Origin of the sequence: Amycolatopsis jejuensis, from assembly GCF_000717335.1 — a bacterium.
GTDB classification, from domain to species: domain Bacteria; phylum Actinomycetota; class Actinomycetes; order Mycobacteriales; family Pseudonocardiaceae; genus Amycolatopsis; species Amycolatopsis jejuensis.
Genome location: NZ_JNYZ01000034.1, coordinates 1 through 93,622, shown reverse-complemented (window position 1 = coordinate 93,622; position 93,622 = coordinate 1). Strand labels below are relative to the sequence as shown.

Annotated in this window: 84 protein-coding genes, 2 pseudogenes and 1 riboswitch; of the genes and pseudogenes, 36 read left to right on the top strand and 50 right to left on the bottom strand. The window is 69.9% G+C overall.

Annotated elements, in window-relative coordinates; genetic code table 11:
* Positions 1–80 precede the first annotated feature (80 nt).
* The 4 genes from OO71_RS36830 to benA are packed head-to-tail and all read right to left on the bottom strand — an operon-like array spanning position 81 to position 6,986.
* Positions 81–2,636 (bottom strand): helix-turn-helix transcriptional regulator, encoded by a 2,556-nt coding sequence (locus tag OO71_RS36830; protein ID WP_084145532.1) that lies wholly within the window; start codon positions 2,634–2,636, stop codon positions 81–83.
* Positions 2,637–2,663: 27 nt separating this feature from the next.
* A complete protein-coding gene (gene benC / locus OO71_RS53025; protein ID WP_033294631.1) occupies positions 2,664–5,102 on the bottom strand; it encodes a benzoate 1,2-dioxygenase electron transfer component BenC in 2,439 nt (812 codons plus the stop codon).
* A gap of 7 nt (positions 5,103–5,109) precedes the next feature.
* Positions 5,110–5,619 carry a benzoate 1,2-dioxygenase small subunit gene (benB, locus tag OO71_RS36820; protein ID WP_033294630.1) on the bottom strand — a complete coding sequence of 170 codons (510 nt, stop codon included), beginning with the start codon at positions 5,617–5,619 and terminating at the stop codon, positions 5,110–5,112.
* Positions 5,616–6,986 (bottom strand): benzoate 1,2-dioxygenase large subunit, encoded by a 1,371-nt coding sequence (benA, locus tag OO71_RS36815; RefSeq protein WP_033294629.1) that lies wholly within the window; start codon positions 6,984–6,986, stop codon positions 5,616–5,618. Before benA ends, benB begins: the two co-directional genes overlap by 4 nt.
* A gap of 201 nt (positions 6,987–7,187) precedes the next feature.
* On the opposite strand from benA, the gene OO71_RS36810 reads away from it, so the two are divergent.
* From OO71_RS36810 to catC, 4 genes and pseudogenes are all read left to right on the top strand, one after another.
* Positions 7,188–8,096 carry a LysR substrate-binding domain-containing protein gene (locus OO71_RS36810; protein ID WP_033294628.1) on the top strand — a complete coding sequence of 303 codons (909 nt, stop codon included), beginning with the start codon at positions 7,188–7,190 and terminating at the stop codon, positions 8,094–8,096.
* A pseudogene (locus OO71_RS46750) lies at positions 8,093–9,192 on the top strand (mandelate racemase/muconate lactonizing enzyme family protein). The gene OO71_RS36810 and the pseudogene OO71_RS46750 overlap by 4 nt, the downstream one beginning before the upstream one ends.
* A gap of 31 nt (positions 9,193–9,223) precedes the next feature.
* Entirely contained in the window at positions 9,224–10,066 is an 843-nt protein-coding gene (gene catA, locus OO71_RS36800; RefSeq protein ID WP_033294627.1) for a catechol 1,2-dioxygenase, read from the top strand.
* 10 nt (positions 10,067–10,076) lie between these two features.
* Entirely contained in the window at positions 10,077–10,355 is a 279-nt protein-coding gene (catC, locus tag OO71_RS36795) for a muconolactone Delta-isomerase (protein ID WP_033294626.1), read from the top strand.
* On the opposite strand, the gene OO71_RS36790 is transcribed toward catC, so the two are convergent.
* The 5 genes from OO71_RS36790 to OO71_RS36770 all read right to left on the bottom strand — a co-directional run bounded on the left by OO71_RS36790 (position 10,352) and on the right by OO71_RS36770 (position 14,512).
* The gene (locus tag OO71_RS36790; protein ID WP_033294625.1) at positions 10,352–10,783 is read right to left on the bottom strand and encodes a MarR family winged helix-turn-helix transcriptional regulator; all 432 of its coding nucleotides are present in this window, start codon (positions 10,781–10,783) and stop codon (positions 10,352–10,354) included. The genes catC and OO71_RS36790 overlap by 4 nt on opposite strands.
* Positions 10,784–10,816: 33 nt before the next feature.
* Positions 10,817–12,007 (bottom strand): CaiB/BaiF CoA transferase family protein, encoded by a 1,191-nt coding sequence (locus OO71_RS36785; RefSeq protein WP_033294624.1) that lies wholly within the window; start codon positions 12,005–12,007, stop codon positions 10,817–10,819.
* An 88-nt stretch (positions 12,008–12,095) separates the two neighbouring features.
* Positions 12,096–12,335 (bottom strand): hypothetical protein, encoded by a 240-nt coding sequence (locus tag OO71_RS36780; RefSeq protein ID WP_033294623.1) that lies wholly within the window; start codon positions 12,333–12,335, stop codon positions 12,096–12,098.
* A gap of 116 nt (positions 12,336–12,451) precedes the next feature.
* The gene (locus OO71_RS36775) at positions 12,452–13,213 is read right to left on the bottom strand and encodes an NPP1 family protein (protein ID WP_033294622.1); all 762 of its coding nucleotides are present in this window, start codon (positions 13,211–13,213) and stop codon (positions 12,452–12,454) included.
* A gap of 114 nt (positions 13,214–13,327) precedes the next feature.
* Positions 13,328–14,512: an FAD-dependent monooxygenase gene (locus OO71_RS36770; protein WP_033294621.1), complete on the bottom strand. Its 1,185-nt coding sequence runs from the start codon at positions 14,510–14,512 to the stop codon at positions 13,328–13,330.
* A 104-nt stretch (positions 14,513–14,616) separates the two neighbouring features.
* On the opposite strand from OO71_RS36770, the gene OO71_RS36765 reads away from it, so the two are divergent.
* The 3 genes from OO71_RS36765 (at position 14,617) to OO71_RS36755 (ending at position 17,261) form a co-directional block, all read left to right on the top strand.
* On the top strand, positions 14,617–15,084 hold the full coding sequence (locus OO71_RS36765; RefSeq protein ID WP_033294620.1) for a MarR family winged helix-turn-helix transcriptional regulator: 468 nt from the start codon (positions 14,617–14,619) through the stop codon (positions 15,082–15,084).
* A 52-nt stretch (positions 15,085–15,136) separates the two neighbouring features.
* Positions 15,137–16,207, top strand: a complete 1,071-nt coding sequence (locus OO71_RS36760; RefSeq protein ID WP_033294619.1) for a zinc-binding metallopeptidase family protein — start codon at positions 15,137–15,139, stop codon at positions 16,205–16,207.
* Between the two features lie 79 nt (positions 16,208–16,286).
* Positions 16,287–17,261 carry a pirin family protein gene (locus OO71_RS36755; protein WP_033294618.1) on the top strand — a complete coding sequence of 325 codons (975 nt, stop codon included), beginning with the start codon at positions 16,287–16,289 and terminating at the stop codon, positions 17,259–17,261.
* On the opposite strand, the gene OO71_RS36750 is transcribed toward OO71_RS36755, so the two are convergent.
* The 3 genes from OO71_RS36750 to OO71_RS36740 form a co-directional block, all read right to left on the bottom strand.
* Complete coding sequence (locus OO71_RS36750; RefSeq protein ID WP_051792672.1) at positions 17,236–18,168, bottom strand: alpha/beta fold hydrolase; 933 nt, start codon at positions 18,166–18,168, stop codon at positions 17,236–17,238. The genes OO71_RS36755 and OO71_RS36750 overlap by 26 nt on opposite strands.
* 69 nt (positions 18,169–18,237) lie before the next feature.
* Positions 18,238–19,107 (bottom strand): LysR family transcriptional regulator, encoded by an 870-nt coding sequence (locus OO71_RS36745; RefSeq protein ID WP_033294617.1) that lies wholly within the window; start codon positions 19,105–19,107, stop codon positions 18,238–18,240.
* A 9-nt stretch (positions 19,108–19,116) separates the two neighbouring features.
* Positions 19,117–20,025, bottom strand: a complete 909-nt coding sequence (locus tag OO71_RS36740; protein WP_033294616.1) for a phosphatase PAP2 family protein — start codon at positions 20,023–20,025, stop codon at positions 19,117–19,119.
* Positions 20,026–20,136: 111 nt separating this feature from the next.
* On the opposite strand from OO71_RS36740, the gene OO71_RS36735 reads away from it, so the two are divergent.
* The 3 genes from OO71_RS36735 to OO71_RS36725 all read left to right on the top strand — a co-directional run bounded on the left by OO71_RS36735 (position 20,137) and on the right by OO71_RS36725 (position 23,209).
* Entirely contained in the window at positions 20,137–20,817 is a 681-nt protein-coding gene (locus OO71_RS36735; RefSeq protein WP_033294615.1) for a response regulator transcription factor, read from the top strand.
* A 59-nt stretch (positions 20,818–20,876) separates the two neighbouring features.
* Positions 20,877–22,241, top strand: a complete 1,365-nt coding sequence (locus OO71_RS36730) for a sensor histidine kinase (protein ID WP_084145534.1) — start codon at positions 20,877–20,879, stop codon at positions 22,239–22,241.
* 467 nt (positions 22,242–22,708) lie between these two features.
* Positions 22,709–23,209 carry a hypothetical protein gene (locus OO71_RS36725; RefSeq protein WP_245633898.1) on the top strand — a complete coding sequence of 167 codons (501 nt, stop codon included), beginning with the start codon at positions 22,709–22,711 and terminating at the stop codon, positions 23,207–23,209.
* Between the two features lie 30 nt (positions 23,210–23,239).
* Here the strand turns inward: OO71_RS36725 and OO71_RS36720 are convergent, their stop codons facing one another.
* Positions 23,240–23,800: an NADPH-dependent FMN reductase gene (locus OO71_RS36720; protein ID WP_033294613.1), complete on the bottom strand. Its 561-nt coding sequence runs from the start codon at positions 23,798–23,800 to the stop codon at positions 23,240–23,242.
* Positions 23,801–23,885: 85 nt separating this feature from the next.
* Here OO71_RS36720 and soxR point away from each other — a divergent pair, with 85 nt between their 5' ends.
* The gene (gene soxR, locus OO71_RS36715; protein ID WP_033294612.1) at positions 23,886–24,353 is read left to right on the top strand and encodes a redox-sensitive transcriptional activator SoxR; all 468 of its coding nucleotides are present in this window, start codon (positions 23,886–23,888) and stop codon (positions 24,351–24,353) included.
* 551 nt (positions 24,354–24,904) lie between these two features.
* Here soxR and OO71_RS36710 read toward each other — a convergent pair.
* Positions 24,905–25,411 carry a mycothiol transferase gene (locus OO71_RS36710; protein WP_033294611.1) on the bottom strand — a complete coding sequence of 169 codons (507 nt, stop codon included), beginning with the start codon at positions 25,409–25,411 and terminating at the stop codon, positions 24,905–24,907.
* Between the two features lie 225 nt (positions 25,412–25,636).
* Between OO71_RS36710 and OO71_RS50580 the strand changes: the two genes are divergently transcribed.
* Entirely contained in the window at positions 25,637–25,786 is a 150-nt protein-coding gene (locus OO71_RS50580; RefSeq protein ID WP_156096752.1) for a hypothetical protein, read from the top strand.
* A gap of 148 nt (positions 25,787–25,934) precedes the next feature.
* Here the strand turns inward: OO71_RS50580 and OO71_RS36705 are convergent, their stop codons facing one another.
* Positions 25,935–26,402 (bottom strand): DUF6314 family protein, encoded by a 468-nt coding sequence (locus tag OO71_RS36705; protein ID WP_033294654.1) that lies wholly within the window; start codon positions 26,400–26,402, stop codon positions 25,935–25,937.
* Between the two features lie 175 nt (positions 26,403–26,577).
* Between OO71_RS36705 and recQ the strand changes: the two genes are divergently transcribed.
* A complete protein-coding gene (gene recQ / locus OO71_RS36700) occupies positions 26,578–28,419 on the top strand; it encodes a DNA helicase RecQ (protein WP_033294610.1) in 1,842 nt (613 codons plus the stop codon).
* A 705-nt stretch (positions 28,420–29,124) separates the two neighbouring features.
* Here recQ and OO71_RS36695 read toward each other — a convergent pair.
* Positions 29,125–29,331, bottom strand: coding sequence for an antitoxin (locus OO71_RS36695; RefSeq protein WP_033294653.1), 207 nt, complete (start codon positions 29,329–29,331; stop codon positions 29,125–29,127).
* Positions 29,332–29,462: 131 nt separating this feature from the next.
* Here OO71_RS36695 and add point away from each other — a divergent pair.
* Positions 29,463–30,446: pseudogene (gene add / locus OO71_RS46745) on the top strand (adenosine deaminase).
* Positions 30,447–30,838: 392 nt separating this feature from the next.
* On the opposite strand, the gene OO71_RS36685 reads toward add, so the two are convergent.
* Both OO71_RS36685 and OO71_RS36680 read right to left on the bottom strand, forming a co-directional pair.
* The gene (locus tag OO71_RS36685; protein WP_033294609.1) at positions 30,839–32,206 is read right to left on the bottom strand and encodes a vWA domain-containing protein; all 1,368 of its coding nucleotides are present in this window, start codon (positions 32,204–32,206) and stop codon (positions 30,839–30,841) included.
* Positions 32,203–33,078 carry an AAA family ATPase gene (locus OO71_RS36680; protein WP_033294608.1) on the bottom strand — a complete coding sequence of 292 codons (876 nt, stop codon included), beginning with the start codon at positions 33,076–33,078 and terminating at the stop codon, positions 32,203–32,205. The genes OO71_RS36685 and OO71_RS36680 overlap by 4 nt, the downstream gene beginning before the upstream one ends.
* Before the next feature lie 125 nt (positions 33,079–33,203).
* Here OO71_RS36680 and mgrA point away from each other — a divergent pair, with 125 nt between their 5' ends.
* Complete coding sequence (gene mgrA, locus OO71_RS36675) at positions 33,204–34,232, top strand: L-glyceraldehyde 3-phosphate reductase (RefSeq protein WP_033294607.1); 1,029 nt, start codon at positions 33,204–33,206, stop codon at positions 34,230–34,232.
* Positions 34,233–34,301: 69 nt separating this feature from the next.
* Here mgrA and OO71_RS36670 read toward each other — a convergent pair whose 3' ends face one another.
* Complete coding sequence (locus OO71_RS36670; RefSeq protein ID WP_033294606.1) at positions 34,302–34,826, bottom strand: PadR family transcriptional regulator; 525 nt, start codon at positions 34,824–34,826, stop codon at positions 34,302–34,304.
* A gap of 91 nt (positions 34,827–34,917) precedes the next feature.
* On the opposite strand from OO71_RS36670, the gene OO71_RS36665 reads away from it, so the two are divergent.
* The 6 genes from OO71_RS36665 (at position 34,918) to OO71_RS36640 (ending at position 41,697) form a co-directional block, all read left to right on the top strand.
* The gene (locus OO71_RS36665; protein ID WP_033294605.1) at positions 34,918–35,478 is read left to right on the top strand and encodes a hypothetical protein; all 561 of its coding nucleotides are present in this window, start codon (positions 34,918–34,920) and stop codon (positions 35,476–35,478) included.
* A 6-nt stretch (positions 35,479–35,484) separates the two neighbouring features.
* The gene (locus tag OO71_RS36660; RefSeq protein ID WP_033294604.1) at positions 35,485–36,783 is read left to right on the top strand and encodes a carotenoid oxygenase family protein; all 1,299 of its coding nucleotides are present in this window, start codon (positions 35,485–35,487) and stop codon (positions 36,781–36,783) included.
* 176 nt (positions 36,784–36,959) lie between these two features.
* Entirely contained in the window at positions 36,960–38,117 is a 1,158-nt protein-coding gene (locus tag OO71_RS36655) for an ROK family transcriptional regulator (protein ID WP_211260788.1), read from the top strand.
* A 91-nt stretch (positions 38,118–38,208) separates the two neighbouring features.
* Positions 38,209–38,580 carry an ArsR/SmtB family transcription factor gene (locus tag OO71_RS36650; protein WP_033294652.1) on the top strand — a complete coding sequence of 124 codons (372 nt, stop codon included), beginning with the start codon at positions 38,209–38,211 and terminating at the stop codon, positions 38,578–38,580.
* Positions 38,581–38,590: 10 nt separating this feature from the next.
* On the top strand, positions 38,591–39,322 hold the full coding sequence (locus tag OO71_RS36645) for an HAD family hydrolase (protein ID WP_033294602.1): 732 nt from the start codon (positions 38,591–38,593) through the stop codon (positions 39,320–39,322).
* Positions 39,319–41,697 (top strand): glycoside hydrolase family 65 protein, encoded by a 2,379-nt coding sequence (locus tag OO71_RS36640; protein ID WP_033294601.1) that lies wholly within the window; start codon positions 39,319–39,321, stop codon positions 41,695–41,697. The genes OO71_RS36645 and OO71_RS36640 overlap by 4 nt, the downstream gene beginning before the upstream one ends.
* Before the next feature lies 1 nt (position 41,698).
* Here OO71_RS36640 and OO71_RS36635 read toward each other — a convergent pair whose 3' ends face one another.
* The 10 genes from OO71_RS36635 to OO71_RS36595 form a co-directional block, all read right to left on the bottom strand.
* Positions 41,699–42,718 carry a zinc-binding dehydrogenase gene (locus OO71_RS36635; protein WP_033294600.1) on the bottom strand — a complete coding sequence of 340 codons (1,020 nt, stop codon included), beginning with the start codon at positions 42,716–42,718 and terminating at the stop codon, positions 41,699–41,701.
* 4 nt (positions 42,719–42,722) lie between these two features.
* Positions 42,723–44,162, bottom strand: coding sequence for an amidase (locus OO71_RS36630; RefSeq protein WP_033294599.1), 1,440 nt, complete (start codon positions 44,160–44,162; stop codon positions 42,723–42,725).
* A complete protein-coding gene (locus OO71_RS36625) occupies positions 44,159–45,271 on the bottom strand; it encodes a CapA family protein (RefSeq protein ID WP_051792671.1) in 1,113 nt (370 codons plus the stop codon). The genes OO71_RS36630 and OO71_RS36625 overlap by 4 nt, the downstream gene beginning before the upstream one ends.
* Positions 45,272–45,276: 5 nt before the next feature.
* Complete coding sequence (locus OO71_RS36620; protein WP_084145531.1) at positions 45,277–46,317, bottom strand: BMP family lipoprotein; 1,041 nt, start codon at positions 46,315–46,317, stop codon at positions 45,277–45,279.
* A gap of 12 nt (positions 46,318–46,329) precedes the next feature.
* A complete protein-coding gene (locus OO71_RS36615) occupies positions 46,330–47,301 on the bottom strand; it encodes an ABC transporter permease (protein ID WP_156096750.1) in 972 nt (323 codons plus the stop codon).
* Positions 47,301–48,377 (bottom strand): ABC transporter permease, encoded by a 1,077-nt coding sequence (locus OO71_RS36610; RefSeq protein ID WP_084145530.1) that lies wholly within the window; start codon positions 48,375–48,377, stop codon positions 47,301–47,303. The genes OO71_RS36615 and OO71_RS36610 overlap by 1 nt, the downstream gene beginning before the upstream one ends.
* Positions 48,374–49,885: an ABC transporter ATP-binding protein gene (locus tag OO71_RS36605; protein ID WP_033294596.1), complete on the bottom strand. Its 1,512-nt coding sequence runs from the start codon at positions 49,883–49,885 to the stop codon at positions 48,374–48,376. Before OO71_RS36605 ends, OO71_RS36610 begins: the two co-directional genes overlap by 4 nt.
* Positions 49,886–49,983: 98 nt before the next feature.
* Complete coding sequence (locus OO71_RS36600; RefSeq protein WP_051792669.1) at positions 49,984–51,342, bottom strand: amidase; 1,359 nt, start codon at positions 51,340–51,342, stop codon at positions 49,984–49,986.
* Positions 51,339–51,494 carry a hypothetical protein gene (locus tag OO71_RS50575; protein WP_156096749.1) on the bottom strand — a complete coding sequence of 52 codons (156 nt, stop codon included), beginning with the start codon at positions 51,492–51,494 and terminating at the stop codon, positions 51,339–51,341. The genes OO71_RS36600 and OO71_RS50575 overlap by 4 nt, the downstream gene beginning before the upstream one ends.
* Positions 51,491–52,960 carry an NCS1 family nucleobase:cation symporter-1 gene (locus OO71_RS36595; protein ID WP_084145528.1) on the bottom strand — a complete coding sequence of 490 codons (1,470 nt, stop codon included), beginning with the start codon at positions 52,958–52,960 and terminating at the stop codon, positions 51,491–51,493. Before OO71_RS36595 ends, OO71_RS50575 begins: the two co-directional genes overlap by 4 nt.
* A gap of 262 nt (positions 52,961–53,222) precedes the next feature.
* Here OO71_RS36595 and OO71_RS36590 point away from each other — a divergent pair, with 262 nt between their 5' ends.
* The 10 genes from OO71_RS36590 to OO71_RS36545 all read left to right on the top strand — a co-directional run bounded on the left by OO71_RS36590 (position 53,223) and on the right by OO71_RS36545 (position 64,320).
* Positions 53,223–54,110: an ABC transporter permease gene (locus OO71_RS36590; RefSeq protein ID WP_051792668.1), complete on the top strand. Its 888-nt coding sequence runs from the start codon at positions 53,223–53,225 to the stop codon at positions 54,108–54,110.
* Positions 54,107–55,123, top strand: coding sequence for an ABC transporter ATP-binding protein (locus tag OO71_RS36585; protein WP_051792667.1), 1,017 nt, complete (start codon positions 54,107–54,109; stop codon positions 55,121–55,123). The genes OO71_RS36590 and OO71_RS36585 overlap by 4 nt, the downstream gene beginning before the upstream one ends.
* Positions 55,104–56,090: an oligopeptide/dipeptide ABC transporter ATP-binding protein gene (locus tag OO71_RS36580; protein ID WP_051792666.1), complete on the top strand. Its 987-nt coding sequence runs from the start codon at positions 55,104–55,106 to the stop codon at positions 56,088–56,090. Before OO71_RS36585 ends, OO71_RS36580 begins: the two co-directional genes overlap by 20 nt.
* On the top strand, positions 56,087–57,097 hold the full coding sequence (locus OO71_RS36575; protein ID WP_033294595.1) for an ABC transporter permease: 1,011 nt from the start codon (positions 56,087–56,089) through the stop codon (positions 57,095–57,097). The genes OO71_RS36580 and OO71_RS36575 overlap by 4 nt, the downstream gene beginning before the upstream one ends.
* Positions 57,098–57,183: 86 nt before the next feature.
* Positions 57,184–58,806, top strand: a complete 1,623-nt coding sequence (locus tag OO71_RS36570; protein ID WP_033294594.1) for an ABC transporter substrate-binding protein — start codon at positions 57,184–57,186, stop codon at positions 58,804–58,806.
* Between the two features lie 5 nt (positions 58,807–58,811).
* A complete protein-coding gene (locus tag OO71_RS36565; protein WP_162186160.1) occupies positions 58,812–59,435 on the top strand; it encodes a cysteine hydrolase family protein in 624 nt (207 codons plus the stop codon).
* A gap of 2 nt (positions 59,436–59,437) precedes the next feature.
* Positions 59,438–60,367, top strand: coding sequence for a branched-chain amino acid transaminase (locus OO71_RS36560; RefSeq protein ID WP_051792664.1), 930 nt, complete (start codon positions 59,438–59,440; stop codon positions 60,365–60,367).
* A complete protein-coding gene (locus tag OO71_RS36555) occupies positions 60,343–61,269 on the top strand; it encodes an acetamidase/formamidase family protein (protein WP_051792663.1) in 927 nt (308 codons plus the stop codon). The genes OO71_RS36560 and OO71_RS36555 overlap by 25 nt, the downstream gene beginning before the upstream one ends.
* A 16-nt stretch (positions 61,270–61,285) precedes the next feature.
* Positions 61,286–62,707 carry a dihydroorotase gene (locus tag OO71_RS36550; RefSeq protein ID WP_033294593.1) on the top strand — a complete coding sequence of 474 codons (1,422 nt, stop codon included), beginning with the start codon at positions 61,286–61,288 and terminating at the stop codon, positions 62,705–62,707.
* Complete coding sequence (locus tag OO71_RS36545; RefSeq protein ID WP_033294592.1) at positions 62,701–64,320, top strand: thiamine pyrophosphate-binding protein; 1,620 nt, start codon at positions 62,701–62,703, stop codon at positions 64,318–64,320. The genes OO71_RS36550 and OO71_RS36545 overlap by 7 nt, the downstream gene beginning before the upstream one ends.
* Before the next feature lie 6 nt (positions 64,321–64,326).
* On the opposite strand, the gene OO71_RS36540 is transcribed toward OO71_RS36545, so the two are convergent.
* The 4 genes from OO71_RS36540 to OO71_RS36525 are packed head-to-tail and all read right to left on the bottom strand — an operon-like array spanning position 64,327 to position 68,787.
* Positions 64,327–65,712, bottom strand: coding sequence for an amidohydrolase family protein (locus OO71_RS36540; RefSeq protein ID WP_051792662.1), 1,386 nt, complete (start codon positions 65,710–65,712; stop codon positions 64,327–64,329).
* On the bottom strand, positions 65,705–66,895 hold the full coding sequence (locus tag OO71_RS36535; protein WP_051792661.1) for an iron-containing alcohol dehydrogenase: 1,191 nt from the start codon (positions 66,893–66,895) through the stop codon (positions 65,705–65,707). The genes OO71_RS36540 and OO71_RS36535 overlap by 8 nt, the downstream gene beginning before the upstream one ends.
* A complete protein-coding gene (locus OO71_RS36530) occupies positions 66,892–68,082 on the bottom strand; it encodes a CapA family protein (RefSeq protein ID WP_033294591.1) in 1,191 nt (396 codons plus the stop codon). The genes OO71_RS36535 and OO71_RS36530 overlap by 4 nt, the downstream gene beginning before the upstream one ends.
* Before the next feature lie 12 nt (positions 68,083–68,094).
* Complete coding sequence (locus OO71_RS36525) at positions 68,095–68,787, bottom strand: aldolase/citrate lyase family protein (protein ID WP_211260786.1); 693 nt, start codon at positions 68,785–68,787, stop codon at positions 68,095–68,097.
* A 64-nt stretch (positions 68,788–68,851) separates the two neighbouring features.
* Here OO71_RS36525 and OO71_RS53155 point away from each other — a divergent pair, with 64 nt between their 5' ends.
* Both OO71_RS53155 and OO71_RS36515 read left to right on the top strand, forming a co-directional pair.
* A complete protein-coding gene (locus OO71_RS53155; RefSeq protein WP_033294589.1) occupies positions 68,852–69,466 on the top strand; it encodes a cupin domain-containing protein in 615 nt (204 codons plus the stop codon).
* The gene (locus OO71_RS36515) at positions 69,459–70,820 is read left to right on the top strand and encodes an MmgE/PrpD family protein (RefSeq protein ID WP_051792660.1); all 1,362 of its coding nucleotides are present in this window, start codon (positions 69,459–69,461) and stop codon (positions 70,818–70,820) included. The genes OO71_RS53155 and OO71_RS36515 overlap by 8 nt, the downstream gene beginning before the upstream one ends.
* Positions 70,821–70,824: 4 nt before the next feature.
* Here the strand turns inward: OO71_RS36515 and OO71_RS36510 are convergent, their stop codons facing one another.
* The 4 genes from OO71_RS36510 to OO71_RS36495 form a co-directional block, all read right to left on the bottom strand.
* A complete protein-coding gene (locus OO71_RS36510; protein ID WP_033294638.1) occupies positions 70,825–71,028 on the bottom strand; it encodes a hypothetical protein in 204 nt (67 codons plus the stop codon).
* A 41-nt stretch (positions 71,029–71,069) separates the two neighbouring features.
* Positions 71,070–72,029, bottom strand: a complete 960-nt coding sequence (locus OO71_RS36505) for a Ppx/GppA phosphatase family protein (protein ID WP_033294588.1) — start codon at positions 72,027–72,029, stop codon at positions 71,070–71,072.
* 160 nt (positions 72,030–72,189) lie between these two features.
* Positions 72,190–73,230, bottom strand: coding sequence for an LLM class F420-dependent oxidoreductase (locus OO71_RS36500; RefSeq protein WP_033294587.1), 1,041 nt, complete (start codon positions 73,228–73,230; stop codon positions 72,190–72,192).
* A 154-nt stretch (positions 73,231–73,384) separates the two neighbouring features.
* Positions 73,385–76,693, bottom strand: a complete 3,309-nt coding sequence (locus OO71_RS36495) for a DUF885 domain-containing protein (protein WP_033294586.1) — start codon at positions 76,691–76,693, stop codon at positions 73,385–73,387.
* Between the two features lie 258 nt (positions 76,694–76,951).
* Here OO71_RS36495 and OO71_RS36490 point away from each other — a divergent pair, with 258 nt between their 5' ends.
* On the top strand, positions 76,952–78,079 hold the full coding sequence (locus OO71_RS36490) for an AsnC family protein (protein ID WP_033294585.1): 1,128 nt from the start codon (positions 76,952–76,954) through the stop codon (positions 78,077–78,079).
* 12 nt (positions 78,080–78,091) lie between these two features.
* Here OO71_RS36490 and OO71_RS36485 read toward each other — a convergent pair whose 3' ends face one another.
* The 6 genes from OO71_RS36485 to OO71_RS36460 are packed head-to-tail and all read right to left on the bottom strand — an operon-like array spanning position 78,092 to position 83,547.
* A complete protein-coding gene (locus OO71_RS36485; protein WP_033294584.1) occupies positions 78,092–78,388 on the bottom strand; it encodes a YciI family protein in 297 nt (98 codons plus the stop codon).
* Positions 78,388–79,365 carry an amidohydrolase family protein gene (locus OO71_RS36480; protein ID WP_033294583.1) on the bottom strand — a complete coding sequence of 326 codons (978 nt, stop codon included), beginning with the start codon at positions 79,363–79,365 and terminating at the stop codon, positions 78,388–78,390. The genes OO71_RS36485 and OO71_RS36480 overlap by 1 nt, the downstream gene beginning before the upstream one ends.
* A complete protein-coding gene (locus OO71_RS36475) occupies positions 79,362–80,858 on the bottom strand; it encodes an FAD-dependent monooxygenase (protein ID WP_033294582.1) in 1,497 nt (498 codons plus the stop codon). The genes OO71_RS36480 and OO71_RS36475 overlap by 4 nt, the downstream gene beginning before the upstream one ends.
* Before the next feature lie 16 nt (positions 80,859–80,874).
* Positions 80,875–81,768 carry a VOC family protein gene (locus OO71_RS36470; RefSeq protein ID WP_051792659.1) on the bottom strand — a complete coding sequence of 298 codons (894 nt, stop codon included), beginning with the start codon at positions 81,766–81,768 and terminating at the stop codon, positions 80,875–80,877.
* Positions 81,769–81,805: 37 nt separating this feature from the next.
* A complete protein-coding gene (locus tag OO71_RS36465; protein WP_051792658.1) occupies positions 81,806–82,999 on the bottom strand; it encodes an acyl-CoA dehydrogenase family protein in 1,194 nt (397 codons plus the stop codon).
* A 29-nt stretch (positions 83,000–83,028) separates the two neighbouring features.
* Positions 83,029–83,547, bottom strand: coding sequence for a flavin reductase family protein (locus OO71_RS36460; RefSeq protein WP_033294581.1), 519 nt, complete (start codon positions 83,545–83,547; stop codon positions 83,029–83,031).
* Between the two features lie 116 nt (positions 83,548–83,663).
* Between OO71_RS36460 and OO71_RS36455 the strand changes: the two genes are divergently transcribed.
* Complete coding sequence (locus tag OO71_RS36455) at positions 83,664–84,419, top strand: FadR/GntR family transcriptional regulator (RefSeq protein WP_245633897.1); 756 nt, start codon at positions 83,664–83,666, stop codon at positions 84,417–84,419.
* On the opposite strand, the gene OO71_RS36450 is transcribed toward OO71_RS36455, so the two are convergent.
* The 6 genes from OO71_RS36450 to OO71_RS36425 form a co-directional block, all read right to left on the bottom strand.
* A complete protein-coding gene (locus OO71_RS36450; RefSeq protein WP_156096748.1) occupies positions 84,416–85,342 on the bottom strand; it encodes an RluA family pseudouridine synthase in 927 nt (308 codons plus the stop codon). The genes OO71_RS36455 and OO71_RS36450 overlap by 4 nt on opposite strands.
* Positions 85,339–85,989: a signal peptidase II gene (gene lspA / locus OO71_RS36445; RefSeq protein ID WP_033294580.1), complete on the bottom strand. Its 651-nt coding sequence runs from the start codon at positions 85,987–85,989 to the stop codon at positions 85,339–85,341. Before lspA ends, OO71_RS36450 begins: the two co-directional genes overlap by 4 nt.
* 56 nt (positions 85,990–86,045) lie before the next feature.
* The gene (locus OO71_RS36440) at positions 86,046–87,389 is read right to left on the bottom strand and encodes an aminotransferase class V-fold PLP-dependent enzyme (RefSeq protein ID WP_033294579.1); all 1,344 of its coding nucleotides are present in this window, start codon (positions 87,387–87,389) and stop codon (positions 86,046–86,048) included.
* 40 nt (positions 87,390–87,429) lie between these two features.
* A riboswitch (SAM riboswitch) is annotated at positions 87,430–87,544 on the bottom strand.
* Positions 87,545–87,730: 186 nt separating this feature from the next.
* Entirely contained in the window at positions 87,731–89,209 is a 1,479-nt protein-coding gene (locus tag OO71_RS36435; RefSeq protein WP_033294578.1) for a potassium/proton antiporter, read from the bottom strand.
* A 257-nt stretch (positions 89,210–89,466) separates the two neighbouring features.
* Entirely contained in the window at positions 89,467–90,162 is a 696-nt protein-coding gene (locus tag OO71_RS36430) for an ArsR/SmtB family transcription factor (RefSeq protein WP_033294577.1), read from the bottom strand.
* Between the two features lie 70 nt (positions 90,163–90,232).
* Positions 90,233–91,828, bottom strand: a complete 1,596-nt coding sequence (locus OO71_RS36425; protein WP_033294633.1) for a penicillin-binding transpeptidase domain-containing protein — start codon at positions 91,826–91,828, stop codon at positions 90,233–90,235.
* Positions 91,829–92,249: 421 nt separating this feature from the next.
* Between OO71_RS36425 and OO71_RS36420 the strand changes: the two genes are divergently transcribed.
* On the top strand, positions 92,250–92,783 hold the full coding sequence (locus OO71_RS36420) for a CehA/McbA family metallohydrolase domain-containing protein (RefSeq protein WP_051792657.1): 534 nt from the start codon (positions 92,250–92,252) through the stop codon (positions 92,781–92,783).
* Between the two features lie 238 nt (positions 92,784–93,021).
* On the opposite strand, the gene OO71_RS49550 is transcribed toward OO71_RS36420, so the two are convergent.
* On the bottom strand, positions 93,022–93,622 hold a 601-nt coding region (locus OO71_RS49550; protein WP_156096746.1), incomplete at its 5' end, for an HNH endonuclease signature motif containing protein.

The following is a 93,622-nucleotide window of genomic DNA, read 5'->3' as shown; positions in this document are numbered from 1 at the left end:
ACTTCCCACGGCCTGCGCTGGGCCACACCAACCTCCCGCCACATGATCAACAACAGGAGACATCAAACCACAAACCAAGATCATTCTGTTAGGACCTCTAAGTGGTATTGGACGGTTTTCACGGAGAGGAACAGTTCTGCTGCTACTTCTCGGTTGGATTGTCCCCTTGCGACCAATCTTGCTACCGCTTCTTCTTGCGGGGTGAGGGTTTTGTCGGCTCCGGACCTTGGGACGTGTACTCCGCCGGCGCGGAGTTCTCGGTCGCAGCGGGCGGCGTAGGTCGTTGCGCCCATTGAGGCGAAGCCGTCTCGTGCGGCTGCCAGTTGGGTGTCTGCCCGTGCGCGGCGGCCCAACCTCCGCAACGTCTGTCCGTATGCGAACGCCATCCGAGCTTGGTCGTATCGCAGTGGCAGTGTTCCGATCAGCTCCATTGCCTCGTCGAAGGCTGCGGTCGCGCCGGGGTGATCATTGCGCGCGCCGAGTAGCCGTCCCCGTGCTGCGGCTAGCCTTGCCCGAGTTGACACGTGATCGCGTTTGGCGGCAAGGCGTTCGTGCGGAACGAGAAATGCGTCGGCCTCGTCGGATCGTCCGCTCAGGACCAAAGCGTGCGCGTACAGATCTTGCCACGGCCAATGGCCTGGCTCGTCGATTGCGCGTGGCAGTGACGAGCGGGTCAATGGGTGTAGCGCCCGCAACACACCGGATGAATCGGCCGCCGCCTCGGCGACTTGTGCTCTTGCCAGCAGGCCGGGGACTCGCATGATTTCGTAATCCTGCGGGCCCGCCGCGCAAGCCAGCAGTGCCTCGTCTGCTCGTTCCCGGTCGCCGCGCAGGGTGTGGATTGCGGCCGCCGTCCAGTACAGCAGTGGGCCGGTGACCATGATTCCGCTGCGGTCGATCAAGCCGCGGGCTTCGCGGACCACGCGCAATGCGTCGTCCCATTCGCCGGTCAGGAACAGCGTTCTCGCCAGCCAGGCTTGTGCCCACAGGGAAATCCGTGCCGAGCCGCCCAGGTAGCTCGTGGGTACGGCGCTTTCCAAATCCACCCGGGCGTCGTCGATGCGGTCGGTGAGCAGGTTCAGCCAGCCACGTGCCATGACCACCCGCTGGGCCTGCGCGCCGTGCCGGATCCGCTCGGCCAGGTGCGTGTAGTCCCGCCGCGCTTGCCGGGCACGCCCCGATGCGGCGAGGCCGAGGCCACGGATGGCGGCGGCTTCGATCGCGGGCGGTGTCTCGGGTACTGCGAGCTCGATCGCGCGGTCCGCCCAGCGCACCAGGTCGTCGGCGTTGTACCGGCACAGGGCGTCCAGGACGTAGCGCTGGCAGATCACCGCCGCCGTTTCCGGATCGCGCGATGCGTTCACGATGTCCCACGCACGGCTCAACCGGCTGCCTGCCTCGGTGGCTCGGCCACGGACTACCGCCAGGTAACCGAGGACTGCATCCCGCAACGGCGTCTCGCGGACGCTTTCCACCTCCGGAGCCAAAGCGGCGGCGCGGAAGACGTCACCGGCGCCGATCAGGGCGTCTACTGCGCGGGTGATTCGTTCCTGCCGCAGCAAGGGTTCCTCGGTGAGGCGACCAGCGTCGTTGAGCAGTACTGCAGCGGTGCCCCACGCGCCTTCGGCAGCCCGCTCGACGGCCATGGCGTCGAGGCGGTCCGCGACGCTCGCGTCCGGCACCGGGCTCGCCGCCACCAGGAGCCGCAGGCTTCGCGCCGAGTCTTCGACCAGGTCAGCCGCCCGCCGCTGCAACTGCGAGCGCCGCTCCGGGCCCAGTTCGGCGAGCACCGCCGCGCGGACCATCGGATCCGGCGGACCCACCTCGGAGAGCCCGCGTGGGGCGAGTTCGACCAAGCGGGTCGCGCAGGCCTCGTCGAGCACCGGCAGCGGGTCGTCGACGTCGGCCAAGGCCGCCACCGAGCGCACCGCCGCCCCCGCGCCGAGTACCGCGGTGGCGGCCACAAATCGTTCCGCCGCAGGGGAAATCGCCGCCAGGCGCTCGCGGACCGACGCCGCAATCGCGGCCGGGGCGGGCAGGTTCGGATCGAAGCGGGCCCAGGTCGTCCGTGGGACCTCGGTGAGCAGCTGAACCACAAATCGCGGCCGCCCGAGAGTGTGGCGGCAAAGCCGTTCGGCCATGGTCGGGTGCAGGGCGATGCCGTGTGCCGACGCCAGTTCGGACACCTCTGCGGCATCAAGCGGCGGGACGCGGACCTCGTCGTCGGCCATGCGGGTGAGCAATTCGAGCACGTCCGCGCGGGCCCGCGGGTCGCCTGTCGCGGCGGTGAGCAGCACCGTGACCTGTGGATGGTGCCGCAGCAGCGACGACAACGTGCGGATCGAGTCCACATCGGCGAGGTGGGCATCGTCGACCACGAGCAGGGTGCCGGGCGCCAACCGGGCGGCCAGCGCATCGGCCACCATCAACGGCGAGCCATCCACCGGCAGGTCCGGCACCAGCTGCCGCACCACCGCGTACGCGCCCTCCCACTCGGCGGCGGCCGCTCGGAGCACCGGGCCCGGGCGGGCATCGGCCAGCCGCTGTGCCAGTGTGGTCCGGCCGGAGCCGCCCGGGCCGCGCACCAGTACGGCACGCCCGGGTGGCAGGCGTACCGAATCCGCCGGTCCGGTCACGGTCCTCCCAGCTCACGAGTTCGGTCGTCAGCCGAGGTCACCCCCGGCTACGGGCAGGACGGTACCGGTCACGTACGAGGCCTCGTCCGAGGCCAGGAACGCGATCGCCGCGGCCTGCTCGTCCAGGGTGCCGTACCGCTTGAGCAACGACGACTCGACGGTCTGGTCGATGTGCGCCTGGAACCACGCCTGCTCCTGGCCGGTGGCCGGGTCCGGGCCGCCGCGCGGGATCCGCCGCGGCGGGGCTTCAGTGCCGCCCGGAGCGGTCGCGACCACGCGGATCCCGGCGCCGGCGTACTCGAACGCCAGCGACGCGGTGAGTGCGTTGATCCCGCCCTTCGCCGCGGAGTACGGGATGCGGTGGATGCCGCGGGTGGCCGCCGACGACACGTTCACGATCACCCCGCCGCCCCGTTGCGCCATCGACGCAACGGCGGCGCGGCAGGAGAACAACGTGGTCATCAGCGAGCGGCGGACCTCGGCCTCGATCTCGTCCGGGCTGAACTCGGTGAACGGCTTGAACCGCAGCGCGCCGCCGACGTTGTTCACCAGCACGTCGATCCGGCCGAACCTGGTCAGCGCCGCCTCGGTGACGGCCTGCGCACCCGCCCAGGTCTCCAGGTCGGCGATCACCGGCAGTGCCTCGGGCAGTTCCCCGGCCAGGCCGCTGACCAGGCCGGACCGGTCGGCGAGCACCAGCGAGCCGCCCTCTGCGGCGATCCGGCGCGCGGTTGCCTCGCCGATCCCCTGCGCCGCGCCGGTGACCACCACGACCTTGCCCGCGAACCGGCCCGGCGACAGGAACTTCGGCCCGCTGACCTCGCCCATCGCCCGCCGGGTGGTCACCTTGGACCGGTCCGCGTGCTCGACGATCAGCCGTCGCGCGGTCGCCCGGTCCCCCGCTTCGAAGGCGGCGACCAGGTCGAGGTGGTCCTGCGTGCAGCGCGGATGGCACCAGGTCGCGTTGCGCAGCGTTTCGGCCATGTGCCCCTTCACGCCGAGCGCCTGATACGCCTGCAGGAGGTGCTCGTTGCCGGTGAGCGTGAACAGGTAGTCGTGGAAAGCCGCGTTGGTTTCGGTGTACGCGGCCGCGTCCAGGAAGCGGTCACCGTCCACATAGGGCACAGTCGATTCGGCCAGCAGGCGGTACCCGGCGAGCTGACCCGACGACAACCGGCCGATGGTCAATTCCAGCGCACCCAATTCGAGCGCCTGCCGAGCCTCGAAAACGGCGTCCGATTCGTGGACCGACGGATGTTCCTCGCCGATTTCGTACTCCCCCGGCGGCTCCGCCGCAGGCAGCATTTCCTGCCCGGCGATCCGCCGGGCAACCAGTGCTTCGTCCACTGCGGACAGTGCCGTCCCGGCCCGCAGCGGGACCACTTCGGCCTCCGGGAACAGTTCCTGCCCGGCCAGCGACCGGCCACCGGTCGGAACAAGCTCGATCTCCTCGACGGGAATCTCGCGTACCGGAGCCGCCGCCAGCGCGAACTTCTCGTAGTAGAACCCGGTCGGCTCGAATCCGGTCGAAGCGAAATGCCCGCGTACCGCTTCCACCATCGGCGGCGGACCGCACAAATACACCGCGACGTCGCCACCATGCAGGTGCTCGTCCCGGATCAGCGTGGTCACATACCCTTTGTTCGGCGCCGCACTCGCCGGATCGGAAACGCAATAGTCCCAGGTGAAGCCAGGCAGATCCGTGGCCAGCTTTTCCAATGTGGCAGTCTCGACCAGATCCTCATCGGTGCTGACCCCGTACACCAAATGCACCGGACGGTCGTCGCTCATGGTGCGCACCATCGACAGCATCGGCGCCAGCCCGGTCCCACCCGCCAGCAACAGCACCGGCCGGTCCGTCTCACGCAGGAAGAAGCTCCCGTGCGGACCGGTGAACGTCAGCTCATCGCCGGATTTCGCCCGTCCGGTCAGGTAATCCGACATCACGCCGCCAGGCGTGAGCTTCACCAGAAACGTCAACTGCCCATCACCGGGTGCATTGCTGAACGAATACGACCGCGTGACTTCCGTACCCGGCACCGTGACATTCACGTACTGCCCCGGCAGAAACGGAATCTGATCCCGAATTTCCACCGTGAGCGCCATGGTCGTGCGCGAAAGCCGCTCCAGACCAGTGAGCGTGCCACGGAATTCGGCCGCCTGGGTTTTCGCCACCGCCGACGTACTAGCAATCTGCAGGACAAGATCGGACTTGGGTTTCATACTGCACGGCAACACATATCCGCGCGCCGCCTCGTCCGGGCTCAACGCGTCGTCGAGGTAATCACCGCCCTCGTACTCCCCCGATTCACAGAACGCCTTGCAGGTACCGCAAGCGCCGTCGCGGCAGTCGAGCGGGATGTTGATCCGCTGCCGGTACGACGCATCCGCGACGGTCTGCTCCGGCGCGCACGTGACGAAGCGCGTGACTCCGTCCTCAAAGGACAGTGCGATCCGGTGAGTCATGACGGCCTCAGAAATGGTAGACGTCGACGACGTGATGAATATAGTCATTCTTGAGCACCACGGTCTTACGCCGGATCAACGGCGCCGGACCAGAGAAATCGATCGTGTAGAACGACGTCCCGTAATACGGATCGACCGTGTGGTACCGGAAATACATCGTGTGCCAGTTGAACCGCACGTCCACCACGTCACCGTGCCGCTCGATCAGTTCCACGTTGGCGATGTTGTGGCTCGTCCGCGGTTCCGGGATCGACGTCGCACTGGAGCGTTCGGTGCGGATGCGGAACACGCGATCTTCGAGCCCGCCCTTGTTCGGGTAGTAGATCAGCGAAATGTCGCGCTGCGGGTCCTCGGTCAGCAGATCGTCGTCGCCCCACGAGGGCATCCAATACACGACGTCGTCGGCGTAGCAGCCGAGCCACTTCTCGAATTCGCGGTCGTCGAGATAGCGTGCCTCGCGGTAGAGGAACTGCTCGATGTCCTGCTGGGTGATCGTCTTTTCGGCGACGGCGGTCATCGGGTGCCTCCCCGGACGGACTGTTCCCGCGCAATCGCGGCCCGCATCGTTTCCTGCCAATAGCCGTGCTGCACCGGATAAAGGCCCTCGTCCTCGTTCTTCTGCCCCGCCGAAACCACGCCGGTCAGGCCCAGCGACAACGCGACCTCGTCCGGTCCGGTGAGCCAATGCTGCGCGCCCCGGCTCATGTCGTTCCACGGCGCGGCCGACGCGCGAAAGGTGAGCTGGCAGGACCGGAACTCCTCCAGATCGTCCGGCGTCGCCATTCCGGAAGCGTTGAAGAAGTCCTCGTACTGCCGGATCCGCCACGCCCGCGCGTCGGCGCTCTCGCCTTTCGGCGCAATACAGTAAATGGTGACCTCGGTCTTGTCCGGCGCAATCGGCCGGAAATGCCGGATCTGCGTGGAGAACTGATCCATCAGATACACGTTCGGATACACGCACAAATTCCGCGAGCCCCGTACCATGAATTCCCCGCGGGCCTCGCCGAACTGTTCCTTGAGCTCCCCCATCCGCGGCCACAGCGGCCGGTCCTGCGGGTTGCCCGCCCAGGTCCACAGGCACAGGTGCCCGTGCGGGAACGACCAGTACCCGCCGCCGGACTTGCCCCACGCACCCGCGTCCAGGGTCTTCGTGTCGTTCGCCGATTCGCCGGTGTTGCGCCGCGCGGTGGTGGCCGCGTAGTTCCAGTGCGTGGCGGTGACGTGGTAGCCGTCGGCGCCGTTCTCCGCCTGCACCTTCCAGTTGCCGTCGAAGGTGTAGGTGGACGCGCCGCGCAGCACCTCCAGCCCGTCCGGCGACTGGTCCACCAGCATGTCGATCACCTTCGTGGCGTCGCCGAGGTGCTCGGGCAGCGGCAGCACGTCCGGGTTGAGGCTGCCGAACAGGAACCCGCGGTACGACTCGAACCGCGCGACCTTCGTCAGGTCGTGCGAGCCGCCGGTGTCGAACGACTCCGGGTAGCCCGCGCCGTCCGGGTCCTTGACCTTGAGCAGCTTGCCGTCGTTGCGGAAGGTCCAGCCGTGGAACGGGCAGGTGAGCGTGGGCCGGTTGTCGCGTTTGCGGCGGCAGATCATCGCGCCGCGGTGTGCGCAGGCGTTGATCAGGCAGTGCAGCTCGCCGTCCTTGTCGCGGGTGAGCACCACCGGCTGGCGGCCGATCGTGGTGGTGAAGTAGTCGCCCGGCTCCGGCAGCTGGCTTTCGTGCGCGAGGTAGATCCAGTTGCCCTCGAAGATGTGCTTCATCTCGAGCTCGAAGATCTCCTCGTCGGTGAAGATCCGGCGGTTCGCGCGATAGACGCCCGCCTCCGGGTCCTCCACCACCGCGTCGGCGACGACGGCGGCAGCGTGGTCCAGCGTCTCGGTCATGGCTCCTCCAACGGGCAGCTGATCTGCACTGATCGGCACGTTCCGGGAACTGTGACAGGCCACGGCGACCGGTACACCAGGGCAAGCCCCAGTCCTGACCTAGGGTGCGATTGTTCGATGCTGTTTATCAATCAGCCGGAAATTGCTCCTTGTCTTGGCTGAATACCCGACCATACGGTGGAGCGAAGGAGAGGAAGCCCGATGGAACTGCGTCACCTGCGGTACTTCGCGGCCGTCGCCGAAACCTGTCACTTCGGGCGGGCCGCGGAACGGCTGCACCTCGCCCAGCCCGCGTTGTCGCACGCGATCCGGCAGCTGGAGGACGAGCTCGGCGTCGCCCTGCTCAGCCGGACGACGCGGCAGGTGCAGGTGACCCCGGCGGGCCGGTTCTTCCTCGCCGAGGCGCAGCGGATTCTCGACGCGGTCGAGGCGGGTGCCCGGGGCGCCCGGCGCATTGCCGACGGACGGCTCGGCCTCGCGCGGATCGGCTTCACCGGAACCGCGGCGCTGTCCCATCTCCCGCAGGTCGCCCGCGCCTTGCAGCACCGGCTGCCGGACGTGGAGCTGGAAGTGCACGCCGACCTGCTCACCGCCGAGCAGTGCGAGCGCCTGCGGGACGGCACGCTCGACGTCGGGGTGCTGCGGCCGCCGGTCACCGGCGGCGACCTCGAGCTGCAGGTGATCGAGACCGAACCGCTGGTGCTCGCCGTCCCGGCCGACCACCGGCTCGCCGTGGAGCCGGTGGTGTCGATGACCGACCTGCGGGCGGAAACCTTCGTCACGTACCCGGGCAGCCATTCCGTGGTCAACGAGGCGGCGCTGCGCAGCTGCCGCGACGCCGGGTTCACCCCGCGCCGCGAGCACGAAGCGGCCGGGACCGCAGTGCTGCTGGCACTGGTGGCCGGTGGCCTCGGTGTCGGCGTGGTACCCGCTTCCGCCCGCGCTTTGCCACTGGCCGGGGTCGTGTTCCGCGACCTCGCCGGAGCCGCCACCGTGCAGCTCGCGCTCGCCTGGCATCGCGACCGGCCGTCCGCGCTGGTCCCGGCGGTGCTCGACGCGCTCGGCGAGCTCTTTCCCGCCGAACTACCCGTTTCAGGGGGCAGACCGTGAAAATCACCGAGGTGGAGGCGATCCCGTTCGCCATCCCCTACCGCAAACCGCTCCGCTTCGCGTCCGGCGAGGTACACACGGCCGAGCACGTGCTGGTCCGCGTGCACACCGACGACGGGATCATCGGCGTCGCCGAAGCACCGCCGCGGCCGTTCACTACGGCGAGACGCAGGCCGGGATCGTCGCCGTGCTGAACACCGTGTTCGCCCCGCAGGTCGTCGGATTGAGCTTGCTGGAACGGGAAACCGTGCACCGCAGGCTCGCCCGCACAGTCGGCAATCCGGCCGCGAAGTCCGCTTTGGACATGGCGATCTGGGACGCGCTCGGGCAAAGCCTCGACGTGTCGGTCACCGAACTGCTCGGCGGGTACACCGATCGCATGCGGGTATCGCACATGCTCGGCTTCGACGAACCGGCCGCGATGGTCGCCGAGGCGGAACGAATCCGGGACACGTACGGGATCACCACGTTCAAAGTGAAGGTCGGACGCCGTCCGGTCACCCTGGACACCGCCGTGGTCCGGGCGCTGCGTGAAAGGTTCGGCACCGCCGTCGACCTTTACGTGGACGGAAACCGGGGCTGGACCGCCGCGGAATCTGCGCGGGCGATGAAGGAAATGGCCGACCTGGACCTGCTGTTCGCCGAGGAACTGTGCCCCGCCGACGATGTACTCGGCCGCCGCTGGCTCGTGTCCCAAGTGGACGTTCCGTTCATCGCCGACGAATCCGCCGTCAGCCCGGCCGACGTCACCCGCGAGATCCTCGGCGGATCGGCCACCGCGATCAGCATCAAGACCGCGCGCACCGGCTTCACCCGCTCGCAGCGTACGCACCACCTCGCCGAGGGGCTGGGGCTGGAAGTCGTGATGGGCAACCAGATCGACGGCCAGCTCGGTTCACTGTGCACTGTCGCATTCGGAGCGTCGTACGAGCTCACCGCGCGCCGCCCCGGCGAGCTGTCCAACTTCCTCGACATGAGCGACGACCTGCTCGCCGAGCCGCTGTCCATTGCCGACGGCGAGCTCGCCATCCGCCCCGGCGCCGGTCTCGGCGCCGCGATCGACCCGGGCAAACTCCGCCACTACCGGCTGGACTGAGCCGGAAAACCTGATGGATCAAGGAGGATTCATGACTGCCGTCCACTCCCCCACCGCCGCCGCGTCCGGGGCCAGCGCCACCGAACGGTTCAAGAGCGACAAGCTCACGGGTGCCGCGGGCACGCCGAAGGAGCGCGTCGACCTGCTGGCCCGCGAGGTGCTCGAGGCCGTGCACAGCACTATCCGCAAGCACAAAGTGACCTATGCCGAGTACAACGCGCTCAAGTCGTGGCTGATCAGCGTCGGCGAGGACGGCGAATGGCCGCTGTTCCTGGACGTCTGGGTCGAGCACGTCGTCGAGGAGGTCGCCACCGAACACCGCGAGGGCAACAAGGGCACCATCGAAGGCCCGTACTACGTGCCGGACGCTCCCGAGCAGGGCGCGCGCGGCTCGGTGCCGTCGCGGGAGGACGAGCCGGGTACACCATTGGTCTGGACCGGCCAGGTCACGTCGACCACCGGAACCCCGTTGGCTGGCGCGAAAGTCGAGCTGTGGCACGCGGATGCGGCAGGGCTGTACTCGCAGTTCGCGCCCGGCATCCCGGAGTGGAACCTGCGCGGCACCTTCACGACGGACGCCGAGGGCCGCTTCGAGATCCACACCGTGCGACCGGCGCCGTACCAGATTCCCACCGACGGCGCGTGCGGCAAGCTGATCGCCGCCGCGGGCTGGCACGCGTGGCGGCCGGCGCACCTGCACGTAAAGGTTTCCGCGCCAGGGCACGAATTGCTCACCGCGCAGCTGTACTTCCCGGGCGACGAGCACAACGACGACGACATCGCGTCCGCGGTGAAGCCCGAACTGCTGCTCGACCCGCGCCCGTCCGGCGACGGGGAGATCATCGAGTACAGTTTCGTCCTCGACCCGGCTTGATCGGAGAAGCATGCTCTACCACGTACGCATGGACGTCCGCCTGCCGCCGGACCTCGACCCGGCGGCCCGCGCAGACCTCCTTGCGCGGGAGAAGGCGTACAGCCAGCAGCTGCAGCGAACCGGGAAATGGCCACACCTCTGGCGGATTGCCGGGGAGTACGCGAATTTCTCGGTGCTCGATGTGGACAGTCACGACGAGCTGCACGAACTGCTGTCGAACCTGCCGCTGTTCCCGTATATGGACATCCACGTGACACCACTGGCGAAGCACCCGTCCAAAGTGGACTAATCCGCCACGAACCTGGTCAGCAGCCTGCCGAACTCGGTCACGTCGTGGCGAGGCCAGTCTTGCAGGCGTTCGGCCAGCCGTTCCCGTTGCGCCGCCCGGGTGGTCGCCACTGCGCACCGCCCGGCGGCGGTGAGCTCGAGCCGCTGCTTCCGGGAATGGTGCGGATCCGGGCCGCGGACGAGTAACCCGGCGTCCTCGAGTTCGGCCAGCTGTCTGCTCACTGTGGACGGATCGAGCCCGTACTCCTGGGCGAGATCCGCCGCGTGCGCACAGTCGGCAAGGTCCACAGAGGACAGCAGGGTGTACGGCACGAAGCCGAGGCCTTCGTAGAGTTCGTTCGACCGCACCCGGGAACCGCGGGAGAACAGGATCATCGCCCGGTGGATGGCGTCAAGGGCATCGCTCGCGTCGAGGCCTGGTCCCGGCATGTGCCCCGATGCTAGAGATGCACCATACAACTGTCAACGCGCGATCCCGCGCTGCAGCAGGTCGTCCGCGTCCACCCCGGCTTCCTGCAAGAGCGCCCGGGTGTGCGCGCCGAGCGCGGGGACGTCGCCCATCCGCGCCTCGACGTCCGCGAAAGTCACCGGCGGCAGCAACGCGTCCACGGTGGCGTTCTCGGTTTCGACGGTGCGCCAACGGTTCCGGGCACGCAGCTGCGGATCTGCGACGACGTCGGCGACCTGTTTCACCTGGGCCGCAGGGATTCCCGCGGCGGCAAGGCGCTCGTCGAGCTCGACGGTGGACCACCGGGACGTCTCGGCCGCGACCGCCTCGTCACAGGCCGCGCGATGGCGCACGCGCTCGACGTTGGTGACGAAACGCGGGTCGTCGGCCAGCTGCGGCGCATCGAGCACGGAGGTGACCAGCGTGCGCCACCCGGCGTCGTTCTGCACGCCGATGAGCATCTGACCGTCTTTCGTGGGGTACGCGTCATACGGCGCGATCGAGCTGTGGCTCAGGCCCATCCGCTCGGGCTGGCGCCCGGAGTACATCTGGCTGTAGACCGCGTAGCCCATCCACTCCACGGTCGCCTCGAACATCGACACCTCGACGGTCGCGCCCTCGCCGGTCCGCCACCGGCGCAGGAGTGCGGCGAGCACGGCCTGCGCGCAGTACATCCCCGACGCGATGTCGGACGTCGGAATGCCGGTCTTCACCGGCGTGTCCGGGGTGCCGGTGATGCCGATCAGCCCGGCCTCGGCCTGCACGAGCATGTCGTAGGCCTTCCGCTGCTCGCGCGGTCCGCCCCGGCCGTAGCCGGACAGGTCGACGACGATCAGCTCCGGATGGTCCGCCCGCAGCTCGTCCGCGCCGAACCCGAGCCGCGCGGCCGCACCCGGCGCGAGGTTCTGCACGAACACGTCAGCCTGCGCGACGAGCCGCCGCACCACGTCCTGCCCCTCGGCGGTCTTGAGGTCGACCGCGAGCGACTCCTTGCCGCGGTTGAGCCACACGAAATGCGCCCCGGTCCCGTGCACGACGTGGTCGTACTCGCGGGCGAAGTCACCGCCGTCGACGCGTTCGACCTTGATCACCCGCGCCCCGAGGTCGGCGAGCGTGCGAGTGGCCAGCGGCGCGGCGACGGCCTGCTCGACGGAGACGACGGTGACGCCGTCGAGCGGAAGGGCAGCGGGACGGTCTGCGTGCATACGGGACACTATTCCCGGCCCGATTGAGACCCGTCCAATACCAGCCGCCCGCCTCACTCATGCGGAAACGGCATCAATCCTGGCAGGCTCACATGTCGACCCAGAGAATCCACTTGCTCCCGGAGGGGCGGCACACCGAGCGTTCCGGGGTCTTCCTGCCCAGATTCCGGAGCGCCTGATCGGCAAGGCAGGACTTCTCGTAGTCGTACATCTTCACCGGAACGTACTTCGCGGTCGTAGCCGGAGCCGCCGATGCCACTCCCGGAACGACGACTCCCGCACTCGCCCCGAGAACAATCCCGGCCGAGACAATCAGCTTCCGAACCACCCAGCACTCCGATCATCGGGGGACGCTGCTTCCGGTTCATACCGTAGGGCCCGATTACCGTCCGCTGGGCGGGATCTGCCCGTCCGTCCGGATTCCCCGGGAGCGGAAGCGCACCGCTACCCGCGTGGGTCGAACGGGATGCCCGCCGGCTTGGCTTTCCCCAGCAGCTCCTGGTAGCGGCCTTCGTTGATCTTGATCGTGGCAGCGCCGAAGTCGGCGGTCATCAGGCGGTCGCGCAGGGCGGTGGACGGCCAGCCGTCCCAGCCGACCAGCGGCGGGTAGCGCCACGTGTGGTAGTGGTTCTCCGGCGGTTCGTCGTGGGCGTCGGCCAGGCGGAAGAAGTGCGTGCTCAGGCCGTCCTTGTGGTAGACGACCTTCGGATGCGCGCCGTCGAAGGCGACCTGCGTGCGCGGGTAGGTGACCTGCGACGAGTGCTGCGTGGTGGTCACGTACTCGACCCGGTCGGACGCCTGGTCGATCCACGAGATCACGTGCTCCCAGTCGTGCCGGTGCCCGCCGAGCCCGCTGCCGTCCACCGCCTGGTCCTTCTCGAAATAGCTGGCGTACACGACCGCGCACCAGCCGTGGTTGCAGGTGGAACGGGAGTAGGTCTGGGAGTTGTCTAGGTCGGAGCGGTCGTGGCAGTTCCCGTTGACCGCGCCGGACGTCTTGAGCCCCGGCGCGAGCGTGCCGTCCGGGCCGATCGCGGGCGTGGCGTAGCAGCCGTCGCCGTCGTAGTCGTAGGCGGGCGAGAAGGACAGCTCGTACCCACCGGCGTTCTGCGGCAGGTTGTGCGGCGGATCGGCGTAGGCCACCGAAACCGGGAACAGCAACGCGGCGCCCGCGAGCACCGTCACGACCCGCTGGAGTTTCCTCATGCCGGGATGGTGGCACCGCCGCGCGGGAAGCTGAAGGGACACCAGGGAAACATCGCGCGGCGAGCCGGAATGGTCCCGCTCACCGGCACGATGCATCCCTTGTACACCAGCGGTTTATCCGGTGACGACGCGCTCCGGCGGCAGGGTCAGGTTCGAGTGGACCTCGCGGCTCGTCTCGGCGGGCAGCCCGTCCGGGTCGCGCAGCGCAGCGTTGCGCGCCGCCAGTTCCTCCTCGGTGCGCGGCGAAAGCATCAGCGCCCCCGCCGGAGCAAGATCTTGGTTGCGCGTCATGAATTCCCGTGCCCGCCGGTCGTACGCCGCGAAGGCAGCCGGGTGCTCCGCGTCGGCCAGCTCGTACGCCAGCAGGTACGCGCCGATGAGCGCAAGACTGGAACCCTGGCCGGACAGGAACGACGTCGCGTGCGCGGCATCCCCGGCCAGGACCACCCGGCCCTTCGACCACACCGGCATCCGGATCTGGCTGACGACGTCGAAGAACAGGTCGTCGGCGGAACGCATGGTTTCGACGAGCCGCGGCACCTCCCAGCCGTCGCCGGTGAAGTAACTCGCGACGAGGTCGCGCTGCGCGGCCGGATCGGCGAAGGCGTGCAGCGGAGCATCTTCGCGGCTGAAGGACAGGAATCCGTGCATGCGTTCGCTGTCGTCGGTGGCGTACAGCGTCGCGGTACGGCCTGCGACGGTCCAGGTGACCGCTTCGTGCGACAGCCCGAGGTAATTCGGCGCAGTGAATCCGGCAAAGCAGTAGCCGAGGTAGTGGTGGAACTGCTTCTCCGGGCCGAAGACGAGCGTGCGAGTGTTGGAGTGCAGCCCGTCGGCACCGATCACCAGGTCGAATGTGCGGCGCAGGCCGCTGCGGAACGTCACGTCCACGCCGTCGCCGTGGTCGTCGAGCGTCGTGATCGAATCGCCGAACCGGAACTCGGCCTCGTCGCGGACCGCACCGTACAGCAGGTCGGTGAGGTCGCCGCGGCGCAGCTCGATGTCCTGTCCGGCCACACCGCCGGTCAGCTCCTCCGGCTCGATCTGCGCCAGCTGCGCGCCACCGGCGTCGAGGAACGTGATCCGGCGAGTCGCGACATGCCGTTCCCGCGCCGCCTCCAGCAACCCCATCCGCCGCAGCACCTCGACTGCCGGCCCGCGCGCGTCGATCGGGTACCCGCCGCCCCGCACCGCGGACGCCTTCTCCACCACGGTGACCGTGAAGCCGTACCGGCTCAGCCAATACGCCAGCGCCGGGCCCGCAATGCTCGCCCCCGAGATCAGCACGCTCCTGCTCATGGTTCTCCCCTTTCCCCGGCAGGCGATAGATGCCTACCTTAGGTATCCTTTTCCGAACGACCCAACTGTATACCTAACTTAGGTATCTATTCAAGGAGCCCGCGATGCCGTCCGATCCCTCGCTGCTGCGGGAGCTGCTCCCCCGGCTCACCGAGCTGAGCAGCTCCCTGAACCGCGGACGGCTGGTCGAGCGCGCGCTCGAGGCGAGCGGGCTGGCGCTCGAACGGCCCGCGATCACGATCCTCGGCGTGCTGCACCTCGCGGGCGAACCGCTGCGGGTCGGGGAGATCGCGCACCGGATGAAGGTGGTCGGGCCGCATGTGACGCGGCAGGTGCACGGCCTGGAAAGCCGCGGCCTCGTGCAGCGCATCGCGGACCCGGCCGACCAGCGGGCCAGGCTGATCCAGCTCACCGCCGACGGAACGGCCGCGATCGAGCGGTACTTCGGCGTCGTCGAAGGCTGGTTCACCGACGCGTTGAGCGGCTGGTCCGCCGAGGACCGCCGGGCACTGGGCGCGCTGCTGACCCGGTTCACCGAGGACCTGACCGCACGCCTGTCCACTCTGGACTGACTACCCGCCGGCGGGACGGATCGAATCGCGGCAGGCTGGGTACCTGAGCGGCATGGAGGCGGACGAGGACCGGCACGACCGGGCCGACCACGAGATCGGGCTGCTCGCCGAGCAGCTCTGGGCGCACGCTCAGGCACCGGACCTCGGACCGGCGCTGACCGAAGCCGGGTTCGACGTCTCCCTCGAAAACGGCTTCACCGCGCGGTACGGCACCGGACGGCCGTGCGTCGCGCTGCTGCCACCCACCGACGGGCGGCCGGAATCGGGGCACAACCTGGTCGTTGCCGCTGTGCTGGGCGCCGCGCTCGCGACGGCGCGCGTCATGGACGCCGGGTCGCTGCTGGTCACCGACCATCCGGCCGACGGGGTCGACGCGGTCCTCACCTTCCAGCCCGGCGTACACACCTGGGCGGCAGCACCACTCACCGCGCGCACTGAACTGCGCGTCACCGTGCACGGCCGATCCGGTCCGGCACCCGAGGACCGCACCGACGCGCTCGCCGGGCTCGTGCAGGTCTTCACCGCCGTCGCCGCCCTGCGGTCCCGGCTTCCGGCAGGCGCGGTCGTACAGGGCATCGTGACCCGCGGCGGCGAGTCCACCGACGTGGTCCCCGACCTGGCCGAAGCCCAGTTCGGCCTGCGCGCACCCACCGCGGCCGTGGTGACCAGGCTGGTGTCCGAGGTGACCGCAGCCGCCGACGGCGCAGCGCTGGCCACCGGCACGAAGGCGGACGTCGAGCGGGTCGGCCCGGAGCGCACGCATTTCCGCGACAATCCGGTGCTGTCCGGGCATTTCACCCGCCACCTCGCCGCGTGCGGAATCCTCACCACCCCGCCGGGGCCGGGCTCGGTACCCGGCCGCGCCGAGGTGGGCGACCTGAGCGTGCGGGTACCGACGATCCATCCGTCGGTCGCGCTCCTGGACCCGGCGCATGCGGCCGGAACGCCGGAATTCGCCGAGGCGACCAGGTCTCCGCGCGCGCGGACGGTACTGCTGGCAACTGGCGCGGCACTCGCGCGCACTGCCTTGGACCTCCTCGCGCACCCGGCGCTGGTGCGGCAGGTGTGGGACAGCTTCGAGGACCGGGCCCGCCAGGAACGCTCGACCCAGCCGATCCTGTAACTCCTCGCGGTCTCCAAGATCGGCCCGCACCGGCCGCGGCCGACGTATCGTCGGCAGGGCAACGAGATCAGGAGGCGCGATGAGCAACGTCGAGACCGAACCGGCCGAGCTGGCGTGCGGCGGGGACCCCGCGGCGCCGGGCCGGGTCGAGGTTCTCGGTGCGCGGTCGGTGCCGCTCGGCGGGCCGCGGGCGATGCCGGTGCACCGGACCCTGCCGCAGCGGCCCCGCTCCCTCATCGGGGCCTGGTGTTTCGCCGACCACTACGGCCCGGTCGACCCGGCCGAGAGCGGCGGGATGTCGGTCGGCCCGCATCCGCACACCGGGCTGCAGACGGTGAGCTGGCTGTTCGCCGGAGAGATCGAGCACCGTGACAGCCTCGGCTCGCACGCCATGGTCCGGCCCGGCGAGCTGAACCTCATGACCGGCGGCCACGGAATCTGCCACGAGGAAGTCTCGACCCCGGAAACGACGCTGCTGCACGGAGTTCAGCTGTGGGTCGCACTCCCGGACGAGCACCGGCACGCCGACCGCGACTTCCAGCACTACGTCCCGCCGGTCACCGCCCTCGACGGCGCCACCGCGCGGGTGTTCCTGGGCACGCTCGCGGGTGAGACGTCGCCGGTACGCACGTTCACGCCGTTGCTGGGCGCGGAAATCGTCCTCGAACCGGGCTCGCAGACCCGTCTCGAGGTCGACCCGGAGTTCGAGCACGGCGTCCTCCTCGACACCGGCACGATCACCTTCGAGGGCACCCCGCTGGAGACGGCCCAGCTCGGCTACCGCGGCACCGGCGCCCGGACGATCGACCTGCGCAACCCCGGATCCGCCCCGGCCCGTGTGATCCTGCTCGGCGGGCCGCCGTTCGGCGAGGAAATCCTGATGTGGTGGAACTTCGTCGCGCGCAGCCACGACGAGATCGTGGAGTTCCGCGAGGCGTGGGAAGCGGAATCCGCACAGTTCGGCGCCATCGAGCCGTACCCGGGCGGCCCGGCGCGGCTGCCCGCTCCCCCGCTGCCCGCGGTGCGGATCAAGCCCCGGCGGAACCCGTCGTGAAAGCTGCCCGCGGTGCGGAACCTGTCGTGAAGAAGGTGCGCAGTTCCGCGGTGACCTCGGCCGGGGCTTCCTCCGGCAGGTAGTGGTCGGCGGCGAGCGCGCGGCCGGAAACCTGCGCGGCGTACTCCCGCCACACGTCGAGCACGGCGTAATTCCGGCCGACGAAACTGCGCTCGCCCCACAACGCCAGCAGCGGTACCTCGATCCGGCGGCCTGCGTCGGCGTCGTCGTGTTCCAGGTCGATGCCCGCCGCCGCGCGATAGTCCGAACAGGACGCCGCGATGGCTGCCGGGTCGGAGAAACAGCGCACGTACTCGGCTTCGGCGGCCGGGTCGAACGGCGTGCCCCCGGCGTGCCGGGCGCCCATCCGCGCGCGGATCCAGAACTCCGGGTCGCCGCCGATCAGCCGTTCCGGGATGCCGTGGCCCGCGGCCAGGAAAAACCAGTGGTAGTACCCGAGCCCGAAGGCTGCGTCGGCGTTCGCGAAGGTGTGCCGGGTCGGGACGATGTCGAGCACCGCGAGCCGGGTGACCACGTCCGGGTGGTCCAGCGCCATCCGGTGCCCGACGCGTCCGCCGCGGTCGTGCCCGGCCACCGCGAACCGGTCGAAACCCAGGTCCCGCATGAGGTGTACCTGGTCGGCGGCCATCACGCGCTTCGAGTACTCCGCGTCGTCCGGGCCGGGCGCGGGCTTGCCGCTGTCGCCGTAGCCACGCAGGTCCGCGGCGACCACGGTGAAGTCCGCAGCCAGCGCGGGAGCGACGTGGTGCCAGATCACGTGCGTCTGCGGGTATCCGTGCAGGAGCAGCAGCGGCGGCCCGGAACCGGCCACTTTCGCGTGAATCCCGACCCCGCCGGCGTCCACTGTGTGCGACCGGAACGGACTGGGCAGCGGCACGCTCGTCATGTCCCCCATGTCATCAGTGCCGGAGGCGCGTGTCCACGAGCGGATCCGAGCCCGGCTGATCGGTTCCGCCTATGGTTCCTGCGCCGCGGCGAGAAACGCGCGGGCAGGCGGGGTCAGCACGCCGGACCGGTGCACGAGGGCGAGATGCAGGTACGCGGGCGGATCGAGGGCGAGGACGCGAGCCCCGGCGCGTTCGGCCAGCGGTACCCACGAATCGGCGAGCACCGCGACCCCGACCCCGGCCAGCACGAGCGGCAAAATCGCTTCCCGGTGCTCGGTTTCGACCACGTCGACCAGCTCGACGCCGTCCGCCCGGATCCCGTCCACGAACCGGCGCATCCCGGTGCCGGGCTGGCCCACGATCATCCGCCGTCCGGCCAGGTCCGTGTGCCGCACCGGGCCCGCGAGATCGGTGTCCCCCGGCGCGACCAGCACGAACCGCTGCCGCTCCAGTGGTACCACCTCGACGCCGGGCCCGGCGATCGGCTCGGTCCCGGCGGCCAGCCCCAGCTCGGTGGTCCCGCTGCGGACCTGCGCCAGCACCTCCCCGGACCGGAACGCGGCCCGCACGGCGACCGACATCCCCGGGTGGCGGCCGGTGAAGCGGCGGATCATCCCGCACAACGGCTCCACGGCCTGCGACGGCATCGCCGCGATCTCGACCCGGCCCACCTGCAGCCCGGCCACCGAGTCCACGCTGGACCGCGCCGCGGCGAGGCCGCGGACCACCTGCCGCGCGGGTTCGACCAGCGCCTGCCCGGCCTGCGTGAGCACGAGCCGGCGGCCGATCCGGGAGAAGAGGTCGGTACCCAGATCGCGTTCCAGCCCGCGGATCGCCTGCGACAGCGACGGCTGGGCCACGTACAGCGCCTGCGCGGCCTTGGTCATGCTCCCCTGGTCCACCACCGCGAGGAAGTACTCCAGCTGCCGCGCGTCCACGCGGCGACCCTAGCGGGGGTCGCCGCCGCGCACCCGGTTCCGCGCGCCGGACGGGTCGAAGTTCACCCGGCGCAGCGGTCCGGCGGCGAGCAGCACCACCGCCACCGAGCTCACCGCGGCCAGCACCAGCGCGGCGACGAACCGGGCCGGTACCGAGGTCGCCGACGCCAGCACCGCGTACCCGGCGGCCACGACCGCAACCGGGCCGAACAGCGCGACCGCGGTCGCCACCGGCGGAATCCGGCCGCCGTCCGGACGCCGGGCCGAGACGACCGCCGCGCCCGCACACACCACCGCGGCCACCAGCAGGCTGCCGCCCACGGTGTCCGACAGGCGGTGCCAGCTGAGCGCGACGGTCGCCGCAGCCACCCAGGCCACGCCGGGCGCACCCACGGCGAGTACCCAGGTCCGGAACCGGGCGGGCAGCACCACGGCCAGTGCCAGCAGCACCGCGGTGGCCGCGGTGACGTGCCCGCTCGGGAAGCTGTTGTGGCTCGGGCCGCCCCCCGCGGAGCCGATGTCCGGCCGGTCGAGCAGGTAGATCTTGAGCAGCTGGGCGGCGGCCAGCGGCAGCAGGAAGAGCACCAGCGCGGTCACCCCGAGCGCGAAGCGACGGCGGACCACCGCGAGCAGCACGATCACCACGCCCGCCCCGCCGAGTACCGCCACCAGGTCGAGCCCGGTGAGCGGCTCCGCCCATTCCACAGTGGCCCCACGGAGGGTCTGCGCCGTCCGGACGACGCCGTTCTCGGCCAGCTGCCCGCCCGCGGTGCGCACGAAGAGCAGGTAGGCCACGGCGAAGGCGACGGTGAACCCGCCCGCGGCGGCGATGAGCACGGCCGTGCGGGACGGGCGCTGCGGCACCAGTGCATGGCGGGGCATTGCGGACGTCGGCTTTTCGGGGGTCATCACTGCCATGTCCCCGAGCCTGGCCGCGGGATTTCGGGATCCCGTCAGGACCATGTCATGGTTTCGCTACAAGATCCGCCCGGGTCGCGCGCGCCCGCGGGTTTTCCCAATAATGACCGCGTGGCAGTGGTGTTGGTGGTCGAGGACGACGCGTCCGTCCGGGAGGGCTTGGAGCTGGCGCTGCGCAGGCAGGGATACACGGTGCACACCGCGGCGAGCGGCGAGGACGGGGTGGTGCTGCTGCGCGTGCGGGCACCGGACCTCGTGGTGCTCGACCTCATGCTGCCCGGGATCGACGGGTTCGAGACCTGCCGCCGGATGCGTGCGGCCGGTCAGGTGCCGATCATCATGCTGACCGCCCGCAGCGACGATTTCGACATCGTCGCCGGTCTCGAAGCGGGTGCGGACGACTACGTGGTGAAGCCGGTCGAACCGCGGGTGCTCGACGCGCGGATCCGGGCGGTGCTGCGCCGCACGGCCGCCGACCACGACGGCGCCGCGCCCGAACAGCACGGTGACCTGGTGATCGACCGGGCGGGCCTGCAGATCCGCAAACACGGCGAACCGGTCGCGCTCACGCCCACCGAGCTGAGGCTGCTGCTGGAGATCTCGCGGACGCCCGGCCGGGTGCACAGCCGCCGCCAGCTGCTGGCGACCGTGTGGGGGCACGACTACCTCGGCGACTCCCGCCTGGTCGACGCGTGCGTGCAACGGCTGCGCGCGAAGATCGAGGACGTCCCGGCGCGGCCGGACCACGTGCAGACGGTGCGCGGGTTCGGCTACAAGTTCGGCCGCTCGTGAAGCGGCTGCGGTCGTGGGTGTCCGGCCTCCGTTCCCGGCTGGTGCTGGCATTCGCCGCGATGACCCTGGTCGGCGCGGGCGCGGCGGCGGGCGCGAGCTACGTGTCGGCGCGCACCACGATCCTGGCCGGCGTACAGGACCCGGCGATGCTGCAGCTGCGGGACGAGGTCACCGCGTACCTGCCGCAGATGACCCTTCCACCCGACCAGCAGCAGCTCGAAAACCTGGCGCACACGCTGAAGGGCACCACCGTGGTCGTATTCGGTGCCCTGCGTTCCAGCACCGGGTTCGACCCGGCGAGCCTGCCCGCCGAGCTGCGCCGGGAGGTCGCGCAGAGCTTGTCGATCCAGTTCCAGCGGGTCGTGGTGGACGGTCGCCCGGAGCTGCTGATCGGGATGCCGGTACTGCGGTACCGCAGCAGCGGGCGGGAGCACACCGGGGTCGAGGTGTACAAGAAGGTGTCGCTGGACGCCCAGGAGATGGCGATCGACCAGCTGGCCACGCGGGCGTGGCAGATGACGGCGCTGGCGCTGCCGGTCGCGGTCGCCTTGGCGCTGCTGGCCGCAAGCCACGTACTGCGCCCGGTGCGCGCGCTGAACTCGGCGGCCCGCAAACTCGGCGACGGCCAGCTAGACGTACGGCTGCCCGCGAAGGGGTCGGACGAGCTGTCCCAGCTGGTCACGACGTTCAACCACACGGCAGCGGAACTGGAGCGCACGGTCGGCTCCCTGCGCGCCATGGAGGCCGACGCCCGCCGGTTCGTCGCCGACGTGTCACACGAGCTGCGCACGCCACTGGCCGCGATGAACGCCGTCACCGACGTACTCGACGAGGACGCTTCGCAACTCCCCGCGGACACCGCCGTCGCGGCGCGCCTGGTATCCGCCGAAACGCGCCGTCTCACACGGCTGGTGCAGGACCTGGTGGAGATCTCCCGCTTCGACGCCGGCCGCGCCGAGCTGCGAGCCGAGGAGGTGGACGTGGCCGAGGTGGTGTCAGGCAGCATCGCCGCCCGCGGGTGGACCGCGGAGGACGGAATCCACGCTGAGCTGCCCCCCGGAGTCACGGCCTTCGCCGACCCCCGGCGACTGGACCTGGTGGTGGCGAACCTGGTCGGAAACGCCCTGCGACACGGCGCGCCACCAGTGACCGTCCGCCTGACCGCCGACGCCGCAACGGTCACGCTCGAAGTCGCCGACCACGGCCCGGGCATCCCGGCGGAAATGCTGCCGCAGGTGTTCGACCGGTTCACGAAGGCGGACACGTCGAGGGCAAGATCGGAGGGAAGCGGCTTGGGGTTGTCGATCGCACGGGAAAACGCCCGGTTGCACGGCGGGGATGTCGAGGCGGCGAATACCGTCAATGGGGCGGTGTTCACGCTGCGGTTGCCACGGTTGCCGAGGGTTTCTCCGGAGGACCGATGAGGTCGGGCAGGGTTTCGCGGTGGTGGGCTGGGTTGTGGGCTGGGTTGCGGACTCAGTGGCTGGTTCGGCGTTTGGCTGGAGCGGCAGCTCGGTCGTCGGCTCGGTTGTGGGCTCGGTGGCTGGTTCGGCGTTTGGCTGGAGCGGCAGCTCGTTGTCTCGCGCGGGGTTCGACTCGCCCGTCGGCCGGACCACCAACTCCAGCCTTGGCCCTACCGTCCCCACGCCAACCCGGCCCCGGCTCAACCCGCCGACCAACCGAGCCACCAACCCCAGCCCTGGCCACACCATCCCCACACCACCCCGGCCACCGTTCAACCCGCCGACCGGCCGGATCAGCAACTCCGGCCTTGGCTCTACCGTCCCCACGCCAACCCGGCCCTGGCTCAACCCGCCGACCAGCCGAGCCACCAACCCCGGCCCTGGCCACACCATCCCCACACCACCCCGACCACGGTTCGAGTCGCCGGTTGCCCGGGTCAGGGGCGCGGTGGCGCGCTCTGTGCTCAGTCCTGCTGGCCACCGTCCTGACTGCAGGCTGCGGCGTCCAAGCGACCGGCGTGGTCGCGGCAGGCGATGCCCCCACCGGATTCGGCATCGGCCGGACCGCGACGCAGATCACGCTGTACTTCGTCTACGCCGGGCAGATGACCACGGTCCAGCGCCCCTGGAGCGGCTCCCCCTCGCCCGACCGGGTGCTGGCCGAACTGTTCCGCGGCCCGTACTCCAGCGAGCTGAAGCAGGGCCTCCACACCGCGCTCCCGCCGACCAGCCCCTCGATCAGGGTGGACACCGCATCCCAGCCGGTCGTCGTGACGCTGTCGGAGTCGATGAAGCTGCTGTACCCCACCGGCCTCCAGCAAGTGGTCTGTACCACGGTGGCCGCGCTGGCGTCGTCAGGGCAGGGGGTGGGCAAGGGCATCACCGTCGTCACCTCGGACACCAGGCTCGAAAACCTGTACTGCAACTAGGCTGTGCTGGCTGGCGTCCACTATGGACGATTATGCCGGATACGCGCGCACCCCGCGGGCGTCGCGCAACGCGCGGGCCCACCATTCGAGCTGGTCGAGAAGCGCTTTCGCGGCCAGTTCCGCTGCGGTGTCGGTGGTTTCGCCGTCGCTGTCGAAGCGGCCGTGCGCGCCGTGGAAGCTGACCGTCTCGCGGATGGTGACCGCATGCAGTTCCGCGAAAACCGCGCGGAGGTGCTCGACTGCGCGCAAACCGCCGGAAATTCCGCCGTAGGAAACGAAAGCGACCGGCTTTGCCTGCCATTCGGCGTGGAACCAGTCGACGACGTTCTTGAGCGCAGCCGGGTAGCTGTGGTTGTACTCCGGCGTGACCACGGCGAACGCGTCCGCCACGGCGAGCCGGGCAGCGAGCGGCCCGGCCCCGGCACCCGTCATGGCGAGCGGGAGGGTCGTCTCGGCGACGTCGACGACGTCGATCTCGAACCCGCCGTGGCGGTCGGCCTGGCGGGCGAACCAGCGCGCGACTGTCGGGGCGAACCGTCCTTCCCGGACGCTGCCGACGAGCACAGCGAGCCGGACGGGAGCTTCGGACACGTGAGTCTCCTTTCGCGGCGGGGTTTCCCGCCTCGGAGCGAGTCTTGAACTTCAAGCTCTCTTTAAGTCAAGCTAGGCTGGCCGCATGGCGAAGACGGAGCTGCCCGAACTGACCGTCGGCGAACTGTCCCACCGCAGCGGCGTACCCGCGTCGGCCCTGCGATTCTACGAGGACGAACGCCTGATCCACAGCCGCCGCACGGCAGGCAACCAGCGCCGCTACCGCCGCGACGCCCTCCGGCGGGTGACGTTCATCCGCATGTCCCAGCGAGTGGGCATGCCGCTGGCCCAGATCCGCGAGGTACTGGCCCTCCTGCCGGACGACAGAACTCCCACCCGAGCCGACTGGTCCCGCATCTCGTCCTGCTGGCGCTCCGACCTGGACGAGCGCATCCGCCAGCTGGAACAACTCCGCGACCAGCTGACCGACTGCATCGGCTGCGGCTGCATGTCGCTGACCAAATGCCGCCTGGCCAACCCGGGCGACGAACTGGGCCACCAAGGCCCCGGCCCGCAACGCCTGCCGGACCACCGAGGTACGAGCTACGAGTGAATCTGCGCAGCGCGGGTGTCCTGCGGAGCTGCTCCGTGGCGGGCAGGACTTTCCGCGTCTGCCCGGTTCCGCCCGATTCCGCCCGGTTCCGCCATAGGAGCAAAGCCCCTGTGGCCATGGACTCACTGCGGCACCGCGGCCCACCTTGCGGACAACTTGGTTCCTCCGGGCAAGCCCACAGTCGACGTCCCGCCGCAGGGCAGGACCTTCCGGTAGCCCCTGCCACTGGGCAAACCCCGCCCGTCGGCTGCCGATCAACCTCCCGCCGCCGCTGAGCCTCAGCCGTCGCCCCTCGACCTCGGCCGTCACCCGCGAGCTTCAGCTGCAGCCCCTCGACCTCCGCCATCACCCGTCGACCTCGGGCCATCACCCGGCAGTCTCCGCCATCACCCGTCAACCTCAGTCATCACCCGCCAGCCACCACCCACCAGACCCAGCCACCACCCGTCAACCTCAGCAATCACCAACCAGACTCAGCCACCCGTCGACCTCAGCCATCACCCGCCCGCAGAAATCTCGGCCGAAGAAGCCGCAGCCAGCCGACCCCTCACTCAGTCCAGTAGCAACCCCCTCACGTAGGCGGCTTGGCCGGCGTGCTGGAGGTCGTCGGAGAGCACGCTCACCAGGCGGACTCCGAGGGTCACCGGCGGAGTCCATCGCTTGTCGACCACGCGGTCCAGCGCCGCTTCGTCGAGTTTTGCTAGCCACGTGAGCGTGTGCTCGTGCACGGCGTCGTAGTAGCCGGTGAGCAGCTCCGGGGATTCCGGGCGTACCTGGGCGACGTCCTCGCTGCGGTGACCGTATCCGATGTCCTCAGCCGGGAAGGGCAGGCCGAACCGGGTGTGCCAGTCCTGTGCGGTCCAGAGCTGCTCGGTGTCCGCTACGTCGGCGACGTGGTCGTCTTGCACCCTCGCCAGATGCCAGGCCAGCCAGCCGATCGAGTTGGCGTCCGGACCGGGGCGTGCCGCCAGCTGCTCCGCGGTCAGCCCGCCGACCGCCTGGTGGACCACCTCCCGGACCCGGCCGAACCCGTCCACGAGCAGATCGGCCACGTTCATTTCGCGCTCCTCCTCACCTCTGCGTTGCGCTCACCCCGATCATGCCCGCGCAGACGGCACCTGCCCAGCATTCGGAGCGAAGGGACCCCTCGCTCCGCGGCACGGCGTCCGGTGCGCCCGCTACCCGCCGTGACCGGCACTGTCCACTTCGGACCTACGACCGCCTCACGGCATCCGGTAAAATGCGGCCGAGACGGCCCGACCCGCACCGAACGGAGGGACCCTGTGGCGACCGGCACGCCCCGTGTCCTGCCCGGCTTCGACAACATTGCCGGTTTCCCGATTCCCGGCTGGGCCGGAACGCTGATCGCCGCCGCCTGTGCCGTGTCGGTGGTGGTGGTTCTGCTCTTGATCCTGCGCAACCGCCGTAAATAGGCCGCGTGACCGGCTCGGCTTGCGTGATCCTGAGCCACTGCCGCACCCAGCCCGACTCGCTCTGGCAGTCCTGCGCAACCCCCGCGCAACCACACGCGACCCGGCTCGGCTCCGGTGATCCTGCACGACCACCCGCAACCAACCCGCGCTACCGAGACCCGGCTCCGGCCCGGGCAGGCCCCCGGCTGAACCGCGTCCTGATCACATGGTCCTTCGCCGGGCCGGTCACCACCCACTCCTGCTCCCACAGCCGGTCGCCGAGCAGGCGGTAGGACCCGTGGTACCAGTCGGCCTGGCAGGGGTGCTCGGTGGTCCACTCGCCGGTTGCCAGGTCGAGGTCGTGGAAGAAACCGCCGTGGTCGAAGTGCACTGCGGCGCGCGGGCCGCCTGCCGGGTGGTAGTGCAGGGTGCGGATGAACGGTCCGCGGTGCTCACCCAGGTGCAGCTCGCCCGTTTCCCGGTAGACGAGCAGGTCGTCGGTGCAGGTGAACGTGGCGTGGCCGGTCGCGCGGCCCATCGGGTTCCCGCCCACGTCGGCGATTTCGCGCGCGAGTTCCCACTCTCCGGAGAAGTACCCGATCAGGTCGGTGATCGGAAATGCGGCGAACTCTGTCACCAGGTGAACGGTACCGTCCGTCACGAAACTGGCGCGAAAGGTCCCTTCGCGCCATATGCTGCGAGTCACCGAAATTCGTCACCCTCTGCGACAAAACCCGGCGCGAGGGGGACTCTCGCGCCGAACCCGGCGGGGCACGAGCGCCCGGACGGCCCGCCGCCCTAGAATCGGCCGGGTGGCGCACCCCGACCCGGCCGCGCAGGCCACCCGTTCCCCCGCTCTCGAAACCCTGCACCGCGTCTTCGGATACGACGCGTTCCGCGGCGACCAGGCGGAGATCGTCGAGCACGTGATCTCCGGCGGCGACGCGCTCGTGCTGATGCCCACCGGCGGCGGGAAATCGCTGTGCTACCAGATCCCGGCACTCGTGCGGCCAGGTGTCGGCGTGGTGATCTCGCCGCTCATCGCGCTGATGCAGGACCAGGTCGACGCGCTGCGCAACGTCGGCGTGCGCGCCGGATTCCTCAACTCCACCCAGGATTTCGCGCAACGGCAGGCGGTGGAGGAGGCCTTCGTCGCGGGTGAGCTCGACCTGCTCTACCTCGCCCCGGAACGGCTGTCGGTCGAGTCCACCGTGCGGCTGCTCGACCGCGGCGAGATCGCGCTGTTCGCGATCGACGAGGCACACTGCGTGTCCCAGTGGGGCCACGATTTCCGGCCCGACTACCTCATGCTGTCGTCGCTGCACGAGCGCTGGCCCGACGTCCCGCGCATCGCGCTCACGGCCACCGCCACCGAGGCCACGCACAAGGAAATCTCCGAACGCCTCGGTCTCGACGGCGCCAAGCACTTCGTCGCGAGCTTCGACCGGCCCAACATCCAGTACCGGATCGTGCCGAAGAACTCGCCGCAGAAACAGCTGCTCGACCTGCTGCGCACCGAGCACCAGGGCGACGCGGGGATCGTGTACTGCCTGTCCCGCGCGTCGGTCGAGAAGACGGCGGAATTCCTGGTACAGAACGGAATTCCGGCGCTGCCGTACCATGCCGGTCTCGACAAGTCGACCCGCGCGGCCAACCAGTCGCGGTTCCTGCGCGAGGACGGGCTCGTCGTGGTCGCGACGATCGCGTTCGGCATGGGCATCGACAAACCGGACGTCCGGTTCGTCGCGCACCTCGACCTGCCGAAGTCCGTCGAGGGCTACTACCAGGAGACCGGCCGCGCGGGCCGCGACGGGCTGCCCTCCACCGCGTGGCTCGCGTACGGGCTGCAAGACGTGGTGCAGCAGCGCAAGATGATCGACAGCTCGGAGGGCGACGAGGCGCACCGGCGGCTGCAGGCCCAGCACCTGAACGCGATGCTGGCGCTGTGCGAGACCGTCGATTGCCGGCGCACGCAGATCCTGGCGTACTTCGGGCAATCCGGCGAGCAGTGCGGGAACTGCGACACGTGCCAGACCCCGCCGGAACGCTGGGACGGCACCATTCCCGCACAGAAACTGCTGTCCACAGTGGTCCGTCTGCGCAACGAGCGGCGGCAGAAGTTCGGTGCCGGGCAGATCGTCGACATCCTGCTGGGCAAGACCACCCCGAAGGTCACCCAGTTCCGGCACGACACGCTGAAGGTGTTCGGCATCGGCACCGAACTGCGCGAACCGGAGTGGCGCGCGGTGGTGCGGCAACTGCTGGCGCGCAACCTGCTTGCGGTCGAAGGGGATTACGGCTCGCTGGTGCTGACCGACGGTTCCACGAGCGTGCTGAACGGCTCGCAGCAGGTGATGCTGCGCCGCGAGCCGGAGCGGGCAGCGCGTGCCCCGCGAACGTCCCGCCGAGCCGCGGCGACCGTCGAGATGCCCGCCGAGGCGGCCCCGATGTTCGAGCGCCTCCGTGCCTGGCGCGCGGCGACGGCGAAGGAACAGGGCGTCCCGGCTTACGTGATCTTCCACGACGCCACGCTGCGCCAAATCGCGACTCAGCTGCCGTCGACGCTCGATGAGCTGGGCACGGTGAGCGGCGTGGGTGAGAGCAAGCTGGCGAAGTACGGGGAAGGGGTGCTGGCCACGTTGGCGGAGGAGTGAACGGTCGGCGCACCTGAGGCGGCCACTCACGGACGCGCACGCGGTTGGGCGGGGTGGATCCGGCGCCGCCAGACCGGCTTGCGGCTGACCTCTCACTCAGCCGGGCGAGGCCGGGTCGCATCCGGCGTTGTCCGGCCCGCTTGCGGTCTTCTCACACGGCCTCGCCGGGCCGGTCACATCCGACACCGTCAGCCGACGACACACGTCGCCAGCCTCCGCACGCTCACATTGCCGACCGGGGCCGACCCACCTCCGGCACCATCAGACGACAACACACGTCGCCAGCCGCCGCACGCTCACACTGCCCACCGGGGCCGGGTCACATCCGACGCCATCTTCCCGCTCGCTGCCGACCTCTCGCGCTCACCCCACCAGATGTGGCCGGGTCACACCCGACTCTGTCAGACCGACACTCTCCCAATCGGCTTTCACTTCACCGGATGGCAGGGTCGCAGCCGAAGGCATCGGTCCCACGCGCTCGCAGCCAGCCTGCGCGCACTCATGCCCCAGCCGAGGTGGGTCACATCCGGCACCGTCAGCCCCGCGCTCGCAGCTCGGCTTCGCGTACTCACGCCCCCAGCCGGGGCCGACCCACATCCGACGCAGTCAACCCCGCGCTCGCAGCTCTCCTCCGCACGCTTACACCACTGACTGGGACCGGGTCGGATCCGTCAAGGCCATCACTCGTCGCCAGCCTCCGCGGGGTCACTCGGTCGGGCGGGGCCGGGTCACGTCGGATACCTTCCGGACTGCTCCCGAGATCTGGTTGTGGTACCGCCCCTTCGTCTTCTCGTCCACGAAGCGTGCGGCCTTGCCCACCGCGTTGTTCACCTTTTCCGGGTTCTTCCGCACGTACGACGACACCGCGCCCGCGGCGCCGGCCAGTACGGTCAGTCGTTTCATCAGAGCCATCGCGAAAGTCCTTCCGGGCAGCGAACCGTCCTTCACCCCTCCCAACGTCGGCTCCCGGCGCCGGGTTCCCGGCACCACCGGTACGAAATCCGCATGACAGCTCCGCGCCGGACGGGGCATCATCGGGAATCGTGCGCGATCTCTCGGCCCTGCCGCAAGTCCACCTCCACGTTCACCTCGAAAGCACCATCCGCCCGGCCACGCTGCGAGAACTCGCGGCCACCCACGGTGTCGTGCTCCCGGAAAAGCCCTCGGCATTCGGCGGGTTCCGGGCGTTCGCCGAGAGCAACAGAATCACCCGTTCGTGCCTGAAGGAGCCCGCTGACTTCGTGCGCATTGCGCGCGAGTTCTGCGCCGACGAAGCCGCCAAGGGCACGCGGTACGCCGAAGTCACGTTCACCGCAGCCTCGCACGGTGAACGTCTCGGCGACCTGGCCATGCCGCTCGAATCCGTCCTCAAAGGACTGTCCGAAGGCGGCGCCGAGCACGGGCTGGAATAGCGGCTCATCCTCGACCATTCCCGGCGCAAACCACTCGAGCGGGCCCGTGCGACGCTGGAAATGGCGAAGGAACACAAGGAAATCGTCGCGATCGGGATGGCCGGTGAGGAAAGGTACCCGCTCGCGCCGTTCGCGGAGATCTTCGAGCAGGCAAGGGAAGCCGGGCTGCACCTCGTCCACCACGCGGGCGAGGACGCCGGGCCGGGAAGCATCCGCGAGGCGCTCGAAATCGGCAAGACAGAGCGGATCGGCCACGGAATCCGCATTCTTGAGGACCCTGCGCTGACCGCTGACGTGGCCGCCAGCCGGATCGCACTCGAGGTGTGCCCGTCGTCGAATGTGGCGCTCGGGCTGGTTCCCACACTGGCCGAGCACCCGCTGCCCCGGCTCGTCGACGCCGGTCTCACGGTCACGCTCAACACCGACGTCCCGGACGTCACCGGCACCACCCTGACGGGCGAATTCTCCCAAGCCCGCGAGATTTTCGGTTACCCTGACAGGGAACTCGCCACCTTCGCCACCAATGCCGTCACCGCCTCCTTCGCGCCCGAAGACACGAAAACCGCCCTGTGCAAGGAAATCGACACCTGGCTTGCGTCCGAAGCGAACGCGTGACTCGTCTCCCGAGGCATCAGCGCTCGGCTCACCGCCGCGGCAACCTGGTGAGCGGTGTTTCGGTTTGTCGACGTCCGGCTCACGTCGGAAACAGGCGCGTATCCGGTGTTCCGAGCGGTGGAGCCGTCTGGCTCGCGGCCACAGCAGGTGCGTGACCAGCGTTCCGAGCCATCGACGTCCGGCTGACTCCGCAGCAGATGCGTGAGCGGTGTTTCGAGTGATCGGCTTCCGGCTCACGTCGGAAGCAGGCGCGTGACCAATGTTCCGGGCTGCCAAGCCATCCGCAACACGTCAGCACCAAACGCATGAGCGGTATCCCGAGAGGCGGAGCCATCCGGATCACGTCCGCCGCAAACGCGTAACCAACGTCCCCAGCAGCGAAGCCGCTCAGCTCACGTCGGCAGTAAACGCGTCACCAGCATCCCCAGCTGGTGTGCCGTCCGGCACTCATGCATCTCCACCAGGTCCGCGTACTCCAATGCCGCCGAATCGCCGGTGCCCCACAGGGATTGGCGCTCAGGATTCAGCCAGTGCACGTGCCGGGCGCGGGAGCGGATCGCGCGGATGGCGTCGAGGTTCGGGTCGCCGCCATTCGTCCGGGCGTCGCCGAGGATGAGGACTGAGGTGCGGGGGCCTACGGCGTCCAGCCAGCGGGACGTGAACTGGGCCAGCGCGCCGCCGTAGTCGCTGTGGCCGTCCCATCTGACCACTGCTGCCTCGCTCAGCATTCGGGTGCCCAGCTGTTCCGGGTCGGCTGCGCCGGTGTCGACCAGGTGCGTCACCTCGTCCGTGCTGTCCACGAAACCGAATACGCGGACCTTGCTGAACTGGTCCCGCAACGCCTGCACCAGCAGCATCGTGAAGTTCGCAAAACCCGCCACCGAACCGGAAAGATCGCACAGCAGCACGATTTCCGGCCGCCCTGGTCGCCGGTGCCGGTAGGCCGGGCGTAGCGGTACGCCGCCGGTGGACAGCGACCGGCGCAGGGTTCGGCGCAGGTCAATCTGGCCTCTTGAGGCGCGCTTGCGGCGAGATGCCAGCCGCGTCGCCAGTTTGCGGGACAGTGGCTGGATGGTGCGTCGCAGCTCGGCCAGCTGGGTGCGGCTGGCGATCAGGAAGTCGACGCGGTCGGCGGCCGGGGCGATTGCGTGCTTGGCGATGCGTTCGCGGCCACGGACTTCCGCGGCCCGCCGCCGGGCCTCGGTGCGTACCCGGCCGCGGAATCCCTCCACCCGGCGGCGGATTTCGTCGCGGGTCAGCCGGTCGGTGAACTCATCGGACGAGCCGCGCATCGCCGCGAGTACCCGCGCAATCAGGGTCTGCGGCTGCAGCCGGTCCAGCGTCTGGTGCGCGGAAAACCCGCCGCCGGGGCCAGAACCCGCGCCGTATTGGCCCAGGAGATCCACGGCTAGCCCGGCGAGCTGGTCGAGTGCCTGGTCGTCGCCCTCGGCCAGTGCCGCGGCGAGTGCTTCCCGCAGTTCTTCCCGGTCGCGCGGCCGGTTTTCCCGTGCCAGCTCGGGGACCCCGATGCCCGCCGGGAAGTACAGGTCGAACGTGGCGTCGAACACCGAACGCTGCCCGCCCCGGCGGACCAACGCAGCCGCGAGACCTTCCCGGACCAGCTCGCGGTCGTCCAGGCCCAGCACCTCCAATGCGGCCGCCGCGTCGGCGGTTTCCCCTGGCCCGGCCGGGATTCCCTGCGCCCGCAACGCGCGGACGAACTCCGCGAGCCGACCGGTGAGGCCCGGCGGCGTGGTCACGACGCGTCCAGCACCTGGTCGAGACTCAGCCCGGCACCGGCCTTCGCGATGTCGTCCTGGTGCTTCAGCACGACGCCGAGGCTTTCGCGCACCACACGCTCGTCGAGCGTCCCCGCGCCCAGCTCCAGCAGCGTGCGCGCCCAGTCGACGGTCTCCGCCACCGACGGTAGTTTCCGCAGGTCCATGGCCCGCAGCGCGGCGACGACCCGCACCACCGAGTCCGCCAGTGCGGCCTCGATCCCGGGTACCTTGAGCCGCACGATCTCGCGTTCGAGGTCCTCATCGGGGAAGTCGATGTGCAGGAACAGGCACCTCCGCCGCAGGGCCTCGGACAGCTCGCGTGTCGCGTTCGACGTCAAGACCACGAACGGCCGCTGCGTCGCGGTGATCGTGCCGAGCTCGGGCACGGTCACCTGGAAATCGCCGAGCACCTCCAGCAGCAGGCCCTCGATCTCGACGTCGGCTTTGTCGGTCTCGTCGATGAGCAGCACGGTCGGGTCGCTGCCGGAGATCGCGGTGAGCAGCGGGCGGCGGAGCAGGAACTCCTCGCCGAAGATGTCGGTGCGCGCCTCGTCCCACGTCTCGTCGCGGCCCGCGGTGATCCGCAGCAGCTGCTTCGCGTGGTTCCACTCGTACAGCGCGCGGGCCTCGTCGATGCCCTCGTAGCACTGCAGCCGGACCAGCCGCGAGCGCGTGACCTCGGCTACCGCCGTCGCCAGCGCAGTCTTCCCGACCCCGGCCGGGCCCTCGACCAGCAGCGGCTTGCCCAGCCGGTCGGCGAGGAACACTGTGGTCGCGACCGCGGGCGACGCGAGGTACCCGGCCTCGGCCAGCTTCGCCGACACGTCGTCGACGGACGAGAAAAAAGCCACCGGAGCCTCCACCTTCCTCCCCTCCGCCGCCCTCAACGGAGTGGCTGCGCCACGCCAACCCATAATAAGCAATCGCTCACCTGCACTGTACTGGGCCGGAGCGCGGCGCGGATAGCATCAGCACCGTGACCTACGTTGCCGCGGACCACCGATACGCCTCCATGCCCTACCGCCGCTGCGGGCGCAGCGGCCTGAAACTGCCCGCACTCTCCCTCGGCCTGTGGCACAACTTCGGCGACGACCGCCCGCTCACGGTGCAGCGCGACATCGTCCGGCGCGCCTTCGACCTGGGTATCACCCATTTCGACCTGGCCAACAACTACGGCCCGCCCTACGGCAGCGCCGAGGAGAACTTCGGCCGCCTGCTGGCGACGGACCTGCGGCCGTACCGCGACGAGCTCGTGATCTCCACCAAGGCCGGCTACGACATGTGGCCCGGCCCGTACGGCGAATGGGGCTCCCGCAAGTACCTGCTCGCGAGCCTCGACCAGTCGCTGCACCGGATGGGCCTCGACTACGTCGACATCTTCTACTCCCACCGGTTCGACCCGGAGACCCCGCTGGAGGAGACCGTCGGCGCACTCGACCGGGCCGTCCGGTCCGGCAAGGCGCTGTACGCCGGCATCTCGTCCTACAACTCCGAGCGCACGGCCGAGGCTGCGCGGCTGTTGCGCGAGCTGGGTACGCCGTTGCTGATCCACCAGCCGTCGTATTCGATGTTCAACCGCTGGACCGAATCCGACGCCCTCCTCGACACGCTGCAGCAAGCCGGGGCCGGGTGCATTGCGTTCTCGCCGCTCGCGCAAGGGGTGCTGACCGATCGGTATCTCACCGGTGTCCCGGCCGATTCCCGTGCGGCACAAGGGAAATCGCTCGACCCGTCGACGCTCACCGAGGAGAAACTCGGCAAGATCCGGGCGCTGAACGACATCGCCGTACGCCGCGGTCAGACACTGGCACAGCTCGCGCTCGCGTGGGCCCTGCGCGACCCGCGCATGACGTCGCTCGTGATCGGCGCGAGCAGCGTGCGCCAGCTGGAGGACAACGTCGCCGCGCTGGACAACCTCGCGTTCACCGCGGAGGAACTCGCCGAGATCGACCGGTACGCCACCGAAGAGGGCATCAACCTCTGGAAACGCTCCAGTGACACCTGAAGTCCGTGAAGGGAACCATCACGGAATCAGATTCCCTCATGGTTCCCTTCACGGACTTGACCCGGCACCTCAGCCGCGGGTGGTGCGGATTCGTTCCGTTGCCCAGGTTGCCCATTCCTGTTCCATTGCCGCGTAGCGTTTGCCCCATTCCAGCACCAGGCGGCCGTACCGGGAGGAATCGGCGTCGTCCCAGTCGATCGACGCTTCCAGGGACTCCAGGTGTTCAGCCAGCCTGGCGGCGCTCTCGCCGTGGCGGGCCACGTAGTCGCGTGCTTGTGCCGGACTCACCTCACCCAGGAAGTACACGCGCAGCAGCGTCTCGCTTCGCGGCACCGGTGACGGGCCCGGGTCCAGCAGCCACGTCTGCAGTTCCGTGCGGCCGGTGTCGGTGATGGAGTACTCCTTGCGTCCGCGCGGGCCTTCTGCGGAGACCTTGATCAGCTCGGCTTTCTCCAGCTTGCCGAGCTCCCCGTACAGCTGGCTCTGCGTGGCCGACCAGACGTTCGCCATCGCGGTCTGGAAGCGTTTCAGCAGGTCATAGCCGCTTCCCGGGGAGTCGGCGAGTAGTCCGAGCACTGCGTGCCGCAAGGTCATGTCCCCATCCTACCTTCCACTGTTGACATGTCCAGCCAGGACGTTCTAGTCTCGACATGTCAGCAGTGGAACGTCGGCGAGGGGTCCGCCCATGAACTACCTGAAGAGCTTCCTCCCGTGGATCGCCTTCGCGATCGTGTCCACGCAGGCCGGCTGGCGCTGGTCCGGCCTGATCGGGCTGGTGCTCGCGGGCGGGCTGCTCGTCCTCGAACGCCGCCGCGGGAAAGGGTGGAGCACGCTGTTCATCGAGGTCTCCGCGCTGGCGTTCTTCGCGATTCTCACGATCTGGGCGTTCAGTGACCCGGGTTCGCCGCTGCGGGATTACGTCGGCGCGCTCACCGATCTCTGGCTGGCGCTCACCGCGTGGGGCTCGATTGCGGCCCGCCACCCGTTCACGCTCGGCATTGCACGAACCATGGTGCCGCCCGAAATTGCCGCCACTGCGGTGTTCAAGAGGGTCAACCTGATCATCACCAGCGTCTGGGCGGCGAGCTTCACCGTCGCCGGTATTGCCGAAACCCTGCTGCTGCACTACGCGCCGCACGCCACCGTCGCGCTCGTCGTGCTCAAGGTGCTCGGGTTCGCCGTCCCGGTCGCATTCACCGTCCGCTACCCCCGCATCGTACGGGCCCGAGCCAAGAAAGCTGCGTGAAACCCCGTGTCCACCACCGATTTCCACCTCTCCGGTCACTACGCGCCGGTGCATGACGAGCTCACCGCGTCCGACCTTCCGGTCACCGGCGCGCTGCCGCCGGAACTCACCGGCTGGTACCTGCGCAACGGCCCGAACCCGCGGCACGACAATGCGCACTGGTTCACCGGCGACGGCATGGTGCACGGCGTCCGGCTCGAAAACGGCCGCGCCGCGTGGTACCGCAACCGCTGGGTGCGCACCGAGAGGTTCGACCGGCCGGACTCCGTGCTGTACAACGCGGACGGCACGCGCAATTTGCGGTCGAGCGTCGCCAACACGCACGTCGTCAACCACGCCGGACGTACGCTGGCACTCGTCGAATCGGCGCTGCCGTACGAAATCACCACTGATCTCGACACCGTCGGCGTTTACGATTTCGGCGGCAGACTCGTCGATTCGATGACCGCGCATCCGAAAATCTGCCCGGAAACCGGGGAACTGCATTTCTTCGGCTACGGCAGCATCACCGCGCCGCACGTGAGCTATTACCGCGCCGACGCGAGCGGCGAACTCGTGGTGCAGCAACCGATCGACGTACCCGGGCTCACGATGATGCACGATTTCGCCCTCACCCGGCAGCACGTCGTGTTCTTCGACCTGCCGGTGGTGTTCGACCACACCAGCGACGGCGGCCTGCCTTACCGCTGGAGCGATACGTACGGCGCTCGGCTCGGCGTGCTGCGCCGGGACGATCCGGCGGCCGGCGTGCGCTGGCTGCCGATCGACCCGTGCTACGTCTTCCACACGCTCAACGCACACGACACCGCCGATGGCCGGATCGTCGTGCACGTCGTCCGCTACGAGCACATGTTCCGTACCGGCAGCCCCGCTCTTGGCGGCACGCTCTGGCGCTGGACCATCGGCGCGGACAGCGTCGCCGAGGACCTGCTCGACGACCGGCCCGGCGAGTTCCCGCGGATCGACGACCGGCTCGCCGGGCTCGATGCCCGCTTCGGTCACGTCACCGGTTCCCACGATCCGGACGGGCCGATGACACTCCGCCGCTACGACCTGCCTGCCGCCACCGCGCGTGAGCACACGTTCGCGCCGGGCCAGATCCCGGGCGAGGCCGTGTTCGTCCCCGCGGACGACCGGCCGGACGGCGCGGGCTGGCTGCTCACCTACGTGTACGACTCCGCGGAAGACCGCAGTGCACTGGTGGTCCTGGACGCGGAGGACGTCGAAGCGAAACCGGTCGCCACCGTGCACCTGCCCGGCCGCGTCCCGGCCGGGTTCCACGGGAACTGGCTTCCCGAGGGCTGACCGCTCCGCGTGCCGTCACCGGATCGGCCGCGCGAACCCGTATCGTCACCGGGACGGCCAAAAGAAGGTTTCCTGCCGAAGCAGGGCGAACCCGGTTACCGTGGCAGGACGGACGTCGGAACGGGAAGGAAACACAGCAGGTGGCGGGAACCCCACCGGTCGGCACCCCGGCCGGGATGCGCAGGATCAACCAGCGGGCGGTGCTCGACCTGCTGCGCCGCGGCGGGCCCGCGACCCGGCCGCAGGTGGCGAAGGACACCGGGCTGTCGAAGCCCACGGTCAGCCAGGCGCTGCTCGCGCTGGAGACGGCCGGGCTCGCGCGCGCCACCGGGCACACGTCCACCGGCACCGGACGCTCGGCCGTGCTCTACGAGGCCGATCCCACCGCCGGTTACGTGCTGGGCCTCGACATCGGCCGCGAGCAGATCCGGGTCGCGGTCGCCGACCTGGGCCGCACCATGGTCGCGCGCCGCGACGTGCGCAACACCGCCCGTTCCGGCAACGCGCTCGTCGCCGCGCTCGGCGAGCTGGCCCGCGACATCGTCGCCGAGGCCGGGCTCACCGACGACGACATCGTCGTGCGCGTGCTCGGCTCCCCCGGCGTCGCGGACCCGGTCAAACGCTGTTTCCGGCACGCGCCGAACCTGCCCGGCTGGGGCCGTCCCGGCCTGCTCGACGACCTGGAACAGGCGGTCGGGCCGGACCTGGTGGTGGAGAACGACGCCAACCTCACCGCCGTCGGCGAGTGGGAAAGCGGGGCTGCGCGCGGGGCGTCGGTGGTCGGCTGCATCACGATCGGGACCGGCGTGGGCATGGGGCTGATGGTCGACGGGCGGGTGTTCCGCGGGGCGACCGGCGCGGCCGGGGAGATCGGGTATCTGCCGTATGGGCGGATGCGGTCGGATGAAGCCGGTGAACCGCCTGCCCGGGGGCATCTGGAGGAGGCGACGGCGGCGCAGTCGGTGGTCCGGGGGGCTCGGGAGCTGGGGCTCGGGACGGCTCGGTCGGCTCGGGAGGTGTTCCGGCTGGCTCGGGAGGGGGATGAGCTGGCGCGGCGGGCGGTGGCGGCGGAGGCGGATCGGCTGGCTTACACGGTCGCGTCGGTGGCTGCGGTGGTGGATCCGGAGTTGATCGTGCTGGGGGGTGGGGTGGGGACGGCTGCGGATTTGCTGCTGGAGCCGATTGATCGGGCGTTGCGGGCGTTCACGCCGCTCACGACCACCGTCGTACAGGGCGAACTGGGCGACGACGGGGTGCTCACCGGTGCGATCAGCGTCGGCTTGCGGGCTGCCGAGGGTTTGGTGTTCGAGCGGCGGGTGGGGGGAAGTCCGTGAAGGGAACCATGAGGGAATCAGATTCCGTGAAGGTTCCCTTCACGGACGGCGCCCTGGAAGCGGGGCGGTGCGGGAGTGGGATCATCGGGTGGTGAGTACTGAGCCGCAGCGTCTTATCGATCCGGATCGCGTTGCCGCGGCTGTTGCCGGGCTGGGTGATCGTGCGGTCATTGACGAGTGGGCCGAGCGGTTTGCGGTGGTGGGTGATCCCTCGCGGCTTGCGTTGCTCGTGTCCATTCACTACGCGCGGGAAATCAGCGTCACCGACCTTGCTGCCGTCACTGGGATGACTGACACTGCCGTGTCGCAGGCGTTGCGGTTGTTGCGGGCGCACGGGCTGGTCACTGCGCACCGCGATGGGCGGGTGGTGCGGTACCGGCTTGCCGACGCCACCGTGCACGAGCTCATCCATCGGGTGCGGCCGCATCCACCGGGGGCCGCGGGGGACGCCGTCGAGCGGTAGGTTGCAAGGCATGATCGGACTGCCCGACACCATCACCGCCTGTCTCTTCGACCTCGACGGCGTGCTCACCGGGACGGCCGTGCTCCACCGCGAGGCGTGGAAACGGACGTTCGACGAGTATTTGCGCAGCCGCGACGGCGACGGTTTCCAGGAGTTCACCGACCACGACTATGCGGCCTTCGTCGACGGCCGCCCGCGGGCTGACGGCGTTCGCGAGTTTCTGCGCTCCCGCGGGATCGAGCTGCCCGAGGGCACCCCGGACGACACCGTTGACGCGCCGACCGTCAACGGGATCGGCAACCGCAAGAACGAGCTCGTGCTGAAGATCATCGACGAGCGGGGTGTGAATCCGTACCCGGGTTCCGTGCGTTATCTGGAAGAAGCGCAGCGGGCCGGGCTGCGGATCGCTGTCGTCACGTCGTCCGCGAATGGGGCGAAGGTGCTCGACGCGGCGGACCTGTCACGGTTCGTGGAGGCTCGCGTCGACGGGCTGGTGATCCGGCGGGACCACCTGCGGGGCAAGCCTGCGCCGGATTCGTTCCTGGCCGGGGCGGCGGCGCTCGGTGTCGAGCCGAAACAGGCTGCGGTGTTCGAGGACGCGCAGTCCGGGGTGCAGGCGGGCAGGTCCGGCGGGTTCGGTTACGTGGTGGGGGTCAACCGCGAGAACCAGGCTGCCGAACTGCGTGCGCACGGCGCCGACGTGGTGGTGGACGACCTCGCCGACCTGCTGGAGGGCAAGTGACGGAGCACGGTTACGAATGCTCGCCGTGGGAGCTGCGCTGGCGCGGCCTCGACGTGGATGCCTTGCAGCGCACCGAATCCGCGTTCGCGGTGTCCAACGGCCACATCGGGCTGCGCGGCACCCTCGAAGAGGGCGAACCGCGCGGGCTGCCCGGTACCTACCTCAACGGGTTCTACGAGCAGCACGAACTGCCTTATGCCGAAGGCGGATACGGCTACCCGGAGGAAGGCCAGACGGTCGTCAACGTCACCGACGGCAAGATCATCCGGCTGCTCGTCGAGGACGAACCGCTCGACATGCGGTACGGCATCGCGACCGCGCACGACCGCGTGCTCGACTTCCGCAAAGGCACCCTGCGCCGCGTCACCGAATGGTCCTCCCCCACCGGGCGGCGCGTGCGGGTGACCACCGAACGGCTGGTTTCGTTCACCCAGCGTGCCGTCGCCGCGATCCGGTACGAGGTCGAGCCGCTCGACGAGGACCTGCAGCTAGTCGTGCAGTCCGACCTGCTGGCCAACGAACCGATCGAATCGGACACGCGCGACCCTCGGGTGGCCGCCGCGCTCGACGCTCCGCTGGTGGGCCAGTTCTGCCACGCCACCGGGTACCAAGGGGTGCTGGTGCACCAGACCCGGATGTCCGGATTGCGCATTGCCGCGGCGATGGACCACAAGATCGAGGTCGACAACGGGCTGCGCACCCGCATCCACGCCGAGGAGGACCTCGCGCGCCTCACCGCGGCCGTCGACGTGCCCAAGGGCGGACGGCTGCGGCTCACGAAGTTCCTCGCCTACGGCTGGTCCGCGCAACGGTCCGTCCCGGCGCTGCGCGCGCAGGTGGAGGCCGCGCTCGCGGGCGCCCGGCAGACCGGCTGGAAGGGGCTGGCGGCCGAGCAACAGCAGTTCCTGGACGATTTCTGGGCCACGTCGGACATTGAGCTCGAGGGGGACCCGGAGCTCCAGCAGGCCGTCCGGTTCGCGCTCTTCCACCTGCTGCAGGCCGGGGCCCGCGGTGAGACCCGCGCGATCGCGGGCAAGGGCCTCACCGGCCCGGGTTACGACGGGCATGCGTTCTGGGACACCGAAACCTTCGTGCTGCCGGTGCTCACGTACACGATGCCGGACGCGGCCCGCGACGCGCTGGTGTGGCGACACTCCACAATGGACAAAGCCAGGGACCGCGCGACCCAGCTCGGCTTGCGTGGCGCAGCCTTCCCATGGCGGTCCATCAATGGCGCGGAATGTTCGGCGTATTGGCCTGCCGGTACTGCGGCATTCCACGTGAGCGCGGACATCGCCGACGCCGTGGTGCGCTATGTGAATGCCACCGAGGACACGCTTTTCGAGCGTACCTGCGGCGCCGAACTGCTGCTGGAAACCGCGCGGCTATGGGCGTCGCTCGGGCATTTCGACCACCACGGGCATTTCCGGATCGACGGCGTCACCGGGCCGGACGAGTATTCCGCGGTGGCGGACAACAACATCTACACGAACCTGATGGCGCGGCGGAATCTGCTGGCCGCCGCGGACGTCTGCGAGCGCCATCCCGACGTCGCCGCACAGTTCGAAGTGGACACTGCGGAAATCGATTCGTGGCGTGCGGCGGCCGACGCGATGGCGTTGCCGTACGACCAGGAACTGGGCGTACATCCGCAGTCGGAAGGGTTCCTGCAGCACGACGAATGGGATTTCGCCGGTACCGACGACGATTTCTACCCGCTGCTGCTCAACTATCCGTACTTCGACCTGTATCGCAAGCAGGTCGTGAAGCAGGCGGACCTCGTGCTGGCCCTGCATTTGTGCGGGGATTCGTTCAGCCCGGAGGAAAAGGCCCGCGATTTCGCCTACTACGAAGCGCGGACGGTACGGGATTCCTCGCTTTCCGCGGGAACGCAGGCAGTGATCGCCGCGGAGGTCGGGCACCTGCAGCTCGCGTACGACTACCTCGCCGAGGCCGCGCTCACCGACCTCCACGACGTGCACAACAACGTGCGCAACGGCCTGCACATGGCGTCGCTCGCGGGCGCGTGGCAGGGCGCGGTCGCGGGTTTCGGCGGGCTGCGTGACCACGGTGGCCAGCTGTCGTTCGCCCCGCGGCTCCCCGACGAACTGGGCAGCATCACGTTCCGGCTCACCTTCCGCGGCACGCGGTTCCAGGTGTCGATCCAGCACGACACAGCGACGTACCGGGTGCTCGACGGACCATCGCTGGACCTCGTGCACCACGGCGAGCGCTACACCGTCACCACGGAACCGCTGGAACTGCCCATCCCCGAACTCGACCCGGGCCCCGCCCCGACCCAGCCGATCGGGCGGGCACCCACGCGACGGGATGCGTCGAAGCTGCGCCGGTTCGTCTCGGCCGGAAACCCCTGACTCAGCGCATCACCAGGGCAATCCGGCCGAAGTTCTCGCGCCGTTCCATCGCCGTGACCGCCGCGGCGGCCTCGGCCAGCGGGTACGTCGCGTGGATCACCGGCCGCACCGCGCCGCGGGCGGCCAGGTCCAGGCATCGTGCCGCTTCGTTCTTGCTGTACCCGAAGGAGGCGATCACCGACCGCTGGCCGCGGAAGAGTTCGATCAGGTCGACCGGGACCACCTCGCCCGAGTGGGCGCCGCAGATCGTCATGCGCCCGTTGGTCGCCATGCTCTCCAGTCCCCACCGGAAGCTGTCTCCGCCGACGTGCTCGAAGACCAGGTCGGCGCCGAGTCCGCCGGTCAGCTTCCGGACCTGCTCCACCACGGATTCCGTGCGGTAGTTGATGCCGTGGTGCATGCCGAGGTCCGCGGCCTTGGCGAGCTTCTCGTCGCTGCTCGCGGTGCCGATCACGCGCGCTCCGGCGCCGGCGGCGAGCTGGACCGCCGCCGACCCGATCCCGCTGCCGACGGAATTGATCAGCACCGTTTCGCCGAACCGCAGGTTGCCGCGGGTGAACAGCATGTGCCAGGCGGTACCGAAGGTGGTCGGCACCGCCACCACCTGCTCGTCGGGCAGGTCCATCGAGATCCGGGTCAGGTGCGCGGCCTCGCACACCATCCGCTCGGCGAAAGTCTTGCCCTGGTACCGCAGGTCGACGCACAACGCATCGTCGCCGCCGCGGCAGAACCGGCACACCCCGCAGGTGACGATGATCGACGGCAGCACCCGGTCGCCGATCGCCCATCCGGTGACCCCGGGACCGAGCGCACTGATCCGGCCGACGGCCTCCAGCCCCATCACGTGCGGGAGCGCGAACGGCAGCCGCGACACGCCGCGCATGATGTCGACGTCCAGGTGCCCGAGCACGGCCGCGCCCACGTCGATGACCACCTGGCCGGGCCCGGGTTCGGGGTCCGGGACCTCGTCGAGCACGAGGTTCTCCGGGCCGCCGAAACGGTGGATACGAATGGCTTTCATCGGTTCAGCACCCTTCGGTCGCGGGGTCGGCCGCCGGCGGCCGGAGGTGCCGCCACGGCGAAAGCTGTTCCCAGAGCTGGGCAAACCGCAGGACGAGCGCGTCGCCGAACTGCCGTCCGACGATCTGCACGCCGACCGGGACGCCGTCCGCGGTCCAGCCCGCGGGCACGGAGATCGCGGGCTGTCCGGTCAGGTTCATCGGGAAGGTGAACGGCGCCCAGCGGGCGATGTCCTCGCAGAGCCGCCCGTCGAGCACCGGCCCCGGATCGGCCGCCGGGAACGGCAGCACGGCCATGGTCGGCGTGATGAGCAGGTCGAATCCGTCGAGGTACCCGGCCATCTCGCGGACCAGCCGATACGTCCCCTGGCGGGCCTCGGTGAGCTCTTCGGCGGTCCACTCCCGGCTCAGCATCGCCGCGATGCTCGCGCTGGGCTGCACGCCGGTCCGCGCGATGAGGTCACGCATCCCCTGCAGGTCGGCGTCGGCGGCGATCAGCGGCGGCATCAGCGGGGCCGGGTCGACCCACTTCGGGTCGCGATGGGCGATCGGCGTGGCCAGTTCGGCCGAGAGCCGCTCCACCACCTCGTCCACCTGCGCCAGCACGGCCGGGTCGGTGACGGCGTAACCCCAGTCGCGGCTGTAGCAGACTTTTGCTTGCCGCAGCTCGGTTTCCGGCACCGTCAGCCAGCCCGGCCCCGGCGCGGGCAGCGACGAGGCGACCCGCGGGTCCGGTCCCGTCATCACGTCGAGTGCCAGCGCGGTGTCGGCGACTGTCCGCGCCATCGGGCCGATGTGGCCGAGCGTGCCCCAGCTGGACAACCCCGGGTACCGGCTGTCGACGAGCACCGGAATCCGCCCGCGTGACGGCTTCAGCCCGACGATGCCGCAGAAACTCGCCGGGCAGCGGATCGAGCCGCCGCCGTCAGTGCCGACGGCGATCGGGCCCATCCCGGCCGCGACCGCCACCGCGGCTCCCGAACTGGACCCGCCGGACGTCAGGTCGGTACGCCACGGGTTGCGGACCGCGGGCCACTGCGGGCTGTCGCTGGGGCCGTACGCCAGCTCGTACACCGCGGTCTTGCCGATCACCACCGCGCCCGCGCGACGCAGCCTCGCCACCGACAGATCGTCAGACCCCGCGAGGAAATCCCGGTACGGCACATGCCCGGCCGCGGTCGGCATGTCCTTGGTGAACAACACGTCCTTCACCGTCACCGGCACGCCAGCCAGCGGACCGGGGTCGCGCCCAGCCGCGAGCGCGAGGTCCACCGCATGTGCCTGTTCGTACGCTTCGTCGACGCCCAGGTACGCCATCGCGTGCAGGTCGGCGTCCGTGGTCTTCGTGTGCGCCAGGACATCCGCAACCACCTCGGTCGCGCTCACCTCGCGATTGCGTACCGCCTGACTGATCGTCACGGCATCCGCCGCCCACCACGGGGTCATGGCTGCACCCAGACGACGGGCAGGCCATCGACATCCTCGACGACGCAACGCACCGGCGGTAGACCGGCCTGCGCAATCAGGCTCCGTACGTACTCCACGATCTCCTCCCCCGTGCCGCGCGGATCAGGCTGCCCGGCCGGGTTGATCCGGCACGGGACGAATCCCGCCCGGACCAGCCCGGCCGGCGTCAGCTCGCAGACCGCGACCATCGTCATCCGCGCATCGGGATGCATGGGCAGCAAGGGATATCCCTCCCGCGGCCCCAGCGCGTACTCGCCGTTGCGGCCGGCGAAGAAGTCCACAGTGGACGATGAGACCTCCTCGCCGAACCGCGGCACGTCGAACACCAGATGCGCGAGGCCGTAGAACACGATCCCGCCGCCGTAGTGCTCGATGCCGCGAAGCAGGTGATGATGGTGCCCGGCCACGATCGCCGCGCCGGCGTCGATCGCGCAATGCGCGAACTGCCGCTCGTACTCGTACAGGCTCGCCGGACGGGTCCCATCGCCGCCATGAATGCTGATCACCACGTGGTCCGCCGACTCCCGCGCGGCCCGCACCTGCGCGGCGAGCCGGTCGAGGCTGCGGGGGTCGGCGATGGCCCGCAAAGTGGGCAAGGCACCGGACTGCGCGACCTCGATGTCGCTCTCCGGGAACACGACCACGTTCAGATCCGCGACCCCCGGAACCCCTTCCCGCGCCTGGTGTCCCGGCGGGAACACGCAGGTGTAGGCGAGGAAGGCCACCGTCTCGTCGCCGTGCCGAGCGAGGGCCGGGCTCGTGGCCGCGGCCAGGTCCGGTCCGGCACCGCAGGTGGCCAGGCCGAGGTCGCCGAGCGTACGCAGGGTTTCCACCAGCCCTTCGTGACCCGCGTCGAGCGTATGGTTGTTGGCCAGGGACAGGACGTCGAAACCGTTGTCGCGCAACGATTTTGCATTTCCCGGCGGCACCGCTACCCGGATTCCCGCGCCCGGCGCCCGGACCTCGGACGTGGTGTAGACGCACTCGTTGTTGCCGAACAGCACGTCGGCCCGCCGGAGGACCGGGGCGACCAGCTCGAACGCGCTCCCTGGATCGTCCCGGTCGACCAGCAGGTCACCGGTCAGCATCAGCCTCACGCGCGCCCTGCCCGCAGCTCCGCGAGCGCCGACCCGTCCTTGAGCTTGATCTTCCCGGCCTTGAGGTCGGCGAGCGCCTGGTCGAGCGCGGCCTTGGCGGAAGCCGGGACGGCCTTGCCCACGGCACCGATCGACCAGCTGTCGTTGGCAATCGGCACCGTCACCGCGCCGCCCTTGAAATCACCCTTCTTCACGCTTTCCATCGCCTTGAGCACCACGCTGTCGAACCGGGGGCTGATCGACGCGGCAATCGACGCCGGTTCGGTCGGCGACGGCGCGTTCGCGGTGATGATCAACCTGCTGTCCGGCTTCTCCGCAGCCGCCTCGCGGATGCCGACCTCGGCCCCGGCGGCCAGCGACGCGATCACGTCGACCCCGGAACCGTACAGCTGGTTGGCGATCTGCTTGCCCTGCGCGGCATTGTCGTAGCTGTCGGTGTACGTGTCGGTGACCGTCGCGTTGGCGTTGACCGCCCGCACGCCCTGCAGCATCCCGGCCAGCACGTTGTCGGAACTGCCGTACCGCGGGCCGGATTCGAAGCCGATCTTCCCGCTCTTGGTCACGGAACCCGCCAGGACACCCCAGAGGTACCCCGCGCTGACGTCGTCGGTCGAGTAGGACGCCATGTTCGACGGCGCACCCTTGAACGCCGGGTCGCCCTGGACGTTGACGAACGAGACGTTCGGGAATTCGGCGGCGACCGTCGAGGTGGCACCCTGCGGCGGGGAGAACGTGGAGATGACGAGGTTGTACCCCTGCCCGGCGAACTGCCGCAGCGCCTGCTCGCTCTGCGCGGGATCGGCGACGTAGACGTCCTTCACCGATTCGTACCCGTAGTCTTTCGCTCCCTTGTTCAATGCCGCGATCATCGAGTCGATCGGGCCTTTGTCACCGGGCTTCTGCACCTCGATCAGCACGGCCTTGAGGCCCTTGGACTCCGCGGACGGGGCCGCCGGTCCGCCACCTCCGCAGGCGGACAGCATCAGCGCGGCTGCGGCGGCCAGCGACAGCACGGTAAATCTCTTCGATCCGGGCATGGCAAACTCCTGTCAGGCGTGGTTGGTTTCGGTCGCTGTCCCCCACTGCTCGATTTCCCCCCGCCTTCGGGTGGCCCGTTTTCCGTTCCGGCTGCGCACGATGCCGAGCACGGTCAGCGCCAGGATCGCCACCGCGTACGGCACCATCTGCACGAACTGCGGGGGCAGCGCCGCCGTGACCAGGACGACCCCGATCTCCTGGAACGTCGCGAACCCGAGCGTCGCCAGTACCACCAGCCCCGGAATGCCCCGCCCGGCGACCGCCGCGGTAAGCGCGATGAAGCCGAGCCCGGCGGTCATGCCCTCTTGGAACAGCCGCAGGAAACCGATGGCGACGTGCGCGCCGCCGAGCCCGGCCAGCGCGCCGCAGGCGGCGAAAGCCAGGTACCGCATCCGGTCCACCCGCACGCCGACCGCCGCGGCTGCCACGGGTGCGTCGCCGACCGAGCGCAGGCTGATCCCCAGGTGGGTGCGCCGCAGGAAGTAGGCAATCGCCACGGCCAGCACCGGTGCCACGTAGACCAGCACGCTGTGGCCGTCCAGCGCCGGGCCGATCAGCGGCACCGAGGCGAGCCCGGGGACATGGACCGCGGGCAGCGCGATGATGTCCGGCGATACCAGCGTTTTCTGCTGTCCGAACACGACCAGGAGCAGGTAACTGGCGAGCCCGACGCAGATCCCGTTGAGACCGAGGCCGACGATGACCTCGTGCCCGCGCAACTGGATGACCGCGAAGGCCATCAGCAGTCCGGCGGCAGCGCCGACCACCGCGGCGGCGCCCGCCCCGGCCCACGGGTTGCCGGTGCGCATGCTGACCGCCACCGAAGTGAACGCGCCCAGCGCCATCATGCCCTCGACGCCGACGTTGAACACCCCGGCCCGCTGGGTCAAGGTGGCACCCAAAGCCGCCAGCAGCAGCGGGGTGCCGAAGTTGAACAGGGCGTGCACGAACTGGCCGAGATCGGGCCACACGGTCGCGGACATCAGGCTGTCACCCGCTGTCTTGCCCGCCACCAGGTCACCAGGCGACGCCGGCCGGGGAAGGCCGCGGCCACGGACAGCAGCATGATCAGGCCGGTGACGATGTCCGCGACGCTGCGCGGCACCGAGGTGAAGAACTGCAACTGCAGCGCCCCGTTCTGCAACGCGCCCATGAACGCACAGGCGGGAATGAGTCCCCACGGCCGGTTGCCGCCGATGAAACTCGCCACAACCCCGGCGAAGGCGACGTCGTACGCGAGATGGCTGAAGTACCGATGGTCGGCGCCGAGTACCTGCTGTGCCCCGCCGAGGCCGATGATCGCGCCGCTCAGCAGCATCGAGACGAGCGCGACCCGGCCCTCCCGGATTCCGCCGTACCGCGCGAACCGCGGGCTCGATCCCACCATCTCCATCTCGTAGCCGATCGCGGTGCGCTTGAGCAGCAACGCATATCCGGCCACGAGTGCGACGGCGAGGATCACCGCCACGGAGAACTTGTTGGGCGGCATCAGCAACGGGAGGAAAGCCGACTCCGCGATGACCGGCGTCGCGGTGATCTCGCCCGAGCTCGCCGGGAACCGGAAGATCACCAGGTATTCGAGCAGGTACACGATCACGAACGAACTCATCAGGCTGGTGATGATCTCGCTGACCTTGAGGCGCACCATCAGGAACGCGGGCAGCAGCGCGGCCAGTGCCCCACCGGCGGCACCGGCCAGCGAGGCCAGCACGATCACCAGCCAGCCGGGGACATCGGTGAAGCCGAACCCGATCCACGCGGCCAGGAACGACCCGGCGGCGTACTGGCCTTGACCGCCGATGTTGAACACGCCCGCCCGGAACGCCACGGTGAACCCGAGGCTGGTGAAGAGCAGCCCGGTGGCCAGCCGCAAGGTCTCGGCCAGTCCCGACAGCGAGCCGAGCGCACCGGTCCACATCACCCCGTACGCCTCGCCGATCTGCTGTCCGGACAGCACGATCAGCCCACCGCTCAGCAGCAGCGCGATCGAGACCGCCACGAGCGACCGGGCAACGCCGGACATCGCGGTGGTCAACGCTCGCCGCCTGGCCGGTCTCATGCCGCTGCCCCGACCATCAGGCGCCCCAGGGTTTCCGGGTCGGCCACGGCGGCGTCGAAGGTCCCGGCGACGCGGCCGCGGTAGAGCACGATGATCCGGTCCGACAGGTCGATGAGCTCCGCCAGGTCGGACGACGCCAGCAGCACGCCCGCGCCGTCGTCCCGCAGGTCGCGGATGCGGTCGTGCAGGAACCGCGTGGCCCGGACGTCGAGTCCCCACGTCGGTTCCTCGGCGAGCAGCAGCCGGGGTGCACCCGCGAGCTCGGCTGCCGCGACCACGCGCTGGAGGTTGCCGCCCGACAGCCGCCCGGCCCGCGCGGTGACATCCTTCTCGCTCAAGGAATACGCGCTCACCACCGCTTCGACCTTCCGGCGGATGTCGCGGCCCCGCAGCAAAATCCGTCCCCGGTAGCGGCGATCACGATACAGCCGCATCAGCACGTTCTCCTCCACCGACCGGTCGACGGCCGAGCCCTCGGAAACCCGGTCCACCGGCAGATACGCGACCCCGGCTGCCCGCCGGTCGGCCACCGTCATCCCGGCAATGTCCTTGCCGGACAAGTGAATCGCACCGGATTCGGTCGGCACCAACCCGGCGACCGCGCGGATCAGCTCGGTCTGGCCGTTCCCCGCGACGGCCGCCACCCCGAGGATCTCCCCGGCGCCGACGGACACCTCGACGTCGGACAGCCCGCTCCCGAGTTCGCTCTGCCGCACCGACAACCGGTCGATCTCGAGCACCGTGCCGCCATCGCGAACCGGCGGACGATGCCGTACCGCAGCCGGAGCCGTCTCGCCGACCATCTCCCGGATCAGCCGGTCCGCATCGGTCTCCGCGGCCGTCGACCGGAACACCACCCGGCCTTTGCGCAGCACGGTCATCTCGTCGGCAATGGCCATCACCTCGGGCAGCTTGTGACTCACGAACAGCACCGCTTTGCCGCTGTCCCGGAACCCACGGATGGTGTCCAGCAGGTCCGCGACCTCGTGCGGCGCAAGGATTGCGGTCGGCTCGTCGAAGACCAGCACGTCGGCGTCGTGCAGGATCGCGCGGATGATCTCGACCCGCTGCTGCACCGCGACCGGGAGATCACCGCACCGGGCGCGCGAGTCCACCTTCAGCCCGTAGCGCTCCGCGATTTCGGCCAGCCGGTCCTCGATTTCCTTGCGCGGCAAGCGGGACGGCGACCACGGCCGGTCCCCCAGCGCCATGTTCTCCGCGACCGTCATCGTCGGGACGAGCGAGAAATGCTGGTGCACCATGCCCATCCCGAGCCGGCGGGCCAGCCGCGGGGTGTGCCGGTGCATCACTTTCCCGTTGATCAGCACGGTTCCGCGGTCGGCGGGTACCAGTCCGACGGCGATCTTCATCAGGGTCGACTTCCCCGCGCCGTTCTCGCCGAGCAGGGCATGCACGGACCCGGCCCGCACGGTCAGGCTGACGTCGTCGTTGGCGACCAGCTGATCGAACCTGCGCGTGATGCCACGCAGTTCCAGCGGCAGGACCATCGGCACCTCATTCGGCGGACCGGGTAAGGGAAGACAGGCAGAAGTCTTAAAATGAACATCCATCATTACACTGAAGACGAGAGGGGTCAAGCGTCGGCTCAGTGCCAAGCGGGCGGCCGCAACTCCAGGCCGAGCAGCCGTTCGGCGAGCGCCGCCAGCCCGAGCAGTTCCGCGTCGGCGCCGTGGCGGCCGCACAGGTGCAAGCCCACCGGCTGGTCCGCGACGAGCCCGCCGGGAAGGGACACTGCGGGCAGCCCGCACAGGCTGGCCGGGGTGAGCAGCCGGAGGGCGCCGGAAAGGCCGTCACCGGTTTCCGCGTCGGTGAGGCCCGAGTGGTACCGGCTCAGCAGCGGTGCGATCACCGGCAGCGTCGGCGACGCGATCGCGGCGAGTTCGTGGCGGTCGAAGGTTTCCCGGACTTGCTGCCGGACCAGACCGCCCACCTGACGGGCCAGGTCGAGTTCGTCGTCCCGCGCCAGCAAGCCGACTTCGAGCATCACCCTGGTTGCGGGCAGGTAGTCCGCCGCACGCTCGGTAAGCCACGCGCGATGGACCGAGGCGGCTTCGGCGAGCGCGACCGTGATGGTGGCCGCCGTGATGACCTCGGCCCCCGGCAGCCGTACCTCGACCACCTGCGCACCGGCGGATTCGAGCCGCCCCAAGGCATCCTCGACGCACGTGCGGACCTCCGGGTCCACCCCGGCGTCCTGCCACATCGCCGGATCCACGCCGATTCGGGGCGGTAGCACGGGTTCCGTCACCTCGCCGACCCCCGCGACGCCCATCGCGCCGAGCAGGACCCCGAGGTCGCGCACCGAACGCGCGATCGGCCCGATCTGGTCGAACGACCAGCTCGCCCGCACCACCCCGGTGAGGTCGACCGTTCCGGCGGACGGCCGCATCCCGGTCAACCCGTTGACCGCAGCCGGATTCCGGACCGAGCCGCCCGTGTCGGTACCCAGGCAACCCAATGCACTACCGACTGCAACCGCGGCCCCCGAACCGACACTCGAACCACCCGCGTAGCGCTCGGCTCCCCACGGGTTCAGCGTGGCGGGATGCCCTTGGCCGAGCGCGAACTCGTGGGTGACGGTCTTGCCGAGGATGATCGCACCGGCGTTGCGCAACGCGGTCACCACCGCGGCGTCCTCGGTCGGCCGGCGGCCCGCCAGCACGCTGGACCCGGCCTCGCCCGCCACGCCCTCGACGTCGATCACGTCCTTGATCCCCACCGGAATCCCGGCCAGCGGCAGCCGCGCGCGCCCGGACGGCGGCAACCGGTCGATCCGGTCTGCCTGCGCCATCACGTCGTCGGCAACGGCGGCCCAGGCGTGCACATCCGGTTCGGTGGCGGCGAGCCGGTCCAGCACACTCGCGGCGAGCTCCGCCGCGGACAGCGCACCCGACCGGACGCAGTCCCGCGCCGCGGTGATCCCGAGCTGCCAAGGCTGGCTCATCGGTCGTCCTCGAGGTCTCGCACGAACTCGGCCTGCACCGAGATCCCGCGCCGGTAGTCGGCATACGCCGCCTCGAGTGCGGCCAGATCGGCGGCGAGCACTTCCGCACCCACCACCGACCGGACCTCCTCGATCCCGGACGGGTCGGTCATCGGGTCTCGACGGCACGCCGGGAAAGCACGAGGTAGACCGCCGCGGAGATCGCCGCCCCGAGGAACCACGAGAACGGCGCCACCCGGTGGAACAGCGGAACCAGAGCCACCACCAGCGCGACCACCGCGCCGAGGCCGAACGCGATGCACGCGACCGGGTTCACGCCTCGCCGGTAGTAGTACCGGGACGCGCTGTCCGGCGTGAACAGATCCGCCATCACCACCTGCTGGCGGCGGACCAGGAAGTAGTCGGTGGCCATCACGCCGAAGAGCGGTCCGAGCAACGCTCCCAGCCCGCCCATGAAGTAGGTGATCACCACCGGGCTGGAGAAGAGCTTCCACGGCAGCGACACGACCGCGAGGATCGCGGTGATCAGGCCGCCCTTGCGGAAGTCGATCCGCTTGGGCCACACGTTGGCGAGGTCGTAGGCGGGCGACACGAAGTTCGCGACGATGTTGACCCCGACCGCGGCCAGCACCACCACGATCGCACTGATCACCAGCAGGAACCCGTTGTCCATGTCGGAGAGCAGTTCCAGCGGGTTGATCATCGGGTGGCCGTAGACGGTGACCGAGGCCGCCGAGATCACCACCGAGGTCACGGCGAACAGCGTCCAGTTCACCGGCAGGCCCCAGAAGTTCCCGCGTACCACCGATTTCCGGCTGGGCGCGAACCGGGCGAAGTCGGAGAAGTTCAGCATCAGGCTCGCCAGCGCGCCGACGCTCAGCCCGGCGACCGCCAACGTCTGGTACGCCTGCTCCCCCGCCGGGAGGTTCGTGACACTCTTCGTGAACGACACGTCACCGCCGGCCCGGATCACCAGCCACACTGCGATCGCGATCATCACCAGCCACAGCGCGGGGCCGGACCAGCCCTGCAGGTGCCGGACGACCTCCATCCCGCGGCTGAGCACGACCAGCTGGATCGCCCACAGCAGCATGAACGAGATCCACGACAGCCCGTCCAGCCCGAGCAGGTGGAACTCGCTCAGCCGCGCCGCGCCCGGCAGGAACCGGCGGAGCACCTCCAGAATGGCCACCGAGGCAAGGTAGGTCTGGATGCCGTACCACGCGATCGCCACCACGGCCCGGATCAGCGCCGGTACGTTCGCGCCGAACACGCCCCAGCTCAGCCTGCTCACCACCGGGAACGGCAGGCCGGTGTCCTTGCCCATGAACCCCGACAGGTTGCAGCCGAGGAAGACGACGACGATGCCGAGGAGGATCCCGACGGTCACCTGCCACGCCGGCAGTCCCATCGCGAACATGGCCGCGGCGAAGGTGTAGACGCCGACGTTGTGCGCGTCGTTCATCCACAGGGCGAACAGGCTGTACGTGCTCCAGCGCCGGTCGTCGGCGGGCGTGGGAGCCAGGTCTTCGTTGTAAAGCCGGCCGCTCGGGTCGAGCGCGGCCAGGTCCGGACGGCTCACGGCCGCCTCCGGCGCGGGGATGTCTGACTTCGGCATGGACGACCCTCCAGGGGCTGACCGACGGGGCGAACCTCGCTCGGCCCGGCGCCGTGACCAGCGCCGAACCGAAGTCTGGTGAAGATAAGAGCTTATAGTGAAGCTGTCAACGGTCCGGCCTGTCGCATCGATCCAGTTCGCGGCCGAGCGGCACCGGGTCTTGACAGAACGCCCCGGGTCATAGTGAATGTCGTCATTCTATTGAAGCCGGTGGAGAGCATCGGCGGACCACGGGAGACCCACCGATGTCCGGAAGCATGCAATGACGCAGCTGCATCCGCCGAAGCGGGCCGCCACGGGCACCGCACCACCCGGCACCGCGAAGGTGGCCACGCACCGGCCGCGGCGGATTCGCCGGTTGTCCGGCACCATCGCCGGGTCGGCGATCCTCGCCGGCCTGATCCTGGCCGGGTTCCTGGCACCGCTGCCGCACAACCCGACCACTCCCGATCCGGGCGCGATCCTCCGGCCGCCGGACGAGACGCATCCGATGGGCACCGACGGGTCCGGGTTCGACATCCTCGCGCGGGTCATCGACGCCGCACAGCGCGACATCCCGCTGGCCTTGGGCGGCGTCCTCGTGTCCATCGCCATCGGGGTCCCGATCGGCCTGCTCGCGGGCGGCCGCGGCCGCTGGACCGGGTGGGTGATGCGCGCGGTCGAGGTGTTCCAGGCGTTCCCGCTGATCGTGCTGGCCATCATCATCGTGAAGGTCAGCGGCAACCGGCCGGAGAACGTCGTGCTGGCGCTGGCGATCGTGAACGTCCCGCGGTTCATCCGGCTGGTCCGCGGCGAGGTGCTGACGATCCGGGAGAGCCGGTTCGTCGAAGCGGCGGTCGCCACCGGCTGCTCCCCCGCGCGGGTCACCTTCCGGCACATCCTGCCGAACGTCCCCGGCATCATCCTCGTGCAGAGCTCGCTCGCCGCGGCCAACGGCATCATCGTGGTGGCCACGCTGAACTTCATCGGCCTCGGCGCGAACCCGCCCCAGCCCGCCTGGGGCGCGATGATCCAGGACGGCAGCCAGTACATCCCGCAAGGGGCCTGGTGGGCGGCGCTGTTCCCGGGTCTGGCCGTGTTCGTCACCGTCGTCGCGTTCAACCTGATCGCCGACAACCTCGAACACCTGCTGGGGGTGGGGCGGCGATGATGCCGGAAAACACGATGCCGGAAACCACCACAGCGGAACTCACTGTCCGCGACCTCCGGGTGACTTTCGGGTCCGCCCAGGGTGAAGTACACGCCGTCAACGGTGTTTCGTTCTCGGTCCGGCCCGGGGAAATGCTCGGCATCGTCGGCGAATCCGGCTGCGGGAAATCCGCGACCCTGCGCGCGATCGCCGGGCTCACCCCCGCCCCCGGCAAAGTGGCGGGCGGCCGCGTCGAATTCGCCGGGGAAGACCTCACCACGGTGTCCCGGCGGCGGTTGCGCGCGATTCTGGGCAGCGGGATCGGCTTCATCAGCCAGAGCCCGTTCGGTGCGCTCAACCCGATCCTGAGCATCGAGAAGCAATTCCGGAACTGCATTCGCGCGCATTCCCCGGCCTCGTCCGGAAAATGCCGTGAAATCGCGCTGGCCGCCCTCAATTCGGTCGGGATCGCGGGCCCGGAACGCGTGCTCGACGGCTACGCACACCAGCTTTCCGGCGGTATGGCGCAACGCGTGGTGATCGCGATGGCGACTGTGCACCGGCCCCGGATCATCCTCGCGGACGAACCCACCACGGCACTGGATGTCACGGTGCAGCGCGAAATCCTGGACCTGTTCGCGTCGATGCTCGCCTCGTCACAGCGTTCGCTGGTGCTGGTGACGCACGACCTGAGCGTCGTCGCCCAGTACTGCTCGCGGGTGCTCGTCATGTACGCGGGCAAGGTCGTGGAGGAAGGCCCGGTACGGCAGGTTTTCGACCGCCCGGCCCATCCCTACACCCGGGCGCTGCTCGACGCCGTCCCCCGCGTCGGTGCGCCGATCCGGGGCCTGCGCGGTGGCCTGCCGGACCTGATCGACTACCCGGCCGGCTGCCCGTATGTCGACCGGTGTGCGTCCGCCGGACCCGAGTGCGGCGAACTCGAACCACCCCCGCGGGACTTCACCGCCGACCGGCGGATCGCCTGCCATCACCCTGTCGAGGAGGTCGTTTCCGGTGCCGCTGCTCGAAGTTGAGAACATCGTCAAGACCTTCCGGCGGGGCCGCGGCCCGGTCGTGCGTGCCGTCAACGACGTCAGTTTCGCCGTCGACGAGGGCCACACCACGGCGCTGATCGGCGAAAGCGGGTCCGGCAAATCGACGGTCGCGCGGGTCGTGCTCGGCCTGACCCGGCCCGATTCGGGGCACGTCCGCATCGACGGTACCGATCTCACGCAGATCCCGGAAAAACAGTTGCGCGCCATGCGTTCTTCGGTGACCGCGGTGTTCCAGGAGCCGTACGAATCGCTCAACCCCCGGATGACCGTCGAGGCCATCGTCGGCGAGCCACTGCGGATCTTCGACCGGTCGGCAAGCAAGGCCACCCGGCGGGACCGGGTGGTGCAGTCGATGGAGGAGGTCGGCCTGTCGGCCGCACACCTGCGGCGGCATCCCGGTGACCTCAGCGGCGGCCAGCAGCAGCGGATCGGCATCGCGCGGGCGCTGATCGTCCGGCCGCGCCTGATCGTGCTCGACGAGCCGACGTCGTCGCTGGATCTCACCGTGCGGGCAACGATTCTCATGCTCCTCGACGAACTCCAGCGCCGGCACAATCTGGCGTACCTGTTCATTTCGCACGACATCGCGACCGTGCGGTACTTCAGCACCACCACCGCCGTGATGTACCTCGGGCATTTCATGGAAACCGGGCCGACGGCCGACGTGATCGACCATCCCGCGCATCCCTACACCGTCGCGATGCTGTCCTCGACGCTGTCGGTGGACGAGGTCACCACCGCGGCGCCGAAACGGCTGCAAGGCGAATCGCCGAGCCCGGCCACCCGGTTCACCGGCTGCCCGCTGGCGTCCCGCTGCCCGCACCGGATCGACCGGTGCGACCAGGCCCCGGTGCCGCTGTCCCCGATCACGTCCACCCGCTCCAGCGCCTGCGTGCGCACCACGGAACTCGTGCCCGGCCTGTCGAGTCAGGAGGTCAGCCCGTGAGCCGCCTTGCGGTGTACGCCGCCAAGAGGATCGCCCTGATCCCGTTGATGCTCCTGCTGATCGCGACGCTCTCGTTCGTCCTGCTCCGGCTGCTGCCCGGCGACCCGGCGGTGCTGGTGGTCGGCGAGTTCGCCGGTCCGGAGGAGCTCGCGAAGGTGCACGCGGCCCTGCATCTCGACGATCCGCTGTGGCAGCAGTACGTCACCTACCTCTGGGACACCCTCCGCGGCGATCTCGGCACGTCGTACCTGACCGGGATCCCGGTGCTGGAGGACGTCCTGCGCCGCCTGCCCAACAGCCTGTTCATCATCATCCCGTCGCTGCTCGTGGCGGTACTGCTCGGCACGCTCGTCGGGACCGCAGGCGGGTACCTCCGGCGCAAGTTCAGCGGGCGGTTCTTCTCCGCCGGGATCTCGGCGCTGCAGGGAGTTCCGCCGTTCCTGGTCGGCATCGTGCTGATCTACCTCTTCGTGTTCACGCTGCGGATCTTCCCGACCCCGACCGGCATGCTCTACGCGTCGACCACGCCGCCGCCGGAACGGTCCGGGATCATGCTGGTGGACGCCGTCCTGGCGGGGCAATGGAATGTGCTGGGCGCGATGGCCGCGCACGCCATCCTCCCGGTGATCAGCACCGCCCTGTTCCTGGCGTCCTACTTCGCCAAAACGGTGCGCACCGGGGTCACGGATGCGCTGGCGGGCAACCAGATCGAGTTCGCCCGCGGCTGCGGGCTCCCGGAGCACCGGGTCATCCGCTACGCGCTGCTCACCTCTCGCACCTCCGTGCTGACCTACGCCGCAATCCTCTTCGGCGTGATGCTCAGCGCCACCGCGGTCATCGAGATCGTGTTCTCGTGGCCGGGCATCGGCGCCTGGGCACTGGACGGCGTCCTGAAGGGAGATCTGCCGGTCATCCAAGGCTTCATCGTGGTCACCGGCGGCCTGGTGATCCTCGCGTACGTCGTGCTGGACATCCTCGTCGCCGCACTGGATCCGCGGATCCGCTGACCTGCCCACGGCGCGGTCGGAGAGGTTCCGCATCGCGTCCGACTTCACTATAATGAAAACGTTCTTCTTATTGAAGGGAGACCCCGATGCGCATCGGTTCCGCGCGCCGGCGAGCCGGGGCAGGCGTCCTGGCCATGGCCCTGGCCGCCACGATCACCGGCTGCAGCCTCCAGGAGGACACGGCGAGCTCGTCGTCCGGCACGTCCGCGGCGAACGGCGGGCGCACGTTCGTCTATGCCGCGCCCGGCGTTCCGGCCCACCTCGACCAGTTCCCGTGGGGCGGGCAGCCCAGCAAGCTGGTGTACGGGGTGATCGACTCGACCCTGGTCCGCTACCACGGGGAGTGCGACGTCCTCGGCCAGTCCGACGACCTCGAGCCGTCCCTCGCCAGCTCGTGGAAACGCGGCGACGACGGCAAGAGCGTGGTCTTCACCCTCGCCGACGCGACCAGCTCCGCGGGCAACCCGCTCACCGCCGAGGACGTGAAGTGGAGCGTCGAACGGCAGCTGACGCGTGAGCCGTTCATCAAGTCCGCGCTGGGCTTCATCGGGCAGTTCGACACCGGCAAGCTCGTCGAGATCGTCGACCCGAAGACGGTGAAGATCAACGCGAAGGGCGCGTCTTCCTTCGACGTCATGCAGTTCGCCAGCACGCTGCTCACCATCCACGACAGCAAGGCCGCGAAGGCGCACGCGACGGCCGACGACCCGTGGGCCACCAAGTGGCTCGCGAAGAACACCGCCAACTTCGGGCCGTGGCAGCTCGACCGGTTCGACCCGGGCAACGAGGTCTCGTTCACGAAGAACCCGCACTACCAAGGAAAACGCGGCAACATCGACAAGGTCGTGGTGCGGTCGGTGCCCGAATCGGCGACCCGGATGCAGCTCGTCCGGTCCGGTGACGCAGCCTGGGCGGACTCGCTGACCTTCGCCGAGTACGCGCAGCTGCGCGAAGCCAAGGACGTCAAGGTCGAGAACTGCGTGGCGGCCGATCGCGACGACCTGATGCTGCAGCAGAAGAACACCGTCTTCGCCGACCCGCGGGTGCGCCAGGCCGTGGCGATGGCCGTCAACCGGGACCGCATCGTGCAGGCGATCTACCGCGGGTTCGGCAAGCCCGCCGTTTCCGGGGTACCGCAGTACTACAAGTTCCCCGCGCCGTCGGCCACCTACACCTACGACCCGGCTCGCGCCAAGCAGCTGCTGGCCGAAGCCGGGCACCCGAACGGAATCTCGTTCACCGCGCTGTACAGCGAGTCGCGTCCCGGACCGCAGGTCAAGGACGTCGCGGTGCAGCTCCAGGCAGATCTGAAGGCCGCCGGGATCGAGATGAAGCTGCAGCACGTGGCGGGTGCCGCCGAGTTCTTCCAGCTCGTCCGGGAACACCGCTTCGAAGCCGTTTTCTACAGCGACTCGACCTTCGTCGGCGACGCTGCGTACGGTGCTGCCGCCTTCACTCTGTCCACTTCGAACATCAACACCTTCGGCTACGCCAACCCCCAGTACGACAAGCTGGTCGACGAGGCCCGCGGTGCCGAAGGGGCGCAGCGCGACGGGTACATCAAGCAGATCGCCGAGCTGGGCGTCACCGACACGCCGATCGTGTATCTGGTCGACAGCAGCAACGTCCAGGCGCACCGCAGCAACATCAACGGCTTCTCCAACAGCCCGATGCGCACGGTCAATCCCGCCGAGCTGACGGTCGGATGATCGCCATGCGCCTTGATGAACTCGACTCCCGCTCCACCGCCGTGATCGTCGTCGACATGCAGAACGGGTTCTGTCATCCCGACGGCACGGTCGCGAAAGCAGGTCCGATCGATCCGCTCCGCGCGGTCATCCCGAATGTGACAGCGCTTGTCCAGGCGGCGCACGGGGCCAGGATGCCGGTGTTCTGGTCGATCCAGGAGCACCTGCCCCAGGACGTGTCGATCGACCGCAGCAGGCTGACCAACCCGCAGGCGGAACTCGCCGACCCGCCGTGTCTCCAAGGGACTTGGGACGCGGAGCTGATCGACGAGTTCCTCGACTTGGCTCGCAACGACACCCGCATCGTCAAGCACCGGGCCAGTGCCTTCTACGGCACCGGGCTGGAACTGCAGCTGCGCATGCGGGGCATCGGCACGGTGATCGTCTGCGGGGTCAGCAGCAGCTACTGCGTCGACGCCACGGTCCGCGACGCCTACGCCCGCGACCTGCAGGTGATCGTCGCGCGGGACGGCTGCGCCTCCACCTGGCCCGACCTGCACGAAGCAAGCATGAAGAACCACGCGATCTTTCACGGCACGGTGACCGATTCGGACACCATCGTGAAGCTGATCGACGAAGCGAGAGGATGACCATGTCCGCGGCCACCGCCGAGCCGAAGCACCCGCGATTTCTCCTGCACGACGGCAAACTCGTCGACTACGCCGACGCCCGGCTGCACGTGCTCTCCAGCACTCTCAAGTACGGCGTCGGGGTCTTCGAAGGGTTCCGCGCCTACTGGTCGGCCGATGCCGGGCAGCTGTACGGATTCCGGCTCGACGCCCACTTCCGCCGGTTGGTCGACTCCATGCGGGTGGTGGAGATCGACGGTCCCACCGACATCGGCGACCTGCAGGAACAGATGACCGGGCTGATCCGGGCCAACGACCTGCGCACCGATCTGCACATGCGGGCACAGGTGTTCGTCGACTCCGCCGACGGGAAACCCCACGACCGCGGACCGGCGACGGTGTTCATGGCGGCCATCCCGATGGGCAACTACTTCGGCGCCACCGGGCTGGACGCGCAGATCAGCAGCTGGGCCCGGCTGTCGGACCGGTCGATGCCACCCCGGATCAAGTCGATCGCGAACTACCAGAACGGCAGGCTGGCGCAGCTGGAAGCCACCCGGCACGGGTACAACGCGGCGCTGCTGATGACCACCGACGGGCACGTGTCCGAAGGGCCCGGCTACAACCTCTTCATCGTGCGCCACGGCCGGCTCGCCACGCCGCCGGTCACCGACAGCATCCTGGAAGGGGTCACCCGCGACAGCGTGCTGCAGCTCGCGCGGGACGCCGGGCTCGAGGTGGACGTCCGTTCGATCGACCGTACGGAGCTGTACTCGGCCGAGGAAGCGTTCGTGTGCGGCAGCGCGGCCGAGGTGAACCATCTCCGTTCGGTGGACCGGATGCAGATCGGTGACGGCGAAGCCGGTCCGGTCACCCGGGAGCTGCAGGTCCGGTTCCGGCAGGCGGTGCTGGGCCAGACCACGCATCCGTGGACGACCCCGGTGTACCCGTGAACACCTGCCTCGGCATCGACCACACCCACGCCCGCTTCGACTCCACGGTGCCCCCGGCACTGCGGGTCGAGCCGGGCGAGGTGTTCACCCTGCGCGCGGCCAGCCTGCTCGACAACGAACTGTTCGGGGTCAGCGACGAGTACGAGCGCATGGCCATCCCGATCACCGGACCGGTCCACGTGCAGGGCGCGGCGGCCGGAACCGTGCTGCGAGTGGACGTCCGCCGCATCCGGCTGGCCGACGCGGGCGCCATGGTCACCATCCCCGGCCGTGGCGCCTTCAGCCACCACATGGCGCGGACCCACCGTGTCGTGCGGATCCGTGACGGGCAGGTCTGGTTCGACGACGACACCCCGATCCCGCTCGACCCGATGGTCGGCAAGATCGGGGTCTCCCCCGCCGGTCCGGCGCCCAGCTCCAGCACGGTCGGCGGGTTCGGCGGCAACATGGACTGCCGGGAGGTCCGCGCCGGTTGCAGTGTCCTGCTGCCGGTCCAGGTCGACGGCGCGCTGCTGTACGCGGGTGATCTCCATGCGGCACAAGGGGATGGCGAGTCGTCGATGACCGCGGTGGAAACCGCGGGCGAGATCGAGCTGAGCTGCGCGGTGCTCACCGATCTCCCGTTGGCGCGGCCGATCGTGCTCACCCCGGACACCGTTTTCACCATCGGCGACGGGGAAAGCCTCGACGAGGCCGCGCGAGCGGCCCTCGACGACATGCTCGCCCTCCTCGTCGCCGACCGCGGCTGGACCCCCGAAGAAGCCGCGATGTTCGTGAGCGCCGCGGGCAACGTCGGCGTCTGCCAGCTGGTCAACCCCCGGCTGTCCGCGCGCGTCGGCGTTCCCTTCAGCGCGTTCCGCTCCCCCCGGCACCGCGACCTCCTCCGGTGCCCGGCACTCTGATCCGAAAGGCCCGATCATGCTCGATCTCTTGCTCCGCAACGGACTCGTCGTCACCCCGGCAGGCGCGGCACGCCTGGACATCGGCATCAAGGACGGCGTGATCGTCAGCCTCCGCGCCACCGACGAGACGGTCGACGACGCCGCCCGGGTCGTCGACTGTGCCGGAATGCTCGTCGTCCCCGGCGGTGTCGACCCGCACGTCCACACCAACTCGGTACTGCCGACGGCCGCCGAGAGCGGGATCAAATGCTTCGGCCCCGACCGGGTCAGCGAAGGCGCGGTATTCGGCGGTACCACCACCTTGGTCGACTTCGCGCACTGGAAGCCGGGAGACGAGCTGGAGCAGAGCTTCGCCCGCAAGGCGGCGGAGTGGTCCGGCTTCTCGCACACCGACTTCGCCCTGCACGGCACGTTCAACCAGCCGGAAATCCCGTTCGAGGTACTGGAGCAGGTGCCGGACGCGGTCGCCAACGGGCACGGCAGCTACAAGGTCTGGATGACCGACACCACGCCCACCCGGCCCAAGCAGAAGACCGACATCGGGCACATCTGGGGCCTGATGGAGAAGACCGCCGAGGCCGGCGCGATGCTGTGCGTGCACGGCGAGGACGACGACATCGTCATGTACGCCTACAAACGCCTGCAGCGCCAGGGTAAAGTCGGGCTGGAGTACATGTCGCACGCGCACAACAGCCTGTCCGAGAAGCTGTCGTTCCAGCGCGTGATCACCTTGGCCGAGCACGTCGGCGCGCCGATCTACCTGATGCACGTCAGCGCGAAGGAAGGGCTCGACGCGATCGCCGAAGCGCGCGGCCGCGGCCAGGCCGTGTACGGCGAAATCCTGCCCCACTACGCGCATTTCACCGACGAGGACTACGGCCGGGAGCACGGCGCGATCTACCACACGTACCCGTCGCTGAAGTCCGAAGTGGACCGGGACGCGATGTGGGCGGGGCTGCTCGCCGGTACCGTCAGCACGCTGGCCACCGACGGCGTGTGCACGGACCTGGAAGTGAAGACGCGCGGGAACACCATCCTGGACGCCACCGGTGGCCACGCCGGGGTCGAAATGCGGATGGCGGTCGCGTACACCGAGGGCGTGGTGCGGCGCGGGGTCGACCTGACCAGGTTCGTGGACATGACGTCGGCGAACGCGGCCAAGATCATGGGCATGTACCCGCGCAAGGGCGCCATCGCCATCGGCAGCGACGCCGACCTCGCGGTACTCGACACGTCGCAGACCTACGCGGTGACCGCGACCGATCTGCACGAGGCGGATTACTCGCCGTGGGAAGGATTCCAGGCGTCGGCGCGGAACATGATGACGGTGCTGCGCGGTACGGTCATCATGGAGAAGGGCGAGCTGACCTGCGGCCCGACCGGCCGGCTGCAGCACCAGAAACTCGCCGCCGACGTGGCCAGGCGCCCAGCATGCTGATTCCCGGATACCGGCTGCTCGCCCGCACCCTGATCGAGCACGGCGTGGACACCGTGTTCGCTGTGATGGGCGACGGCAACCTGCGGCTGCTGGCCGAACTCACGGCCGGCAAGGGAATCCGCGTCGTGCACGCCCGGCACGAGCAGGGCGCGGTCGCGATGGCCGACGGGTACAGCAGGCTCACCGGCAAGCTGGGCGTGGCGACGGTGACGCACGGGCCAGGGCTCACCAACACCGCCACCTCGCTGGCCACCGCCGCCGCGCACAGCTCCCGGCTGCTGGTGATCGCCGGTGGCCTGGCCGCCGACGATCAGCACAATCTCCAGCGGCTCGACCAGCCTGCGTTCGCCGCGGTACTCGGAGCGGATTGCGTCAGCATCACTTCGCCCGGCCAGATGGCGTCCGCCTTGAGCGAGGCGCTGCGGCGATGCGGTGATGGCCGGACCGTCCTGCTGCACGCGCCGACCGACGTGCAGCTGGCCGGGTGCCCCGATGTTCCGGTGACCGTCCCGGCGGTCACCACGGCAGTTCCGGACTCGCCGACTGTCGCCGCCATCGCGGCGCTGGTCGGCGAGTCCGCCCGGCCGGTCCTGCTGGCCGGGCGGGGAGCGAGCACGGACGACGCGATCAGCGGCATCTCCGCGCTGTCCGACCGGCTGGGCGCACCGATCGTCACCACCTTGCTGGCCAAGGGAAACTTCGCCGGCCGTCCCGCGTATCTCGGGGTGGCCGGTGGCCTCGGCGACCCGGCAGCGAGCGCCGCCCTCGCCGAGGCAGATTGTGTCCTGGCGTTCGGCGCCTCCCTCAACAACTGGACGACAACTGGCGGCGCCTTCACCCCCGGCGCCCGCATCATCCAGGTGGACACCGACCCGCAGGCGTTCGGCCGCTTCACCGACCCGACGCTGGCCGTGCTGGGTGACAGCGCGCGGACCGCCGCGCACCTGCTGGCCATCTGCCGCCCGGGCGCGCGGCCGTTCCGGCGCCAGGTACCACCGGCGGTTCCCGATGTGGTGTCGTTTTCCTCGGCGCTGCACCCGCAAACGGCCTGCGCGGCAGTGGCTGAGGCACTCCCCGAGGACGTCGCTGTGGTGGTGGACGGCGGCCACGTCTGCATCTGGGCGACCCAGCTGCTCGGCCCGTCCCGGCCACGCTCGTTCACGCACGGCTTCTCGTTCGGCTCCATCGCGCAGAGCCTTCCGCTGGCCCTGGGCGCCGCCCTCGGCCTCGGCGGCCGCCGGGTACTGGCCGTACTGGGCGACGGCGCCGCCGCGATGTGCCTGCACGAGTTCGAAACGGCCGTGCGGACCCAGGCACCGCTGACGGTCCTCGTACTGAACGACGGCGGCTTCGGAATCGAACGGCACACCTTGGTCGCCGACGGCCTGGCCACCGAATCAGCCGACTACCCGGCCCCGCGCTTCGCCGACATCGCCACCGCCATGGGCGCCAGGGCAATCCGCATCACCGACCCCGCCGGACTGGCCCGATTGCCCGGCTACCTCACCGGACCCGGACCGGCCTTGATCGACCTGGTCGTCGACCCGGCCGCCGTCAGCGACACCTTCCGCAAGATCAAGGGACTCCCAGCCCCGCAAGCAATCGGAACCTGAGCCGGGTCACCACCCCTTGGCCGCCGCCCGATCCCGCAACCGGCGCGCCGCCAGGTGTCCGGTCCGCCCGATCGCCCCCTGATCCGCCACCAACCGCCCACCTCGCACCACCGGCCGCCCCGCGACGTACACCGACTCCGCGCGGCGGCCGATTCCGCACAGCAGCAACGCATCCAACGGCTCCGACGCGCCCGCGAACTCCGGTCCGGACAGGTCGAAACACGCCACATCCGCAGGTCCGCCGACGGTCAGCTCCCCCAGCCCCGGCCACCCGAGCGCCTGTGCCCCACCGGCCGTCGCCCAGTCCCACACCACGTCCGGCGTCAGCTCGGTGAGCCCCGGCGCCCCGGACATCCGCTGCAGCTGCCAGGTCAACCGGCATTCGGCCAGGAAGTCCCCGCCGTCGTTGGAAGCCGCCCCGTCCACCCCGACCGCGACGATCCCGCCCGCGCGGTGCAGCGGCCACGCCGGGGGGATCGCCGTGGCCAGCCGGGCATTGGACGACGGGCACGTCGCGAGCGCAACTCCGTGGTGCGCCATGGCTTCCTGCTCCGCCGCGGACAAGCGCGTCCCGTGCGCCACCCACACGTGCGGCCCCCACCAGCCCCATTCGGCGAGCCGCTCGGACACCGCCATCCCCGCCTGCGTGTGGTCCGACGGGCGCGGGTGCAGGTGGGTGTGCAGGCGAAGGTCACGCTCCCGCGCGAAGTCCGCGAGCCGGGTCATCAACGCCGGTTCCGTCCACAGCGGTTCCGTCAGCCCGACCGCGACCTTGACCATCGCATCGGGACCCGGGTCGTGATACGCCGTGTGGACCCGATCGAGTTCGGCGAGCAGGGTTTCCGCCGATTCGACAGTCTCGTCCACGGCCGACCCGACCCGGCGCCGCACCGCCTCGCCGACGTCGCGCAGGCCGCCGCGCACCGCGACGAGACGGCACCCGATCTCCCCGGCAGCCCGCACTTGGGCGTCGAAGATATCGGCGTGCCCGCGCGGGAAGTAGTACGTCAGATCGGCGACCGTGGTGACCCCGGTCAGCACCATTTCGGCCAGCCCGCACCGCGCACCGGCCCACGCGGTCTCGGCGTCGATCAGCGACCAGCGCGGGTAGCTCGCCGCGAGCCAGTCCTCCACCGGATGCCCGACCGCGAGCGTCCGGGTGAGCTGCTGGCTCAAATGATGATGCGCGTTCACGAGACCGGGCAGCACGATCCAGCCCGAAGCGTCGACGACCTCGATTCCCGGCGGACGCGGCAGATCCGGCCCGATCGCCGCGATCCGGCCGCCGTCGATCAGCACGTCCGCGTTGCGCAGCAGACGCCGGTCCTCGCGCGCTCCGGCCCACACCGCGTCCGCCCCGGCGAGCAGGACCGGCGCGGCGGGGTCAGCCATGGAGCGCGCGGGACAGCAGCAGCACGACGTCCTCGACGGCCACCGTCCGCGGATTGTTCACGATGGCGACCTCGGTCATCACATCACGGCTGATCGCGTCGATGTCGACCGGCGCGGCGGTGGCTTCCGCGATGGTGCCGGGCAGTCCGAGCCCGTCCCGAAGTGCCCGCAGCGCGGCGATGAAGGCCGCCGCAGTGTGGTCGGCCGCTCCAACGATCCGGGCAAGATCCGCGAGCCGGTCCCCCGCCGCGGACGCGTTGAAGTCGAGCACATGCGGCAACATCACGCAGCTCGTGTGTCCGTGCGCCATCCCCGTGTGGCTACCCAACTGATGCCCGATGGCGTGGGACAGGCCACCGAGGACGTTCCCGGACCCGAACACGCTCATCCACGCGGCCAGCTGACAGTCGAGCCGCGCCCCCGGATCGTCGGGATCGGCCAGTACCGCAGGCAAACCGCGCCACAGCATCGGCAGCGCGTGCCGCACGAGCGCGTCCGTGAACGGGGTGTGGGCGCGCGACAGGTACCACTCGACACAGTGGTCGATCGCGCGGAACCCGGTGGCCGCCCACAGCCACGCCGGAGTGTGACAAACGAGCGTGGAGTCGAGCACGATGTCGGCAGGAGTGATGCGCGGGCTGTGGTACATGACTTTGCCGCCCGCAGGCATGGTCACGGTGAAGGTGGCGGTGTACTCCGCAGCCGACAACGTGGTGGGTACCGCGATCTGGGGCAGGATCTCGCCGTCCGCCGACGCGCCGCCGTGCACCTCGTACTCGGCCAGCACTGCGTCCACCGGCCGCGGGTCCGCAGCGGTCAGGGCGACGGCCTTGGCGCAGTCGATCGCGCTGCCACCGCCCAGCGCGAGCACAAGGTCTGCATTGCAGGCCTTCGCGGCAGCCCTGGCCTCGGCCACGACAGCCAGCGGGACATGGGCGGCCGCACCGGCGAACACACCCGCCAGCCGCCCGCCCAGGATGTCGCCGATCCGGTCCACGGCGCCGGTGTGCCGGACCGTGGCGGGGTTGGTCACCACCAGCACCCGCCGCGCCCCGGCCCGGTCCACCAGTTCCGCGAGATGCTGCAACGCCGTGGGTCCGTACCGCAGGCTCGCCAGCTGGGGCAGCTCGAACAACCGGTCGGTGCCCGGAAGCACGGCCCCGGCCGGCTCCACCGTGGTCATGCCCCCGGAGTCCCGTCGAGCAGGTCCACCACGGGCACTCCGGCCAGGGTGCGCTCGCCGATCCGCCACCCGCCGGACAGCTCGGCACGCTTCGTGATGTCGGTGAGGTAATCCACCACTGCGCTGCCGTCGGCCGACGCCGGGTCGAGCGGAACCGGCTGTCCCGCCGGGTTGATCCGCGCGACGACCACGCCTGCCGACACCGCTCCCCCGGCGTCGATGTCCAGCACCGCCAGCATGGTCATCCGGGCTTCCGGGTGCATCGGCAGCAGCGGGTACCCGTCGTCGCGGTAGCCGTACCCGTATTCCCCGGCGTGCTCCGCCATCCGCGCCAGGATGGCCGGTGGAACCTGGCTGGTGAAATCGGGAACATCGAAGACGAAATGCCCCAGCCCGTAGAAAATCGGCTTCCCGCGGTGGTATTCGGCCCCGCGCAGCATGTGGTGGTGGTGCCCGAGATACGCGTCGGCACCGGCGTCGATCACCGCCCGCGCGAGGTCCAGCTCGTGGTCGAGGACCACCGCCGGGCGGCTGCCGTCGCCGATGTGGATGCTGACCACGACGACGTCGGCCTGCTCCCGCGCCGCCGCGATGTGGCCACGGACCTCGCGCAGGTCCCGGGGATCGACCACGGTGACGCATTCGGGGGCACCGCCGGACTGGAAAGCGTCCATCTCCGAACGGGTGTAGATGTCGTGGGTGCGGATCACCGCAAGCCCCGGCCGGTCCATACCGGCGGCATAACCGGCCGGGTACACGCACGTGTAGGCGAGGAACGCGACAGTGCGTCCGCCGTACTCCACCACCGCGGGAGCGACGGCCTCGGCGCGGTTTTCGCCGCCACCGCACGGCACGATTCCCTGCTCCCGCAACAACCGCAGGGTTTGCCGAAGACCTTCGTGACCGCCGTCGACAGTGTGGTTGTTGGCCAACGACATGACGTCGAAGCCCGCTTCGGCAAGGTGCGCACCGTGTTCCGGACGGCCGAGCACAGGAATGCTCGCGCTCGGTGCCGGGTGTACACCATCGGCATACACGGCTTCGCAGTTGCCGAACATGACGTCGACTTGGTCGAGCAGCGCCGCGCTGGGCGCGAAGGCGGTCAGCGGGTCGGGGCGGTCGACGAGAACGTCGCCCACCGCGCCGATGCGCAGGGCAGCCCGGATACCCGGGTCGGGTGTGGTCATCGAGACTCCCGGTCAGGCGATGCGTTGCGAGGCGAGCTGACCCAGCACGACGGCCAGGTATCGCTCCCAGTAGACGGCACAGCGGTCGGCGCCCTTGGCGAACCCGGCCCGGATTCCGTCGAGGTCACCGGCAGGCAACCCGAGCGAATGCCCGGCCTTGTTCACGGCGGTGGCCACGGCGTCGACCGCCCGCCCCAGTTCCGCGCTCCCCCGGCCGTGCCGGTCGAGATCGTCGGCCAGATCCGTGGGACCCACCCAGCCGCCTTCGAAAAACGGGCTGCGGACAAAGGAATCGACGGCGTCGACCGCCTCGACGGTCTCGAAGAGCACCGTCAGCCGGGGTACCGCACTGTACTGCCGCCCGTAGCCCGACGCGAGGGACACCTGCCGGGGCCGGTGGCCATCGGGCGGATACCGGGTGGCGGCGACGGCATCCGCCAGCTCGTCCGGGGACTTCAGCCGGGGCAGGACCAGCTCGTGGACCCCGGTGTTGGCGAACTCGAGGAGCGTCCGCGCGGCGCAGTCGGGCACCCGCACGGCCACTTCGACGGGCGCGTGGCGGAGCCGCCGGACGACTTCGGCACAATTCCCTGCGGTGATCCCGGTCTGCTCGGCGTCGATCACCAGAAAAGCCACACCGGCGCCGGCGACCAGGTCGCACAGCACCGGTGACAGGTCGGCCGTGAGGATCCCGACTTGTCTCATCTTCACAAGAAGCAACGTAGCACGTATATATTGAAGACACCATCGTGAGCTTAGGGAGCACCGAATGAGTCGACGGGAAGCGCTTCCCGAGGCCGAAGCGCGGGTCGCGCACCTCGGCCGGGTCCTGCACAGCAGCCGTGGCGACAAGATGACCGTCGAGGAGCTGGCGGAGGCGGCCGGGGTCAGCGCGGGGCTGATCAGCCAGCTGGAACGCGGGATCGGCAACCCCTCCTTCAATACGTTGATGCGGCTCTCCCGTGCGCTCTCGACGCCGATCGCGGCGTTCTTCAGCACCGACGAGTACGACCCGGAGCGCATCATCGTCCGCCGCGGCGAACGCCGGAACCTGGTGATGTCCGCCGACGACAGCGACGGGCCCTCGCTGTCGCAGGAGCTGCTGACGCCGGAGACCAACCGCAGGCTCGGCATGATCTGGACGACGGTGCCGCCATATTTCTCCACAGAGGACACTCCGATGTCGCACATCGGCGAGGAGGTGTTCCTGGTCATGGAGGGCACGATCGTCGTGTACCTCAACGGGTACGCGCACGAACTGCACACCGGCGACTCGATCTCGTTCGATTCGGCGGTACCGCACGCGTACGCCAACCTGACCGATGCCCCGGTCGTGTTCGTGGGGAGCTCCACGCCGCCGACCGTTTCCGGCTGTTATGCCTGAAACCGCGGTTTCCGTTGCCTGCGCGGTGAATCAGCTCGCGGACCTGGTCACCACGGTGCGCCACGAGGACCTGCCACCCGGCACCCGGCGGCGGGCCGGGCAGGTCATCGCGGACACCGTCGGGGTCGGCCTAGCCGGGGCGCGTACCGAGCCGGTCCGCACCCTGCTGGCCGGTGCGTCGCCCAGTGCCGAAGCGCAGCTGCTGACCACCGGGTTCCGTCCGACCACCCGCGAAGAGGCGATGACCCTCAACGCACTCGCGGTGTGCGCCACCGAACTCGACGAGGGCACGCGGCCCACCGGGCACCCCGCCATGCACCTGCTTCCCGCGGCGCTGGCCGTGGCCCAGCACCGGCACCTGCCGGGCCGCGACCTGGTCACCGCGCTGGTCCTCGGTTACGAGGTGCAATCCCGGCTGCAGTGGGCATTCCGGCTGCGAGATGGGGTGCACTGTCACGGAAACTTCGGCACCGTCGGCGTGGCCGCGGCTCTCGCGCGCCTAACGGGGTTGTCGTCGGCACAGACCCGGCACGCCCTGAACGGTGCCGCGGGCATGATCGCCGCGACGTCATACGCCTCGCCTTATGCCGGTGCCTCCATGCACACCGCCAGCCCAGCCCTGTCCGTCCAGTCCGGCGCATTGGCCGTGCGGCTGGCGACCGCCGGGTACACCGGCTACGAGCACGCCGTGTCGGAAGGTTTCGGCTGCTTGCTCGGCACCGCCGTCGATCCCGATGCCCTCACCGCCGACCTCGGCTCGCGATGGGCGGTCGACAGCTCGTACGTCAAGTTCCATTCCACGTGCGGCCACGTCCATCCGGTCCTCGACGCACTGATCGACGCGTTGGGGCAAGGACCGTCCCGATGGCTCGCCGCTCCGGTGGACCCGCAGACAGTCCGGTCGCTCACCGTGCGAGTGAGCGTCCGTGCCGCGGAGCTGAACGCGATCCCCGAGCAGCCATCGCCGTTGGCCGCTCGGTTCTCGATTCCCTTGTCCGCCGCGGCTTTCCTGCTGCACGGGCATGCCGGACCCGACGCCTTCGCGCCATCGGCCCTCGCCCGGCCGGACCTCATCCGGCTGGCCCGCACGGTTTCGGTTGTCCCGGACGGCGAATACGACCGGCAGTTCCCCGACCGGCACCTCGCCGAGGTCACCCTGACCCTCACGGACGGCCGGGAACTGCACGGCAGGTGCGAGAATCCCTATGGGAACAACCGGAATCCCGCCTCCACCGCGGACGTGCGCAGCAAATTCCTCGCCCTCACGGCGGATTCGGCAACCGGGCCCGCCTTGTGGGACCGGCTCACCGACCTGGACTCGGTGCCGGACGTATCCGAACTCCTGGCGGCCTGAACGTTCACCCCGCGTCGGTGCCCGGCGGCGGGTCCACGTCCTCGGTGTGCGCCGGGCTCAAATCCGGGCCCGGCACGGTCGCCACCTCGCCGGTCAGCTCGTCCGGCTCGGGCAGCGGGTCCTTCTTCCGGCGGGGAAACGGGGTGTCCTCGTCGCCTGAGTCGTCATCTGAGTCGTCGGAGCGGCCGGGGAACAAGCTCTGGGTCATGCTTCCGGCATACCCGCTTTCCCCGGCCCGCACCAGCGGCTTCACGCGGCCGGACGCGAATGCTTCCCGGTGGCGCCGGTGAGCTGGTCCAGCAGCGTGAGCAGCAGCCCGTCCCGGGTGGACCACGGGCAGATGGTCATCCGGTCGCCCGCGACGGTCAGCAACGCCTCCGCCACCACCGCGCCGCCGAGGGCCTGCTGGGCCCGCCGGCGCGAGATCCCCGGCAGCTGCGCCCGGCGTGCCGAGGGCATCGCGGCCAGCCGCGGAATCCAGGCGCGGATGTCGTCCAGCTGCAGTTCCCGGGTCTTGCCCGGCCGGTCCCCGGCGAGCCGCGCCAGCTGACGCAGCACCTTCGAGCAGCCGACGACCCGGTGTTCGGCCAGTTCCGCCTTCACGTCGCCCAGCGCGCCGGCCACTTCCTCCAGCACGTGATCTCGCAGCGCGCGCACCTGCTTACTGCGCACCGGCGGCTCGGCGGGCAGCCAGTCGCGCGTGACCGAGCGGGCACCCAGCGGCAGCGACCGCGCGAAAGTGGCCTGTCCCCCGGCCCCGGCGGACAGCTCGACGGTGCCGCCGCCGATGTCGAGCACCAGCAGCGGACCCTCGGCCGCGCCGTACCAGCGGCGCGCGCCCACATAGGTCAGCTCCGCCTCGCGGCGGCCGGACAGGAACCGCAGCTCGACCCCGGTGTCGCGGCTGACGACGCGGACCGCCTCCCGTGCGTTGACCGCATCCCGGATCGACGACGTGGCCAGCGGAAACACGTCCTTGACGCCGTGTTCGCGGGCCATTTCGACGCCGCTGGACACCGCGGTGGAAATGGCCGCGATGCCGCCCGGGCTGAGCCGTCCGTCGTCGTCGAGCTCACGGTCGAGCCGCAGCCGGGTCTGGTGCGTCAGCACGGGCTCCAGCGGCGAGCCACCGGGTTCGAGCACGACGAGCCGGGCACTGAACGAACCGACGTCCAATACCGCGGCCACGGGTCCTTCGATCCTGCGCACAGCCTGGCCAACCTCACTTTCGCCACGCCACCGGATTCCCCGGGAACCCGTTTCTACACCCGGGCGCGTATCTCACGCGGGACCTTGACGGCGTAACTACACGGTGGCTTCGACCCTGAGTGCGGTTTTTTCACACTGGGTAACCAGCATCATAGCCGACTTACCCGATGAGCTCCCTGAGCTTGGCGACGGACGCCACTCGCGCGTCGCGTCCGGGCAGCAGCGGATGGACCGACAACGTGGTCACCCCGGCCTCGGCGAACGCCGCCACGCGCTCCTTCACGTAGCCCGCCGGGCCGACCAGCGAGATCGCCCGCAGCAGCTCCAGCGGCACCGCCGCGGCGGCCTCGTCCTTCTTCCCGTCGAGGTAGAGGTCCTGGATCAGCTTCGCCTCGGCACCGTAGCCGTAGCGGGTGGCCAGCGTGTTGTAGAAGTTCTTGCCGCGCGCGCCCATCCCGCCGACGTACAGCGCGACCATCGGCCGCACGTGGTCGAGCAGGTGGTCGACGTCGTCGCCGATGGCCAGCGCCGGACCGGCGAACACGTCCAGCTCGCCCAGCTCCGGGGCCCGCTTGGCCTTGCCCTCGGCGAGCGCGTCGCCCCAGACCCCGGCCGCCCGCTCGGGGTGGAAGAAGATCGGCTCCCAGCCCTCGGCCAGCTCCGCGGTGAGCGCGACGTTCTTCGGCCCGAGCGCGGCGAGCACGATCGGGATGCGCTCGCGCACCGGATGGTTGATCAGCTTGAGCGGTTTGCCGAGGCCGGTGCCCTGGTCCGCGGGCAGCGGGATGGTGTAGTGCTTGCCCTCGTGGACCACGCGCTCGCGGCGCCACACCTGGCGGCAGATCTCGATGATCTCGCGTGTCCTGGCCAGCGGCGCGTCGTACTTCACACCGTGGAAACCCTCGATGACCTGCGGCCCGGACGCGCCGAGGCCGAGCGTGAACCGGCCGTCGGACACGAAGTCGAGCCCGGCCGCGGTCATCGCGGTGAGGCTCGGGGTGCGCGTGTAGATCTGGAAGATGCCCGAGGCCAGCTGCACCCGTTCGGTCTTCGCCGCGAGGTAGCCGAGCTGGCTCACCGCGTCGAAGCTGTACGCCTCGGGCACGAACACGATGTCGAGCCCGGCTTTCTCCAGCTCCACGACGTCCGCGACGCTCTCGGCGAACCCGCCCGAGTAGTTGATGCCGGTGCCGATCCTCATCGAATCCCCTCGTCTCCTGCCGGAAGCCGTGCCGGGTGCCCGCGCCCGACTAAGCGTACGCTCATTATGGAGCACTCACCCGGACGGCGCTACGGCGGAGGTCACACCGGGCACGTCCGGGCACCCGGCGCGGACCCTTCGGCACTCGGCCGGATCAGGCCGCCGCGATCCAGGCGGCCACCACGGTGTCCAATGCGGAAAGCGGGAGATTCCCGTTGCCGAGCACGACGTCGTGGAACGCGCGGATGTCGAACCGGTCCCCGAGTGCCCCCTCCGCTTCGGCGCGGACGCGCTCGATCTCCAGCCTCCCCACCATGTACCCGAGCGCCTGGCCCGGGTTCGCGACGTACCGGTCGATCTCGGCCTCGATCTCGATCTTCGCCATCGGCGTGTGCTCGACCAGGTAGTCCACTGCCTGCTGCCGCGTCCAGCCGAGTGCGTGCAAGCCGGTGTCGACGACGAGCCGTCCGGCGCGCATCGAGTCCTGGGTGAGCATGCCGAGGCGGGTGACGTCGTCGGAGTACAGGCCCATCTCGTCGGCCAGCCGCTCCGCATAAAGGCCCCAGCCCTCGACGTACGCGTTGAACGGCGCGATCCGGCGCAGCAGCGGCAGATCCGTGAGGTCTTGCGCGAACGACAGCTGGAAATGGTGCCCTGGAACAGCTTCGTGGAACGCAATGGCCTCGCTGGTGAACCGCGGACGCGAACTCGCCTCGTAGGTGTTGGCGAAGTACGTGCCGGGACGGGAACCGTCGAACGCGGCGGGCAGATAGTAGGCGATGGTGCCGCTCGCCGCGTCCGCCTCCGGCGCCGGAGCGACCACGCACTTCGCCTCCGGAATGCGGGAGAACCATTGCGGGGCAACAGCTTCCGCACGCGCCACCGCGGCTCGGGCGCCGTCCAGCAGTTCGTCGCCGTCCCGCCAGCGCAGCTCCGGGTCGGTGCGCAGGCGCTCGAAGATCTCCGCGAGGTCGCCGGTGCCGAACAGCCGCGTACCCAGTTCGCGGTACTCCGCCGCCAGTTCCCCGGCGATGCGCAACCCGGTGTCGTGCAGGTCCTGGGCGGTGCGGTCGGTGGTGGTCTGCGCGCGGATGAGGCCCTGGTACTTCTCCTGCCCGCCCGGCAGATGCCCGATGCCGGGCTCGGTTTCCGGCTTCGCGATGGGTAGCACCTCGTCGGCGAGGAAGTCGCGGTAACGCCGGTACGCGGGCCGCACGACCTCGGCCAGCAACCGGTCGCGCTCTGCGGCGAAGCCGTCGACCTCGACCGTCGGGGTGACGCGGAACGGGTCGCCCTCCTCATTCGCGAGATACCGCTCGACGTACCCGATTCCGATGCGTACCAAGAAGTCCGGCGGCACGAACCCGTCGGCGATGGTGGCCCGCTGGGCCTCGATGACGCTGTCGAGGTAACCGCCGAGCGCGGCCAGGCGGCTGAGGTAGCCGCGGGCTTTTTCCTTGTCGTCCGGGGTGAGCGCGGACATGATCGTGATCAGGTACAGCGCGGGTGAACTGAAGCCGTCGCTCACCGCGAAGCCGGACAGCCGGGAGTCGATCGTGTCGATGGCCCCGCGGGCGTGCGCGAGCACGACCTCACGCGTGATGACCTCGGACGCATCGAGCCCGGCGGGGTCGATCGCCTCGGCCCGCGCGGCAATTTCGGCGTACGCGGCACGGTCGCGCTCCGCTGCCGCGAGACTGGGGTCGGCGAGCTTGCTGTGGTCACCGGGCAGGCCGTAAACCGTGCGCTCCAACGGTTCCCGCTCGAAGTCCAGCTCCGTGAGCTCGTCGGCCAGCCCGGTGACGGTATCGCCGTGGCTCGCCACCCACTCGCCGACCACCGCGTCGAGCACCGACAGCGGCAGCGAACCGCCGGACAGCACCGTGTCGTGGAATGCGCGGACGTCGAACCGGCTGCCGAGGCGCTGTTCCGCGGACTGCCGGAGCCGCTGGATTTCCAGGCGCCCCACCAGATACGCGAGCGCCTGGCCCGGGTAGCCGAGGTACCGGTCGACCTCCGCCTCGATCTCGACCCGCGCCATCGGCGTGTGCTCGACGAGGTAGTCGATCGCCTGCTGGCGGCTCCAGCCGAGCGCGTGCAGGCCGGTGTCGACGACCAGCCGCCCGGCGCGCATCGACTCCAGCGTGAGCATGCCGAGCAGCGACACGTCGTCGGAGTAGAGGCCCATCTCGTCGGCGAGGCGTTCGGTGTAGAGGCCCCAGCCTTCGGCGTACGCGGTGAAGCCGCCGATGCGGCGCAGCAGCGGGAGATCGGTGAGGTCGAGCGCGGTGCTGAGCTGGAAGTGGTGCCCGGGGATGGCTTCGTGGAACGCGGTGGCCTCGGCGGTGTGCCGGAACCGCTCGGTCGCCTGGTAGGTGTTGGCGAAGTAGGTGCCGGGCCGCGAACCATCGGTGGCGGGCAGGATGTAGTACGCCGGGGGCGCGCCGGGCGCGGAATCCTCCGGCACCGCCTCGACCGTCCACGGATGCTGCGGGATGTGCCCGAACCACTTCGGCGCCTCGGCCGCCGCCCGGGTGATCGCCGCGCGGGCGGTGTCGAGGAGCTCGCCGGCGCTGGTCCAGCGGAGCTTGGGGTCGGTGCGGAGGCGGTCGAAGATCTCGGGGAGCTCACGGGTGCCGAACACGCGCTCGCCCAGCTCCCGGTACTGCTCGACCTGGCCGGCAATCACGGCGAGACCCGTGTCGTGCAGGTCCTGCGGCGTGCGCGCGCTGGTGGTGTGGGTACGCGCGAGACGGGCGTAGATCTCGTCGCCGCCGGGAAGCCAGGAGACCCCGGCCTTGTCGTCGGGACGGCCATGGGGGAGGACTTCGGTCTCGAGGAAGTCGCGGTACTCGCGAAAGCCCGGGTGGACGACGTCCCGCAGCAACTGCTCCCGCCGCGCGGCGAAGTCGTCATCCGGCGCAGGCTGCCGCCGGAGCGGGTCATTGGCGGGGTCGGCGAGGTAGCGATCGAGGTGCGCAATGGCCCCCTTCACGAGCCGCTCGATGGGCAGCAACCCGGCGGCAATGCCGTCACGGTGACGCTGCGCATAGGCGCGCAGGTAGCCCGGAATCGCCGCCAGCCGCCCGAGATGCGCCTCGGCGGACGCGGCAGTGACCCCGACCATCGGCAACGTCGACAGCAGCCCGGCCGCAGGCCCGACGAACAGATCGGTGACAGTGAAGTCGGCAATCCGGCTGTCGATGCGGTCCAGCTGCCCCTCGATGGAGCTGATCAAGACATCCCGAGTGACCCGATCGGTGTCATCGAGCCCAGCCGGGTCCACCTGGCGAGCCCGGTCGAGCAACCCGGCGATCCGGGCGCGAAACGCCTCCTCGGCGCCGGTTCCGGGGTCGCCGAGCCCCGGCGCCTCCGGCCGGATCCCGAGCACCGCCGCATCCAGCGGCTCGTACTCGAAAGACACGTCGATGAACTCATCAGCCAGACCGGACACGACGGACATCGGGCAAACCCCCAGGAGAGCGGACGGTGCGCTCCCGACCCTAATCCAGATGGCCGGTCGGCTGCCCGGGGTATCAGTGGCCGGTTCGGCCGGGTGGGCTGAGCCGGACGGGCCTTGATGACGCACCCGAGCCACCCGGGCGAGGCGGACCGACCGGGTGGGCCCCAGCGACACACCCGGGCCACCCGGACCGACCGGGGCACGCCGCGCTTCGGTGGCGTACCCGGGCCGGGCGGGCGAGACGGTAGCGTTGCCGGAGTGGCCGTGACCGATCCCGCCGATATCCGCCTGCTCGCCGCACTGGCCGAGCTGGGCAAGGTGGCCGTGCACGAACTGGCGGCAAAGGTCGGGATGGACCCCAGGGAAGTGGCCTACCGGCTGGTAGCCCTGTCCGGCAGCGGGCTCCCCCTGCTGGTAGGCGTGGAAAGCGACCCGAACGGCCTGCGCGCAGCGATCTCGGCTGCACCCCCGTCGTGGCAACACCCCGCCGCACCGCCCACCCACGGTGGCCCGGCCGTGCCACCCATACCCGGACGGTCCGCAGCCCCCGGTTTCCCCGGACCGGCACCGGCCGGGTTCCCCAGACGCCCAGGACCGCCGCCCGGTGCAGCCGGGCCAACCGGGTCACCAACAGGGGTTCCCGCGCCGAGTGGACCACCTCCCAGCATCGCCGGACCGAGCGGACCACCAGCAGGAATACCCGGCCAATCCGGCCCCGCCGGACCACCCGGCCCCCCGACTGGACTCACCGGACCATCCGGCCCGGTACCCACCCCACCCCCGCCCACCGCCGGTCCGCAATACCCGGCCCACTCCGGACCCCACGCCCTCTCCCCCACCACCGTCCACAATGGACCTACCCCGCCCCCACCAGGACCGCAGCCCGATCCCGTGGTCAGCACCTGGGGCGTACCCCAAACCGCCTCCTGGGCCCGAGGCGACGAAACCCACCCGCAAACACCCCCAGCACAAGGCCGCGTAGGTGAATCCCTGCAGGCACAGGGGATCGAGGGCGAGCAGCTCACCGTCCAGCTGCTCGAAGTCCAGGACCCGGCCGACTTCCTCTTCGGCGCCGCCGGTTACCGGCTCCAGGACGGCGAGCGGGCGGTCGTCGTGCACACCGAGATCACCAACCGCGGGCCCATTGCCTTCGCCTCACTGCCCGACAACTACCTCGAGCTCGTCACCGACCTCGGCAACACCGTGGCCAAGGCACCCGTTTCGCTCACTTCCCGGCCGCCGCACCGGATCGGGGTGCAGCCCGGCGAGACGCTCGGCGGGCATACCGTCTACCTGCTTCCCGAAGACACGCGCGTCGTGGCGGTGCGGTGGAGTCCCCGGCCCGAGCCCGACGGGCGCACTCTCACCTGGGCCGTCGACGGCTGAACCCGAAAACCCTCAAGAACGCCGCCGCGCCGCTTGCACCCCGAACACCTGCTGTACATCCCACTCGATCAGGTCGAATTCACGGTATCCCGCCGCCACGAAGGGCTCCGTGCGGCACAGCCGATCGGCTTCCGACGCGTTCTCCGCGCGGAACACGATGATGCCCAGCTGCAGGTCCGCCGACGGGCCGCCCAGGAGTACCGTCCCGGCGCGCAGCTGGTCGTCCAGCCACGCGAGGTGGTCGTCGAGCAGTTCGCCGATCGCCCGCTGCGGGTCGGTGGTCCACCGCTGGATCGTCAGGTACCACATCAGGACCGCACCCCCGCCCGCAGCCGGTCCCAGTTCCCCGCCGCGATCGCCGTCCGGGCGGCCGGATCCGGGGCCGCCTCGTCCAGGAACGCCCGCGCGCCCGTCGGCTGTGGGAGGAACGGGTAGTCCGTGGCGAACATGAGCCGGTCCACCCCGATCGTCTCGGCCGCCCACCGCAGGTACTTCGCGCTCAGTATCCCGCTCGGCGTGACGAACACGTTGCTCCGCAAGTACTCCGACACCGGCCGTTCCAGGTTCGGGTCGATGCGGTCGAGGAAGAACATCATGACCTCACCCCAGTGCCCCGTGATGATCTGCAGATCCGGATACCGGTCGAACACCCCCGCGAGGACGAGCCGCAGCAGCTCGACCCCGCAGTCGTAATGCCAGCCGATGCCGTGCGTGGCCAGCGCCGCGCCGACCCGCTCGTCGAACCCGCCGTAGTACGCCTCCCGCACCGCGAGCGGCGGCGTCTGCGGATGCAGGTACAACGGCGCCCGCAACGCATTCGCGACCTCCAGCACCGGCCGGAACGCCGGGTCGTCGAGGTGCCGGTCCCGGGTGCGGCCGAAGACCATCGCACCGGCCAGGCCGAGCCGGGTCACCGCGCGTTCCAGCTCCGCGGCCGCGGCTTCCGGGTCCGAGGTGGCCAGCGTCGCGAAGGCGTCGAACCGGTCCGGCCGGGCCCGGACGGTCTCCGCGAGCAGGTCGTTCACCTCGCCCTGCACCGCGACCGCGTCGGCCGGTTCGAGGTTCTGCAACCCGGGCGCGGTGAGCGACAGCACCTGCACGTCGATCTCCCCGGCATCCATCGCCGCGACCCGCTCGTCCCCGATTTCGGCCAGCCGCCGCGCGTTCTCGCCGCGAGTCGACGGGATCAGCGCCAGGTCCTGCCACCGGGGGTCCAGTTTTTCCCACAGCGCCACGACTTCGGGCGTGACGATGTGCTCTTCCAGCGCGACAACGCGGTAGCTCACTGCTCCTCCTCCAGTATCAGCCAACGGCCGAGTGCCGCGCGCGCCGCCGCGCGATCGTCGGCTCCGGTACCGGCCCACGCGACGTACCCGTCCGGGCGTACCAGCAGCGCAGTCACCCCCGCCATCCGCTCCGGCGGCCGGATCGGCACCCCCGACACCACCTCCAGCGGCCCGGTCACCGCGCGGAACCGGTCGGCACCGGTCAGATCGAGCAGCAGGAACCGCCCGGCCCGCAGCAGCGCCCCGATGGTGCCGATCCCGTCGGCGCCCTGGATCTCCAGGTCCGGCACCGGAAACCCGACCACCGGCGCGGCGTCCGGCTCCCGCGGATAAGGCTCGGCAAGGCCGTTGAGTTCGAGCGCGAGCCGGCGGTTGACGTCCGGCATCGGCAGCAGCGTCGATTCGAACCACCGTTTGAACGTCATCGCCTCCGGCGAAAACGCGAACTGCACCGCAACCTGCGCCGCCACACTCCGCAGCAGTCCCTCCGCAACCGGACGGCGCTCCGCGTCGAACGTCGCGAGCAGCTCCGGCCGCGAGTGTCCATTCAGGACAGCCGCGAGTTTCCACCCGAGATTGAACGCGTCCTGGATGCAGAAATTCATCCCGACCCCGCTGGCCGGATAGTGAATCCGCGCGCTCTCCCCCACCAGGAACACCCGTCCGCGCGAGAATTCCGCCGCAATGCGTGTGGTATCGGTGAATCGCGAAGCCCACTTGAGCTCGTCGAAGATCAATTCCGTGCCGAGAATGTCCGACAGGCACCGGCGCACTTCCTCGACGGTCACCGGTTCGGCCGCATCCGCGTGCATGCGTTCGGCATGCACCAGATTGAAGCGCGTCACCCCGGCCCCGAACGGGAATGACGCGAGCCAGCCGTGCTCATTGTCGGTGATGTGCCGTCCACCCGGCCAGGGATTGTCCAGCCGGACGTCGGCGACGATTCCGGTGAATGTCGGCCCGTGCCCGCTCGAGGTGATTCCCACCTGTTCCCGCACCGCACTGCGGCCGCCGTCACAGCCAACCAGATAAGCGCACCGCCGAGTACTGCGTTGCCCGGCACTGGAAACCACGCCGATCTCGACCCCGGATTCATCCTGGGCGACCGTCTCGACCGTCAAGCCACGCTCGATGACCACTCCCGCATCGAGTGCGTGTTTCGTCAGCAATTCCTCGGTGATGTTCTGCGGCAGCACCAGCCGGTACCCGAACCGCGAATCCAGATGACTCCACTGCACCGGTTTCATCCCGGCCCACATATGTGTCCGGAACAGCGGATTCGGAATGATGTCCCGCGCCCGGTCCATGAACTGCTGCGCAAGGCCGCGCGTGTCGAGCAATTCCAGTACCCGCGGCAGAATCGTCCCGGCCCGCGACTGCACCCCCGCCGTCCGCCGCTCGACAATCGTCACCGGCACCCCGGCCAGCGCCAGCTCACTGGCCACCACCAGCCCGGACGGGCCCGCGCCTGCCACGATGACACTCTCGGTCATGGTCTCCCCCTGCCCGTCAGTGGTCGAGCTGGGCCGGCTCGACCGGTCCCCAGCTGTTGATCGTGGCCAGGTCGGCCTCCCACGTCTTCGGCACCTGCGGGAAATCCTCGTGCCACGGACGCGGTTCGAAGTACCCGTTGTCCTCAGTGGACATCACGTCGAGCTGGGTGAACAGCTCGACGGTATTCCCGTCCGGATCGAGGTGGTAGGTGAAAATATTGTGCCCCGGCCCATGCCGTCCCGGCCCCCAGTTCAGCCGGACCCCGTGCGCAGCCAGGTGATCCAGCTGGGTCTGCAAATGGTTCAGGTCACGGGCTTCGAAAGCGACGTGATGCATCCCGGCCCGTTTCGTCGACGCCAGGAAATTCGCGGCATGGTGATCGGCGTTGCACCGCAGGAAAACGAAGAAATCACCCACCGTGTCCGACCACCGGAAGCCGAGCAGATCCTGGTAGAAACCCTGCAACCGGACGAGATCCGGGGTGAATGCCGCAACGTGCCCGAGTTTCGTGGGCCGCAATGGCGTATACCCGGCGACCCCGCTGCCGGATTGGCCGTCGTACAAATGAATCGGGACCTCACTGCCGGGCTCGCGCACCACCACGACGTCCGGAGTGGACGGCGCAAGATCGTGCCTGCGGTCGACCGCATATCCGGCACCACGTAACTGTTCCCCGGCGTAATCCAGGTCCTCCCGCAATTCGTAACCGACGTAACTCCGCGCCCGCGCCGCCGCGGCCCGCTCGATCACCACGGCATGATGCTCGAAATTCGTGGTGAGAAACGCCTGGTCCGCATTCCGCTCCACCAGCACGAAATCGAGCACCTTCGTGTAATGCTCGACCATCCGGTCCACATCGGGGGTTTCGAAACCGACGTAGCCGATCTTCGACACGTTCAGCAAAGCCATTGATCGCTCTTCTCGTACACCGATCCGGGGACTGTTTTCAGACGAGCGGGCTGACCGGTTCCGGGACACCGAGCAACGCCTTGCCGTAGATCTCCTGGCTGACCCGCGGCGACACGATCGCGTGCCGGGCCGCCGTCGCCGAGTCCCGCCAGATCCGCTGCAACGGGTTGACCTCGGCAAACGCTCCGGCTCCATGCGCGCTGACCAGGATGTCGATGGCCCGCGTGATGGAGTCGGCGATGTGCCCGACGTCGGCACGGGTCCGCGCGCGCTCCAGGAAACCGGGGTAGTCGCCACGCCGGGCGAAATCGTCGATCGCGTCGGCGGCACGGAAAGCATGCAGGTACGCCGTGTCGATCAGCTGGGCGGCCTCGGCGACCTGAAGCTGGAACCCGACGGAATCCTGCTGCGTCTCGTAGAAGGTGTACGAAATCGGCCTCTTCCCGGCCTTGGAGAGCACGAAATCCAGCGCCGCCCGGCCCATCCCCAGCTGCGGCGCGGCCAGCACCAGCGACAGCAACGGCATCAGCGCGGCGCGGTAGAGGACCTCGTCGTGGTGCTCGGTCGGGTAGTCGCCTTCGAGCGCGGCCGGCATCCGCAGCATCCGGTGCTCCGGTACGAAAACGTCGTCGGCGATCAGGCAGTTGCTGCCCGAGGACCGCATGCCCGCGACGAACCAGGTGTCCTCCAGCTCCATCTCGTGGCGGGGAATCAGCACCGACCCCTGATCGACGACCGTGCCCGTTTCATCGGTGACCGGCACGCCGAGCACCGCCCACGTCGCATGCCACGAACCCGAGTTGTAGTACCACTTCCCGGTCACCCGCCAGCCACCGTCCACTTTGACCGTCTGCGCGGTCGGCGAAATCACGCCGGACACCAGTGCGTCCGGATCGGCGCCGAAGACCTCGTCCTGCGCGCGTTCCGGGAACAGGCTCACCAGCCAAGCCGAACCGTTGATCAGCGTGAGCACCCACGAGGTCCCGCCGTCGGCTTCGGCGACCGCGGCGGACACCTCCACCAGCGTGCGCGCCGACGTTTCGTAGCCGCCGTACCGCTTCGGGGTGGCGAGCTTGAACAGCCCCGCACCGGCCAGCGCGCGGATGACCTCCTCGGCGACCCGGCGGTCGCGCTCGCCGGCCGCGGCGTGTTCCTTGATGAGCGGGGCGAGTCCGGTGGCGCGGGCGACGAGGTCCGCGGTGCTCGGACTGTCCACCCGGGACGGGGTCATGGTCACGGTTCCTCTTTCTCCGATGGGGATCAGCGGGCGCACGCGGCGATCGCGTCGGCAATCCGCGGGCGGGTCCGCGGCCGGAATCCCGAGTGGGTGCCGTAAGTGCGGCGGCTGTAGATGAGCGGCGACGCGGCGGTGGACACCGCGTCGGTGACCTCGCCGAGCAGCAGCAGGTGGTCTCCCCCGTCGACGGTGGACCACAGGCGGCACGCGGCCCAGCCCGCCACGCCGGACAACCGGGGCAGCCCGCGATGCGGCGACCAGCCGGCAGCCGCGAACCGGTCGCCGCGCCGGGCGAACCGCTGCGCGACGTCGTCCTGGTCGGCGGCCAGGACGTTGACGCCGAACGCGCCCGTGGCCACTACCCGCGGCAGCAGGCCCGACCGCCGGTCGAGCGCGATCGAGACGAGCTGGGGCTGCAGGGACAACGAGGCGAGCGAGCTGACCGTGGCACCGTGCGGACCGTCGGCATCGAGCGTGGTCACCACGCTGACCGGCGCGCACACGCCTGCCATCAGGTCACGAAACTGCTGGTCGGAAGTCATCCTCGACACCTCGCGCTAATTCAGCATGCTGAATTCGACCACCCCAGTGTTGCCGTGCCGGAGACCCGGTGTCAAGCGCGCTGGCGGAATTCAGCATGGTGAATTACCCTCGCGCTGTGGCACGCGAGAACGACGAGGCCGACCCCGGTCCCCCCGCCTACCGGAGGGCAGACTGGGAACCCCTGCGCCGGCCGGCGGCCGTCGCCGAGCAGCTGCGCTGCCTTGCCGCCGAGGCCGGTCCGGGCGAACGCCTCGGGACCAAGGACGACCTGCGCGCGCTGTGGGGTGTCTCGGTCGGCACCTTCAACGAGGCGTTGCGGATGGCGCAGTCCCGCGGGGTCGTCACGGTGCGCCGCGGCCCCGGCGGCGGGCTGTTCGCGCAGACGCCGTCAGCGGTGATCCGGCTGGGCAACGCGGTGCTGTCCCTCGACCAGAACGCCGAGGCGGTGGCCGAAGCCGTCCGCCTGCGCAATGTGCTGGATCCCTTGCTGGTACAGGACATGCTCGCGTACGCCACGGACGCGGACGTCGAAGCCCTACAGGAAGCCGCCGACCGGATGCACGACGCGGCCGACCGCGCCGACGTCGACGGATTCCTGCGCGCGAACTGGCAGCTGCACGCGCGGATCGCCGAGACCAACCCCGGCGAGATCCTGCGTTCGCTCTACCTCGGGCTGCTCGAGATCATCGAAACGCACACCCGCGCGGCCGTGGCGGCAAAGGGTGTCGCGCCGCGCGAGGATCTCCTTGCGCGGCACCAGATCCACGCGGACCTGGTGTCCGCCATCGCGGCCCGCGACCCGCGCGCGCTCGAACTGATCGACGAGCACAACACCGGCGACCCGGTGGTCGAGCCGAACGAGCTGGCCTAGTCGCCGTCGCGCAGGATTTCCAGTGCCTTCGCGAGGTCGTCCGGGTATTCGGCCTCGAATTCGACCCACCGGCCGTCGGCGGGATGCGCGAAGCCCAGCGTGCGCGCGTGCAGCCACTGCCGCGTGAGACCGAGCTTCCGGGCCAGCACCGGGTCGGCCCCGTACGTCAGATCACCCGCGCACGGGTGCCGCATCGCGGAGAAATGCACGCGGATCTGGTGTGTCCGCCCGGTTTCGAGCTTCACGTGCGCCAGCGAAGCCGCGCGGAACGCCTCCACCACCTCGTAGTGCGTGACGCTCGGCCGTCCACCGGCGACGACCGCGAACTTGTAGTCGTGCCGCGGATGCCGGTCGATCGGGGCGTCGATGGTGCCGCGCGTCGGGTCCGGATGTCCTTGCACCACCGCGTGGTAACCCTTGTCGACGGTGCGTTCCTTGAACGCCCGCTTGAGCACGGTATACGCGTGTTCGCTCTTCGCCACCACCATCACGCCGGTGGTACCCGCGTCGAGCCGGTGCACGACCCCCTGACGCTCGGCCGCGCCGGACGTCGCGATCCGCAGCCCCGCCGCGGCCAGCCCGCCGACGACGGTGGGCCCGGTCCAGCCAGGGCTCGGATGCACGGCGACGCCGACCGGCTTCGAAAGCACCACGATGTCGTCGTCGTCATGGAGGATTTTCATCCCCTCGACGGGTTCGGCCACGATTTCCACCGGACGTTCCGGTTCCGGCAGCGTCACCTCGAGCAGCCCACCCGCGGCGAGCCGGTCCGATTTGCCCGCCGGACGGCCGTCGAGCAGCACGTCACCCGCGGCGGCCAGCTCGGCGACCACGGTGCGGGACAGGCCGAGCAGCTTCGCGAGGCCGGCGTCGACGCGCATCCCGTCGAGCCCGTCCGGGACCGGGAGCATGCGCGCGGTCACTTGCTCGCCTTCTTCTTCGCCGTACGCGTGCCGTCGTAGTCGTGGCCCAGCAGGGACAGCAGGACGATCAGGGCGCCGCCGACGCAGATGGCGGAGTCGGCGATGTTGAAGATCGCGAAGCCCTGGCCGTTGGGCGCGAAGGCGGAGATGAAGTCGATGACGTGCCCGCGCAGCGGACCGGGCTCGCGGAAGATGCGGTCGGTGAGGTTGCCGAGCGCCCCGGCGAGCACGAGGCCCAGCCCGATCGCCCAGCCGACCGACCGCAGCCGCCGCGAAATCCACACGATCGCGACCACCACGGCCGCCGCGACCAGCGCGAGTACCCAGGTCATCCCGGTCGCCATCGAGAACGCGGCACCCGGATTGCGGATGACCTGCAGGTAGATCAGGCCGCCGAGGATCCGGACCGGGTCCTTGCCCTCGAGGTTCGCCGCCGCGAGGTTCTTCGTGATGAGGTCGATCGCCCACAGCACCGCGGCGACCGCGAACACGACCCAGATCCGCCGCTTCGGCAGCGGCGGCGCAGCTTCGGCCGTTTCCGCTGTCTCCGGGCTCTCGGGGTTCTCCGGGCCCTCCGGGACAGCATCCGCAGGTGGTCCCGCAGACGGCGCGACGTCGGGTTCGGACGGCGATGGGTCGGTGCTCACTCCCCCATTGTCCACGGACGGGGTTCGGCAGGTCGAAGCGGCACTCCGGGCGCGGATCAGGCGCAGAACGGCGGCAGCTCGCGCGGGTCGCCGACCGGGGTCCAGCGGCCGTCGGTCTTCGTGTACTCCCAGCGCGCGCCCCGGGCGATGATCTGCCGCAGCGCGAGCAGCAGCCGGTCGACGTGCTCCTCGGTGCTGCCGAGGCCCAGGCTCACGCGGACCGCCTGCTGCGCCTCGACACCCGCCTCCCGGATGAGCCGCCGCGTGGCCACGTGCGCACAGAAGGCGCCGTCGCGGACGCCGATGCCGTACTCCGCGGACAGCACCGCCGCGAGCCAGCCCGGGTCGAAGCCGTCGACGACGAAGCTCACCGTGCCGACGCGGTCCACCGGCGCGTCGAACAGCCGCAACTCCGCGCACCCGGGCAGGCTCGTCAGGCCCTTGAGCAGCCGCTCCAGCAGCGCTGCCTCGTGCTCGCCGGTCACGTCCCAACTCGCTGACAGCTGCTCGCACGCGACGCCCAGCGCGTACACGCCGACGGTATTCGGCGAGCCGGCCTCGTGCCGCTCCTCGCCCGTGTTCCAGACGACGGCGTCCTCGGTGACCAGCTTCGTCGCGCCGCCACCGGCCAGGTACGGCTCCGCCGCGCGCAGCCAGTCGCTGCGGCCGATGAGCGCGCCAGCCCCGAAGGGCGCGTACAGCTTGTGCCCGGACAGCGCGACGTAGTCGACATCCAGCTCCCGCACCGAAATCCGGCGATGCGGCGCGAGCTGCGCGGCATCGAGCGCGACGCGGGCGCCGTGTTTCCTTGCCACCGCAGCGATTTCGGCGACCGGGAGCAGCTCACCCGTAACGTTCGACGCTCCGGCGACCACCACCAGCCGCGGCCCCTGCGGACATTCGGCGAGCGCTTCGTCCACAACGGACACTGCGGCGAGCCGAGTGCGCGGCAGCTGGACCCGGCGGACGTTCGGGCCGCGCCACGGCAGCAGCGCGGCGTGGTGCTCGGTGTCGAAGACGATGACGGAAGTCTTGCGCGGCAACGCTTTCGCCAGCAGGTTGAACGCATCGGTGGTGTTGCGGGTGAAGACGACCGAGTCACCGCTGCGGGCGTCGACGAAGCGGCGGAGGATGTCGCGAGTGCGCTCGTACAGCCGCGTGGAGACCTGCGACGCGAAGCCCGCGCCACGGTGCACGCTGGCGTACCAGGGCAGGAACTCGTCGACGGCGCTGCGTACCGCGTCGAGACACGGCGCACTGGCCGCGTGGTCGAGGTTGGCGTAGCCGATGTCGCCGCCCGTGACCAGCGGAACCCGCAGCGACGCACCGGCGACCGCAGGAACCGTGGTGGACTCGGTGGACGGGGTGGATTCCGTGGATCGGTCGAGTGCGAGAGTCATGACGGCGCCTCCTCGGCGTTCCGGGGGACCCCCGGCGAGGGGCCCGCGCTTGCCCGTCGCGCTGCGCGACCGGCCCGGTCTTCACCCGGGGCACCCCACCGCGGTTGGAGGGTTGCCGGCCAGCAAGCCGGGGCTTCGCGCTGGCACTCATGACCTGCCGAAGACGATAGCGGACCACCCCCGGCCCGAACCAGGCCCGTCCCGTGATCTGAGACGGCAGTCACAGGGATCGTCCACAGTGGACTGTCAGCCCAGGCCGGGTCGGCGGCGGGATTCCGCAGGTCAGCGACGGAATTCCCAGGTCAGCGCCCCATTCCCGGGTCACCGGCGGGATTCCCGGGTCACCGGCCCATTTCCCCGTGCCAGCGGGCAAGCCGCCCGGCGCGGTCGACCGCCCGGATCCGCTGCTCGGTCGCTTCGCGGACACCGGCCGTGGTGACCACGAGCAGCTGGTCGTCCTCCTGCAGCCGGCTCGTCTTCTGCGGGGTGAACCCCGCTCCCCCGCGGACCACGAGGCTCACCGTCGCACCGGGGGGCAGTCGCAGCTCCGACAGGTACACGCCGTGCAGCTTGGACCCCTTCTGGATGCGGACCTGCAGCAGTTCCGCACCGAGCTCGTCCAGCGGGGCGGCGTCGACCTCGATCTCGTGCGCCTCCGCCGGTTTCGACAGGCCGAGCAGCCGCGCGAGCGGACCGAGCGTCGAGCCTTGCAGCACGGTGAGCACGATGACCAGCACAAACACGGCGTCGACCAGCCGTTGTGCACCCGGTACGCCCTGCGTCAGCGGGATCATCGCGAGCACGATCGGGACCGCCCCGCGCAACCCCGCCCACGACAGGAACGCCTGGTCACGCCACGGCATCCGGAACGGGAGCAACGCCAGCACCACCGACAACGGCCGGGCGAGCAGCAGCACGACCGCGCCCGCCACCAGCCCGGGGATGAGCGCCTCGAGCAGCCGGCTCGGCGACGCGAACAGCCCGAGCAGCACGAACAGCCCGATCTGCGCGAGCCAGCCGAGCCCCTCGGCGAACGACAGGGTGTCCGACCGGTGCGGCAGCTTCGAATTCCCGAGCACCAGCCCGGCGACGTAGGTGGCCAGCAGGCCGGACGCATGCGCCAGCTGACCCGACGAATACGCGAGGATGCACACCGCCACCGTGGCGAGCGGGTACAGGCCGGTCGCGGGCAACGCAGCCCGCCGCAGCGCCTGCGCGCCGAGCCAGCCGAAAGCGAGTCCGAGCACGAGACCGGTGAGGAGCTCGTAGACCACGAGCAGCGGCAGCGACCAGTCCACCATCTCCCCGGACGCGAGCACGACCACCGCGATGTACGCCGGGGCGTCGTTGATCCCGGACTCCAGCTCCAGCGCACCGACCAGCCGTTTGCCCACCCCGGATGTCCGCAGCACGGAGAACACCGCCGCCGCGTCGGTGGAGGCGAGCACCGCGCCCCAGAGCAGCGCGAGCCGCCAGTCGAGGCCGAGCAGCCAGTGCAAAGCCGCGCCGGTGACCGCAATGCTGACCACAACGGCCACTGTGGACAGCAGGATTCCCGGCCACAGCGAGGGTTTCACCGCCGTCCAGCGCGTGGTGAGCCCGCCTTCGGTGAGAATCAGGACGAGCGCAGCGAGCCCGAGCGACTGCGTGAGCGACGGATTGTCGAACCGCACGCCGAACCCGGATTCCCCGAGCACGACACCGATCCCGAGGTACAGCAGCAGCGACGGAAACCCGAGCCGGATGGACACCCGCACGGCGACAACGGAGGCGACGAGCACCAGCCCGACGACCCCGAGAAGCACGGGAAGCTCGTCCACATCCGCCTCCCTCCCGATCACCCGCAGGCGTACAGAATAGAGAGGCGAGGTCCGGTTCCGGCGCAAGCACCGCCCGGCGAGCGGCGATGGTGGTGTGTTAAGCCGGTCGGTGGTGGGACTGGGTGGGTGACTGTGCCCGACTGAGCCCGACTGTCGACCAGCCGCGAGGTGGCAAGCCGCCCACGGCGACACGCCGCCCGCAGCAGCGAGTCGGCGTGCTGCAGCAGGATCGTGTCTTCCCCCATGTGGGCCCCGGATTACGAGGCCTGGGCCGCACCCACCGTGGCGAGGTCGACACCGAGCGCGGCGAACGGCCCCGCCGCACCGGGCAGCACCCGTACCGCGCGGTGCCGGTCGCGCGTCAGCCATCCTGCCGCCACGGCTCGTTCCAGCAGTGCGGCCGGCACCGCACCGGCGAGGTGGTCGCGGCGCTCCGTCCAATCCAGACAGTCACGCAGCAGCGGCCGCCGGGAACGCGCGGGCACCACGACACCCAGGTCGGCGAGAACCGCGCGGCCGGTGCCGGTGAGTGCAAGACCGTGTGCGGTGTCGATCAACCCGCGGTCGATCATCCCGTTGCGCAGTGCGACGCCGAGGGTGCCGGCGAGGTGGTCGTAACAGCTGCGGGCGAACGACAACCGTTGCGCGCGCAGCGAAGCCCGCAACCCGGCCGGACGTTTCAGCTCCGCATGCTGCGCCAGGTGCTCGATCAGCTCCGCCACGTGCGGGTCGGCAAGCCGGACGTACGCGTGCCGCCCCTGTTTCACCCGCGCGACGAACCCGGCGTCCCGCAACCGTGTGACGTGCTCGCTGGCTGTCGACACCGCGATCCGAGCCGCCGCGGCCAGCTCCCCCACTGTCCACGCGCGACCGTCCAGCAACGCCAGACACATGGTGGCGCGGCTCGGATCCGCGAGCACGGCAGCCACCTCGGCCAGCGCGACGGTTTCCATGCTTCCCACGGTAGATCCGCGGCACTTCGGCCGCCGCCGAAGTATCGGTTCACCGCAGGTCCGGCCCGGGTTACTTCAGCCCACCGAGGAACTTCGCGCCGAGGCCGACGGCCGGACCGGAGTCGTTGGCGCCCTCCAGGAACACCGAAAACGCCACGTCACCGCGGTAACCGACGAACCAGCCGTGCGCCTCCGCGCCGTCGCCGAACTGCGCGGTGCCGGTCTTGCCGAACACCGGCCCGGAGCGCGCCAGCCCGGTCGCCGTGCCGCCGGTGACCACCTCGCGCATCATCCCGCGCACCGACGCCAGAACTGCGGCCGGAGGTGCGGTGTAGCCGGTGTCGACCTTGGTACCGTCCGGCCACAGCCGCGGGGTGACCGCGTGCCCGGACGCCGCCGTCGCCGCCATCACCGCCGCGCCGAACGGGCTGACCTGCACGGTGCCCTGGCCGATGCCGTCCTCGACCTGCTCGTCCGCACTCTTGGCCGGGTCGACGCGGCCCATCTCGGTGGACAGCCCGTCGATCGCGAAGTCGGCGTTGAGGCCGTACTGGCTCGCCGCTTTCGCGAGACCGTCGGCGGGCAGCCGCGACGCGAGCCGCCCGAACGTCGTGTTGCACGACCTCGCGAACGCCTTGTGCACGGTCGTCGTACCAAGATCGAAACCTTCGTTGGACAGCGTGCGGGTGCCGATCCGGTCCGTGAGCGGGCACGGCACCGCGGAATCCGGCGTGACCAGCCCGGCCTCCAGCGCCGCCGTCGCGGTGACGATCTTGAACGTCGACCCCGGCGCGTACTGCCCGCTGAACGCCGAGGACGTGTTGTCCAACTTGCTGTTCTGGGCAACCGCGAGCACGTCCCCAGTGGACGGTTGCAGCGCGACGAGGACCGCCTTGCCCTGGTACCCGTCGACCGCCGCCTGTGCCGCCTGCTGCGTCGCGACACTGAGCCCGCTGGCGACGGGTTTGCGCTGCTCACGGTTCCCGAAGAGCGTCTCGACGTTCTTGCCACTGCCGTCGACGCGCTCGACCGCGAACGCGTCGAACGCCTGCGCATGCCCGGTAAGCACCGACCGCAGCAGGGGAAACGCCTTCTCGTCCGCCGGCCGCACCCCGCCGCCGCCCGAGACCACCAGCGGCTGCCCGTCCCGGTCGACCAGCACGGGCGCGTCCGCCGCGTCGACCACCAGCCGTTGCCCCGCCGCCAGCTTCGGGTGCAGCACCGACGGCGCCCAGTGCACCCGCCAGCCGTCTGCCCCGTGGACCAGGCCGAGGCTGCCGGAATACGTCCACACGCGGCCGGGCCCGAACGTCCAGCTGATCGTGTACTCCGCCGTGTTCCCCTCGGTCACCTGGCCGAGCTTGGCAGTCAGCCCGCTGGGCCGGAGCGTCGTCCACGCGTCCTGCAGGGCGCTGGCGGCCGCCTGCGGTGCGTCGGTGGCTTTGCTCGCGCCGTCGGCGTCCTTGGCCGCGAACGCGAGGAGGTACGCCCGCGCCGCAGCCGCCGGATCCACAGCCGCCGGATCCGCAGGCCCGGCAGGCGGCCCGGCACCAGGCTCCGCCGCGGGCGTCCCGCCCCCGGTCAGCAACACGACCGCCGCAACGACAATCGCCACCACAGCGACCGCCCCGCCGATCAGCACGCCCCTCTTCGCGGCAGGACTCACCTTCACATCCCCCATTACTTTTGCTCAGCTTGCCCATCGCACCGGGAAACGGCGTGTTACAGGTGTGCATGGACCCCTCTGACGCCGATTCGTGATCACAGCCCGAGCCGTTCGTCGAATCGTGAGCTACTCCTCGCCCGTTGTCCTGACCGGTTGCACTGGGCTGCTGACGGACCGCAACGGCGCAAGGGAACCGACGCCCCTTGCTTGCGCGTTGGCTCGACAGGACTTCCGGGAGGACCCCTGCCGACGCCGACCTTCCCACCGACGCGCACGGCCGGCCGCGGACCTGCGTGGTACCGCGGGGGCTGCCACGTCCACTCCGTCCACTCGGACGGGCACCTCACTCCTGACGAACTGGCCGCACAGGCGCGCACCGTACCCGTCGGGCGAATTCAGGTTCCCCTTCCTGGGCTTCGACGTGGTCGAGGTGTGGAACGGGCGCTGGACTTCGGACCAGCCCTGGAACGCCGACAACCAGGCCGCACTGGCGGACTGGGAACGAACCCTCGCAGCCGACCTGCAAACGGGCTCCTGGCGACCGGCGATGGGCAGCAGCGATACCCATTTGGCAGGCCAGCTCGGCATCCCGCGCACCGTGGTCTTCGCCGATGAGCTCGCCACCGAGGCAATCCTGGCCGGAATCCGCACCGGCCGCAGCTGGATCGCCGAGTCGGCGAACGTGGACGTGTCCTTCACGGCCACCGCCGATGGCCGCAGTGCCGGGGTGGGCGTCCGATGGCGGGCAGATCGCAGTGCAGGCAGCAGTACAAGGCGTGCCGACGTCAGCTTCCACACCGATCGCCGGAAGGTGCACCGCGCGGTTCTGCCCTGCGCTGGAGCGAACGCGACGCAGTGGCACACAACCGCGGCGGATTCGGCGTTCGTGCGTCTCGAGGTCCGCCATCCTGACGGCGCCGTTGCCGCGCTGACCAATCCGATCATCTTGACCTGACCGCTCGCTGCACCAGCGACGAGACGAGGCCGCATTCCAGCCTGAGCATGTACCGATAGATCTCTGCGCCCAGTCGCCTGTGAATCGTGTGCCCGGCGAGTACCGCCCGATCGGGGTGGTCGCTCATCCGCAGGTTGGCCGGAACGGAGCCAAACACGGCCGCAGATCATCCGGAACAAGATCAGCGCGCACTCGATTTGCCCGACCCGCAACGGGCACCGGGCACGAGGGTTGCGGCTCATTTCGTTCTCAATCGAGCAGTCTGGCCGCGACACGGGCGGTCATGGGGTGCGGTTCCACGTCTTCGTCCTGGGGTCGTGGTGGTTGTCCGTTGTGGCGGGGACGAGGCCGGGGTTGGGGCTGGGTTGAGGGCGACGCAGGGCTCGGTGTGCGTCGTGGGACGGGGTGGTGGGTTGTGGGCGGTGTTGCGGAGGGGTTTGCGTGCCGGGTCGAGAATTTCAGGTGGGATCCAGGACACGACATCGTTCTCGACGATGACCTCCCAGCCGCTGTGATGCACCAACCGGTGATGGCGTTCGCAGACCGACGCGAGACCATCCAGATCGGTCGAGCCGCCATCGACCCACGGACGGGCATGGTGCGGAGTGGTCCACTTCGGACCACGATCACAACCCGGGAAAGTGCAGCCACCATCCCGGATCGCCAACGCGCGGCGCTGCGATGGGGTGGCGGTGCGGGCAGAACGACCCAGATCCAGGACCTGACCATCAGTACCCAGAACGGCGGGGTAGATCTTGGCGTCGCAGAGGAGGCGGCGTAGGTCGGCGATGGGGAGTGGGGTGTGGTCGTCGAGGAATACCGTTTTCGCCGCGGCCTGC

Coding starts and splice junctions, on each gene's coding strand:
- benC (WP_033294631.1), bottom strand. CDS start 5,102: ATGACTCACCGGATCGCACTGTCCTTTGAGGACGGAGTCACGCGCTTC.
- benB (WP_033294630.1), bottom strand. CDS start 5,619: ATGACCGCCGTCGCCGAAAAGACGATCACCCAGCAGGACATCGAGCAG.
- benA (WP_033294629.1), bottom strand. CDS start 6,986: ATGACCGAGACGCTGGACCACGCTGCCGCCGTCGTCGCCGACGCGGTG.
- OO71_RS36810 (WP_033294628.1), top strand. CDS start 7,188: ATGGAACTGCGTCACCTGCGGTACTTCGCGGCCGTCGCCGAAACCTGT.
- catA (WP_033294627.1), top strand. CDS start 9,224: ATGACTGCCGTCCACTCCCCCACCGCCGCCGCGTCCGGGGCCAGCGCC.
- catC (WP_033294626.1), top strand. CDS start 10,077: ATGCTCTACCACGTACGCATGGACGTCCGCCTGCCGCCGGACCTCGAC.
- OO71_RS36790 (WP_033294625.1), bottom strand. CDS start 10,783: ATGCCGGGACCAGGCCTCGACGCGAGCGATGCCCTTGACGCCATCCAC.
- OO71_RS36785 (WP_033294624.1), bottom strand. CDS start 12,007: ATGCACGCAGACCGTCCCGCTGCCCTTCCGCTCGACGGCGTCACCGTC.
- OO71_RS36775 (WP_033294622.1), bottom strand. CDS start 13,213: ATGAGGAAACTCCAGCGGGTCGTGACGGTGCTCGCGGGCGCCGCGTTG.
- OO71_RS36770 (WP_033294621.1), bottom strand. CDS start 14,512: ATGAGCAGGAGCGTGCTGATCTCGGGGGCGAGCATTGCGGGCCCGGCG.
- OO71_RS36765 (WP_033294620.1), top strand. CDS start 14,617: ATGCCGTCCGATCCCTCGCTGCTGCGGGAGCTGCTCCCCCGGCTCACC.
- OO71_RS36760 (WP_033294619.1), top strand. CDS start 15,137: ATGGAGGCGGACGAGGACCGGCACGACCGGGCCGACCACGAGATCGGG.
- OO71_RS36755 (WP_033294618.1), top strand. CDS start 16,287: ATGAGCAACGTCGAGACCGAACCGGCCGAGCTGGCGTGCGGCGGGGAC.
- OO71_RS36750 (WP_051792672.1), bottom strand. CDS start 18,168: ATGACGAGCGTGCCGCTGCCCAGTCCGTTCCGGTCGCACACAGTGGAC.
- OO71_RS36740 (WP_033294616.1), bottom strand. CDS start 20,025: ATGGCAGTGATGACCCCCGAAAAGCCGACGTCCGCAATGCCCCGCCAT.
- OO71_RS36730 (WP_084145534.1), top strand. CDS start 20,877: ATGACCCTGGTCGGCGCGGGCGCGGCGGCGGGCGCGAGCTACGTGTCG.
- soxR (WP_033294612.1), top strand. CDS start 23,886: ATGGCGAAGACGGAGCTGCCCGAACTGACCGTCGGCGAACTGTCCCAC.
- OO71_RS36710 (WP_033294611.1), bottom strand. CDS start 25,411: ATGAACGTGGCCGATCTGCTCGTGGACGGGTTCGGCCGGGTCCGGGAG.
- OO71_RS36695 (WP_033294653.1), bottom strand. CDS start 29,331: ATGGCTCTGATGAAACGACTGACCGTACTGGCCGGCGCCGCGGGCGCG.
- OO71_RS36670 (WP_033294606.1), bottom strand. CDS start 34,826: ATGACCTTGCGGCACGCAGTGCTCGGACTACTCGCCGACTCCCCGGGA.
- OO71_RS36665 (WP_033294605.1), top strand. CDS start 34,918: ATGAACTACCTGAAGAGCTTCCTCCCGTGGATCGCCTTCGCGATCGTG.
- OO71_RS36655 (WP_211260788.1), top strand. CDS start 36,960: ATGCGCAGGATCAACCAGCGGGCGGTGCTCGACCTGCTGCGCCGCGGC.
- OO71_RS36645 (WP_033294602.1), top strand. CDS start 38,591: ATGATCGGACTGCCCGACACCATCACCGCCTGTCTCTTCGACCTCGAC.
- OO71_RS36635 (WP_033294600.1), bottom strand. CDS start 42,718: ATGAAAGCCATTCGTATCCACCGTTTCGGCGGCCCGGAGAACCTCGTG.
- OO71_RS36630 (WP_033294599.1), bottom strand. CDS start 44,162: ATGACCCCGTGGTGGGCGGCGGATGCCGTGACGATCAGTCAGGCGGTA.
- OO71_RS36625 (WP_051792671.1), bottom strand. CDS start 45,271: ATGCTGACCGGTGACCTGCTGGTCGACCGGGACGATCCAGGGAGCGCG.
- OO71_RS36620 (WP_084145531.1), bottom strand. CDS start 46,317: ATGCCCGGATCGAAGAGATTTACCGTGCTGTCGCTGGCCGCCGCAGCC.
- OO71_RS36615 (WP_156096750.1), bottom strand. CDS start 47,301: ATGTCCGCGACCGTGTGGCCCGATCTCGGCCAGTTCGTGCACGCCCTG.
- OO71_RS36610 (WP_084145530.1), bottom strand. CDS start 48,377: ATGAGACCGGCCAGGCGGCGAGCGTTGACCACCGCGATGTCCGGCGTT.
- OO71_RS36605 (WP_033294596.1), bottom strand. CDS start 49,885: ATGGTCCTGCCGCTGGAACTGCGTGGCATCACGCGCAGGTTCGATCAG.
- OO71_RS36600 (WP_051792669.1), bottom strand. CDS start 51,342: ATGAGCCAGCCTTGGCAGCTCGGGATCACCGCGGCGCGGGACTGCGTC.
- OO71_RS50575 (WP_156096749.1), bottom strand. CDS start 51,494: ATGACCGACCCGTCCGGGATCGAGGAGGTCCGGTCGGTGGTGGGTGCG.
- OO71_RS36595 (WP_084145528.1), bottom strand. CDS start 52,960: ATGCCGAAGTCAGACATCCCCGCGCCGGAGGCGGCCGTGAGCCGTCCG.
- OO71_RS36590 (WP_051792668.1), top strand. CDS start 53,223: ATGACGCAGCTGCATCCGCCGAAGCGGGCCGCCACGGGCACCGCACCA.
- OO71_RS36585 (WP_051792667.1), top strand. CDS start 54,107: ATGATGCCGGAAAACACGATGCCGGAAACCACCACAGCGGAACTCACT.
- OO71_RS36570 (WP_033294594.1), top strand. CDS start 57,184: ATGCGCATCGGTTCCGCGCGCCGGCGAGCCGGGGCAGGCGTCCTGGCC.
- OO71_RS36565 (WP_162186160.1), top strand. CDS start 58,812: ATGCGCCTTGATGAACTCGACTCCCGCTCCACCGCCGTGATCGTCGTC.
- OO71_RS36560 (WP_051792664.1), top strand. CDS start 59,438: ATGTCCGCGGCCACCGCCGAGCCGAAGCACCCGCGATTTCTCCTGCAC.
- OO71_RS36550 (WP_033294593.1), top strand. CDS start 61,286: ATGCTCGATCTCTTGCTCCGCAACGGACTCGTCGTCACCCCGGCAGGC.
- OO71_RS36545 (WP_033294592.1), top strand. CDS start 62,701: ATGCTGATTCCCGGATACCGGCTGCTCGCCCGCACCCTGATCGAGCAC.
- OO71_RS36540 (WP_051792662.1), bottom strand. CDS start 65,712: ATGGCTGACCCCGCCGCGCCGGTCCTGCTCGCCGGGGCGGACGCGGTG.
- OO71_RS36535 (WP_051792661.1), bottom strand. CDS start 66,895: ATGACCACGGTGGAGCCGGCCGGGGCCGTGCTTCCGGGCACCGACCGG.
- OO71_RS36530 (WP_033294591.1), bottom strand. CDS start 68,082: ATGACCACACCCGACCCGGGTATCCGGGCTGCCCTGCGCATCGGCGCG.
- OO71_RS36525 (WP_211260786.1), bottom strand. CDS start 68,787: ATGAGACAAGTCGGGATCCTCACGGCCGACCTGTCACCGGTGCTGTGC.
- OO71_RS53155 (WP_033294589.1), top strand. CDS start 68,852: ATGAGTCGACGGGAAGCGCTTCCCGAGGCCGAAGCGCGGGTCGCGCAC.
- OO71_RS36515 (WP_051792660.1), top strand. CDS start 69,459: ATGCCTGAAACCGCGGTTTCCGTTGCCTGCGCGGTGAATCAGCTCGCG.
- OO71_RS36510 (WP_033294638.1), bottom strand. CDS start 71,028: ATGACCCAGAGCTTGTTCCCCGGCCGCTCCGACGACTCAGATGACGAC.
- OO71_RS36500 (WP_033294587.1), bottom strand. CDS start 73,230: ATGAGGATCGGCACCGGCATCAACTACTCGGGCGGGTTCGCCGAGAGC.
- OO71_RS36495 (WP_033294586.1), bottom strand. CDS start 76,693: ATGTCCGTCGTGTCCGGTCTGGCTGATGAGTTCATCGACGTGTCTTTC.
- OO71_RS36485 (WP_033294584.1), bottom strand. CDS start 78,388: ATGTGGTACCTGACGATCCAGCGGTGGACCACCGACCCGCAGCGGGCG.
- OO71_RS36475 (WP_033294582.1), bottom strand. CDS start 80,858: ATGACCGAGAGTGTCATCGTGGCAGGCGCGGGCCCGTCCGGGCTGGTG.
- OO71_RS36470 (WP_051792659.1), bottom strand. CDS start 81,768: ATGGCTTTGCTGAACGTGTCGAAGATCGGCTACGTCGGTTTCGAAACC.
- OO71_RS36465 (WP_051792658.1), bottom strand. CDS start 82,999: ATGACCCCGTCCCGGGTGGACAGTCCGAGCACCGCGGACCTCGTCGCC.
- OO71_RS36460 (WP_033294581.1), bottom strand. CDS start 83,547: ATGACTTCCGACCAGCAGTTTCGTGACCTGATGGCAGGCGTGTGCGCG.
- OO71_RS36440 (WP_033294579.1), bottom strand. CDS start 87,389: ATGACTCTCGCACTCGACCGATCCACGGAATCCACCCCGTCCACCGAG.
- OO71_RS36430 (WP_033294577.1), bottom strand. CDS start 90,162: ATGGAAACCGTCGCGCTGGCCGAGGTGGCTGCCGTGCTCGCGGATCCG.